Genomic DNA, 114,044 nt, shown 5'->3' on the forward strand with positions numbered 1-114,044 from the left:
TGCCCCGGCTGCGACCAGGAGATCCCCTCCGGCGTCCCGCACCTCGTCGCCTGGCCCGAGTTCGGCGGGATCGACGACCGCAGGCACTGGCACAAGGCCTGCTGGAACGCGAAGGACCGCCGCACCACACGGGTGCAGCGGTCCAGGAACGCCCCGCGCTACTGAGCGGGGCTCGCCCGGCTCAGACGTCGCGCCGGTCCAGCGACACCAGGGCGCCGGCCATGGCCACCGCGGTCACGCCGAGGATGATGAACAGCGGCTCCCAGCCGGTCGGCCCCGACGCGGTCACCGACACGTCGTACATCGCCCCGAGCTGGTTGGGGATCGAGTACTCGAACAGCGCCTGCTGCACACGGGCCAGGGTCGGCGAGAACATGAACATCGCCAGCACCAGCGGGAGCAGCACCAGCGCGATCATGATGGTGATGGCACCGGCCGAGTGCCGGATGATCGCCCCGAGCGCGAGCGAGAGCAGCCCGAGCGTCGCGACGTAGAGCCCGATCCCCACCGTGGAGCGCACCCAGAAGCCGGTGTCGGGTGTCGCGCCGTCCAGCATGGCCGTCTGCAGGACGCCGACGATCCCGGTGGTCACCGTGGTGATCGTGAAGGCGAGCAGGAAGAAGACGATCGACTTCGCGAGGAGGATCCGGGACCGGCTCGGGCACGCGGTCAGCGTCGTACGGATCATCCCGGTGCCGTACTCGGACGCGATGGTCAGCACGCCGAGGGTGATCACGCAGATCGAGCCGAGCAGGACGCCGAAGAACCCGAGGCTGAGCACCGGGGTCTCGTCCATCGGGGAGTCCGACAGGCTCACGGCGAACGCGGTGAGCAGCCCGACGCCGATCAGCAGCACGATCATCACGCCGAGCGTCCACATCGTGGAGCGCACGGAGCGGATCTTCGTCCACTCGGAGGCGATCGCGTCACCGAGACCGGGGGTGCGCACGGGGATCGGCGAGGCGTACGGGCCGGGTGCGCCGTTCCAGCCCTGCTGCGGCGGCTGCGGGGCCGGGTGCGTCTGCGGGGGCGGCGGCATCGTCATCGGGGGTCCTCGCTGCTCTTGCGTCCGGCCGGGTCCGCCGCGGGTGCGGGGGCGGGCGCGGGGGCGGGCGCGGCGTCGGGCGCGGGTGCGCCGGCGTACGGGTTCTGTCCCGGGGGCGGCGGTGCGTACCAGCTCTGCTGCGGGACCTCCGGCGGGGCCGGGTGCGCGCCCACGGGCTGCCCGTACCCCTCGGGGCCGAACGGCATGTGGCCGGGCTGCCCGTAACCGGGCGGGGGCGGCTGGAGGCCCTCCTTGGCGTCGGCCGTCGAGCGGTAGTCCACGGCGGACTGCGTCATCCGCATGTACGCCTCCTCCAGCGACGCCTGGTGCGGCGAGAGCTCCCACAGCCGTACGTCGGAGGCGTGCGCCAGGTCGCTGATGCGGGGGAGCGGCAGACCGGTGACGCGCAGGGCGCCGTCCGGCTCCGTCATGACCCCGCCGCCCGCCTCCGTCAGCGAGGCCGTCAGCTTCTCCCGCTCCTCCGGCGGACCGGCCGCGACCCGCACCCGGGCGAAGTCCGCGGAGTTGGCGGAGATGAACTCCTTGATGCTCATGTCGGAGAGCAGCTGCCCGCGCCCGATCACGATCAGATGGTCGGCGGTGACCGCCATCTCGCTCATCAGATGGCTGGAGACGAAGACCGTACGGCCCTCCGAGGCCAGCTGCTTCATCAGGTTGCGGACCCAGAGGATGCCCTCCGGGTCCAGGCCGTTCACCGGCTCGTCGAAGAGCAGCACCTGCGGGTCGCCGAGCAGCGCCGCCGCGATCCCGAGCCGCTGGCCCATCCCCAGGGAATACCCCTTGGACCGCTTCTTCGCGACGTCCCGCAGCCCGACGACGCCGAGGACCTCCTCGACCCGGGCCGCCGGGATCCCCGCCAGCTGGGCCAGGCACAGCAGGTGGTTACGGGCGCTGCGCCCGCCGTGCACGGCCTTGGCGTCGAGCAGCGCCCCGACCTGGCGGGGGGCGTTGGGAAGGCTGCGGAAGGCGTGGCCGCCGATCGTCACGTGTCCGGACGTCGGGCGGTCCAGGCCCAGCATCATGCGCATGGTGGTGGACTTGCCCGACCCGTTGGGACCGAGGAAACCCGTGACGGCGCCCGGGCGCACCTGGAAGGAAAGGTTGTGCACGGCCGTCTTCGCGCCGTAGCGCTTGGTCAGGCCGACTGCCTCGATCATTCTCCAGCCCCATCGACGTATCTGTCGTCGGGGCCCAGGCCTGTGGCCGCACGCCCCCGTCAAGAGTTAGGAGGATAACCAGCCGCGGGCGGTTCCGGCCAAGCCGTCGGGCGGAGCGCCCGCGTCCAGTGGTGCGGTCAGGCGTCCCGCTTCTTCAGTACGAGGTAGCCGCCGACCAGCGCCGCGACCACCCACAGCGCCATGATCCCCAGCCCGGCCCAGGGCCCGTACGGCGCCGGATTGCTGTTCATGGCGTCCGGGACCACCTGCATGATCTTGGATCCGGCCTGGTCGGGGAAGTAGCGGGCCACGCTCTTGGCGCCCGGGACCGCCGACAGGATCTGCGAGACCAGGAAGAAGAACGGCATCAGGATGCCGAGCGACAGCATCGAGCTGCGCAGCATCGTGGCGACGCCCATGGAGAAGACCGCGATCAGGCCCATGTAGATGCCGCCGCCGAAGACCGCGCGCAGTACGTTCTCCGCGCCGAGGTCCGTGCCGCGGTCACCGAGCAGCGCCTGGCCGAGGAAGAAGGTCACGAAGCTGGTGGCGAGGCCGACCAGCAGTGCCAGGACACCGGCCACCGCGATCTTGCTGAAGAGGAACGAGCCGCGCTGCGGCACCGCCGAGAGCGACGTCCGGATCATGCCGGAGCTGTACTCGGTGCCCACCACCAGGACCCCGAAGACGACCATCGCCAGCTGCCCCAGGACCATTCCCGAGAAGCTCACATAGGTCGGGTCGAAGGTGGCCTGCTCGGCGGGTGAGAGGTCGTCGAACTGGCTGTTCAGCAGGGCGCTCAGGGCGGCGCCCATGGCGACGGTGACGACGAACGCGCAGATCAGCGTCCAGGTGGTGGAGGAGACCGTACGGATCTTGGTCCACTCGGAATTCAGGACCGCGGGTACCGATGCCATCGCCGTCACACCCCCTTCGTAGGATCGCCGGCCGCACGGTCGCCGGCCTGCTGCTGGTTCCACTGCTCGCCCCAGTGCGGGCCCACCGGGGGCGGCGCCGCACCGTCGCGTTCGGAGTGGGCGTGGTACTCCACGGACCCCGCGGTCATCTGCATGAAGGCCTCCTCCAGGGAGGCCCGCTGGGCGCTCAGCTCGTGCAGCACGATCCCGTGGCGGCCGGCGAGCTCACCGAGCCGCTCAGGGGCCTCGCCGTCGATCTCCAGCGTGCCGTTGCCCGACTCGACCGCGACGACGCCCTCGGCGTGCAGCAGATCGCGCAGGCGTTCCTGCTCCGGGGAGCGCATCCGCACGTAACTGCGGGAGTTCTCGTGGATGAAGTCGGCCATCGACGTGTCCGCGAGGAGCTTGCCCTGCCCGATGACGATCAAGTGGTCGGCGGTCAGGGCCATTTCGCTCATCAGGTGCGAGGAGACGAAGATCGTCCGGCCTTCCGAGGCGAGCGTCTTCATCAGATTCCGGATCCAGTGGATGCCCTCGGGGTCCAGACCGTTGACCGGCTCGTCGAACATGAGGATCTCGGGGTCGCCCAGCAGCGCCGCCGCGATCCCGAGGCGCTGGCCCATGCCGAGGGAGAAGCCCTTGGACTTCTTCTTCGCCACCGCGGTCAGACCCACCGTGTCCAGCACCTGGGAGACCCGGCTGGTCGGGATGCGGTTGCTCTGGGCGAGACAGAGGAGGTTGTTGTACGCGCTGCGCCCGCCGTGCATCGACTTGGCGTCCAGCAGCGCCCCGATGTGCTTGAGCGGCTCCTGGAGGTCCCGGTAGTGACGGCCGTCGATCCGCACCGTCCCGCTGGTCGGGTTGTCGAGGTCGAGCATCATGCGCATGGTCGTGGACTTGCCCGCCCCGTTCGGGCCGAGGAACCCCGTCACCATGCCCGGTCTGACCCGGCATGACAGATGGTCGACGGCAACCTTGTTGCCGAAGCGTTTGGTGAGGCCGTCGAGCTCGATCATGGGCTCACGCTAGAACGGCCGCGCGCCCGGCGCCACCACAAAGGCGGAACCGGGCGCGTAAAGGGGTACAGCTGATGTACGTGCCGTCGCTCAGCGGGTCTGCTGGGCGGGGACCCCACGGGTGGCGGACTCGTCCTCCGCCGGGGAGCCGGCGGCGGCGACCGCGGCACCCGTCAGCGTCGCCAGCATCTCGCGGACGTTGGTCAGCTGGGCGTTGATCGAGTCGCGGCGGTTGGTCAGCGCCGCCAGCTCGCGCTCCGACTCGCTGCGGATCCGGTCGGCCTTGGCGTTCGCGTCGGCCACGATGTCCTCGGCCTGACGCTGTGCCGTCTCCACCGTCTGACGGGCCCGGCGCTCGGCGTCCGTACGGAGCTTCTCGGCCTCCAGGCGGAGCTGCTCGGCGCGGTGCTCGATCTCGGCCAGGCGCTTCTCGGCCTTCGCCTGACGGGACGCGAGGTCGCGCTCCGACTGCTCGCGGCGCTTGGCGAGGTTCGTCTCGAAGTCCGCGGCGGCCTGGGCGGCCTTGGCGCGGGTCTCCTCGAAGAGGGCGTCCGCCTCCTCGCGCTTCTGCTGGGCGTCCTTCTGGGCGTCGCTGCGCAGCGTGCCCGCTTCGCCCTTGGCCTTCTCGACGATACGGACGCCCTCGTCCTCGGCCTTCGCCTTGCGCTCGGCGGCGAACGTCTCCGCGTCGTTGCGCACCTGCTGGGCGGCCGACTCGGCCAGCTCGCGGTGCTGCTCGGCGGCGCGGCGGGCCTCCTCGCGCAGGTCCTTCGCCTCCTCCTCGGCGAGGCGGAGGATCTTCTCCACCCGGGCACCGAGTCCGGCGTACGACGGCTCGGCGTCGTTGACCTGGGCCTGGGCGTTCTGCGTCTCGAGGTGGAGTTCCTCGATGCGCTTCTCGAGAGAGGTGATGCGGGCGAGGGCGCTGTCACGGTCGGCGACGAGTTTGGTAATGCGGTCGTCCACCTGACCGCGGTCGTATCCACGTCGCACGAGCTCGAAGCCGAAGGGGGAGGAAGGGTCGCTCATGGGGTTCCTGTCGAATGAGACCGGTGAGGTGTTAGAGGGAATCCTAGGGGCCGGAGCGGCGTGTCAACGTGAAGATGCCGCTTTGGTATGGAGAATGACACCCCTTTTGAGTGGCTGACCCCCGGAGCGCTTGCGACCCGAAGGTTTGAATGTTCATGGCGAAGTAGGTGTGCGGCTACCCGTCCGACGCCTTGCCCCCCGACCGGTTGCCCGCCGCCGCGCCGGCCTTGACGCCGCCGGCGCCGCCGCCCGAGGCCTTGCCCGTACCGCCCGGAGTCTCGAAAGACTCCAACGCCTCCAGGACGTCCTGGACACGGGAGATCTCCGTATTGATGTCCTCGCGCCTGCGGACCAGCAGGTCCAGCTCCCGGCGGCCCTCGTCGACGATCTGCTTCGCCTCGGCCTCGGCGTCGGCGCGCAGCTTCTCGGCCACCCGGGTCAGCTCGGCCTTCTTGGTCTCGGCCTCCTTGAGGAGCGACTCGGCGCGCTTCACGGCGGCGATTCGGACCTTGCTCGCCTCCGAATTGGCCTCCGACAGCAGCTCCTTGGCCTTCGCCTCGGCCTCGGCCCGCTGTTCCGTCGCGGCCTTCATCAGCTTGTCGACGCGCTCGCCCGCGGTCTTCATCTGCTCCGAGGTCTCGCGCCGGGCGCGCTCGTGCAGTTCCTCGATCTCGCTCTCGATCCGGGTCCTGAGCTCCTCCGCCCGCTCCCGCGTCGCGGTGGCGTCCCGGCGGGCACCGACCAGCAGTTCGTCCGCGTCCGTACGGGCCCGCTCCACCAGGGAGTTGCCCTCGACGGTCGCCTCCGAGGTGATCCGGACGGCCTCGTTGCGCGCGGCACCGACCATGCTGTCGGCCTGCTGCTCGGCCTCGGTGGCGGCGCGCAGCGCCTCCTCCTGGGCCTTCGCCACGAGCTGGTCGGCCTGTTCGGCGGCGTCGGCACGGCGCTTCGCCGCGGCCTCCCGCGCCTCGTCCAGCAGCCGGTCCGCCTCCTGGCGGGCCTCGGCGCGCAGCTGCTCCGCGGCGGACTCGGCGTCGGCGCGCAGCCGCTCCGCCTCCTCGCGGGTGCGGGCCGCGTGCTCCTGGGCCGACCCGACGGTCTGTGCCGCCTCCGCGCGCAGCCGCTCGGCCTCGTCGGTCGCCTCGCCGACGAAGCGCTCCGACTGCTCGGTGGCCTCGGCGCGGATCCGCTCGCTCTCGCCCGTCGCCTCCGCCATGAGCCGGTCGGCCTGCGCCGCCGCCTCGGAGCGGATGCGGTTGGCGTCCTCCCTGGCCTCGCCCCGGGCGCGCGCGGCGTCCTGCTCCGCCGCCGCGAGGGCGTCGGACGCCTCCGTACGGACGCGCTGGCTGTACTCCGAGGTGTCCGAGCGCAGCTTCTCCGACTCGGTGATGGCCTCCGAGACGGTCCGCTCGGCCAGCGTCTTCGCGGCCTCGGCCTCGTCGTGGGCGACCTGGCGGACGCGGTTGGCGTCCTCGGTGGCCCGCTCGCGCTCGGCGTAGGCGTCGGACCTGACCCGGTCCGCCTCCTCCTGTGCCTCGGTCTTCGTCCGCTCCGCCGAGTGCTCGGCCGCGGAGCGGAGACCGGCGATCTCCTCCTCGGCCTGCTCCTGGAGCCCCGCGACGGAGTCCCGCACCTGCTGGGCGGTCTGCTCGGCGGCGGACACCAGCTCGGCGGCCCGGCTCTCCGCCTCCTCGACCAGCCGCTGCGCCTCGGCCTGGGCCTCCTCGACCCGCTTGCGGGCGGAGGCGAGGAGCTCCTCGCTCTGCTCGCGGGCGCGCTCGCGCTCCTGCTCGGCCTCGGCACGCGCCGATCCGAGGGCCTCCTCGGCGGCGCGGCGGCGGCGGTTGGCCTCCTCCTGGGCGGCGGCCAGGGCCTCGGCGGCCTCCGTCCCCACCCGCTCGGCGGCGGCGGCCGCCTCGGAGCGGACCCGGTCGGCGCTCTCCTGCGCCTCGGTCTTCAGCCGCTCGGCCTCGGCCGCGGCCTCGGTGCGCAGCCGTACGGCCACGGACTCGCCCTCGGCGCGGGACTGCGCCGCGTCGGCGGCCGCCTCGGTGCGCAGGCTCTCGGCCTCCGTCGTGGCCTGCTCCTGGAGCGCGCGGACCCGCTCGGCGGCCTCCGCGCGCAGCCGCTCGGACTCCTCGCTCGTCTCGCGGCGGATCCGCTCCGCCTCCGTACGTGCCTCTCCGAGTGCCTCCTCGGCGGCGGTGACCCGGGACTCGGCCTCGGTGTGCAGCCGGGTCAGCTCGTCGGCCGCCTCCGCCTTGCGGGCCTCGACCCCGCGCTCGGTCTCCTCGCGCAGCGCCTCGGCCGCCTCCTCCGCCGCGGTGGTCAGGGCGGTGGCCTGCTCCTCGGCCTCGGCGCGGACCTTCTCGGCCTCGGCGCGGCTGCGCTCCAGCGCCTCCTCGGCCTGCTTGCGCAGGGTGGCGGCGCGCTCGGCCGCCTCGGTCCTGACGCGCTCGCTCTCGGTGCCGGCGGAGGTCCGCAGCTCCTCGGCGTCGGCCTTGGCCTTGGTGAGCAGCTCCTCGGCGGTGCGGGCACCCTCCTCCAGCTGCTGGACGGCCTCGCGGCGGGCCTCGCCGCGGATCCGCTCGCCCTCGGCCACGGCCTCGGAGCGCAGCTGCTCGGCCTCGCCACGGAGCCGGCGGGCCTCCTCCTGGAGCTCGACCGTCTTGGCCCGGTACTCCTTGGTGTCGTCCTTGGCCGCGCCCTTGAGCTGGTCGGCCTGCTCGGCGGCCTCGCCGCGCAGCCGGTCCGCCTCGGCCTCGGCCTCCCGGCGGATCCGGTCGGCCTCCTCACCGGCGGCCCTGGTGGTCGACTTGGCGTCGTCGGAGGCCTTGGTCAGGACCTCCTCGGCGCTCCGGGCCGCCTTCGCGAGCTGGGCCGCCGCGTCCTCGGCGGCCAGGGTGCGGGCCTTCTCGGCCGCCTCGGCGACGACCCGCTCGGCCTCGGCCCGGGCGTCGACGAGGGCCTGCTCGGCCTCCTCCTTGAGCGCCTCGGCCTGCTTCGTGGCCTCGCCGACCAGACGGGCGATCTCGGACTTGGCCGTACGGGTGCGCTGCTCGTTCTGCGACTCGGCGCCGGCCAGCCGCTTGACCGCGGCCTCCTTCGCCTCGGCGAGGACCTTCTCGGCCTCCAGCCGGGCCTCGCGCAGCCGGGTCTCGGCCTCCTGCATGCGCTGCTCGGCGGCGCGGTTCAGCTCGGCGGTCTGCTGCCGGGTCTGCTCGCTCTCGGAGGTGGCCGTCGAGCGCAGCTGCTCCGCGTGACTGGTCGCCTCCTGGGCCTGCGTGGAGGCGGCGTCGAGCAGCCGCTCGGCGTCCCTGCGGGCCCGCAGCAGCGTGGCCTCGGCGTCGGCACGCGCCGACTCCGCCTCGGAGTTGACGCGGCGGCGGGTCTCGTCGGCCAGCCGGGCGGCCTCGGCGCGGGCGGCGGCCAGGGACTGCTCGGCCTCGGTGCGGGACTCGTCCAGCAGCCGGCGGGCCTGGGACTCGGTCCTGGCCCGCAGTTGCTCGGCCCAGGCGACGTTCTCGTTGACGTGGGACTCGACGGTCTGCCGGCGCTCGGCCAGCTCCTGGTCGAGCCGCTGCCGCCGCTGCACCGCCTCGGCGTGCAATTCGGCCTGGAGCCGGGCCTGGTGCTCCGCGTGCTCCTGGAGGATCCGCTGCGTCTGCGCCCTGGCCTCGCGCAGCTCGCGCTCGGCGTCGTTACGCAGCTGGTCGGCCTGGATCTGGGCATTACGGAGCATCTGTTCGGCCTGGTAGCCGATGTCCGCGCTGTCGTGTGCGGGACGGGTCGCGAGATTGCGCCGTGCCTCGTGCAGCTTGGCGCGCAAGACCTCGACCTGGTAACCGAGGTCCTCGGCGTGCTGGACGGCCTTCTCCCGGTCGGTCTTCAGCCGGTCCATCTCGGCTTCGAACCGCGAGAGATGGTCGTCGTCCGCTCGGTGGCTCTGCTGGCTTTCGTAGCCCCGCACTGCGCGGTCCCATCCTTCCCCGAGCTCTCAACTGCGTTCGAGCAGGGGACACCCCAACCCGAGCCCTCAACTGCGTTCGAGCAGGGGCAACCCTGGTCGCAAACTCCGTACGAGTACCGCTCGCCGGCGAGCGGTCCCCCCGGGGAATGGTGACAGATCAACGGCGAGGACGCGGCGCGGCCCCGACCCGGCCCCGGCCCGGAACCGCCCACTCTACCGGGCCGGGTATCGGTCGGGTCAGTGCTCGGTCGCCGAGGTGACCAGTTCGGTCAGTACGCCGTGGCAGTCCTTGGGGTGGAGGAAGGTGATCCGGGACCCCATCGAACCGGTCCTGGGCTCGTCGTACAGCACCCGCACGCCCTTCCCGCGGATGTCCGCGGCGTCCGTGTCGACGTCCGCGGTCCCGAACGCGATGTGGTGCACGCCCTCGCCGTTCTTCGCCAGCCACTTGCCGACGGCCGAGTCCTCACGGGTCGGCTCCAGCAGCTGGAGGTACGAAGCCCCGCCGTCCGAGGTGTCGTTGATCTTCAGCATGGCCTCCCGGACGCCCTGCTCCTCGTTGATCTCGGAGTGGTACACCTCGAAGCCGTAGGTCGCGCGGTAGAACTCGACTGTCGTGTCGAGGTCGAAACAGGCGATTCCGATGTGGTCGATTCGCGTCAGCATGGAACCAGTGCAGCGTCCCGGGGTTGGTTACGCAACGTGCGCGCGATCACACCGACAGCCGGATGACGGGCGCCGTACCGCTCAGTACATTCAGGTAAACCCTCGTTCACAACCGATCCCAAGGGGCTGCGCCTCATGTCAGGAACGACCGGAACCACCTCAGTGATCGTCGCGGGCGCGCGGACGCCCATGGGCCGTCTCCTCGGCTCGCTGAAGAGCTTCTCCGGCGCCGACCTCGGAGGCTTCGCCATCAAGGCGGCGCTGGACCGGGCCGGCATCGGCGGCGACCAGGTCGAGTATGTGATCATGGGCCAGGTGCTCCAGGCCGGGGCAGGGCAGATCCCGGCACGCCAGGCGGCCGTCAAGGCCGGCATCCCGCTGAACGTCCCCGCGCTCACCGTCAACAAGGTGTGCCTCTCGGGGCTCGACGCGATCGCGCTGGCCGACCAGCTGATCCGCGCCGGCGAGTTCGACGTCGTGGTGGCCGGCGGCCAGGAGTCCATGACCAACGCCCCGCACCTGCTTCCGAAGTCCCGCGAGGGATACAAGTACGGCGCGGTCGAGATGCTCGACTCGATGGCGTACGACGGTCTGACCGACGCCTACGAGAACATCCCGATGGGCGAGTCCACCGAGAAGCACAACACCCGCCTCGGCCTGTCCCGTGCCGACCAGGACGCGATCGGGGCCCTGTCCCACCAGCGCGCCGCCGCCGCCCAGAAGAACGGCATCTTCGAGGCCGAGATCACCCCGGTCGAGATCCCGCAGCGCAAGGGCGACCCGGTCCTCTTCTCCAAGGACGAGGGCATCCGCGCCGAGACGACCGCGGAGTCCCTGGGCAAGCTGCGCCCCGCCTTCACCAAGGACGGCACGATCACGGCGGGCACCTCCTCGCAGATCTCCGACGGCGCCGCGGCCGTCGTCGTCATGAGCAAGGCCAAGGCCGAGGAGCTGGGCCTGGACTGGATCGCCGAGATCGGCGCCCACGGCAATGTGGCGGGCCCGGACAACTCGCTCCAGTCGCAGCCGTCCAACGCCATCCGGCACGCCCTGAAGAAGGAGGGCATCGGCGTCGACGACCTCGACCTCATCGAGATCAACGAGGCCTTCGCGGCCGTCGCGGTCCAGTCGATGAAGGACCTCGGCGTCTCGTCCGACAAGGTGAACGTGAACGGCGGCGCGATCGCGCTCGGTCACCCCATCGGGATGTCCGGCGCCCGTGTGGTGCTGCACCTGGCGCTGGAGCTGAAGCGGCGCGGCGGCGGCACCGGGGCGGCGGCGCTGTGCGGCGGCGGCGGTCAGGGCGACGCGTTGATCATCCGCGTACCGGGCAAGTAGTCCGTACGAGCGAGCGAGGAGGCCGAGCGTGAAGGTGGACGTCCCCACCCTGGTCGAGCAGGCACGTGAGGGCAGGCCGCGTGCGGTGGCCCGGCTCATCTCCCTGGTGGAGGGTGCCTCGCCGCAGCTGCGCGAGGTGATGGCCGCGCTGGCACCGCTGGCGGGCCACGCCTACGTCGTCGGTCTGACCGGATCGCCGGGTGTCGGCAAGTCCACCTCGACCTCGGCGCTGGTCTCCGCCTACCGGAAGGCCGGCAAGCGGGTCGGGGTCCTGGCCGTGGACCCGTCGTCGCCGTTCTCCGGGGGCGCGCTCCTCGGTGACCGGGTCCGGATGTCGGAGCACGCCTCCGACCCGGGCGTCTACATCCGTTCGATGGCCACCCGGGGCCATCTGGGCGGCCTCGCCTGGTCGGCGCCCCAGGCGATCCGGGTGCTGGACGCGGCGGGCTGCGACGTGATCCTCGTGGAGACGGTGGGGGTCGGACAGTCGGAGGTGGAGATCGCCTCCCAGGCCGACACCTCCGTCGTCCTCCTCGCCCCGGGCATGGGCGACGGCATCCAGGCGGCGAAGGCCGGGATCCTGGAGATCGGCGATGTGTACGTCGTCAACAAGGCGGACCGGGACGGCGCCGACGCCACCGCCCGCGAGCTCAACCACATGCTGGGCCTGGGGGAGTCCCGGGGGCCCGGCGACTGGCGCCCGCCGATCGTGAAGACGGTCGCCGCCCGGGGTGAGGGCCTCGACGAGGTGGTCGAGGCCCTGGAGAAGCACCGGGCGTGGATGGAGGAGCACGGCGTCCTGGCGGAGCGGCGCGCGGCGCGTGCGGCCCGCGAGGTCGAGACGATCGCCGTCACCGCGCTCCGCGAGCGGATCGCCGACCTGCACGGCGACCGCCGGCTGGACGCGCTGGCGGAACGCATCGTGACCGGGGACCTCGATCCGTACGCGGCAGCCGACGAGCTGGTCGCGGGACTCACGGGCACCCCGGCCGACAGCTGACGGCCCCCGGGGCGGCGGACGGGTCAGTCGTCGTCACCGTCGTGGTCGTCGTCGCTGTCGTCGTGGTCCGCGGCCACGGTGACCTTGCCGCTCTTCGCGTCGACACGCAGTTCGTGCTGCTTGCCGTCCTTGCCCGTGAGGTCGACGTCCCAGCGCGGTGCGCCGCTCCTGCCGTCGTCATCGTCGTCGTCCAGGTCCACCGACGTCACCGTGCCGGGCTGCGCGCCGAGCGCCGCCTTCAGCGCGGCGTCCAGGGACACGGCGGCCGAGCGGGGTGCGTGCCGGTCACGGTCCCCGTTGTCGTCGTCCTCGCGGTCCGACAGCACCTTGCCGCTGCCGGCGTCCACGGTCACGTCGTGCCAGACCTTGTCGGTGCCGTAGACGTCGAGCTCCCAGACCGTACGGCCGCCGTCGTCATCGTCGTCGTCCAGCTCGGCCTCGGTGACCGTGCCGGGTACGGCCTTCAGCGCGGCTGCCACGGCCTCGTCGACGGTGGTGCGCCCTGTCATCCCCGTTCCGGTCTGCCCGGCGGCCGTGCCGGCCGATGCCGTCCTGTGGTCCGTCCCCGCGCCGTCGGAGTCCGCGAACGCGGCGGTCGTGGCGAGGCCGCCGCCGACGAGTACGGCCGCGGTGAGGGCGGCGATGGCGGTGTTGCGCTTCATGGTGGGTTCCTCCCCGATGGGTTGGGCTTGCTGAGCGACGGGAACCACACTGCTCCGGCGATGCTGAACGCAGCCTGAAGCCACCTGAAGGCGTCTTCAGGTCCGGTTTGGGAGGCTGTCCCCATGCGCCTGTTGATCGTGGAGGACGAGAAGCGCCTCGCGACGTCCCTCGCGAGGGGACTCACCGCCGAGGGCTTCGCCGTCGACGTCGTGCACGACGGCCTGGAGGGCCTGCACCTGGCCGGCCAGGGCCTCCACGACCTCGTGATCCTCGACATCATGCTGCCCGGGATGAACGGCTACCGGATCTGCGCCGCCCTGCGCGCCGCGGGGCACGAGACGCCGATCCTCATGCTGACCGCGAAGGACGGGGAGTACGACGAGGCGGAGGGCCTCGACACCGGCGCCGACGACTATCTGACCAAGCCGTTCTCGTACGTCGTGCTCGTCGCCCGGGTCCGGGCGCTGCTGCGCCGCCGCGCCGGTTCCGCCTCGCCGGTGCTGACCGCCGGCACCCTGCGGATGGACACCGCCGCCCGCCGCGTGCACCGGGGCGACGAGGAAGTCGCGCTCACCGCCAAGGAGTTCGCCGTCCTGGAACAGCTGGTGCTGCGGGCCGGCGAGGTGGTCAGCAAGGCGGACATCCTGGAGCACGTCTGGGACTTCGCCTACGACGGCGACCCCAACATCGTCGAGGTCTACATCAGCACCCTGCGCCGCAAGCTCGGCGCCTCCGCGATCCGCACCGTACGCGGCGCGGGCTACCGGCTGGAGGCGCTGTGAGGTCCGTACGGGCGAGGGCCGCCCTCGGCGCCACGCTGGTCGTCGCCGTCGCGCTGGCCGCCGCGGGGCTGGCCGTCCTGCTGGTGCTGCGCGGCAACCTCACGGACCGGGCGGGGCTGGAGGCCGAGGTCACCGCCCGCGAGGTGGCCGGTGAGCTGGCGCTCGGCGCGACGTACGCGGAGCTGGACCTGGACGACGACGACCACCCCGTCCAGGTCACCGACGAGGAGGGGCGCGTGGTGGCCGTCTCCAAGGACCTGGAGGCGATCTCGGGGACCGGCACGGCAGGGGTCGTACCGGTGTCCCCGGCGCCCGCCCCCGGCCCCGGTGACGACAACGACGACAGCGATGACGACGACGGGAGCGACCCGCCCCGCAGCGAGGTGTCCACCGACGCGCCGGACTTCACGAACGGCACCGCCACCGTCGACGGGGAGACGGCGGACTACCGCTTCGCCGCCGTGGAGGTGACCACCGAGCAGGACGCGACCCTGACCGTCCACGCGGGCGCCCCGCTCGCGGCCGAGCAGGAGGCCGTGGACACCGTACGCACCTCCATGCTGACCGGGCTGCCCCTCATGCTGCTCGTCGTCGCCGGGGTGACCTGGCTGGTGACCCGGCGTGCCCTGCGCCCGGTCGAGGGCATCAGACGGGAGCTGGCCGCCATCACGGCGTCCGAGGACCTCGGGCGCCGGGTGCCCGAACCGGACTCACGGGACGAGATCGCGCGGCTGGCCCGCACCACCAACGAGACCCTGACGGTGCTGGAGGCATCGGTGGACCGGCAGCGGCGCTTCGTCGCCGACGCCTCGCACGAGCTGCGCAGCCCGATCGGCTCGCTCCGCACCCAGCTGGAGGTGGGGGCGGCCCACCCCGAGCTGCTCGACCTGCCCGGCGCGGTCACCGACACCGTACGGCTCCAGGTGCTGGCCGCCGATCTGCTGCTGCTCGCCCGGCTGGACGCGGGGGAGCGGCCGGGGCGTACGGCGCTCGACCTGGGTGCGCTGGTACGCGAGGAGGTCTCCCAGCGCACCGCGGACCGGATCGCGCCCCAGGTGTCCGTGCAGGACGGGCCGCTCGAAGTCTCCGGATCACGCGGCCAGTTGGCCCGGGTCGTCGGCAATCTGCTCGACAACGCCGAACGCCACGCGGAGCGTTCGGTGGCCGTCTCGGTGCGGGCGGAGCGGGGCGAGGTGCTCGTGGAGGTCATGGACGACGGGCCGGGTGTGCCGGAGGCCGAACAGGACCGGATCTTCGAGCGCTTCGTACGGCTGGACGACGCCCGCAGTCGCGACGAAGGCGGGGCCGGCCTGGGCCTGGCCATCGCCCGTGATGTGGCCGCCCGGCACGGGGGCACGCTCACCGTGGGTGAAGCGCCCTCCGGCGGCGCGCGGTTCACGCTGCGGCTGCCCGGGCCGGAGCGGCCCTGAGGGCGTCCGCGCTACGGCTTGCCGCGCCGGCCGCGCAGGTGCTCCGCGATCGGGGTGAGCGCCGCGTGCAGTCCGGCGAGCTCCTCGGGGGAGAGCAGGTCCATGAAGTGCCGCCGTACCGACTCGACATGGTGCGGCGCGACCTTGCGCATCGTCTCGCCGCCCAGGTCGGTCAGGACCGCGAACAGTCCGCGGCGGTCCGACTCGCAGTGCTCGCGCCGGACCAGACCGGCGTTCTCCATGCGGGTGATCTGGTGCGAGAGCCTGCTCTTGGACTGAAGGGTGGCGGCGGCGAGATCGCTCATCCGCATGCGCTGCTCTTCCGACTCCGAGAGGTTGACCAGGATCTCGTAGTCGTTCATGGTCAGGCCGAACGGCTGGAGGTCCTTCTCCAGCTGATGCGTCAGCAGCCTGCTGACGTCCAGGTGGGTGCGCCAGGCGCACTGCTCCGCATCGGTCAGCCAGCGGGTGGCCGTCTCGGTCTCCATGTATGGATTCTACCTAAGATGTTGAAAGCCGGACGAAGTCGGGGAGTGTGACTCCGCGCACGCGCCTGCCGGGCGTCACACTCCGCAGACTACCGTTCACAGCCCGAAGCGACGCTGGAGGTCCCCCAGCTGGCCGGGCATGCGCGGGGTGGAGCCGTGTTGACCGCCGCCTCCGGGCACACCCGGCTCGTGCGGCACGGCGCCGGTCGCCTGCTCGGGCATCAGGACCTCGGTCGACTGGAGCAGGACCGTGCCCGCCCCGACGAACTCGAACTGGTGCTCCTCGCCCGAGGTGCCGCCGATCCCGGTCAGCGAGCGCAGTCCGCCCATCACGCCGGTCATGTAGCCGTGGTCGTAGTGGTGGCAGGGGGAGGGGCAGTCCGCCCACCCGACCAGCGCCTGCGGGTCCACCCGCAGCGGCGGCTCCATGAAGACCACCGGGCCGTTGGACGCGGCGACGAACTTCCCGGTCCCGATCAGGGTCAGGAAGCCCGGCACGATGGACTGCTTCAGCGCCAGCGTCGGCTGGTAGGCCAGCAGGTTGCCGGAGCGGATCGTCAGATTGCCGTCCTCCAGGTCGAAGGAGTTCACGTCGAAGGCCCGGTCGGCGAGCAGCATCTTGCCGCTGCCCTCCGCCACCACCCAGTCGCTCGCGTGCAGCGGCGAGTGGAAGCTCGTGCGGACCAGCCGCTCGAAGCGCCCGTGCCCGATGCCGTTGAAGTCGATCCGCCCGTAGTAGGCGATCATCTTGCCCTTCTGCAGGAACCACTGGCTCCCCTTGAGCTCCACGCAGAAGGTGTAGGAGTTGACGTTGTCGTCGGAGGGCAGCGTCGTCGGGTCGAGGATCACGGGCGTGCTCACAGCTTCTCCTCCGACGCCTGGACGTACACCGCTCCGTTGCCGCTGAGCTCCAGCTGGAACGCCTCGCCGGAGCCGCGTCCCACCATGTCGCGCCAGCCGAGCGCGGTCGACAGCTTGTTGGTCACGGCGCCGTGGTGGGCGACGTAGGCCTGCGGGTCCACATGGACCGGCCTGCCCTGCGCGATCGGCAGTTCGATCACCCCGCCGTGCGCCATCACCGCGACCGCGCCATGGCCCTTGAGCGTCGTCGTGAACAGCCCCTGGCCGGTCACCTGGCCGCGCACCATGCCCATCACCCCGCCCTGCGAGCCCATGAACATCGTGCCCTGCTGGAGCGTCCCGTCGAAGGCGAGCAGCCGGTCGGCCTCCACGTAGAGGGTGTCGCCGGCCAGGTTGATCACCTGGATGTGGTGGCCCCCGTGGCCGAACATCACCGTGCCGCTGCCCTCGACCGTCATCAGCGGGGCGGCCTCGTTCGCCACCCGCCGGCCGATCATCGACCCCAGGCCGCCCTGCCCGCCCTGGACGTTCGGGGTGAAGGAGACGTCGCCCCGGTAGGCGAGCATCGCGCCCCGCTGGCTGTACATCGTCCGGCCGGGCTCCACCACGGCCTCGACCATCTTCGAGTTGATCTCACGGAACGGCATCACACATCACCCCCGACGGTGTTCCGCTCACTGGGCTGCACGTAGACGAGCCCGTCGCCCTCGAAGCGGATCTGGAAGGACTCGCCGGAACCCTCGCCCATGAGCGTACGGAAGTTCACCCCGGACTGGAGGTGCTGCTGGAGCCTGCCCTGGTGGGCGATGTAGGCGCCGGGGTCGACGTTCAGCGGGTACTGGGGGGTCACCCGCAGCACCACGGCGGAGCCGTCCGACATGATCGCCGCCTGGCCGGTGCCCTCGACGGTCGTGGTGAACAGGCCGTTGCCGCTCGCCCCGCCGCGGAGTCCCGTGAAGGTGGTGCCGGTGCGCAGCCCCGCGTCGGTGGCCAGCAGGTTGCTCGCCTCGACGTACAGCTTGTCGCCGTGCAGCGAGACGAGGTTGATCTCGCTCGCCCGGTCGGCGAAATAGCAGGTGCCCTGCCCCTTCACCTCCATCATCTCCATCTGCTCGCCGGTGAGCCGGCGGGTCACCATGCCGCGCAGGCCCTCACCGCCGCCCGACATCTTCTTGAACGCCATCCGGCCGTCGTACGCGACCATCGAGCCGTTCTTCGCCTTGACGGCATCGCCCGTGAGGTCGACGGCGAGCGTCTTGCTGCCTTGGAGTCGGAACATCGCCACGGTGCGACGTTAGCCGCAGGAGGGACGCGCGGACAGGGCCCGGAGCGCGATCCCGACCCGGAGGTGACCCTGATATGCGCCGATACGTGCTCCGGCGGCCTGGGCGGACCCCCCGCCCGGGAGGGCCGGGAGCGATGCCACAATGGCTGTGCTTGTGCCTGCGTTCACAAGCCGACACGCCCCTCCCACCGAAGGTGCCCTCGTGGACATCAAGACCGCTTCCGCCCTGCACCGGCTGCGCCTCATCTCGCTTCCCGAGGCGCTGTCCTTCCCGGCGCTGATCCTCTTCGGCTCGGTGCTCAGCCGGGTCTCGGACATCGACTTCCTGATGATGCCGCTCGGCATGCTGCACGGCATCCTCTTCACCATCTACCTGGTGTTCCTGCTGGACGTGTGGGCCAAGGCCAAGTGGCCGTTCAAGCGTGTCGCCCTCTTCTTCCTCCTCGCGGTCCTGCCGTTCGGCGGGCTCTACGGCGAGAAGCTCCTCAAGAAGTACGAGGCCGACGGCGTCATCGCCGCCCGGGCCCGCGCCGAGGGGACGGTCAGCGCATGATCGTCGCCTTCTCCGTCAGCCCGCTGGGTGTCGGCGAGGACGTCGGTGAGTACGTCGCCGACGCCGTCCGGGTCGTCCGGGAGTCCGGGCTGCCCAACCGCACCGACGCCATGTTCACCTCCATCGAGGGCGAGTGGGACGAGGTCATGGACGTCGTGAAGCGCGCCGTCGCCGCCGTCGAGGCCCGTGCGGGCCGCGTCTCCCTGGTGCTGAAGGCCGACATCCGGCCGGGCGTCACCGACGGACTCACCTCCAAGGTCGAGACGGTGGAGCGCCACCTCGCGGGCTGACCCCCCGCGACGCCGTACGCACCCCCGCCCCCGGAGCCCCCGGAGGCGGGGGTTTCCCGTTCGGGCGAAGGATCCCCTCGGTCGGACCCTGCCGGGTCGACACCTTGTCATATGTCCCCTTCTGTGGGGATACCGGCATATTCGACCATGGGAGGCGTGATGCCGTCCGGAGGTCACGACCACGACAGCCGCGGCTGTCCCACGGGTCCGCTCGCAGAGCCGCCCAGGGCGAGGTACCGGGTGCGGTTCCGCCGCCCCCGGCGCACCGAGAGGTACCGAATACGAGCGGTCCTCCTGATGGCGCTCGCCCCCGCGGTCACCGGACTGCTGCTGCTCCACGTCCTGTGGCCCACCCACTGGACCGCGCGCGGGGAAGGCCGGAGGTGGCTGGTGCTCGCCGACTCCGTGGCACTGGTCTCCGTCGGCGTGATCGAGCTCTTCGCGCTCGCCGGCGCCGCCGCCGTGGCCCATGCCGTGTCCGTGGCCAGGGACCCGGTCCCGGTGACGCCCGAGCCCGGCACCGTGCTCGCCTTCCTCCTCACGTACGTGCCGGGCAGGGAGCCCCTCTCCACGGTGCGGGCCAGCCTGGAGGGCGCCGTACGGATGCGGCACCCCGGCCCGCTGGACGTCTGGCTGCTCGACGAGGGCGACGACCCGGAGGCCAGGATGCTCTGCGCCGAGCTGGGCGTGCACCACTTCACCCGCCTCGGGGTGCCCGAGTGGAACCGGGAGGAGGGCCCGCACGAGACGGGGACGGAGCACGGCAACTACAACGCCTGGCTCGCCAAGCACGGTGACGCCTACGACCTGTTCGCCCGCGTGGACACCGGACACGTCCCGGGGCAGGGGTTCCTGGAGCGCACGACGGGCTACTTCCGTGACCCCGACATCGCGTTCGTCGTCGGGCCGCGGCTCCAGGCGGGCGCCGCCCCGGCCGGCTCCCGGGCGGGCGGCTCCCCGCGCGACGTCTTCCACGCGCTGGGCCAGCGGGCCGGCAACCGCTACGGCGCCCCCGCGTTCACCGGTACGGGCCACGTCGTACGGGTCGCGGCCCTGCGCCAGGCCGGCGGATTCCACGAGTCCGTCACCGAGGACATCGCCACCGGCTTCGCGATCCACCGGCTGCGCAACCCGCTGAGCGGGCGGTACTGGCGTTCCGTCCACACCCCTGACGTCCCGGCCGTCGTGGAGGGCCCGGTCGCCCGGGCGGACGTCTTCACCCGGCGGCCGCGCCGCTCCCGGGAGGCGTACGGGAGGCTCGTCAGGCAGTACGCGAAGGCGCTGTTCCGGGTGGAGCCCGGACGGCTCCTCGGCTACACCCTCACGCTGGTCCGCCGCCCCCTGGCGGTCGTCACCTGCCTGTTCGCCGCCTTGAGCTGCCTGCTGGCCGTCACCCACCCCGCGCTGCGCGTCTGGGCGCTGTCGGCCCTGGTGACCGCGCTCGCCCCGGTCGTGGTGTGGTCCTTCGCGCTGCTGCGGGAGCGCGGGGCCCGAGCCGCCCACGAACGGTCGCGGGCAGGGGCGCGACCCGTCCAGGAGGCGGAGCCCGCCCTGGCCGCCGCCTCCCCGGCGGGTTCCTCCGCGGGCGGCAGCTGAGCCGTGCGGGCGCCGCTCAGTGTTCCTGGGCCGCCAGCGCGATGCCCAGCGGGGTGCGCTCGTACAGCACCTGGTGCCCGTAGCGCCGCGAGGTGAGCAGCCCCGCGGCGCGCAGGGCCGAGAGGTGCGCGGACACGGAGGACGGGGCGAGCGAGAGCCGGTGGGCCAGCGCGCTCGTCCCCGCCGGTTCGCCGAGGGCGCACAGCACGTCGGCGCGGGCCCTGCCCAGCAGTCGGGCGAGCGCGTCGGGCGTACGGTCGGCGGCCTCCGTCCACAGCCCGCCGATGCCGCGCGCGGGGTAGATCACGGCGGGCTGCCAGGGAGGTTCGTAGCCTCCGACGACATCCGGCCAGACGAAGACGCTGGGCATCAGGACGAGGCCCTGGCCGCCCAGGACCCGGCGGTGGTTCCCGCTGGTGCCGGCCACCGTCAGGGTGGAGTCCGCCCAGAGCAGCCGCGGGCTGATCTCGCCGAGCAGCCGCCCGAAGCCCACCTCGGCGAGACGGCGCGAGTGGTAGGCGATGTCCGCCTCCAGCAGGGCGCGCAGCCGGGGCCAGTGCGGCTCGACCATCACCTTCCAGGCGCGCTCCAGCAGGTCCGCCAGTTCCCGCACCGCCCGCGCCGGCTCGGCCAGCATCCGCTGCCCTGCGGGGGAGTGCAGGGCGCCCGGGGTGTCGGCGAGCGCGAGCGCCATGTCGTCGCGGGCGGTGGCCGGATCCGTCGCGCGTACGGCCTCGATCTCCTGGGCGAAGGTGGCGAGCGGCCCGAGCGGCGGCGGGCAGATGAAGTCCGGGTTGTGGCCGGGGTCCGGCATCAGCAGCCACAGCGGCGCGAGGTCCAGCCCCACGGCGCCCTCCCGGATCCGCCGCAGCCAGGGCAGGTGGTAACCGTGCCGGGCGGGGCGGTGGAGCGTGCGGACCGCCTCCTGTGTCTCCCAGAGCGGGGAGAGCGCGAAGCGGCAGCGGAGCAGGTCGCTCTCGTCGAAGTACAGATGGAACGGCATGGGGCCACTCAACTTTCGGCGTGAGCCGAAAGTCTACGGACGGCCGGATCCTTCGGCCAGGCTGCGGGCATGTCGAGTGACACCACCCCGGCGGGTACACCCCGCGACGAGCCCGCCGCGAAGGCGCTGTCCCCGGCCCTGCCTCCGGAGCGCGCCTCCTCAACCGGCCCGGGCCCCGCTCCGGAGGCAGGGCCGGGGGCCGGGGGATACCGGGCCGTCTTCGCCGTACGGGAGTTCCGGGCGGTCTTCGCCGCCCACCTGCTCTCCCTCCTCGGCGTGGTCGTCAGCGAGCTGGCGCTCACCGTGCTCGTCTACGACCTCACCGGTTCGCCCCTGCTCTCCGCCCTCACCTTCGCGCTGGGCTTCCTCCCGTACATCGTCGGCGGCACGCTCCTGGCCGGGGTCGCCGACCGGTACCCCGCCCGCCGCACCCTCGTCACCTGCGACCTGATCTGTGCCGGCTGCGTCGCCGTGATGGTGCTCCCCGGCACCCCGGTCGGCGGCCTCCTCGCCCTGCGCTGCGCGGTCGCCGCGGTGGCCCCCGTCTTCACCGGCACGCGCACGGCGGCCCTCACCGACATCCTCGGGGAGGGCGACCTCTACGTCCTGGGGCGCTCGCTGCTGCGGCTGGTCTCGCAGAGCGCCGTCCTCGTCGGCTTCGGCGCGGGCGGGCTGCTGCTCACCGTGCTGTCCCCGCGCGAGGCGATCACGGTCACCGTGGTGACCTTCCTCTGCTCGGCCGCGCTGCTCCGCCTCGGCACCCTGGACCGGCCCGCCCGCACCGGAGGGGAATCCGGCGTCGCCCTGCTCAAGGAGTCCCTCGCGGGGGCCCGCGCCGTCCTCGGCGACCGCCGCATCCTGGGGCTGCTCCTGCTCTTCTGGGTGCCGGCCTTCTTCGTGGTCGCCCCGGAGGCCCTCGCGGCGCCGTACGCGGACGCGATCGGCGCCGGCCCCGCGACCGTCGGACTGCTGATGTGCGCGATGGCCGTCGGCCACATCGGTGCCGAGCTGTACGTGGGGACCGCGCTCTCCCCCCGCGCCCGCTCCCGGATCACCCTGCCGGTCGCGGCCCTCGGCCTGCTGCCCCTCGTGGCGTACGCGTTCCGCCCCGGGACGGCCCTCGCCCTGGCGGCTCTCGTGGCGGCCGGAGCCGGGGCGGCGTACGTCATCGGACTCGACCAGTGGTTCGTCGACGCGGTGCCCGAGCACCTGCGGGGCCGGGCCATGACGCTGCTCAGCGCGGGGCTGATGACGTTCCAGGGGATCGGCATGGCGCTCGCGGGGCTGGCCGCGGAGTTCGTCCCGGTGCACCAGGTGGTCGCGTACTCGGGGGCCTTCGGCACGCTCTGCACCCTGCTGCTGGTCGTGGAGGTGCGTAGAACGCGTGTCCGGTACCGAAGTGCGAGACGGTGCTGACCGCCATGTGACCAGTGGGTAAGGTCGGTGCCGTGCCGAAGCCGCTCAGCCTCCCCTTCGATCCCATCGCCCGCGCCGAGGAACTCTGGCACCGGCGCTGGGGGCCGGTGCCCTCCATGGGCGCGATCACGTCGATCATGCGTGCGCAGCAGATCCTGCTCGCCGAGGTGGACGCGGTGGTGAAACCGTACGGGCTGACGTTCGCCCGCTACGAGGCGCTGGTCCTGCTCACCTTCTCCCAGGCCGGTGAGCTGCCGATGTCCAAGATCGGCGAGCGGCTCATGGTGCACCCCACCTCCGTGACGAACACCGTCGACCGGCTGGTGCGCTCGGGGCTGGTCGCCAAGCGCCCCAACCCGAACGACGGGCGCGGAACCCTCGCCTCCATCACGGACAAGGGCCGCGAGGTCGTCGAGGCGGCCAGCCAGGACCTGATGGCGATGGACTTCGGGCTCGGGGCGTACGACGACGAGGAGTGCGCCGAGATCTTCGCGATGCTGCGCCCGCTGCGGGTGGCCGCCCAGGACTTCGAGGGCGAGTAGCGTCCCTCGTCGCGACGGGGCAGGGCGCCGCAAGATCGCCCCGGCTGCCCGGTTACGCTCGATGCCATGAAACGCAGTGTGCTGACCCGCTACCGGGTGATGGCCTACGTCACCGCCGTCATGCTGTTGATCCTGTGCGTCTGCATGATCTTCAAGTACGGCTTCGACACCGGTGAGGGTCTGACGCTCGTCGTCTCGCAGATCCACGGTGTCCTCTACATCATCTACCTGATCTTCGCCTTCGACCTCGGTTCCAAGGCGAAGTGGCCGGTCGGCAAGCTGCTCTGGGTGCTGATCTCCGGCACGATCCCGACCGCCGCGTTCTTCGTCGAGCGCAAGGTGGTCCAGGAGGTCGAGCCCCTGATCACCGACGGCTCGGCGCAGGCCGTCAAGGCCTGACGGGCACCACCGGACCGCCCCGCGCGAAAACGCCGGGCGGTTTGCCGTCGACATGTACTAGGACGTCCTAGTAAATTTGATGCATGGACGCATCTGAGATCGAGGAAGGCCGCCGCCGCTGGCAGGCCCGTTACGACAAGGCCCGCAAGCGCGACGCGGACTTCACCACGCTCTCCGGTGACCCGGTGGAGCCCGTCTACGGGCCCCGCCCCGGTGACACGTACGAGGGCTTCGAACGGATCGGCTGGCCCGGCGAGTACCCCTTCACCCGGGGGCTCCACGCCACCGGCTACCGCGGGCGCACCTGGACCATCCGGCAGTTCGCCGGCTTCGGCAACGCCCGGCAGACCAACGAGCGGTACAAGACGATCCTGGCCAACGGCGGCGGCGGGCTCAGCGTCGCCTTCGACATGCCGACCCTGATGGGCCGCGACTCCGACGACCCCCGCTCGCTCGGCGAGGTCGGCCACTGCGGCGTCGCCATCGACTCCGCCGCCGACATGGAGGTCCTCTTCCAGGACATCCCGCTCGGTGACGTCACCACCTCGATGACCATCAGCGGCCCCGCCGTCCCCGTCTTCTGCATGTACCTGGTCGCCGCCGAGCGCCAGGGCATCGACCCCGGGGTGCTCAACGGCACGCTCCAGACGGACATCTTCAAGGAGTACATCGCGCAGAAGGAGTGGCTCTTCCAGCCCGAGCCCCATCTGCGCCTCATCGGCGACCTGATGGAGCACTGCGCCCGCGACATCCCCGCCTACAAGCCGCTCTCCGTCTCCGGCTACCACATCCGCGAGGCCGGGGCCACGGCGGCGCAGGAGCTCGCGTACACCCTCGCCGACGGCTTCGGGTACGTGGAGCTCGGCCTCTCCCGGGGCCTGGACGTCGACACCTTCGCCCCCGGGCTCTCCTTCTTCTTCGACGCGCACCTCGACTTCTTCGAGGAGATCGCCAAGTTCCGCGCGGCCCGCCGGATCTGGGCCCGCTGGATGAAGGAGACGTACGGCGCGAAGACCGACAAGGCGCAGTGGCTCCGCTTCCACACCCAGACCGCCGGGGTCTCGCTCACCGCCCAGCAGCCGTACAACAACGTCGTACGCACCGCGGTGGAGGCGCTCTCCGCCGTGCTCGGCGGCACCAACTCCCTGCACACCAACGCCCTGGACGAGACGCTGGCGCTGCCCTCCGAGCAGGCCGCCGAGATCGCGCTGCGCACCCAGCAGGTCCTCATGGAGGAGACCGGCGTCGCCAACGTCGCCGACCCGCTGGGCGGTTCCTGGTACGTCGAGCAGCTCACCGACCGCATCGAGGCCGACGCCGAGAAGATCTTCGAGCAGATCAGGGAGCGCGGCACCCGGGCGCACCCCGACGGCAAGCACCCCATCGGGCCGATGACGTCCGGCATCCTGCGGGGCATCGAGGACGGCTGGTTCACCGGCGAGACCGCCGAATCCGCCTTCCGCTACCAGCAGTCGCTGGAGAAGGGCGAGAAGCGCGTCGTCGGCGTCAACGTCCACCACGGGTCCGTCACCGGCGACCTGGAGATCCTGCGGGTCAGCCACGAGGTGGAGCGCGAGCAGGTGCGCGAGCTCGCCGGGCGCAAGGAGGGCCGTGAGGACGCGAAGGTCCGCGGTGCGCTGGACGCGATGCTGGCCGCGGCGCGCGACGGCTCGAACATGATCGGTCCGATGCTGGAGGCCGTACGGGCCGAGGCGACCCTCGGAGAGATCTGCGGGGTGCTGCGCGACGAGTGGGGCGTCTACACGGAGCCGCCCGGCTTCTGAGGCGAGGTCAGTCCGCCTGGGCGGCCGCGGCCCCCAGGCCGGAGAGCAGCAGAAGGGTGAAGCGCTGGGCCCAGTCGGTGTCGACGGGCTCGGCGCTCACCAGCGCGCGGTGCACGACGGCACCCGCGATCACGTCGAAGATCAGGTCGGCGGTACGGGCCGCCACCACCTCGTCCGGCTCGGTGGGCAGTTCGCCGCGCTCCTGCGCGCGCTCCCGCCCCTGGAGCACGAGGTGCTTCTGCCGGTTCACGATCGAATCGCGTATCCGGTCCCGGAGCGCCTCGTCCCGCGTCGACTCGGCGACCACCGCCATCAGCGCCGTCTTGGTCTCCGGCCGCTCCAGCAGGGCCGCGAACTGGAGGACCACGGCCTCCACATCGGCCGCGAGGCTGCCGAGGTCGGGCAGTTCCAGCTCGTCGAAGAGCACGGCGACCGCGTCCACCACCAGTTCGTTCTTGCCGGCCCAGCGGCGGTAGAGCGTCGTCTTGGCGACCCCCGCGCGCGTCGCCACATCGCTCATCGTCAGCTTCGACCAGCCGAGGTCGACCAGCGACGCACGGGTCGCCTCCAGGATCGCGGCATCGGCTTCGGCACTGCGGGGTCGTCCGGACCGGGCGGGTCCGGTGGGGCTGCGGCTCAGCATGCGGCGACCATACCGGCCGGTAAGTACTGCTGACCGGTCCGGGGATCCGTGAGACAGATCACCGCTCGCTCTTGCCCCGGAGGGGGTCCTGCCAGTTACGCTACGGGTCGTAGCGTAAGAAGCGACGGTCCGCCGTCGTGACGCCACGACTGATCGACAGCCACAGGCGGCGGGTGGGGACCCGGCGCCGAGCACGGGGTTTTTCAGGGCCCCGGGACCGTTTCCGTCCGCGCGCCACGCACACCGGCGTGGCTGTGGACGGGACCGGTTCGCGGATCGCTTTCCGGAACAGTGCGCACAGGGGGGAGGATGTACGTATGCAGCCTAGGAACATGTCCATGAGCGGCGTCGTCGACCTCGCCGCTGTGAAGGCGGCCGGCGACGCCAAGGCGAAGGCGGAGCAGGCCCGCGCGGAGTCCGCCCGGCAGGGGGGTGGCGGTGCCGTCGCACCCGCCTCCCTGGTGATCGACGTCGACGAGGCGGGCTTCGAGACCGACGTCCTCCAGCGCTCCACCGAAGTGCCCGTCGTCATCGACTTCTGGGCCGAGTGGTGTGAGCCGTGCAAGCAGCTCGGCCCGCTCCTGGAGCGTCTCGCCGTCGAGTACAACGGCCGCTTCCTGCTGGCCAAGGTCGATGTCGACGCCAACCAGATGCTGATGCAGCAGTTCGGGATCCAGGGCATCCCGGCGGTCTTCGCGGTGGTGGCCGGGCAGGCCCTCCCGCTCTTCCAGGGCGCGGCCCCCGAGAGCCAGATCCGCCAGACGCTGGACCAGCTGATCCAGGTCGGCGAGGAGCGGTTCGGTCTCACCGGGATCGCCGTCGACCCGGAGGCCGGAGCCGGCGGCGAGGAGAGCGCCCCCGCCGAGGTGCCCGCCGGACCGTACGACGCGCAGCTGGAAGCCGCGGCCCAGGCGCTCGACGCCAACGACTTCGACGGCGCGGTCCAGGCGTACAGGAGCGTCCTGGCCGACGACCCGGTCAACACCGAGGCGAAGCTGGGCCTCGCCCAGGCCGAACTGCTGGGCCGCGTCGCGGGCCTCGACCCGCAGCAGGTCCGCAAGGACGCCGCGGAGAACCCGGCCGAGCCGGCGGCGCAGATGGCCGCCGCGGACCTGGACCTCGTGGGCGGCCATGTCGAGGACGCCTTCGGGCGGCTCGTCGAGACGGTCCGCCGTAATTTCGGTGACGACCGCGACGCCGTACGGCTGCGGCTCCTGGAGCTCTTCGAGGTGATCGGCCCCGACGATCCGCGGGTCGTCTCGGCCCGGACCGCCCTGGCGCGCGTCTTGTTCTGATGTGACAACACGGCCGTGGAGCCCCTGGGGCACCACGGCCGTTTTCGCGGGTGAACGACAATCAACACGTGTGCTTTACCAAAACTTGATAAAAGTACGCACTGTTACTCGCAGTAAATCGCCCTCAGTGGTCTGTCCGGTTTCGGGCTGTAATCCCGCTATTCGCACGTCCCTTTGGTGCCACCCTGTGTGGCCGGGCGGTATCCCCCTGTCGCATCCTGGTTATCGGGTCGTTACTAGTCAGTAACGACCCCCCTTGTGTCGCGGCCGGGAATGCACCACGATCGGCCACGCTCGGTCCAATACCCGCCGGCCCGACGGCCAGTCGGCGCAGGTGGGTCTGTTGGGTCCCCACCGGGTGGTCGGCGGCAGTGGCGCCGATCGCGGACAGGGGGGTTCCTGCCCCTGGGCAGGGCCTGTCCGAACCGGCCGCGCAGACGCGCGGCCAGTGGTTGTCGCTCGGGGGTGATCGCCGGTGATTCGGATGCGGTACGCGCCTCCGGTCCGGGCGCTCTCCTTCCCGAGGACGTAGCACTTCTCCCATCCCAGGGCGGGCACCATGCCCGTACCGGAGATGTACGTCCGAGAAGGAGGAAATTTATGAGTTCGCAGGTTCGCGGTGGTACCAGATGGAAGCGTTTCGCTCTGGTCATGGTGCCGAGCGTCGTGGCGACCGCCGCAGTCGGCGTCGGCCTGGCGCAGGGCGCGCTCGCCGCGTCGTTCAGCGTCTCCGGTCAGAGCTTCAAGGTCTCCACCGACAAGCTCGTCGGTGAGGACTTCGTCCAGTACGGCAGCGTCGCTGTCGGCAAGGACCTCAAGGGCAACGACGCGGCGCACCCGGTGGCGGTGTCGGGCTTCAGCAAGGCCACGATCACCAACATGTGCCAGTCGGTCGTCACCCCCGACCTGCCCTTCGGTCTCGGCAGCGTCAGCCTTCAGCTGAAGGCCGGCACCGACCCGAAGAAGCCCGTCGAGGCGACGAACCTGTACCTCGACGTGGCCCAGCTCGACGCGGACGCGTACTTCGAGAACATCGACATCGGCGTCGCCGCCGGTTCGGTGGGCAAGCCCGGTATCCAGTCCGGCACCGAGAAGGCCGTCAACCCGAACGGCTTCGCGCAGCGCGCCAAGACGGCCACGCTGTCCAACGTGGAGCAGACGGCGTGGGCGACCACCGCCGGCACCTTCAAGCTCAGCAACCTGAGCCTGAAGCTGCACAAGGGCGTCAAGGAGTGCTTCTAGCACTCGCCCGGGTGGCCGGAGTCCCGTGAGGGCCTCCGGCTGCCCACCCCTTCTCTTCTCACAGCAGTACCGGTTCCAGGGAGCTGTTTTCCATGAGCCCCGAGTCCACAGGGCAGAACGAGCACTACCTCACCGTCTACCGGCGGGGATTCCGCACCTGGCGGGGTAACCGGCCGTTCTGGGCGGGCCTGTTCACCATTCTGGGTGGTCTACCCATCGCGTACTTCCCGTACGCCAACATGCACCTCGGCAACATGACGATCGCGATGTCCACCACCGCGGGGGCGGGGTCGCTGATCATCGGGGTCCTGCTCATCACGCTGGGCCTCACGATGTGGTTCCACCACATCGTGAGGGTGTTCGCGGGTGTCGCCGCGATCCTGCTCGCGCTGATCTCCATCCCCGTCGCCAACATCGGCGGCTTCATCATCGGCTTCCTGTTCTCCCTCCTCGGCGGAGCCCTGTCGATCGCCTGGGTGCCGGGTGAGGCGAAGGCCGCGCCGGCGTCCGGCGACGCGGAGGCCCAGAGGTCCGGGGACAGCACCTCCGAGTTGCCGGAGCAGCGTCAGGAGTCCCACGACACCGCCGAGGCCCCGCGGAGGCCGACGCTGTTCAAGGCGGCGGTGGAGGCCGACGGTGGGAGGCATCGTGCGGGGTGATGACAGGCAGTTGAACGACATCGGACCGGAGGATCTTCCGGGCCGAAGAGGGCCCCGCCACGCGGCGCCCAGGAAGTCGCTCCTGACGAAGCTCCACATGCCCGCGGGCAAGAAGGCGTTCGCGCTCGCCGCGATGCCGACGGCCGTCTTCGTGGGCATGGGCCTCACCCCCAAGCTCGCCATGGCCGACGACAGCTCGGACATCCCCTTCGCGCCCGGACCGTGCGTCACCCGCTCCGACGAGCCGTCCGAGTCTCAGGAACCCGAGACGGAGCCGACCCCGAGCGCCACGCCGTCCGCCGACGCCGGCAAGGACGACGCGGGCAAGGACGACGCGGGCAAGGACGACGCGACGACCGCTCCGAAGCCCTCCGCCAGCGCGAGCGCCTCCAAGGACGACACGTCCGGGGAGAGCGCCGGGGACAAGGCCGCCACGTCGGCCACCCCCACGCCCACCAAGTCGAAGAACCCCCTCGACCCGCTGGGTGTCGGCGACGCGCTGAAGGACCTCTTCGACGGACCGGACAAGGAGACGGCGGAGCCGTCCCCCAGTGCCACCACCGAGGCCCCGAAGCCGTCGGAGAGCGCCACCACCAAGCCCGTCGAGAAGGCCACGGGCGCGGCGAAGGACACGGTCGACAAGACCGCCGACGCCATCCGTGACGCGGCGGAGAAGGCCGGCAAGGGCGTCGAGGACCTCGACGAGGACGTCAAGGGCCTCGACCCGGTCAAGGACGAGGACATCCCGGACGGCGCCAAGGAGCGCTTCCCCTGCCCGACCGCCGACCCCGAGGCGCTCGCCGCGGCCGACCTGGAGCAGGGCGTCCCGCTGCTGCCGGACGACCCGTGGACGCTGGAGACCTCGAAGCTCACGCTCACGGGGCTCGACTACGCGGGCATCGTCGAGGTGAAGACGTACAACGGCAGCGTCAAGAAGGTGCTGAAGTTCACCGCCGACACCATCGACATCAAGGACCTGCACCAGCTGACGAAGGGTCCGGCCGGCACCACCGGTCACGTCAAGGCGGAGGCGGGTTCCACCTCCACCATCCGCAACGGCACCGTGACGATGTACACGGAGGAGCTGAAGGGCAACCTCTTCGGCCTCATCCCCGTCACCTTCAGCCCGGAGACCCCGCCGCCGCTGAACGTGCCGTTCGCCTTCTTCACCAACGCCACGGTGAAGCAGGCAGGGCAGTTCGGAGGATCGCTCAAGGTCCCCGGCCTGCAGAACTACTTCACCGGCGGCAACAGCTGACCGAAGACCCGTCCGGGAGCCGCACGACGACCGTGGCCCGCACCCCCGTCAAGGGGTGCGGGCCACGGTCGTGTGTCGTACGGGGCGTCAGGCGCGCTCGCCGCTCAGGTGGTGCACCCGGACCATGTTGGTGGTGCCGGGGACGCCGGGGGGCGAGCCGGCCGTGATGACCATCGTGTCGCCGTCGCTGTAGCGGTTCAGCTTCAGCAGCTCGGCGTCGACCAGGTCGACCATGGCGTCGGTGTTGTCCACGTGCGGGACGACGTAGGACTCGACGCCCCAGCTCAGCGCGAGCTGGTTGCGGGTCGACTCCTCCGTGGTGAAGGCCAGGATCGGCTGGGCCGTGCGGTAGCGGGAGAGACGGCGGGCGGTGTCGCCGGACTTGGTGAAGGCGACCAGGGCCTTGCCGTCCAGGAAGTCCGCGATCTCGCAGGCCGCGCGGGCCACCGAACCGCCCTGCGTACGGGGCTTCTTGCCCGGCACCAGCGGCTGGAGGCCCTTGGAGAGCAGCTCCTCCTCGGCGGCGACGACGATCTTCGCCATCGTCTTGACCGTCTCGATCGGGTACGCCCCGACGGAGGACTCCGCCGACAGCATGACCGCGTCCGCGCCGTCCAGGATCGCGTTGGCGACGTCGGACGCCTCGGCGCGGGTCGGCCGCGAGTTGGTGATCATCGACTCCATCATCTGGGTCGCCACGATCACCGGCTTGGCGTTGCGGCGGCACAGCTCGATGAGGCGCTTCTGCACCATCGGGACCTTCTCGAGCGGATACTCGACGGCGAGGTCACCACGGGCGACCATCACACCGTCGAAGGCGGCGACGACGCCCTCCATGTGCTCGACGGCCTGCGGCTTCTCGACCTTGGCGATGACGGGGACCCGGCGGCCCTCCTCGTCCATCACCTTGTGCACGTCCTTGACGTCCTCGGCGTCCCGTACGAAGGACAGCGCGACCAGGTCGCAGCCCATCCGCAGGGCGAACCGCAGGTCCTCGACGTCCTTCTCGGACAGCGCGGGGACGTTGACCGCCGCACCCGGGAGGTTGATCCCCTTGTGGTCGGAGATGACACCGCCCTCGATGACGATGCTCGTGACCCGGGGGCCGTCGACCGAGACGACCTTCAGCTCGACGTTGCCGTCGTTGATCAGGATCGGGTCGCCCTTGGCGACGTCACCGGGCAGCCCCTTGTAGGTGGTGCCGCAGATCGACTTGTCACCGGCGACCTCCTCGGAGGTGATGACGAACTCGTCCCCGCGGACCAGCTCGACGGGGCCCTCGGCGAACTTCCCGAGACGGATCTTGGGGCCCTGGAGGTCGGCGAGCACGGCGACGGCGCGGCCGGTCTCGGCCGCGGCCTTGCGGACGCGGTCGTAACGGCCTTGGTGCTCCTCGTGGGTACCGTGACTGAAGTTGAAACGGGCCACGCTCATGCCGGCCTCGATCAGAGCGACGAGCTGCTCATGGGAGTCGACGGCGGGACCGAGGGTGCAGACGATTTTGGAACGGCGCATGAGGCGGATCCTATCGGTTTGTTTCACTGCGGAATATTCCGTCTGGTGGAAGATACAAAGGGGCGCGGGCCCGCTCAGTTGTGGACCAGGTCGAAGGTCTGACCGGCGATCTCCAGCTCCTCGTCCGTAGGTACGACGGCGACCGCCACCCGCGCGTCGTCGGGCGAGATCAGCCGCGGTTCGCCGGACCGTACGGCGTTGCGGCCGGCGTCCACGGCCAGGCCGAAACCCTCAAGTCCCGCGAGCGCAGCCTCCCGCACCGGGGCCGAGTTCTCCCCCACCCCCGCCGTGAACACCACGGCGTCCACCCGGCCGAGCACCGCCGAATAGGCGCCGATGTACTTCTTCAGCCGGTGGATGTAGATGTCGAACGCGAGCGCGGCCCGCTCGTCGCCCTCGTCCACCCGGCGCCGGATCTCCCGCATGTCGTTGTCGCCGCAGAGACCGACCAGGCCGCTCCGCTTGTTCAGCAGCTCGTCGATCTCGTCCGTCGACATCCCCGCCACCCGCTTCAGGTGGAAGGTGACGGCCGGGTCGATGTCCCCGGAGCGCGTACCCATGACGAGCCCCTCCAAGGGGGTCAGCCCCATCGACGTCTCCACGCACCGGCCGCCCGCCACGGCGGAGGCCGAGGCCCCGTTCCCCAGGTGCAGCACGATCACGTTCACCTCGGCCACCGGCCGGCCCAGCAGCTCGGCCGTCCTGCGCGACACGTACGCGTGCGAGGTGCCGTGGAAGCCGTAGCGGCGGATGCGGTGGGCGTCGGCGGTCTCCACGTCGATGGCGTACCGCGCCGCGGCCTCCGGCATCGTCGTGTGGAACGCCGTGTCGAAGACCGCGACCTGCGGCAGGTCCGGGCGCAGCGCCCGCGCCGTACGGATCCCGGTGATGTTCGCCGGGTTGTGCAGCGGCGCCACCGGGACGAGCCGCTCGATCTCCTTCAGCACCTCGTCGGTGATCACGGTGGGCTCGCTGAACTTCAGCCCGCCGTGCACCACCCGGTGGCCGATCGCCGCCAGTTCGGGGGAGTCCAGCCCCAGCCCGTCGGCCGCCAGCTCGTCGGCCGCCGCCTTCAGCGCCTGCTCGTGGTCGGCGATCCGGCCGGAGCGCTCGCGGGTCTCCCCGCCCTTCGGAGTGTGCACCAGGCGGGAGGTGGACTCGCCGATCCGCTCGACGAGGCCGGTGGCCAGCCGTGAGCGGTCGCGCATGTCCAGCAGCTGGTACTTCACCGACGAGGAGCCGGAATTCAGCACGAGTACACGGTGGGGGTCGTTCATGGAGCGGGAACCTCCGCTGCTGGGTCGGTGGTCGTCGGGGTCATTCCTCGCCCTGCGCCTGGATCGCGGTGATGGCCACCGTGTTGACGATGTCCTGGACCAGCGCGCCCCGGGACAGGTCGTTGACGGGCTTGCGCAGCCCCTGGAGCACCGGGCCGACCGCGACCGCGTTCGCCGAACGCTGGACCGCCTTGTAGGTGTTGTTGCCGGTGTTGAGGTCCGGGAAGATCAGCACGGTCGCCCGGCCGGCCACCTCCGACGCCGGCAGCTTGGTCGCGGCGACGGAGGGCTCGACCGCCGCGTCGTACTGGATCGGACCCTCGATCCTCAGGTCCGGATGCGAGGCGCGTACCCGCTCCGTGGCCTCCCGCACCTTGTCGACGTCGGCGCCGGAGCCCGAGGTGCCCGTCGAGTACGAGAGCATCGCGATCCGGGGATCCACGCCGAAGCGGGACGCGGTGACCGCCGACTGCACCGCGATGTCCGCGAGCTGCTCGGCATTCGGATCCGGGTTGACCGCGCAGTCGCCGTAGACCAGGACCTTGTCGGCGAGGCACATGAAGAAAACCGAGGAGACGATCGAGGCCTCCGGCTTGGTCTTGATGATCTCGAAGGCCGGGCGGATCGTGGCCGCCGTGGAGTGCACCGATCCGGAGACCATGCCGTCGGCCAGGCCCTCCTGCACCATCAGGGTGCCGAAGTAGTTGACGTCCGAGACCACGTCGTACGCCAGCTCGACCGTCACCCCGCGGTGCGCGCGGAGCGCGGCGTACCGCTCGGCGAAGCCCTGGCGCAGCTCGGAGGTCGCCGGATCGACGATCTGGGTCCCGGCGAGGTCGATGCCCAGGTCGGCGGCCTTCTTGCGGATGACGTCGACGTCCCCGAGGAGGGTCAGGTCGCAGACGTCGCGGCGCAGCAGTACGTCGGCGGCGCGCAGGACGCGCTCCTCGGTGCCCTCCGGGAGGACGACCCGGCGCCGGTTCGCGCGGGCCTGCTCCAGCAGCTCGTGCTCGAACATCATCGGGGTGACCCGGCCGCTGCGGGCCACCGAGACCCGCTCCAGCAGGGCGCCGGTGTCCACGTGGCGTTCGAAGAGGCCGAGGGCGGTCTCCGCCTTGCGGGGCGTCGCCGCGTTCAACTTGCCTTCAAGGGCGAAGAGTTCACCGGCCGTGGGAAAGGATCCGCCGGCCACCGCGACGACCGGGGTGCCCGGTGCGAGGCGGGCGGCCAGCCGGAGTATCTCCTCGCCCGGACGCTCGTTCAGGGTCAGCAGGACGCCCGCGATGGGCGGGGTGCCGGCGCTGTGCGCGGCGAGCGAGCCGATGACCAGGTCCGCGCGGTCCCCGGGGGTGACGACCATGCAGCCCGGGGTCAGGGCCTTCAGGAGGTTCGGCAGCATGGCCCCGCCGAACACGAAGTCCAGCGCGTCCCTGGCCAGGCCGGAGTCGTCGCCGAGCAGAACCGTTCCGCCCAGTGCGGTGGTGATCTGGGCGACGGTGGGCGCGGAGAGCGCGGGATCGTCCGGCAGTACGGAACAGGGGACCGGGAGCTGCGCCCTCAGGCGCTCGGCGATCTCCTGCCGGTCCTCGGACGCCACCCGGTTCACGATCATCGCCAGGACGTCGCAGCCGAGACCGGCGTACGCCCGGTAGGCGTTGCGCGTCTCCGCCCGTACGGACCCGGCGTCCTGGTCCTTGCCGCCGACCACCGCGATCACCGAGGCGCCGAACTCGTTGGCCAGCCTCGCGTTCAGGGCCAGCTCGTCGGGGAGCTGGGTGGCGGCGAAGTCGCTGCCGAGGACCAGGACCACCTCGTAGTCGCGGGCCACCCGGTGGAAGCGCTCCACGAGCAGCGAGACCAGCTCGTCCGTGCCCTTCTCGGCCTGGACCGCGGAGGCCTCCTGGTAGTCCAGGCCGAAGACGGTCTCCGCGCTCTGCGACAGCCGGTAGCGGGCCCGCAGCAGCTCGAACAGCCGGTCGGGGCCGTCGTGGACGAGCGGCCGGAAGACACCGACCCGGTCGACCTGACGCGTCAGTAGCTCCATGACTCCCAGGTCGACGACCTGACGGCCGTCTCCCCGGTCGATCCCGGTCACGTACACACTGCGCGCCACGCGTGGTCTCCCGTCCTGTTTGGCTGGCATTGTCCCCTTGACGATACCTACCGGGGCAGGTACATCGCCCGCCGGGCGGAGCGCCAGGAGCGGGCCGCTCCCGGACCCCGCACGGGGTCCGCGGCCCGGCCGGAAGCGCGAGTGCCCGGTTCGGCGTGGGACAATCGTCGTGGCTCACGGTACGGGGGTTTGACGACGGTCCCCGGAATGCATGGCACTAGCGAGCAGGAGACAGAGCGGGATGCGCATCGGAATTCTCACCGCAGGCGGCGACTGCCCAGGCCTGAACGCTGTGATCCGGTCGGTCGTGCACCGCGCCGTGGTGGGGCACGGCGACGAGGTCATCGGCTTCGAGGACGGCTTCAAGGGGCTGCTCGACGGCCACTTCCGCCCCCTCGACCTGAACGCGGTCAGCGGCATCCTGGCGCGCGGCGGCACGATCCTCGGCTCGGCCCGGCTGGAGCGCGACCGGCTGCGCGAAGCCGCCGAGAACTGCGCGGAACTGTCCCTGCGTTACGGCATCGACGCGCTGATCCCGATCGGCGGCGAGGGCACGCTCACCGCGGCCCGCATGCTGTCCGACGCCGGGATGCCCGTCGTCGGCGTCCCGAAAACCATCGACAACGACATCTCCGCCACCGACCGGACTTTCGGATTCGACACCGCCGTGGGCGTCGCGACCGAGGCCATAGACCGTCTCAAGACCACCGCCGAGTCGCACCAGCGGGTCATGGTCGTCGAGGTCATGGGCCGCCACGCGGGCTGGATCGCGCTGGAGTCCGGCATGGCCGGCGGTGCCCACGGCATCTGCCTGCCGGAGCGGCCCTTCCAGGTCGACGACCTGGTCAAGATGGTCGAGGAACGCTTCGCGCGCGGCAAGAAGTTCGCCGTCATCTGCGTCGCCGAGGGCGCCCACCCGGCCGAGGGCTCCATGCCGTACGCCAAGGGTGAGATCGACCAGTTCGGCCACGAGCGCTTCAAGGGCATCGGCAACCGTCTCGCCGCCGAGCTGGAGCTGCGCCTCGGCAAGGAGGCCCGGCCGGTCATTCTCGGCCATGTCCAGCGCGGTGGCACGCCGACCGCGTACGACCGGGTGCTCGCGACCCGCTTCGGGTGGAACGCCGTGGAGGCCGTGCACCGCGGTGACTTCGGCCGGATGACGGCCCTGCGCGGGACCGAGATCGTGATGGCCCCGCTGGCGGACGCCGTGACCCGGCTCAAGACGGTCCCCAGCGACCGGATGTACGAGGCCGAGTCGGTCTTCTGAGCCGCCCCGCCCCGACCGCCCCGTCGGACGGCCGGGGCCGTTCGCCGCGTACGCCAGCAGTGTCGGACGGCCCGGGCCGTTCGCCGCGTACGCCCGCTCAGATGCCCGCCGTCCGCCAGAACTCCTCGACCACCCGGTCCAGGAACTCCCGCCCCTCCTCGCCGGCGGTCCCCGCCCGGTCCCGGCCCGTGGTGTTCCAGCTGAGCGTGGACACCATCAGGGACTGGTAGTCGGCGTGCAGCTGCTCCAGCACGTCCTGGACCAGGATCCGGTCCAGCGGTACGAGCTTGTCCACCGGGCGTACGTACGCCTGCCAGCGGGTCGTCACCGCCCTGGTCAGCAGATCCGCCAGCTCCTCGTTGCGGCCGGTCGCCGTCAGGAACTGCGCCGCGGACATGTCCAGCGCCTCGCAGAGCGCCGCGGCCTGGCGCTCGTTGCCGCGCCAGCGGCCCGACTCCTCGATGCGCTGGTACGCGGAAGCCGTCATCCCGAGCGTCCGCGCCAGGTCGTCCACCGCGAGGTCCCGGGCCAGCCGGTGTTCGCGCAAGGTGCTCGCGGCGGCCAGGAGTTCACCCGGCGCGCACCACAGCACACCGGCCAGCGCCATCAGTTCACGTTCGCCCGGCAGGGCCGTTCCACGCTCCCAGGCCATCACCGTCTCGGCGGTGATCCGAAGTCCGTACTGGGCGCCGAGCCCGTACGCAACATGTCCGGGAGCCATTCCCAGCGCCTCGCGGAGGCGACGCGCGGCGGGGGCGTTGAAGGGCGGGGATGGGTGCACGGCCCCACCGTAGAAGGCCGGGAACGGCCTGGCTACAGGCTGTTCCTATCAGTTCACCCTTCGTATGATCCTCCTAGCGTGCCCCTCGGTGAGGCCCGGAGGCATCAGCGGGTTTCGGCCACCCAGTGGTAGTGCAGCTCCGGCCGGCCCACCTGCCCGTAACTCGGCCGCCGCACGGCCCGGCCCACCGTCACCAGATGCTCCAGATAGCGGCGGGCGGTGATCCGGGAGATCCCCAGCTCCTCCCCGGCGGCCGCCGCGGTCACCCCGTCCGGCGCCTCCCGCAGCGCCCGGGTGACCGCCTCCAGCGTCGGACCGCTCAGCCCCTTGGGCAGCGTCGCCGGGTCCGAGACCCGCAGTGCGCCCAGCGCGCGGTCCACCTCCTCCTGTCCGCTCGCCTCGCCCGCAGCGGCCCGGAACTCCGCGTACCGCACGAGCCGGTCCCGGAGCGTGGGGTAGGTGAACGGCTTCAGCACGTACTGCACGACGCCGAGCGACACGCCTTCCCGCACCACCGCCAGATCGCGCGCCGACGTCACCGCGATGACGTCCGCGCCGTGCCCCGCCGCCCGCAGCGAACGCAGCAGCTGGAGCCCGTGCCCGTCGGGCAGGTACAGATCGAGCAGCAGCAGGTCCACCTCCGTCCGGTCCAGCGCCCGTACGGCCTCCGCCCGCGAGTGGGCGACGGCGGCGACCTCGAAGCCCCGCACCCGGCCCACGTACAGCTGATGGGCGTCCGCGGCCACCGGATCGTCCTCCACGACCAGCACCCTGATCACGGCGCGGCCACCTCCGTCCCCGCCGTACGGCCGGTGAGCGGCAGCCGTACCGTGAACTCCGCGCCGCCGCCCGGCGCCCGGCCCAGTGTGACCGTCCCGCCGTTGCGGTGGACCGCCTGCCGCACCAGTGCCAGGCCGAGGCCGCGCCCCGTGCCGTGGGTCGTCCAGCCGCGCCGGAACACCTCGTCCGCGTCGTCGGGGCCGATCCCGGCGCCGGTGTCCGCCACCCGCAGCAGCAGCTCGCCGGACTCCGTCCGCGCGGTCACGGTGACCAGGGCCCGGGTCGGGGTGCGCTGCGCGGGAACGGGAACGCCCTCGCCGGACGCCGCGGAGGCGTCCTCGCCCGTCGCCACCGGGGCCGCTCCACCGGTCGCTGCCTCCGACGCGGCGTCCACCGCGTTGTCGATGAGATTGCCGAGGATCGTCACGAGGTCCCGGGGCGCCGTCGAGGGCGGCAGGGCACCGTCGTCGATCAGACTGTCCTCGCCGAGCACCAGCTCCACGCCCCGCTCGTTGGCCTGCGCCGCCTTGCCGAGCAGCAGGGCCGCGAGCACCGGCTCGGCGACCGCGCCCACCACCCGGTCGGTGAGGACCTGCGCCAGCTCCAGCTCCGCCGTCGCGAAGTCCACCGCCTCCTCGACCCGGCCCAGCTCGATCAGCGACACCACGGTGTGCAGCCGGTTCGCCGCCTCGTGGGCCTGCGAGCGCAGCGCCTGGGTGAAACCGCGCTCCGAGTCGAGCTCGCCCGACAGCGCCTGGAGCTCCGTGTGGTCCCGCAGCGTCACGACCGTGCCGCGCCGCTCGCCCCCGACCACCGGGCTGGTGTTGACGACGATCACCCGGTCCGCCGTGAGGTGGACCTCGTCCACCCGTGGCTCGGACGCCAGGAGCGCCCCGGTCAGCGGCGCCGGGAGGGCCAGCTCGTCGACCCGGCGGCCCACCGACCCCGGCGCCAGCCCCAGCAGCTCCCTGCCCGCGTCGTTGATCAGGGCGACCCGGCGCTGTCCGTCCAGCATCAGCAGCCCCTCGCGCACCGCGTGCAGCGTGGCCTCGTGGTAGGTGTGCATCCGGCTCAGCTCCCGGGCGTTCATCCCGTGCGTGTGCCGCCGCAGCCGGGCGTTGATCACGTACGTCCCGAGCGCGCCGAGCGCCAGGGCGGCGCCGGCCGCCGTGCCCAGGGCGCCGAGCTGCTCGCGCACCTGGGTGGAGACCCGCTCGACGGTGATGCCCGCGCTGACCAGGCCGACGATCCGGTCGCCGTCGCGGACGGGCGTGACGACCCGTATCGAGGGGCCGAGCGTGCCGGCGTACGTCTCCTCGAAGGTCTCGCCGCGCAGCGCGCGGTCGGTGTGTCCGATGAAGCTCCTGCCGATCTGCGTGGGATCGGGGTGGGTCCAGCGGACGCCCGCCGGATTCATGATCGTGACGAACGCGATCCCGGTCTCCTCGCGGACCCGCTCCGCGTACGGCTGGAGTACGGCGGAGGGGTCCGGGGTACGGATCGCCTCCCGCACCGACGGCGATTCGGCCATGGCGAGAGCGGCTGCCCGTACCTGGCGGGCCGCGGTCTCCTCGGCCTGCGAGCGGCCGGAGGCGTACGCGAAGAAGGCGCACCCGGCCACGACCGCCGCCACGAGCAGGGCCTGCATCGCGAACAGCTGGCCGGCCAGGCTGCGGGGGAGGGTACGGGACAGGCGCATGCCTCACAGTCTGCCTGGCCGGGAGCGGGGCCCCAAGGTGGCCGATAAGCGTCCGTGAACGATATGAACGCAAGGGTGACGGCCGTCACAGGGAAGTGAATAGTCACCGGGGCCCCCAGGGACGGGGAGCCGGAGCCGCCGCACACCCGAGGAGACCCCCGTGGCAGAGAAAGCCGCACGACGGGACCGCACCCACTATCTCTACCTGGCCGTGATCGCCGCCGTGGTGCTGGGCATCACGGTGGGCTTCGTCGCTCCGGACTTCGCCGTGGAGCTGAAGCCGATCGGCACAGGCTTCGTCAACCTCATCAAGATGATGATCTCGCCGATCATCTTCTGCACGATCGTGCTGGGGGTCGGCTCCGTACGGAAGGCCGCCAAGGTCGGTGCCGTCGGCGGTCTGGCCCTCGGCTACTTCCTGGTGATGTCGACCGTGGCCCTGGCCATCGGCCTGGTCGTCGGCAACATCCTGGAGCCCGGTTCCAGCCTCCACCTCACCGAGGCGGCCCGCGCCGCGGGTGAGGCGCAGGCGGGCGACAGCGAGTCCACCGTGGACTTCCTGCTCGGCATCATCCCCACGACCATGGTGTCGGCCTTCACCGAGGGCGAGGTCCTCCAGACCCTGCTCATCGCGCTGCTCGCGGGCTTCGCGCTCCAGGCCATGGGCTCGGCCGGCGAGCCGGTCCTGCGGGGCATCGGGCACATCCAGCGCCTCGTCTTCCGCATCCTCGCGATGATCATGTGGGCCGCCCCGGTCGGCGCGTTCGGCGCGATGGCGGCGGTGGTCGGCGAGACCGGCCTGGACGCGCTGAAGTCCCTCGCGATCATCATGGTCGGCTTCTACGTCACCTGCGCGCTCTTCGTCTTCCTGATCCTGGGCGCCATCCTGCGCCTGGTGGCCGGGGTCAACATCTTCTCCCTGCTGAAGTACCTGGGCCGTGAGTTCCTGCTGATCCTCTCCACCTCCTCCTCCGAGTCGGCCCTGCCCCGGCTGATCGCGAAGATGGAGCACATGGGCGTCAGCAAGCCCGTCGTCGGCATCACCGTGCCGACCGGCTACTCCTTCAACCTCGACGGCACCGCGATCTACCTCACGATGGCCTCGCTCTTCATCGCCAACGCCACGGGCGACCCGCTGAGCATCGGGGAGCAGATCTCGCTGCTGGTCTTCATGGTGATCGCCTCGAAGGGTGCGGCGGGCGTCACCGGCGCCGGTCTCGCCACCCTCGCGGGCGGCCTCCAGTCGCACCGCCCCGAGCTGGTCGACGGCGTCGGCCTGATCGTCGGCATCGACCGCTTCATGAGCGAGGCCCGCGCCCTGACGAACTTCGCGGGCAACGCGGTGGCCACGGTGCTCGTCGGCACCTGGACCAAGGAGATCGACCGGGCCCGGGTGGACGAGGTCCTCTCCGGCGCGCTCCCGTTCGACGAGCAGACGATGACGGACGACCACAGCCCTGCGGACGCCGAGGTCCCCGAGGCCAGGGACGGCGGCGAGGAGAAGCCCTCGCTCGCGAAGGTCTGATCCACGAAGGACGCGGCCGGCACGGGACTCCCGTGCCGGCCGCGTCCGTGTTCCCGCGCGGCCTCGGCCACCTGCCCGGCATGGGCGGAGGCGATGACGGGCGGACGCGCCTGCCGTCCCGGGTCCGCCCGCGCGCGCCTCAGCCGTACGGGATGTGGACCACCGACTGGTTGCCGGTGCCCACGGTGCTCGTGCCGTTGCCGATGGCGTTCCAGACCTCGACCCGTACGGTGCCGTTCACCAGGTTGCCGTGGCTCCCGGTGGACGACCTGATCCCCTTGGCCTGGGTGTAGTGCTCGTACCCGGGGACGGGGTCGGTGGCGAAGTAGTTGTACGTCTCCGTGCGGTCCCAGGTCCCGTCGCCCGTACGGTCGTAACTCACCCTCACCTGCTGCCCGTTGGCCACGGTCGTGCCCGAGTCGGCGAAGACGTCGAACTGGGTGGAGCCGCCGTCGTAGGCCCGGGTGATGCCGGTCGCGGTGAAGGTCTGCGGACTGTGCGGGGTCCCGTCGTGGTTGCCGCCGCCGGCCGAGGCCACCGTCACCGAGGAGGCGGCGGACTGGGCCGCGCCGAGGCCGCCGGCGCTGCGCAGGGCGAGGGTGGAGGAGCCGGTGGGGGGATCGGTCGGCGGGTCCGTGGGCGGGTTCGTCGATCCGCCGCCTCTGGTCCAGACGCCCACGTAGTCGACCAGCATGGGCCGGCCCGGGACGGTCTCCGCCGTCGGGGTGGAGCCGCCGAGCGCGTTCGGGAAGGCGCCGCCGATCGCGAGGTTCAGCAGGAGGAAGTACCCGGCGTGGTCCGTCATGTTCGCCCAGGTCGCGGTGTCCAGCTGGCTCTGGGTGACGCTGTGGAAGAGCTGGTCGTCCACGTACCAGCGCAGGGCGTTGGGGGTGGTGGCGCGGTCCCACTCGAAGCGGTACGTGTGGAAGGCGGACTGGCAGCTTGCGCCCGGGCAGGCGCGGCTGTTGCCCAGGCCGGTGGTCTCGTTGCAGGGGCCGCCCGGGTTGACGCCGCAGTGGAGCACGCCCCAGACGGAGTTGATCCCGTTGACGTTCTCCATGATGTCGAACTCGCCGATGCCCGGCCAGTTCCAGTAGTTGCCCCGGTACGGCGATCCCAGTGCCCAGAACGCGGGCCAGTAGCCGAGCGCCGCGTTACCGGTGACGTTCGGCATCTGGACGCGGGCCTCGATGCGCAGGGTGCCGCCGGCCGGCGCCTTGAAGTCGGCCCGCTTGGTCTCGATACGGCCCGAGGTCCAGTTGCCCGCGCTGTCGCGGAGCGGGGTGATGCGGAGGTTGCCGCCGCCGTCGAGGCTGACGTTGTCGGGGCTGGCGGTGTAGTTCTGGATCTCGCCGGTGCCCCAGTTGCCGGGGCCGCCGGGGTAGCCGTGACCCGTGTCGATCTGCCAGTTCGTGGAGGACGGCAGGCTGCGGTTCGCGCCGTTGAAGTCGTCGCTCCACTGGAGGTTCCAGCCGGGCGCGGTCGGCACGTCACCCCGGGCGGACCCGGATCCGGCGACGGTGATCACTCCGGCGAGGGTCAGGGCCAGGGCCGTGAGGGCGGCGAGGACGGTCGTACGTCTGTGGGGTCTGTGCGGGACGGTGCGGCTCGTACGCAAGGGGACCTCCGGTGGGGACGGTGCCGGGGAAGGTGCGATTGAGAGCGCTCTCAGAGTTATGTAGACGCGCCCGGGGCGGCCGTCAATGGCCCCGGCGGCTTCACTTCCCGAATGCCGGGCCCCCGCTTCCCTTGCCTTGACGCCGACGTCAAGGATTACCGTCGCGGTATGCGAATCGGGGAGCTGGCCGAGCGCGCCGGGACGACGACACGGACGCTGCGGTACTACGAGTCACGGGGCCTGCTGCGGGCGCGCCGCGCGGGGAACGGCTACCGCACGTACGACGAGGGCGATCTGCGGATGGTCCGGCAGATCCGGACCCTCCAGGACTTCGGGTTCGACCTGGAGGAGACCCGCCCCTTCGTCGACTGCCTGCGCGCGGGCCACCCGGCGGGCGACTCCTGCCCGGCCTCGCTGGCCGTCTACCGGCGCAAGCTCGGCGAACTGGACGCGCTCATCGGCCAGTTGCAGTCGGTCCGTACGGAGGTGGGCGCCCAGCTGGCCCGCGCCGAAGTGGAGGCGTCGGCGGAGACGCCCGGCGGCCCCGAACCACGATGTGAACTGAACCGGGAGGACGAGGACCGATGATCCACGCAGAGGGAGTCACCGAGGTCACCGATGCCACATTCGACGAGGAGGTACGGGGGACGGGCCTCCCGGTCCTCGTCGAGTTCACCGCCGACTGGTGCGGCCCCTGCCGCCAGCTCGCCCCGGTGCTCAGCGCGATCGCCCGCGAGGAGGCCGGCCGCCTGAAGGTCGTCCAGATCGACGTGGACCACAACCCGGCCGTCACCAGCCGTTACGCGGTGCTGTCCACGCCGACCCTGATGGTCTTCCGGGACGGCGAACCGGTGAAGTCGTCGGTGGGCGCCCGCCCGAAGCGCCGCCTCCTCCAGGAGCTGGAGGACGTGCTCCCGGCGGCGGTCTGACACGGGCGGACGCGCCTTCAGCCCGGCACCGCGTCCCGCGTCCGGGCGACCCAGCACGCGACCTCGGATCCCGCCCCCGGTGTCGGCAGCAGCACCGGTTCGTCCGTCCGACAGCGGTCGACGGCGAGCGGACAGCGCGGGTGGAAGCGGCAGCCGGGCGGCGGGCTGCCCGGGTCGGGGACCTCGCCGCTCAGCGCCCGGGGACGGCAGCCGCTGCCGTCCGGCACGGGGACGGCGGCCAACAGGGCCCGGGTGTAAGGGTGCTGCGGATCGTTGAAGATCTGCTCGACGGTGCCCGCCTCCACCACACGGCCCAGATACATGACGACCACCCGGTCGGCGAGCGCGCCGACCACCGCCAGGTCGTGCGAGATGAAGGCGAGCGCGATGCCTTCCTCGCGCGACAGGTCCCGCAGCAGATTCGCCACCGCGGCCTGCGCGGACGCGTCGAGGGCCGACACCGGCTCGTCCGCGACGATCATCCTCGGGCGGGAGGCGAGCGCCCGGGCGATCGCCGCGCGCTGCCGCTGTCCGCCGGAGAACTCGTGCGGGTACTTCTCCGCCGCCCCGTCCGGCAGGCCGACCCGGCGCAGCGCCTCGACGGCCTCGCGCGCGTTCTCCGGGTCGCGCCGCCCGCGCCCGGCGCCCCGCGCACGCTCGCGGGCCACCACCACCTCCTGGATCTGCGCGCCGATGGTGCGCCGTGGGTTGAGCGAGGCGTTCGGGTCCTGGAACACCATCTGGAGCGGCAGCAGGCCGGAGGCGCGGCGACGCCGTCCGACGGCGCCCACCGCGGTGCCGTCGAAGGTGATCGAACCGGCCCGCGCGGGGGCGAGCCCGGTCATGGCGCGGGCCAGGGTGGACTTGCCGCAGCCGGACTCGCCGACGATGCCGACGATCTCGCCCGGGGCGATCTCCAGGCCGACGCCGGCCAGCGCGCGCATCGGGGGCAGTCCCTTGCGCGGGTATTCGACGACCACGTCCTCGATACGGAGCAGCGGTTCGGCCGGGCGGCCGGTGGTGTCGGTCATGCCTTCCTCCGGGCGGGGGCCCCGGCCGCGGGGACGGGGCCGGGGATCGATGGGGTGTCGGCGGGGCGGGCGGCCCCGGGCTCCGCCAGCACACACGCGACCGTACGGGCGGGGCCGAGGCCGACCGTGACCGGGCGCACCCGGTCGCAGCCCTCGACGGCCGAGGCGCAGCGCGGGTGGAAGGCGCAGCCGGACGGCGGAGCGTCGGCGGCGGGGGCCGAACCGGGGATGGGGCGCAGCGGCACGGCGTGCCCGACGGCGGAGCGCTCCCCGAGCGAGGCGTGCGGCAACGCCTGCAACAGGCCCCGTGTGTAGGGGTGCTGGGGGTCGCCGATGACCTCGCCCACGGTGCCGGTCTCGATGACGCGGCCGGAGTAGAAGACGGCGATCCGGTCGGCGACGGAGGACAGCACGCCGAGGTCGTGGGTGACCATGACGACCGCCATGTCCGTCTCCCGCCGGAGCTCGTCGAGGAGTTCGACGATCCCGGCCTGCACGGTGACGTCGAGGGCGGTCGTCGGCTCGTCGGCGATGAGCAGGCGCGGGCCGCAGGCCAGGGCCGAGGCGATGGCGATGCGCTGACGCATCCCGCCGGAGAACTGGTGCGGGTAGCGGGCGGCGGCCGAGGCCCCGCCGGGGATGCGCACCAGGTCGAGCAGCTCGACCGCCCGGGCGGCCGCCTGCTTCCGGCTGACGCCCTCGTGGCGGCGTACATGATCGGTGATCTGCCGGCCCACGGTCAGCATCGGGTGCAGGGCGGAGGACGGGTCCTGGAAGACGACCGCGATGTCCCGGCCGCGCACCCGGCCCCACTCCTTGTCGGGGAGCCCGACCAGCTCGCGCCCGTCGAAGCGGACCGAGCCGGTCACCCTGGCGCGTTCGGGACCGAGGCCGACCAGGGTCATGCCCGTCACCGTCTTGCCGCTTCCGGACTCCCCGGCGATGCCGAGGACCTCCCCGGGGCGGACGGTGAGACCGACACCGTCGACGAGCCGGATGTCCCCTCCGGCGCGGGGCAGGGTGACCGTCAGGTCCCTTACGTCCAGCAGGGGTTCGGCGGCACTCATCATCGTTCTCCAGCCGTCGGGAGCTTGGGGTCGAGCCGGTCGCGCAGGGCGTCGCCGAGAACGTTGAAGGCGACCACGACCGTGACGATGGCGAGACCGGGAACGACCGCGAGCCACCACTGGTTGAAGTACTGGGACGCCTCGGAGATCATCGATCCCCATTCGGCGGCCGGCGGCCTGGCGCCCAGTCCGAGGAAGGACAGTCCGGCGAGCAGCAGGATCGCGCCGCCCACGTCCAGCATGGCGAGGACGAGCAGCGAACCGGCGACGCCGGGCACCAGGTCCACGAGGATCGAGCGGACCGAGCCGACCCCGGCGAGCCGGTTCGCGTGCACGAAGTCCGCCTCCCGCAGCGAGAGCACGGCGGACCGTACGGTGCGGGCGTATCCGGGCCACCAGACGAGGGCTCCCGCGAGGACCGAGTTGGGCAGCGACGGGCCGAGCGAGGCGGCCACGGCCATCGCCAGGATGATCACCGGGAAGGCGAAGACGACGTCGGTGACGCGCATCAGGACCTCGTCGACCCAGCCGCCGAAGAAGCCCGCGGCAAGCCCGACGACCGTACCGATCACGGCGGTCGCGGTGATGAGCAGCAGCCCGACCGGGACGGACAGGCGGGCGCCGTACAGGACGCGGGAGAGCACGTCGCGCCCCGCGGGGTCGGTGCCGAGCCAGTGCGCGGAGGACGCGCCTTCGAGGGGCACCGCACCCTGGTCGAGCGGGTCGTACGGCGCGAGCAGGGGCGCCAGGAGGATGACGGTCAGCCACAGGAGCAGTACGCCGACGGCGACGCCCTGTGCGGGATTGCGGCGCGCCCAGCGCCAGGCGCCGGCCACCCGTCCCGTACGGAGGCCCGGTGCGGTGACCGGGGTGAGGGTGGCGGTCATGAGAGGCGGATCCTCGGATCGAAGGCGGCGTACAGGAGGTCGGCGGCCAGGTTGACCACGACGAAGACCAGGGCGATGAGGATGGACACGCCCATCACGGCGGGCAGGTCGAGGTTGGTCGAGCTGCGGAAGGCGTACTGGCCGATGCCGTTCCAGGAGAACTGCTGCTCGATGTAGACGGTCGCGGCGAGCAGCAGGCTGAAGGAGAGGGTGGTGGCGGTGATCAGCTGGCCGGACGCCGAGCGCACCGCATAGCCCCACAGGACACCGCGTGCCCGGAGTCCCTTGGCGCGCCCCGCCTTCACGAAGTCGGAGGAGAGCGCTTCGAGTACGGCGCTGCGCGTGAAGCGCAGCACCATGCCGACGACGGACAGGGCGAGCACCGAGGCGGGCAGGACGAGATGGACGGTCGCCGAGGCGAAGGCGCCCGTGTCGCCGGTCAGGAGGGCGTCGGCCGTGTAGAAGCCGGTGATCCGGGGCGGTGGATCGAGGGCCGGGGCGAGCCGCCTGGAGCCGGGCAGGACGCCGAGGTTCTTGACGAACAGCACGGCAGCGACCATGCCGATCCAGAAGGTCGGCAGGGACACCCCGGTCAGGGACAGGGTGCGGGCGATCCGGTCGAGCCGGCCACCGCGCCCCTTCGCGGCGAGCACCCCGAACAGCACACCGATGACGAGGGCCATGAGGGTGGCCACGACGACCAGTTCGAGGGGGGCGGGCAGCTTCTCGGCGAGGTCGTCGAGGACCGGGCGCTGCGTCTGCTGCGAGGTGCCCAGGTCTCCGCCGAGCAGATGGCCGAGATAGGAGACGTACTGCACCGGCAGCGACCGGTCGAGGCCCTGGTCCGCGCGGTAGCGGGCCACCGTCTCGGGGTCGTCGAGGGCGCGCTGGCCGAGGTTGGCGGTGGCCGGGTCCGCCGGGACGACGGAGCTGAGCAGGAAGGTCACCAGGGTGACGCCGAGGACGATCAGAGCGGAGGACGCGATACGGCGCAGCGCGTACGCCGCCAGGGGCGGCATCCTGCGGCGGGCACCGGGAGCAGGGGACTTCGTGGCGCGCGGTGGTCCCGCCGGTGTGCGGGCCGGGCCGGCGGGGGCGGTGACGGGGGCGGTGTCGGTCATGGGCGGTTCACCCCTCCGAGCGGCCGAGCGTGGCCAGGTCGAGGTAGTAGAGCGGGTTGCGGACCAACCCGGTGACCTCGGATGAGGCGACGGTGACGAAGTTCGGCTCCAGCAGCGGGACGAAGGGGCCGTCCTCGTTCATCGCCCGGTTCCACGCCGTGTACGCGCTGAGCCTCTCCCGCTCGTCGACCGAGGCGTACGCCTTCTTCGTGAGGGCGGCGAGTCCGGGGGCGTCCTCCGCCGGCCAGTGCACCCGTTTGGAGAGGAAGTCGCCGGGGGCGAAGCCGAGGACGTTCTGCGGGTCGAGGTAGTCCGGCGGGTAGGACCACAGGGCGAGTTGCGTCTTCCCGTCCACATACCGTTGCAGCGAGGTCGACGTCGGCGAGGGGCGGAGCGTGACGGTGATCCCGATCTTCCCCAGGTCGCTCTGGACGCGCTGGGCCATGACCCCGTAGTCGAGGCCGGCCAGCCGGTGGTAGTCACTGGCGTAGTCGAGGGTCAGCTCGATCTTCTTCAGGCCCTGGTCCTTCTCGGCCTTCTCCACGAGGGCGCGGGCCTTCTCGGGGTCGTAGACCCCGGCGTCCTCCGTGCCGAGGCCCCCGGTGAAGACGGTCGGCAGGATGCCGGTCGCCGGAGCGGAACCAGGACCGGCGATCTCGACGAGGCGCTGGTGATCGATGCCGAGCCGGATGGCCTCCCGGACGTCGTCGGAGGCGGTGGGGAGGCCCTTCTCGCGGCTGACCGCGAGGTACAGCACCTCGGCCGCCCGGCTGTTGTCGACGATGAGGCCGTCGTCGTGCAGGCCCTTGGACTGCAGTGCCGAGATGTCGAGGGCGATCTGGGAGTCGCCGGACTGCACCCCCAGCAGCTGCTGCTGGGCCGACGGCACGTTGCGGATGATCACCCGGGGATAGGCCGGCGCGTCACCGGCGTAGTGCGGGTTGGCCTCCAGGACGATCTGCGAGGAATTGCTGTAACTCTCCAGCCGGTACGGACCGGAGCCGGCCGACACCGTGTTCAGCCAGGACTCGGCCCCGTCCTCCGTGACCGCGTTCTTCGCGTCGGTGCCGCCGTGCGCCCGTACCGCGTCCGCGTTGACCACCCCGAACTGCGGGGTGACCAGCATCGCGGGCACATCGGCGCGCGGGGTCTCGGTGGTGAGGACGACGGTCCGGGCGTCCTCGGCCTCGACGGTGATCCCGGCCATCAGGAAGGCGGGGCTGGCCTTGACGTGACGGAGCCGGTCGAAGGAGAAGGCGACATCGCTCGCCTCGACGGGTGTGCCGTCGGAGAAGCGTGCGTCGTCCCGGAGGGTGAACGTCCAGGACCGGCCGTCCCGCGAGTTGGACCAGGACCGGGCCAGGCCGGGCACCGGCGTACGCAGGTCGTCGCCACGGTAGGTGGTCAGCGTCTCGTACAGGGCGTGGTCGACGAGGTAGTCCGTGGGCTGGTAGACGCGGGCCGGGTCGATCGACTTGGCGTTGAAGGCCGTGTCGACGACGAGGGTGTGGCGCGCGGCCTCGACGGAGACACCGGCGGTGGCGCAGGAGGTGAGCGAGGCGGTGAGGGCGGCGGCCAGCGCGAGGGCGGCGAGGGTGCGCCGCCGGGGCCGGGGTGGCGGGCCACCCGCCGGTGGACTGGGGCAGTGGGTCATCGGGGTCTCCGCTCGGAGAGGCGAGGAAGAGGGGAAGGGGGCGGGAGGTCGCGTCCGGCGGTGCGGGCGGCGTACGGGCCGGGGCGGCCCGGCGTCGGAACGGGGCCCCGCCGCCGGGCCGGACGGTCAGGCCGAGCCGGTCACGCGCACGGCCGGGCGGTCACCTTGCAGGTCCACGTCGATGGTCTGCCGGTACAGGCGCAGCCAGTTGCCGCCGCACAGCTTCTCGACCTCGGCGGGGGAGAAGCCGGCCTTGGCCAGCCCCTGGGGGATGTTGCCGAACTGGGCGGCCGTTTCGAACCACTCGGGGTCCGGCACGACCGGCGACTGGCCGGGCTTGCCCGCCCCGTACTCGGGCCCCCGCGTCCAGTGGCCCTTGCGCATCTCCACCATGTGCTCCTCGGTGAGGAAGCGGCCGAGGTCGGAGCCGACGCCGACGTGGTCGACGCCGATCCGCTCCACGGTGCGGGCGACCAGTTCGCACCAGCTGTCCACGGTCTCGCACCACTCGCCGGCGATGTTCGGGTACATCGTCAGGCCGAGCACCCCGCCCCGTTCGGCGAGCGCGTCGATGACCTCGGGCCGCTTGTTGCGCGCGTGGTCGAAGAACTCGCGCGGATTGGCGTGGTTGACCGCCACCGGGACGGCCGAGGCGTGGATCGCGTCGTACGACGTCCGGTCGCCGACGTGCGAGCAGTCGACGACGATGCCGCAGCGGTTCATCTCCTCGACGGCGTTGCGGCCGAAGCGGGTCAGGCCCGCGTCGGTGGTCTCGTAGCAGCTCGCCCCGAGGGTGTTCTGGATGTTGTAGGTGAGCTGCATGACCCGCAGGCCCATGCGGGCGAAGAGCTCGATGTGGTCCAGCCGGTCCTCGATCGGGGACGCGTTCTGGGTGCCCATGAGGACGGCGGTGCGGCCCTCGGCGGCGGCCGCCTCGATGTCGGCCGTGGAGTACGCGATCCGTATGAGGTCGGCGTTGTCGCGCTCCATCCCGTACCAGTCGGCGAGGGCCCGCATGGTCTCCGCCGCGTTCTCCCAGAAGGCGATGGTGTTCGTCACGCAGTCCACGCGCCCGGCGCGCAGCTCCTCGAAGACCGTCCGGTTGAAGACCCCGCACTCGAGTCCGTCGATGTTCATCGCTGCGCTCCGTCGTCGGGGGACTTGATGGCCGTGCCACCGACGAAGTCCACGTCGTCGGTGAGGTCGGGTTCGATCACGCCGTTCTCGTCGACTGCGGTCGCGCCGGCGTGCTTGAGCGAGGTCACCGATTCCGTGGACAGCGCGTGGGCGGAGTCCTCGAACAGTGACCACCACAGGGCGGCGGGGGTCTCCACACCGCTGTGGACCGCACGGGCCGCCGGCAGCGATCCCACGAATGGGAGGAGCCGCAACAGCGTGCTGTCGTCGGGGAGCTCGGGTGCGCGTCGCTCCATGACGAGGAGGACGCCCGCACCGGCCAGGGCCTCGGGCAGCGGGGGCAGCCCGGCGGCCGGCGCGGCATCCGGCGCGGAGGGCGTCACCGTGAGCACCACACCCCGGTCGGTGCCCTGGTGCTCCAGTACGGCGGCGAGTGCGGCGCGCTCGACTCGCCCCGCCCACAGGACGACCCGCTGCCCGGGTTCCGCCTGGAGCAGGTCGAGCAGCGCGGGTGCGACGACGAGGGCGCTCTGCCCGAGACAGTCGACCACGAGCGACCCCGGGGCCTCGGCGGCGATCTCCACCCGGCCCGCGTGCTCACGGTCCGCGTCGCCGAGCCCGTCGGCGAAGAACTGGAGCGCGGGCAGCCCGGCGGCCTGGGCGTGCAGCACCAGATCGCGTACGGCGGGCACGGCGCCGAGCGCGAGTCCCTGTGCCTGGAGGAGGCGCTCGGTGACGAGCCGCAGTTCGCGCAGCGACAGGCGGAGGGTCTCGGCGTCGGAGGCGTTCTGCCAGGTGCGGCCGAGGCGGTCGGCGGCGCCTTCGCCGCCGGTGCCACAGGTGAGGGTGGCGGAGGTCATCGGTCGGCTCCGTTCGAGGGTGCGGGTACGAGGGTGACGGTGTTCCCGGGGTGCGGCACGGCGGGCCAGAACCACGGGCCCGCACCGGAGCCCCCGAGGTCGTCCGCCGTGGGGGCGCCCTGGAAGATCACGCCACGCAGATCACGGCCCAGGTAGTCCTTGGTGCGCTCCAGGCCGTAGAAGGCGGCGTTCACCAGGCGGATGATCCGCGCGGGCACGAAGGCGGCGTCCCGGATGTTGGTGTGCGGGACGGCGTACGCGCGCCCGGCGAGGGACTGGAGGCGCTCGACGGGCCCCCGCAGTTCGGGGCGGCGGGCGAGGAGGCGCCCGACGGGCAGGGCCGGGTCCTCGCCGGTGAGTACGCCGTCGAGGTGCTGGACGATGCCGGGGACGTCCACGGTGAGGTCGACGGTGCCCTCGGGCAGTTCGGCGGTGGCGCCGCATCTGGGCTCCTCGGCCGACCGGGACTTGTACCAGGTGTTGGCGACCGCGCCGGGCGCCGTACGGTCGACGGCGAGCGCCCACGCGTAATGGTCGGCGAGCAGGGCACGCAGCTCACCGGCGGTCATCGAGGCGTCCCGCCGGAACGTCTCGTCCACGGTGAGCTCCGCCGCGAGCCGGTCCGACTCCTCGGGGTCCAGCTCGGTGAGCACGGAGTTGACCACCTCGGTGGCCTCGGCGCAGATCCCCTCGACCCCGTCGACCAGCTCGGCCACGGTCGGCACACGTCCGGCCGCCTCGGCCCCGGCGGTGCGCTCCGGGATCGCGGCCAGCACCCGCCGCAGGTCGGTGACGATCCGCCCGGCGGGGGTGAAGCAGGTGTACTCGTTGACGTCCTCGCCCTGGTGGACGGCGGCCCGCTCCAGCAGACCGACCAGGGTGCCGGCCACGGCGGAACCGGCGGGCGCCGGGAGGACGCGTGCGTGGGCGAGGGCCTGTTCGCGCAGCGCGATCCAGCGGTCCACCAGCGCCGGGTGGTTGCCGACCCAGAGGACGAGGCCGAGCGCGGAGCTGTTGCCGACGCCGAGGAAGCGGCGTACCTGCGGGTCGAGGGCCACGGCCGCGTCGGAGCGGCGGGCGGCCAGCGCCTCGACCAGGTCCGCGCTCAGCTCCCGCATCATGTACGCCGACAGCAACTGGGCGTGGTACGGCACCGCGAGGGGGTGCTCCTCCCCGTACGCGAGGAACGTGCGGGTACCGAAGGTGCCGTTGCCGTCGAGACCGATGTTGCGCATCAGATAGCCGACGCGGGCGAGCGCGACCGTGTCGGGCTGCCGTCCCGCGGCCAGCGCGTCCACGACGTGCTCGAAGACGCGCAGCGAGCGGTTGGCGCGGCACCACGTGAGCGTGTGCCCGGTGGCCCGGCCGTGGTAGAGGCGCGGCATCTCGTTGCGGGTGTGCTCGATGTCCTCGGCCGTGGCCGGGCCGTCGAGGAGGGCGCCCATCATGTCCCAGCCGAGGTCGAAGATGCGCAGGGTGCGCTCCTGCGAGGAGGGCGGGAAGGCGAAGGCCACGAAGTCCAGCACGCGGTCGGTGGTGTGGATGCGGTAGACGGCCTCGCCGCTGCCGTCCTCCCCGACGGTCAGCGAGCGGCGCTCCACGCGCCAGTTCTCGCGAAGCATCCGGTTGACCAGGGAGCGGGCCGACGAGAGGCGCCCGGCCTGCAGGGAGGAGAGCGCGGTCGAGGTCATGATCTCGGCGGCCGGCCGGCCGACGGTCGTGGCCGGACTGGGCTGTGGTGCCACGGATGGTTCCTTACGTTGTCGGTACACGCGGTGCGGTGCCGCCCACGGGCGCCGGTACTCCGGTGTCCGTGGGGGCGGCGTGAAGGTGCGCGCGACGGCGGGGCGCGAGAGGAGCCCCGGGGCCGGGCACGGGAAGAAGCGGTTACGGAGGACCCGGCCGGCGGGGATGAGGGCCGGGGGCGGGCCGGTGCGCCGGTGACGGCGCGGCGGGGCACGCCCCGGTCGGGGGCGGCGGCGCCGGGGTGGAGCGGCGGGCCGTGTCCGGTGGGCGAGGGCCTGCGGGCCGGAATCCGGGACGGGACGGCGTGATCGGTGACGGGCTTCAGCGCGAGGAGGCGTCGGGGTGCGGGGCGGCGGCGGTCACCTGCTTCCTGAGACGATCCTGGTGACCCGGGCGGCGCACGCGACGGCGTCACCCGCGGCCGCCTCGGCGTCGAAGCGGACCATCGGGCCGACCACGGACAGGGCGGCCATCACCCGGCGTCGCGCGTCGAAGACCGGGGCCGCGACGGCGACCGTCGGCTCCAGCCGGTTCGGCAGGGAGATGGCGTAGCCGAGGTCGCGGATGTGCTCCAACTCCGTGTCACCGGCGGTGGATACGCCCGACTGCCGCAGCGCCTCCAGGTCGTGCGGGAGCGCCCAGGCGGTGAGCACGCGACCGGAGGCGGTGTCGGAGATCGGCATCCGCGCCTCGATCCGGGAGTCGACGCGCAGCAGCCGGTCCACCTCGACCCGCTGAACGATCCGGGCCGAGTCACCGTCGAGGACGGCCAGCGACACCGTCTCGTCGACGAGAGCCGCCAGTTCCTCCATCGCGGCGGTGGCCCGGTGGCCGAGCCCTGCCTGGGAGAACGCGGCGTCGGAGAGCCTGGAGACACGGAGGCTGAGCCGGTAGGTCCCGTCCTCGGCCTGCTCGGCCCACCCGCCGGCGCACAGGGTCACCAACTGCCGGTGCACATAACCCCGGCTGCCGCCGGTGCGCCGGGCGAGCTCGGAGGCACCCACGCCCTGCGGTTCGTCCGCGAGGGCGGCGAGCACCTCCAGCGTCTTGAGCGAGGAGGTGAGGATCTGGGTGACCAAGGTGCTGTCTCCTATACGAGGACACTGTCTCCGATCGGGATGCGTCACTTAAACACCGTGCTCGCCGGGCCGTCAATGGTCACCCGAGGAAAAACATCGAACACACCATCAGATGCGGCAAACTCTGCCTTTCGCCTTGGATTTCACTTCTGTATGCCTGCTCTGCTTTCGAATATGTGGCCCGGGTCGGTGCGGCGCCGCATCCGCATCCGTCTTCCATACGGAGACGAAGGGTGGATTGTGTCTCCGGCGCGGGCTCCCGGTGGTGCCCCGCGTCGCCGGTGCCGCCGATGTGCGCCTCCTCTACATCGCGGAAACATTGATGTACGGTCCACTCGCATGCGTAGCCGACTTGTTCTCGCGTGGACCTCGACCCTGGCCGCCGCACTCGCGCTCACGGCAGCGGCCGGCCCGGTGGCCGCCGCCCCGGCCGCCGCCCCGGCCGCCGCCCGCGGGCCCGTGACGCCGAAGGCCCACTGCCCCCGACTCTCCGACGAACTCCCCTGGTACGGCGACAACCGCGCCCGGTTGCAGCGCGTGATCGACGAACGGGGCACCTGCCACGGCAAGGGCGGACCGCGCCCGGTCGCCGCGTTCGACTGGGACAACACCGTCACCAAGAACGACGTCACCGACGCCACCATCAGCTGGTCCCTGCGGCACGACAAGATCCTGCGTCCGGCCCGCTGGAAGGACACCAGCAAGTGGCTGACCGGCACCGCGGAGAAGGCCCTCACCGAGGCCTGCGGCACCGACGTCGAGGTGGGAGCGTCCCTGCCCACCTCCACGAACGACCGCTGCGCCGACGAGATCCTCCAGATCCGTGAGGACGGCACCACGATGAGCGGCGACGCCGCCTTCGCGGGGGAGTGGAACCACCGCCGCACCGTCCCGCAGTACGCGTGGGTGCCCCAGCTGTTCGCCGGGCACACCGTCCCCGAACTGCGCGCGTACACCGAGGCCGCCCGCGAGGAGGCCCTCGCCGCGCCGGTCGGCGCGACCCGCACCGTCGGTACCCATGTCCTCCCGGCCTACGTCCGCTACTACGAACAGCAGCGTGACCTGATCCGTACGCTCCGGAGGGCCGGGTTCGACGTCTGGATCGTCTCGGCGGGCTCCGAGCCGGTCACCGAGGTCTGGTCGCGCGGCGTCGGCATCGACCGCGCGCACACCGTCGCCATCCGCTCCGTACTCGACGGCGAGGGCCGCATCACGACCCGTAACGAGGGCTGCGGCGGGGTGGGCCGCACCGAGGGCGAGGTCATCCCGTACATCGACGGCAAGCGGTGCTGGATCAACCAGGAGATCTACGGGATCAAGGGCCGGGCCGCCTGGAGCAAGCAGGCCCCGGACCGGCGGATCACGCTCGGCGGCGGTGACGCCGACACCGACGTGACGTTCGTCGGTGACGCGACCGGCGCGCACCTCGTGCTCAACCGCAACAAGAACGAGGTGATGTGCCGCGCCTACGACAACGCCGACGGCCGCTGGGTCGTGAACCCCATGTTCATCGAGCCGCTGCCCCGCAGGACCACGGCGTACCCCTGCGCGACCGCCGCCTGGACCCGGCCCGCGGGCGGCTTCGGCCCCGTGCGGCGTGACGACGGCAGTGTCGTGCCGGACCAGCGGGACACGGTGTACTGACCGCCCGCGGGCAGGCCGCCGGGCCCGTCCGGCGGCCTGTCGGTACGGCTGGCTAGGCTCTCCCGGGACCCGGGGCGGGTGGACCGTACCGGGGGACACCGATCATGGGGGAAGCAAGCATGCGCAAGACACTGACCGCGACGGCCTTCGTTCTGACGGCCGCTCTGCTGACGGGCTGCGGTGGTGGCGAGGAGAAGCCGGCCGACGCGGGCAAGGGGAGCGGCCCCGCCGCCCAGGAGTCCGCGAAGGAGAAGGAGACCGGCGCGGGCGCCGTGGCGGAAGGCGCCTCGCACGAGGTGACGATCAAGGTGGACGGGGCGGGGAAGAGCACCGTCATGTACACCCTGGACGACTCGGACTTCACCGAGGTGGAGCTGCCGTGGACGAAGACGGCGACCATCGCCCCGCGCGGCGCGGAGAGCAAGGTCGGCCGGCTGGTGATCGTCACCCCCGGCACCGCGACCGCCGCCGACGGCAGGCTGGTCTCGGCAGGATGCTCGATCACCGTCGACGGCAGGACGGTCGTCGAGTTCAAGGGCGGCGGCGAACAGGGCAAGCCCTGCTCCTACAAGCTCAAGTAGGACGGGCGGCCGCCGGGCTGTCGTCGGCGTCGCGCAGCCACAGCTCCGCGATCAGGGAGCCCGGCGGCGGGTGCGCGACGTCCGTGCGCTCTCGATGTCGGACCGAAGGGCACTGAGGCGGACGGGATCTCGCGAATCGTCGAGCACCACCACGCGCAGCCGATCGCCGACCCGGGGACCCCGGACCTCATCGGACCACCAGGACGGGTGTTTCACCTGGTCGACGAAGCCGGCGACGTCGGCCCCGGCCACCTCCACCGAGGACCCGACCGCGGCCACCGCGGTGACGACGACGTCGGCCTCCTGGTCGTTCACCAGCTGCGGGGACACCGGCGGGCCGGCGGGCCACAGGGGAGCCGAGAGGATCGTCCCCCTCGCGAGTCCGGCGACCGGCCCCCCGGTGAGGGTGACGCGGGCCGAGTGAGGAGGGCCCAGGAACGCGACCTCGCGCCCGTAGCGCTCGATCCCGGTGACGGTGAGGGCGGTGGAGGACGCGGCTTCCGAGGCGGCCGGGGAGGGGAACTGCTGACCGGCCCGGACGTCTCCGCCGAGGCACCGGACGACGCAGACACCTCCATGGTCGTCGCCGTGCTCGACCTCGTAGATCTGTAGCGTGCAGCTGAGTTCGTCGCTCACCGCGGGGACCGGCGTCGGTGGGGGCCTGCTGAAACGCGCATGGCCGAAAGGTAACGCACCGGTCGGGCGGGGAGGGTGCGCCCGCGCCTCCGGACGCACCCCCCTGTTCCGTCGCCTCAGGCCGGCCGCAGCCAGACCGTCGCCAGTGGCGGGAGCGTCAGCGTGATGCTGGTGTCCCTGCCGTGCGCCGCGACCGCCTCCGGCTTCAGCGGCTCCTCGTTGCGTACGTCGCTGCCGCCGTAGCGGGCCGCGTCCGTGTTCAGGACCTCCACCCAGGCCTCCGGGCCGTCCGGTACGCCGATGCGGTAGTCGTGCCGCACCACCGGGGAGAAGTGCGAGACCGCGATCAGCGGGGAGCCGTCCGCGTCGTGGCGGACGAACGAGAACGCGTTGTCCTCGGCCGCGCCGCCGTCGATCCAGCTGAAGCCCTCCGGCGAGGTGTCCCGCTGCCAGAGCGCGGGCAGCGCGTTGTAGACCGCGTTGAGGTCCGTGACCAGGGAGCGCACGCCCCGGTGGTCGCCGGAGGCCTCGTACGTCTCGTCGAGCAGCCACCAGTCCGGGCCGTGGCCCTCGGACCACTCGGCGCCCTGGGCGAACTCCTGCCCCATGAAGAGGAGTTGCTTGCCGGGGTGCGCCCACATGAAGCCGAGGTAGGCACGGTGGTTCGCGCGCCGCTGCCACCAGTCGCCGGGCATCTTGGTGACCAGGGCCTGCTTGCCGTGCACGACCTCGTCGTGCGAGATCGGCAGCACGTAGTTCTCGCTGTACGCGTACACCATCGAGAAGGTCATCTCGTTGTGGTGGTACTTGCGGTGGATGGGCTCCTTGGAGATGTACACCAGCGAGTCGTGCATCCAGCCCATGTTCCACTTCAGGCCGAAGCCCAGGCCGCCGCTGTCCGTGGCGCGGGTGACGCCGTCCCAGGCGGTCGACTCCTCGGCCATCGTGACGACACCGGGGTTACGCCGGTAGACCGTCGCGTTCATCTCCTGGAGGAAGGCGACCGCGTCCAGGTTCTCCCGGCCCCCGAACTCGTTCGGCGACCACTGGCCGTCCTCACGCGAGTAGTCGAGGTAGAGCATCGAGGCGACGGCGTCGACCCGCAGCCCGTCGATGTGGAACTCCTCGCACCAGTAAGTGGCGTTGGAGACAAGGAAGTTACGGACCTCCTTGCGGCCGTAGTCGAACTCCAGGGTGCCCCAGTCCGGGTGCGCCGCCCGGTTCGGGTCGGAGTGCTCGTACAGCGGGCGGCCGTCGAACTCGGCGAGCGCCCAGTCGTCCCGGGGGAAGTGCGCCGGCACCCAGTCCATGAGGACGCCGATGCCCGCCGCGTGCAGCGCGTCGACCAGGAAGCGGAAGTCGTCCGGGCCGCCCATCCGGGACGTCGGCGCGTAGAAGCCGGTGACCTGGTAGCCCCAGGAGCCGCCGAACGGATGCTCCGAGACCGGCATCAGCTCCACATGCGTGAAGCCCAGTTCCCGTACGTAGGCGGGCAGTTGGGAGGCGAGCTGGCGGTAGCTGAGACCGGGCCGCCAGGACGGCAGATGGACCTCGTAGACCGAGAACGGCGCCTCGTGGACCGGGCGGTCGCCCCGGTGCGCCATCCAGTCCGCGTCCTGCCACTCGTGGTGCGAGGCCGTGACCACCGAGGCCGTGGCGGGCGGCACCTCGGTGCGGCGGGCCATCGGGTCGGCCCGCTGGGTGTGCGACCCGTCGGGCCGGCAGATGTCGTACTTGTAGACGGCGCCCTCGCCGACCCCGGGGAGGAACAGCTCCCAGACACCGGTGGCGCCGAGCGAGCGCATGGGGAAGGCCGTGCCGTCCCAGTAGTTGAAGTCACCCGTGATCCGGACCCCGCGCGCGTTCGGCGCCCAGACCGTGAAGCGGGTGCCGGCCACGCCCTGGTGTTCCATGGGCTGCGCGCCGAGCGCCTTCCAGAGCTCCTCGTGCCGGCCCTCGCCGATCAGATGCAGATCGAGCTCGCCGATGGCGGGCAGGAACCGGTACGGGTCCTCCACCTCGATCGTGTTGTCCTCGTAGGCGATCCGGAGGCGGTACCCGTCCCGGAGGGCGGGCAGCGCCAGGACCCCCGAGAAGAAGCCGTCCCCGTCGCTCTGCAGCTCGGCCCGCTTGCCCTCGGCCAGCACGGTCACCGAGCGCGCGTAGGGGCGCAGCGTCCGGAAGAGCACGCCGCCCGACGTCGGGTGCGCGCCCAGGACACCGTGCGGGTCGTGGTGCTCACCGGCGAGCAGCCGGCCCCGGTCCGCGTCGTCCAGGACGGTGGCGGGCAGCGCGTTCCTGCTGCCCCCGCCGCGCCGTGGTCGGGGCGGGGTGCCGGCGGCCGCCGCGGCCGTCTTCCTGGCCCGGGCGCGCTTGACCGGTGGCGGCGGGGGCGTGTCGGCGGGTGCTTCCGAGGGGGCTTCGGCGGGGACGGGCGCCGCCGCGGGGGCGGTGACCTCGGTGGTCACCGGCTTGGCCGTGGGTGGGACCTCGATGGGATCGGACGGCTTGCGGGACGGCTTGCGGGCGGTCACAGAGACTGCCTCCTCGAAAGGCTCGAAAGGCTCGGCGGATGAGTGGGGGGAAGCGGAGGTCACGCCGGCGCGGCGGCCAGGCGCTGGATGGCGGCCATCGGGACCGGCAGCCAGTCGGGACGGTGCCGGGCCTCGTACAGCACCTCGTACACCGCCTTGTCGGTCTCGTGGGCGCGCAGCAGCTCCGGGTCGGCGCGCGGATCGACGCCCGCCGCGCGGGCGTAGCCCTCGCAGTAGGCGGCACGGCAGCGGGCCGCCCATTCGGGGTTCCACGGGTGGTGCGAGCGGGCCGCGTAGTCGAAGGACCGGAGCATTCCCGCCACATCGCGCACCGTCGGCTGCGGGGCGCGCCGTTCGGGCAGCGGCCGCGCGGGCTCGCCCTCGAAGTCGATCAGCGACCAGAAGCCGTCGTCGCCCCGCAGGGTCTGGCCGAGGTGCAGATCCCCGTGGACCCGCTGCGCCGCCCAGCCGCACTCCGTGTCCCCGAGCGCCGCGACCGCGTCGAAGGCGGTGCGCAGCCCGGGTACGTACGGGACGAGTGCCGGGACCGCCCGGGCGGCGGCCTCCAGGCGCTCCACCATCCCGGCCACCAGATCCCTGGTCCGGTCGTGCGCCAGGGGCGGCGTCGGCAGCGCGGCGGCGAGCGCGGTGTGCACCTCGGCCGTGGCCCGGCCGAGCGCGTGCGCCTCCGGGACGAAGTCCCGTCCGGCGGCCAGCGCGGAGAGCGCCAGCTGCCAGCCGTCCTGGGCACCGCGCAGGAACGGCTGCAGCACGCCGAGCGTGAGCGGCTCCGTGTTCGTCGTCGCCTCGAACCAGGCCACCGGGGCGGGCACCCGGCGGCAGCCCTGGCGGCCGAGCGCGAGGGGCAGTTCGAGATCGGGGTTGGTGCCCGGGAACACCCTGCGGAAGATCTTCAGGATGAAGGCGTCCCCGTAGACGAGGGAGGAGTTGGACTGCTCGGTGTCCAGGACGCGCGGGACGAGTCCCGCCGGGATGGGCTCGGCCTGGTCGAAGCGTAGGGGGCCGAGTGACCCGGGGTTACGGAATCGTTCCAGCAGAAGGTCGGCGACGCGCGGGTCGTGCAGCCCCTCGTACAGGGTGCGGCCCGCCAGCGGCCCGTCCGTGACCTGGCCGATGCGTGCGTCGGACAGGCGCGGGGGCAGCGTGGTGCGCACCCCGAGCAGCAGTTGGTAGCAGTCCCCCTGGGCGGGCGCGGGGCGGCCGTCCGGCTGGTGCACCCGGACGAGCAGGTGCAGCAGCCCGGGGCCGGTGCCCGTGGCGTCCAGGGGCAGTATCTCGGTGGCCGCGACGAGGGAGAACCCGGTGACGGGCTGTCCCTTGCCCGCGAACCAGCGCTGCCGGGGCACCCACTCGTGGAGCAGTGGGGCGAGCGACGGCAGCAGGGCAGTGGTGCCCGTGGCGCTCGGCGTATGTCTTCTTGTCGTCTTTCTGGATGTTGTGCTCTTCGCCAGGGCGACTCGAGTGGATGCAGCCTCCGACATGGCATCGCGTCCTTTCCCCGGGCACACCACAGGATGCGAAGAGTGTCCCGGATTGCGGCAATGGCTGTCCGGCTGTGCGGGACGTGTCGGGTGAGGATGGTCCGTACGGACTCGATCGATGGGCCGTGAAGCGCCCGAAGGAGCCCGGAAGAGCTCGATATGGGGGAGAGTGCCCCGTGCGGGGCGGCGGAAACCGCCCCGCGGGTGGCGCCCCAGGAGATGAGGCGCCGTCAGCTCACCGTCACCGGCGGTCAGCTGACCGGAGCGTCCTTCCGCAGCCGGAACCAGTAGAAACCGTGCCCGGCGAGTGTCAGCAGGTAGGGCCACTGACCGACGGCGGGGAAGCGCACCCCGCCGATCAGCTCCACCGGATGACGCCCGTCGAACGCCCGCAGATCGAGCTCCGTCGGCTGCGCGAACCGCGAGAAGTTGTGGACGCACAGCACGAGATCGTCCTTGTACTCGCGGGTGAACGCGATCACCGCCGGGTTCGACGACGGCAGTTCGTTGTACGAGCCGAGGCCGAACGCCGGGTTCTGCTTACGGATCTCGATCATCCGCCGCGTCCAGTGCAGCAGCGACGACGGCGAGGCCATGGACGCCTCGACGTTGGTGACCTGGTAGCCGTAGACCGGGTCCATGATCGTGGGGAGGTAGAGCCGCCCCGGATCGCTGGAGGAGAAACCGGCGTTGCGGTCGGGCGTCCACTGCATCGGGGTGCGTACGGCGTCGCGGTCGCCCAGCCAGATGTTGTCGCCCATCCCGATCTCGTCCCCGTAGTAGAGGATCGGGGAGCCGGGCAGCGACAGCAGCAGCGCCGTGAACAGCTCGATCTGGTTGCGGTCGTTGTCCAGGAGCGGTGCGAGACGCCTGCGGATGCCGATGTTGGCCCGCATCCGCGGATCCTTGGCGTACTCCGCGTACATGTAGTCGCGCTCTTCGTCCGTGACCATTTCGAGCGTGAGCTCGTCGTGGTTGCGCAGGAAGATGCCCCACTGGCAGCCCGACGGGATCTCCGGGGTCTTCGCCAGGATCTCGGAGACCGGGTAGCGGCTCTCGCGGCGTACGGCCATGAAGATGCGGGGCATCACCGGGAAGTGGAACGCCATGTGGCACTCGTCGCCGCCGGCCGTGTAGTCGCCGAAGTAGTCGACGACGTCCTCCGGCCACTGGTTGGCCTCGGCGAGCAGCACCGTGTCGGGGTAGTTGGCGTCGATCTCCTTGCGGACCCGCTTGAGGAAGCCGTGGGTCTCGGGGAGGTTCTCGCAGTTGGTCCCCTCGCGCTGGTAGAGGTACGGCACGGCGTCGACCCGGAAGCCGTCGATGCCGAGGTCCAGCCAGAAGCGCAGCGCCGAGATGATCTCCTCCTGCACGGCCGGGTTCTCGTAGTTGAGATCCGGCTGGTGCGAGAAGAAGCGGTGCCAGTAGTACTGCTTGCGGACCGGGTCGAAGGTCCAGTTGGACGTCTCCGTGTCGACGAAGATGATCCGCGCGTCCGGGAACTGCTTGTCGTCGTCGGCCCAGACGTAGTAGTCGCCGTAGGGCCCGTCCGGGTCGGTGCGGGACTGCTGGAACCAGTCGTGCTGGTCGCTCGTGTGGTTCATGACGAAGTCGATGATCACGCGCATGCCGCGCTGGTGCGCGGCGTCGACGAACTCCACGAAGTCGGCGAGGTCGCCGAACTCCGGCAGCACGGCCGTGTAGTCGGATACGTCGTAACCACCGTCGCGCAGGGGCGACTTGAAGAACGGCGGCAGCCAGAGGCAGTCGACGCCCAGCCACTGCAGATAGTCCAGCTTGGCGGTGAGGCCCTTGAGGTCGCCTACGCCGTCCCCGTTCGAGTCCTGGAAGGACCGGACGAGTACCTCGTAGAAGACGGCGCGCTTGAACCAGTCGGGATCGCGGTCCTTGGCGGGAGTGTCCTCGAACAGGTCGTGGACAGGCTCATTGACGATCATGGTGTGGGTGACCCTCCGGTCGGCGGGGACGGTCGCAGGACCGCGATGTGCGCGGGTGTCACACCCGGCTCGAGACGCACATAGAAGGTCCTGCCCCAGTGATAGGTGTCGCCGGTGAGCTCGTCGCGCACCGGCACGCTCTCGTGCCAGTCGAGGCCGAGACGCGGCATGTCCAACGAGACCGTGGCCTCCTGGGTGTGGTGAGGGTCGAGGTTGACGACCACCAGAACGATGTCCGGACCCGAGCGCTTGCTGTAGGCGATCAGCGCTTCGTTGTCGACCGGGTGGAAGTGGACGTCGCGCAGTTGCCGGAGTGCCGGATGGCGACGCCGGATCCGGTTGAGGGAGGTGATCAGGGGTGCGAGCGAGCGGCCCTCACGTTCCGCCGACTCCCAGTCCCTGGGCCTGAGTTGGTACTTCTCGGAGTTCTGGTACTCCTCGCTCCCGGGACGCACCGGGGTGTTCTCGTACAGCTCGAAGCCCGCGTACACGCCCCAGGAGGGGGACAGGGTCGCGGCCAGCACGGCCCGGGCCTCGAAGGCGGGACGGCCGCCCTCCTGGAGGTACCCGGGAAGAATGTCGGGCGTGTTCACGAAGAAGTTGGGCCGCATGTACGAGGAACTCTCGCCCGAAAGCTCCGTGACGTACTCGGTGAGTTCCTGCTTCGTGTTACGCCAGGTGAAGTACGTGTAGGACTGCTGGAAGCCCACCGAGGCCAGCGTGCGCATCATCGCGGGCCGCGTGAAGGCCTCCGCCAGGAAGATCACGTCCGGGTCGGTGCGGTTGATGTCGGCGATCACCTTCTCCCAGAAGACCACCGGCTTGGTGTGCGGATTGTCGACGCGGAAGATCCGTACGCCGTGCTCCATCCAGAACCGCAGGATGCGCACCGTCTCCCTGACGATCCCGGGCAGGTCCGCGTCGAACGCGATCGGATAGATGTCCTGGTACTTCTTCGGAGGGTTCTCGGCGTACGCGATGGACCCGTCGGGGCGGTGGTGGAACCACTCCGGGTGCTCACTCACCCAGGGGTGGTCCGGGGAGCACTGGAGCGCGAAGTCCAGCGCGATCTCCATCCGCAGGGTGCGGGCCGTCGCGACGAAGTGGTCGAAGTCCTCGATGGTGCCGAGGTCGGGGTGGACGGCGTCGTGGCCGCCCTCGGCCGAACCGATCGCCCAGGGCACGCCGGGGTCGTCGGGACCGGGGGTGAGGCTGTTGTCGGGGCCCTTGCGGTGGGTGGTGCCGATGGGATGGACCGGCGGGAGGTAGACGACGTCGAACCCCATCGCGGCGACGGCGGGAAGCCGCTCGGCTGCGGTCCGGAAGGTGCCGCTGACCAGCCGGGGGGCCGGCGGCGGGAGCTCCGCGGTGACCGCCGCGGCGGCCTTCTTCCGGGCTGCCGCGACCTTGGCGGGCTGGGCGGCGGTCTTCGCCGTCTTCGTCGCCCGCGGCTTGCGGGCCGGCTTCGGGGGCTCCACGGGCTCCAGCCGCGCCCCCTCGGAGCGGGGGAACATCTCGTACCAGGAGCCGTACAGGGCGCGCGGGCGCTCGACGGTCAGCGGCAGCGGGCGGGACGCGGTGACCAGTTCGCGCAGGGGGTGGCGGCCGAGCGCCTCGTCCACCTCGGCGGTCAGCGCCGCCGCGAGCCGGGACGCGGCCGGGAGGCTCGTGTCGCGCAGCGCGTCGACGGCGGCCAGCACGGCCTCGCGCCCGTCCTTCTTGGGCACGCCCTCGGCGGCGCGGGCGTACAGCTCGGCGCCCTCCTGGAACACCAGTGCGGTGTCGATGCCTGCCGGGACCTTGATCCGTGCCTGCGCGCGCCATGTGGTGACCGGGTCGCTCCACGCCTCGACGGTGTACGTCCAGTGCCCCTCCGACCCGGGGGTGACGTCGGCGCCCCACCGGTCCGTGCCCGGGGCGAGCTCGCGCATCGGCGTCCAGGGGCCGGGCCGTCCGCTCGGGTCGCTCAGGACGACGTTGGCGGCCACGGCGTCGTGGCCCTCGCGGAACACGGTGGCGCTGACCTGGAAGGTCTCGCCCGTGACGGCTTTGGCGGGCCGTCTGCCGCAGTCGACGAGCGGACGGACGTCCAGGACGGGAATGCGACCGATCATGGAATCACCTGGGGGTCGGAGCTCGGCATGCACGGCGCGCGACGTGGGCGTGAAGGGCTGACCGCGCGCGCCGCGATGGTGGGGTTGCGTCCTTTGTAGCTGCTCGGTTGTCGGCTGGCGGGCTGTGGGCATGGCCGCTCCTGTCCGCGTTCACTCGAATGGCACTCGAATGGCAGGTGCGCGGGGGAATCCTGCTCCGACCGGGGGCACCTGGGATGTGCAGCGCGGGGTGTCACCGGGCTTACCGGGGGAGCCTTCCCACCGTTTTCGGGCGGCCAACCCGGTGGTGTGTTAACTCCTGGGTGCAACCGGAGCACGCGCTGTGGGCCGCACGCCGGTCCCCCGGCCGACGAGCGGGCACTCCCGAAGCCTTCCCTGAGGTGCGGGGGGCCACAAGTCCGCGTGAGGTGGGGAAATCAGCCATATCGCCCGTGACAGAAGGGTACGTAACTGGCGCATCTGGCCGATGGGGCAGGAGGGGTTCCAGGTGCCCACGGGGCCCTGGTGGCAGGGGTGGCGCAGGAGCCGGCGGAGGGAGGGCGCGCCCGGTGCAGCGCCCGGGGCCGGGGCGGGCGGAGGGCGCCGGAGCGGACCCACTGAGCCGGTCGCGCGCCGTGGTTGCGCGACACGCCCCACCGCTACCGTCGAGGGTGACGGAGAGGGCGCCCACCGTCGTGCGTCCCCTCGGATCCGTACGTCCCCTGTAAAGGTGGGATACGTGAAGGCCATTCGTCGATTCACCGTGCGTCCCGTCCTCCCCGAACCCCTGCGACCGCTCAGCGACCTCGCCCGCAACCTGCGCTGGTCCTGGCACACCGAGACCCAACAGCTCTTCCAGGCGGCCGACCCGGAGGGCTGGCGGCCCGCGGACGCCGACCCCGTGCGACTGCTCGGAGCCGTCTCCGCGGCGCGCCTCGCCGAGCTGGCCGGGGACCAGTCGTTCATGTCCCGGCTCACCGAGGTGTCCGAGGATCTCCGGGAGTACCTCGCGGGCCCGAGGTGGTATCAGAACCAGCTCTCCCAGGGCGCGGAGCTCCCCGCGGCCATCGCCTACTTCTCCCCGGAATTCGGGGTCACCGCGGCCCTGCCCCAGTACTCGGGCGGGCTCGGCATCCTGGCCGGCGACCATCTGAAGGCCGCCAGCGACCTCGGCGTACCGCTCATCGGGGTCGGCCTGCTCTACCGCCACGGCTACTTCCGCCAGAGCCTGTCCCGGGACGGCTGGCAGCAGGAGCACTACCCCGTCCTCGACCCCAACGAGCTGCCGCTCACCCTCCTGCGGGAAGCCGACGGCACCCCCAGCCGGGTGGTGCTCGCCCTGCCCGGCGGCCGCTCGCTGTACGCCTGCGTCTGGCAGGCCCAGGTCGGGCGCGTCCCCCTGCTGCTCCTCGACTCCGACGTGGAGGAGAACGCGCCGGGCGAACGCGACGTCACCGACCGGCTCTACGGCGGCGGCAGCGACCACCGGCTGCTCCAGGAGATGCTGCTCGGCATCGGCGGCGTGCGCGCGGTGCGGACGTACTGCCGGCTGACCGGCCATCCGGCGCCCGAGGTGTTCCACACCAACGAGGGCCACGCCGGGTTCCTCGGCCTGGAGCGGATCCGGGAGCTCTCCGACACCGGCCTGGACTTCGACGCCGCCCTGGAGGTCGTACGGGCCGGCACGGTCTTCACCACGCACACCCCGGTGCCCGCCGGGATAGACCGCTTCGAACGCCAGCTCGTGGCCCGTCACTTCGGTGACGACGGCGAGCTGCCCGGGGTCCCGGTGGAGCGGGTCCTGCGCCTCGGGATGGAGACGTACCCGGGCGGAGAGCCAGACCTCTTCAACATGGCGGTCATGGGACTGCGGCTCGCCCAGCGCGCCAACGGGGTCTCCACGCTGCACGGCGCCGTCAGCCGGGAGATGTTCTCCGGGCTGTGGCCGGGATTCGACCCTTCCGAGGTGCCGATCACCTCGGTGACCAACGGGGTGCACGCCCCGACGTGGGTCGCGCCCGAGGTCCTCCGGCTCGGCGCCGGCACCTTCGGCTCCGAGCGTACGGAGAACGCCCTCGCCGGCGCCGAGGTCGGCCGGGAGGCCGGATCCGACGGCGCGGCCGGCACCCCCAGACGCTGGGACGCCGTGACCGCCGTCGCCGACCGGGAGATCTGGGAGCTGCGCCGAGGACTGCGCGAACAGCTCGTCACCGAGGTGCGCAAGCGGCTCTACGCCTCCTGGCGCAGGCGCGGCGCCGGCACCGCCGAACTGGGCTGGATCGACGGCGTCCTCGACCCGGACGTGCTCACCATCGGCTTCGCCCGCCGGGTGCCCTCGTACAAGCGCCTCACGCTCATGCTCCACGACCGCGACCGGCTCCGTGAGCTGCTGCTCCACCCGACCCACCCGATCCAGATCGTCGTCGCGGGCAAGGCCCACCCCGCCGACGACGGCGGCAAGCGGCTGGTCCAGGAGCTGGTGCGGTTCTCGGACGACCCGCGGGTGCGCCACCGCATCGTCTTCCTGCCCGACTACGGCATGGGGATGGCGCAGAAGCTCTACCCGGGCTGCGACGTCTGGCTCAACAACCCGCTGCGCCCCCTGGAGGCCTGCGGCACCAGCGGGATGAAGGCGGCGCTCAACGGCTGTCTCAACCTCTCGGTGCGCGACGGCTGGTGGGACGAGTGGTACGAGCCCGACTTCGGCTGGGCGATCCCCACCGCCGACGGCTCCGCCACCGACGAGGAGCGGCGCGACGAGCTGGAGGCGAACGCCCTCTACGCGCTGATCGAGGACCGGGTCGCCCCCCGCTTCTACGACCGCGACGCCGAGGGCCTGCCCGAGCGGTGGATCGAGATGGTCCGCCGCACCCTGGTCACCCTGGGGCCCAAGGTGCTCGCGGGCCGCATGGTGCGGGAGTACGTCGAGAGGCTCTACGCCCCGGCGGCGCGCTCCCGCCGGGCCCTGGAGCCCGCGTCCGCCCGTGAGCTCGCCGCCTGGAAGGCCAAGGTCCGCGCGGCCTGGCCGCAGGTGGCGGTCGACCATGTGGAGGCCTCCGCCGACACCGTCGTCGGCGGCTCCGCCGAGCTGGGGTCCACCCTGGCGCTCCGGGTGCGGATCGCGCTGGGCGGGCTCGACCCGGACGACGTGGAGGTGCAGGTGGTCGCCGGACGGGTCGACTCCGGGGACGCGATCGCGGAGGCCCAGACGTTCCCGCTGAAGCCGGCGGGCGGTCACGACCTGGAGGACCGCTGGCTGTACGAGGGCCCGCTCGCCCTCGACCGTACGGGCCCCTACGGCTACACCGTGCGCGTCCTGCCCTCGCACCGGCTGCTCGCCTCGGGCGCGGAGCTGGGCCTGGTCGCCGTGCCCGACGCGGCCACGGGCGACGGCGGCGGGATGCTCCTGCGCTGACACCGCACGCTCCCGGTGGGCCCGGCGCGCGTCCCGCGCCGGGCCCACCCCTGTGTCCGCCTCCGTGTCCGCCCGGGTCCACCGGGTACCGGCAGGGGTGATTTCGCCGTGATCTCGCTAACATGACAGCCCTGCCGGTGCGGCCCCGCGCCCATCGGTATGACAGCGAGGCGTCCTCCCGGGCGCGAGTGGAGGTCAGCACGGTGAACGGCGGCCGAGGCCGAGCGAGACGCCTGACCCGTCGGCTGGCCGCGCAGACCGGCACCTCCCGGCAACTGCACATACGCCGGCCGGACCCCGCCGCACCGCCGCGCGGCGACCGCTTCACCACCGCGGCCCGGATGCGCTGGCTCAATGCGGCGAGCACCCGGATCGGCACGACGCTCGACCTGGAGCGGACGGCCGAGGAGCTGGCGGCGTTCAGCGTCCCGCGGCTGGCCGACGCCGCCGCCGTCGATCTGCTGGAGTCCGTGCTGCGCGGCGAGGAGGGCGAGCGGGTCACCGGCGCCGCGGTGCCCGTCACCCGGGCCATGGCGGTGCGGGCCATCGACGCGCTGGACGAGCTCGAACCCGCCCCGGTGGGCGAGGTGGTGGACCGCCGCGAGCGCCGTGAGACCCTGCTGACCACCGAGTGCCTGCGCAACGGCCGGCCCGTCCTGGTCAGCCGGATGACCGCGGAGGACTACGACCGCGTCGCGCCGACCCCGAGCGCGGCGGAGGCGATGCGCCGCCAGGGGGTGCACAGCTACATGGCCGTGCCCCTGACCGCACGCGGGGTCCTGCTGGGCTCCGCCGACTTCGTACGCGCCGGCGACAGCCCGCCCTTCAGCCGTGCCGACCTGGACCTGGCGAGCCAACTCGCCTCCATGGCAGCCGTGTTCATGGACAACGCCCGGCTCTACGGGCGTGAGCGCGAGCATGTCGTCTCGCTCCAGCGCTCCCTGCTCCCGCGCGCCACCCCGCACACCCCGGGCCTGCGGGTCCACGCCCACTACGCCCCGGCCGTCGACGCGCAGGGGGTGGGCGGCGACTGGTACGACGTGGTGGCGCTCCCCAGCGGGCGTACGGCGCTGGTCGTCGGCGACGTCACCGGGCACGGCCTGCCCGCCGCCGCCACCATGGGCAGGCTGCGGGCGGTCGCCCGTACGCTGATGATGCTGGACATCGCCCCCGACCGGCTGCTGGCCCGGCTCGACCTGGCCACCCGGGACCTGGAGGACGACCAGGTCGCCACCTGTCTGTGCGCGGTCTACGACCCGGCGGACTCCAGCTACACCCTCGCGAGCGCGGGCCATCCGCCGCCGCTGCTGGTGGAGGCCGACGGGACCGCCGTGTACCCGGACGTGCCGGTCGGGGCGCCGCTGGGGGCCGGGGTCATCCCCTACGACCCGCTGCGGCTGCGCGGCCCGGTCGGCGGCCGGCTGGTCTTCTACACCGACGGGCTGATCAAGACGCGCACCGACGACGTCGACGTACAGCTGGAGGGGCTGCGGGCGTCCGTGGCGGCGATGACGCCCGAGCAGCTCGACGCCGGCGGCCCGCTCACCTCGCCGCGGCACGACGACGGCCGGTTCGACGAGGCGGTGCTGCTGGTCGCGGGAGGCCACGAGCTCACCCCCGACGTGCGGCTGCGGGAGTGGGACCTGCCCACGGACGGCAACCCCGCCTCGGTGGCCCGCAAGCTGGTCACCGAGCAGCTGGCGCGGTGGGACCTGACCGAACTCGCCGATGTGACCGAGCTGGTGGTCAGCGAACTGGTCGGCAACGCCCTGCGCTACGGCGGCGGCCCCGGCCGGCTCCGGCTGCTGTGCGACGAGCGGCTCCAGGTGGAGCTGGCCGACACCGGGCCCGATCTGCCGCAGATCCAGCACGCCGACCTCAGCGACGAGGGCGGACGCGGGCTCCAGCTCATCAACCTGCTGTGCCGCAGCTGGGGTTCGTGCCGGACGGCGGCCGGAAAGATCGTCTGGGCGGAGCAGAACATCCCCGGCCGGGGTGCCGGCTCCCCGCACTGACACGGGGGACGGCCCCGGGGAGTGCTCCCCGGGGCCGTCCGTACGCACACCTGCCGGAGCTGTGCTCAGAAGGTGAGCTTGACGCTGTTGAAGGTGCCGGTGTCGCCCGAGTAGACGTCCTGGACCTTCAGGTTCCACGTGCCGTTGGCCACCTCGGAGGAGGCGTTGACCGTGTAGGTCGCCACCACGTTGTCCGCGGAGTCGCTCGACGAGGAGTTCTTCAGGCGGTACGCCGTCCCGTCCGGGGCGACCAGGTCCAGGACCAGGTCACCGCGGTAGGTGTGGCTGATGTTCACCGCGACCGACAGGTTGCTGGGCGCGTTGCCGGTGACGCCGCTGACGACGACCGGGAAGTTGGTGGTGCTGCGGTCGGCGATGGCCTTGACGGTCGTGTTCTGGAAGACCTTGCCGCCCGGGTCGGGGTCGGTGCCGCCGCCGGGGCGGGAGCCCACGGCGATCGCGGCCCAGGCGTTGGCGACCGCGGTGTACTCGGCGCTCGTGGTGCCGTACAGCTCACCGGCCACCGCGAGGGTGCCGGTGCGGGCCGCGGCGTAGTTCGTGGTCGAGGTGAACTTCGTGGTGAGCGCCTTGAACCAGATCTGCAGCGCCTTGTCCCGGCCGATGCCGGTCACCGGAAGGCCGTCGGACGTCGGGGAGTTGTAGGACACCCCGTTGACGGTCTTGGCGCCGCTGCCCTCGGAGAGCAGGTAGAAGAAGTGGTTCGCCGGGCCCGAGGAGTAGTGGACGTCGACCGAGCCGAGGCCCGAGTACCAGGAGTCCTTGGACGCGCCGTCCTTGCTCGGCTTGTCCATGTAACGCAGCGGCGTGCCGTCGCCGTTGATGTCGATCTTCTCGCCGACGAGGTAGTCGCCCGGGTCGGTGGCGGTGTTGGAGTAGAACTCCACGCCCGCCGCGAAGATGTCCGAGGTGGCCTCGTTGAGGCCGCCCGACTCTCCGCTGTAGTTGAGGCCGGCGGTGTTCGAGGTGACGCCGTGCGTCATCTCGTGGGCCGCGACGTCCAGCGAGGTCAGCGGCGCGAGGTTGCCGCTTCCGTCGCCGTACGTCATGCAGAAGCAGCTGTCCGACCAGAACGCGTTGACGTAGTTGTTGCCGTAGTGGACACGGGAGTACGCGCCGACACCGTCGCCCTTGATGCCGGTGCGTCCCATGACGTTCTTGTAGAAGTCCCAGGTCTCCGCCGCGCCGTAGTGCGCGTCCGCCGCCGCCGTCTCGGTGTTGGACGGGTTTCCGTTGCCCCAGACGTCGTCGGTGCCGGAGAACAGGGTCCCGGTGCCGGACGTACCGCGGTTCAGGTTGTACGTCTTGTGGCCGCCGCGGGCGCTGTCGGTGAGGTTGTACGAGCTGCCGGAGCCCGAGGTGCCCAGCGTGACCGTGCCGCTGTACTGCGTGTTGCCCGTGCCGTTCTCGATCGCCTGCCACTCGAAGAGCTTGGCGCCGGAGGAGGCGTCCGTGATGACGTGCAGCTCGTTCGGGGTGCCGTCGTGCTGGAGGCCGCCGACCACGGTCTCGTAGGCGAGCTGCGGGGTGCCGCTCGCCGCCCAGACGACCTTGCGCGGGGCCGAGGAGGCCTCGGTGCTCTTCGAGCCGTCGGCGCGGGCCGCGGTGAGCGCCTGCTTCTCCGCCGTCGCCGGCGCGACGTCCGCGGTGGTGCCGACCGCCTTCAGCTGCGCGCCGGTCGCCTTGGACGCCTTGGTGACGCCCTCGGTCGCCCCGGACTTCGACTCGGCCACGACCAGGTCGCCGCCGAGGACCGGGAGGCCGTCGAGGGTGCGCTCGTAACGGGTGTGCGTGGTGCCGTCGACGTCCTTGACGACATCGCGGACGACGAGCTTCTCCGTGGACCCGAGGCCGAGCTCCTTGGCGGTCGCCGCCTTCGTGGAGTTGGCCTCCTTGAGGAGTTCGGCGCGCTGGGAGGGGCTGAGCTTCGCGGGGAGTGCGCCGGGGTCGGCACCCTTCACGGCGGCGGCCGGGGCGGCACTCGCGCCCTCCGGGGCGGCCGTTGCGGCACCGCCCTGCATTCCGACGGCGAGGAGGGCGGTTGCGGCTATCAGAGCGCCGGTCGCGGTGGCACGACGGCTGGGCGTGGGTCTCACGCGGACTCCTTCTGCGAGGGGGGCGACGGCCCGCTGGGTGAGCGGGCCGGCAGAGCAGGCGGTGCGCGGAACGGAGGAAGAGTGTCAGCCGGAACAGGTGCGTGTCAGGACCGCGTCAACACATTGGCCGGATCTCGTTCGTTGCCGGAATGGTCATGTTCGTTAAGCGGACGTTTCGCCGTATGTCATCCGTGTGGCGTGCGGGGTCGGTGGGACGGTCATCCTCCGTACACCGCAGGGCAGAGAGGGGTTTCCGTCGGTAGCCGCCGCACGCGGGGCGGGTGCGCGGAAGCGGACGGGGACCACGGGCTGAGACGGCGCGCAACTGTGGCCAGTTCCGCGCCGTCCCGGTCTCCGGCGGCCCCCGCCGGGCCTCCGTCAGGTCTTCGCGCCGGCCTTCGTCAGGCCTCGGTGGAGATGTGTGCGTCGGGGATGGCGTCGAGGAGCCGGCCCCACTCCGGGTACGCCGCGACCTTCTCCAGGTGCATCGCCATGATCCGCTCTCCGAGGCCCGGGTCCATGTCGTCGGACAGCCGTACGGCCGAGAGTCCGGCCAGCCGGGGCAGGATGGTGGAGTCGCCCTCGAGGTGGACCGGGTCGTACATGTACCGCTCCAGCGCCGCCAGATCCTCCACCCCCGCGCAGTAGGTGTGGGTGAAGCCCTCGGCGGGGTCGCCGAGATCCTGGCCCACGACTCCGAACGCCGCCGACTCCACGGTCGACGTGCGCCGCATCGCGGCCAGCACCTCCGCCTTCTCCTCCTCCGTCGTTCCGTCCTTGAAGCTGAAGCGCAGGATGTTGACGATCACCGGGTCCCCTCCCGTACGGCGGATGCCATGATTGAACCAATGAGTTCAATTTACTGGTCTCATTGGTACAGAACAAGGCGGCGGTACCCTGCGGAGGTGACTGCGACCACTCCGTCCGGGCGGACGGCGTCCCGAGGACGTATCGACAAGCGGCAGGCGATCCTCGACGCCGCGTTCACCGTCTTCGCGCGCCGGGGCTACGAGAACGCCTGCGTGCAGGAGATCGCCGAGGAGGCGGGCGTCGCCAAGCCGACGGTCTACAACCACCTCAGGGACAAGGAGAATCTGTTCCGGCACGCGATCGAGGCGGCCGCCGACACGGTGATGGCGGAGAACCTCGCCGTGATCGAACTGCTGCGGGCGCCCGGTGACGATCCTCGCGCCGCCCTGGAGGACACGGCGTACCGGATGCTCCAGGTCTGCTGCGGCGAACGCGCCCGCGCGCTGCGGTGGCTGACGTACGCCCAGGTCGGCGGCTTCCCCGACCTGATCGAGGCCGTCCAGGACCGCACCCGGGGCCGGCTCGGCGAGGCCCTGGCCGACCGGCTGGCCCGTCTCTCGCTGGCCGGCCGGCTGCGCCCCTGCGACCCGGCCCTGGCGGCGGAGCAGCTCCTCGCCCTGCTCACCGGGCCGATGGAGGCGCGCACCCGGCTGGGCACCCGCACGGTTTCGGCCGCCGAGACCCGAGCGGTGGCCCGGGCCGCCGTCGACACCTTCCTGCGGGCCTACGGACCCGCCGCCTGACCGGGCCGGGGCCTTCGGGCCGCCCCGGCCCCGGGGCGCCTCAGGCCAGGCTCTCCTTCCAGGCGCGGTGCAGGCCCGCGAAGCGGCCCGTGCCGCCGATGAGTTCGGCCGGGGTGCCGTCCTCCACGATCCGGCCGTGCTCCATCACCAGGACCCGGTCCGCGATCTCCACGGTCGACAGACGGTGCGCGATCACCACCGCGGTGCGGCCGTGCAGCACCGTGTCCATCGCCCGTTGCACCGCACGCTCACCCGGGATGTCCAGCGAACTGGTGGCCTCGTCGAGGATCAGCACCGCCGGGTCCGCGAGCAGCGCCCGCGCGAAGGCCACCAACTGGCGCTGCCCGGCGGAGATCCGGCCGCCCCGCTTACGGACGTCCGTCCCGTAACCGTCGGGCAGGGAGCTGATGAAGTCGTGCGCCCCGATGGCCTTCGCCGCACGCTCGATCTCCTCGGGCGTCGCCTCCGGACGCCCGATCGCGATGTTCTCGGCGATCGTCCCGGAGAACAGGAACGCCTCCTGGGTCACCATCACCACACCGCGCCGCAGCTCGGGCGTCGCCAGATCGCGCAGATCGGTGCCGTCCAGGAGGACCCGCCCCTCCGTCGGGTCGTAGAAGCGCGCCAGCAGCTTGGCCAGTGTCGACTTGCCCGCCCCCGTCGAGCCGACCACTGCCACGGTCCGGCCGGCGGGGATCGTCAGATCGAAGCGCGGCAGGACCTCGCCGCCCGTACGGTAGGCGAACCGCACCCCGTCGAACACGACCTCCCGGCCCGGGTGCTCACCGGCGAGCGCGGGCAGCGCCTTCGGGGCCGCGGGCTCGGGCACCGTGGGCGTCTGCGCCAGCAGGCCCGCGATCTTCTCCAGCGAAGCGGCCGCCGACTGGTAGGAGTTGAGGAACATCGCGAGCCGGTCGATCGGGTCGTACAGCCGCCGCAGATACAGCACCGCCGCGGCCAGGACACCGAGCGCCAGCGTGTCCGAGGCGACCCGGTAGGCGCCCCACAGCACCATCGCCGCCACCGCGGTGTTGGCGACCAGCCGGGAGCCGACGACGTAGCGGGCCATCTCCAGCAGCGCGTCGCCGTTCGTCCGCTCATGACGGCGGTTGAACACCGCGAACTCCCCGTCGTTGGCGTGCTCCCTGCGGAAGGCCTGCACCGGACGGATCCCGTTCATCGTCTCGGCGAACTTCACGATGACCGCGGCGATCGCCGAGGAACGCGCCGAGTACGCCTTGGCGGCCCGCCGGCGGTACGCCCGCACCAGCAGGTACAGGGGGCCGAAGGAGGCCACGGCGATCGCGCCGATGCCGAGGTCGAGCCAGAGCAGCATCAGGGAGATCGACACGAACGACAGGACCACCCCGATGAGCTCCTGGAGGCCCTCGCTCAGCAGCTCGCGCAGGGACTCCACGTCCGTGGTCGAGCGGGAGATCAGCCGGCCCGAGGTGTAGCGCTCGTGGAAGTCCACGCTCAGCGCCTGCGCGTGACGGAAGATCCGGCCGCGCAGATCGAGCAGCACGTCCTGATTGATCCGCGCGGCCGCCCGGATGAAGGCGTACTGGAGGAGCCCCGCACCGACCGAGCAGACCGCGTAGCCGATGCCCACGGCGGCGAGCGGGCCGTAGTCGTGGTCCCGGAACGCGGGCACCCCGCTGTCGATGGCGTACGCCACGAGCAGCGGCCCCGCCTGCACGGCGGCCTGCTGGACGAGCAGCAGCAGGGAGGCCACGGCCACCCTGGCCCGCAGCGGCGCGAGCAGCGAGGCCAGCAGCGCCAGGGTGGCGCCCCGGGGCGTGGGCAGGGCGTCGGCGTCGAACGCATCCCCGTCGCCCCGCGCCGGGCCGGGCTCCGCACCGGGCAGGTCATCCTCGGAGAGGGCGGGTCCGTCGGCAGTCGTACTGGTCATCGGGTGCTGCCCTCCTCGGTGACGAGGACACCGGTGTCCCGGGCCCCGGTGTCGTGGGCGTCGGTGTGTTCGGCGCCGGACATCAGCCAGGCGTACTCGGCGTGGGTGCGCAGGAGTTCCTGATGGGTGCCCACGGCGGTGATCCGGCCCCCGGACAGCAGGGCCACCCGGTCCGCGAGCATCACCGTGGACGGCCGGTGGGCGACCACCAGGGCCGTCGTGCCCTCCAGCACGCGCCGCAGCGCCGCCTCCACCAGGGCCTCCGTGTGCACGTCCAGTGCGGAGAGCGGGTCGTCCAGGACCAGGAAGCGCGGTGCGCCGACGACGGCACGGGCGAGGGCGAGCCGCTGGCGCTGGCCGCCGGAGAGGCTGAGCCCCTGCTCACCGACCTGGGTGCCGACGCCCTGCGGAAGGTCGTGCACGAAGTCGGCCTGCGCGACCGACAGCGCCCGGCGCAGCTCCTGGTCGCTCGCGCCCTCCGCGCCCATCAGCACGTTCTCCCCGACGGTCGCCGAGAACAGCGTGGGCTCCTCGAAGGCCACCGACACCAGCTCGCGCAGCCGGGACCGCCGCATGGTGGCGATGTCCTCGCCGTCCAGCAGGATCCGGCCGCCGGTGATCTCGTGGAGCCGGGGGACGAGCGCCGTCAGCGTCGTCTTCCCGGAACCCGTGGCTCCCACCAGGGCCATCGTCTCGCCGGGACGGATGTGCAGATCGATCCCGGCGAGGGCGGGCGGCGAGCCGGCGTCGGCGTCGGGGTAGCGGAACTCCACCCCCTCGAAGACGATGCCCCGGCCCGCCCCGCCGGCCGTCCCTCCCGGCCCCTCGGACTCCGGCTCCTCGGGCTCCGGCTCCTCCGCGACGTCCATGACCTCGAAGTAGCGGTCGGCGGCGGTCGCGGACTCCTGGCTCATCGCCAGCAGGAAGCCGATCGACTCGACCGGCCAGCGCAGCGCCAGAGCCGTCGAGAGGAACGCGACGAGCGTGCCCGCCGACAGACCGCCGTTCGCGACCTCGATCGTGCCGAGCACCAGCGCGGCGCCGATCGCCAGCTCCGGGATGGCGGTGATCAGCGCCCAGATGCCCGCGAGCAGCCGGGCCTTGCCCAGCTCGGTGGCCCGCAGCCGCCGTGCGAGCGCGCGGAAGGCGAGGGCCTGGCTGCGGTTGCGGCCGAAGCCCTTGACGATCCGGATGCCCAGCACGCTCTCCTCGACGACCGTCGTCAGATCGCCGACCTGGTCCTGGGCCTTCCGCGCCACCAGCGCGTACTTCGTCTCGAAGAGCGAGCACAGGATCATCAGAGGAACGGCCGGCGCGAGCAGCACCAGCCCCAGCGACCACTCCTGGACGAACAGGATGACGAAACCGACGAGAATCGTCGTTCCGTTGACCAGCAGGAACGTCAGCGGGAAGGCCAGGAACATCCGCAGCAGCATCAGGTCCGTGGTCCCGCGCGACAGCAACTGCCCCGAGGGCCAGCGGTCGTGGAACGCCACCGGCAGCCGTTGCAGATGACGGTAGAGATCGGCGCGCATCGCCGCCTCCACCCCCGCCAGCGGCCGGGCCACGAGCCACCGGCGGAGCCCGAACAGCCCGGCCTCGGCGATGCCCAGCAGCAACAGGTAGAACGCCCCCAGCCAGACCCCGCCCGGGTCACGGTCCGCGACGGGACCGTCCACCATCCACTTCAGGATCAGCGGGATCACCAGGGCGAGCGAGGACGCGAGAACCGCCACCAGGGCGGCACCGATCCAGCGCAGGCGCACCGGTCTGACGTAGGGCCACAGTCGCAGGAGGGAGCGCACGGCGGACCGGTCCGTGGGCTCTGCAGGTTTTTCGGGCATCAGGAGCGAGCCTATGGTTCACCACTGACATCGCTCACGTGGTTTTCCGGTCACGCGCCGTGGTTCGCAGTGCCGGGTCAACCGATCGGCTGATGCCGGTCCGAGCGTGACGGCGGATACCGGGGCCGCCCGCCCGCCGGAATCCTTGCGGGCATGGCAATCATCGAAGTACACGGGCTCCACAAGGCCTACGGCGGCCGACCCGTGGTCGACGGGGTGGACCTCACCGTCGACGAGGGGGAGATCTTCGGGATCCTCGGCCCCAACGGAGCCGGCAAGACCACCACCGTCGAATGCGTCGAAGGCCTCCGGATCCCCGACGCGGGAACCGTGCGGGTCGCCGGACTCGATCCCGTCACCGACCGGCGCGAGGTCACCCGGCTGCTGGGCGCCCAGCTCCAGGAGAGCGAGCTCCAGCCCAAGCTGACCGTGCGTGAGGCGCTGGAGCTGTACAGCGCCTTCTACCCGCGCCCCGCCGACCGGTACGCGCTCGCGGAACGGCTCGGCCTCGACGGTCACCTCGACCGCCGCTTCGCCAAGCTGTCCGGCGGCCAGAAGCAACGGCTGTTCATCGCGCTCGCCCTCATCGGGAACCCGCGCGTGGTCGTCCTCGACGAACTGACCACCGGCCTCGACCCGCGCGCCCGGCGCGACACCTGGCGGCTCATCGAGGAGGTACGGGACAGCGGGGTGACGGTCGTCCTGGTCACCCACTTCATGGAGGAGGCCCAGCGGCTCTGCGACCGGATCGCCGTCATCGACAAGGGCCGTGTCGCCGCCCTCGACACCCCGGCCGGACTCGTCGACCGCTCCGCCGGGTCCACCGTCGTCTCCTTCACCCCCTCGAAGCCGCTCCCCGACCCCGGCGCGCTCGCCCGGCTCCCCGGCGCGGTGTCCGTCTCCACCGACGACCACGACGGCCGGATCACCGTCCACGGCACCGACGCGACCGCCGACGCGGTGATCTCGCTGCTCGCCGGACTCCACATCACCGCCAGCCGGCTCCGCGTCCTGGAGACCAGCCTGGACGACGCCTTCCTCGACCTCACGGAGCAGGACGCCTGATGCCGACCACCACCACCGCCGAGGTGCGGGCCACCCCGGCACCCCGCCCGCTCGCCGCCGTACTCCGGTCCGAGACCCGGCTCTTCCTCCGGGAACCCGGCAGCCTCTTCTGGATCCTGGTCTTCCCCGCCGCCCTCCTGACGATCCTCGGCCTCATCCCGTCCTTCCGTGAGGAGACCGACGACCTCGGCGGCCGCAGCGTCATCGAGCTGTACGTCCCCGTGGCCGTGCTGCTCGCCCTGATCATGGCCGGGCTGCAGGCCATGCCGCCCGTCCTCACCGGCTACCGCGAACGCGGCATCCTGCGCCGGATGTCGGCCACCCCCGTGCGCCCCTCGGCCCTGCTCGCCGCGCAGATCGTGCTGCACGGGGCGGCCGCGCTGGGCTCCGCCGTCCTCGTCATGGCCGTCGGCCGGATCGCCTTCGGGGTGCGGCTGCCACGCCAGGGCGCCGGTTACGCCCTGGCGCTCCTGCTGGCCGTCGCCTGCGTCCTCGCGCTCGGCGCCACGATCTGCGCCCTGTCCAGGACGACCAAGGTCTCGGCCGCCGTCGGCTCGGTGGCGTACCTGCTGATGATGTTCACGGCCGGCGTCTGGGTGCCCGTCCAGACCATGCCAGGACTGCTCCGCCGGATCGTCGAGTTCACCCCCTTCGGCGCCGCCTCCCAGGCCCTGGACCAGGCGGGGCTGGGCCACTGGCCGGGCTGGGCGCACCTCGGCGTCATGATGGTGTGGACCGCGGCGCTGGGGACGGCGTCGACCAGGCTCTTCCGCTGGGAGTGAGGCGGGGCTCGGGGCAGACTGAGGGCACCGGACCGAGGGGGACGCCATGAGTGCCGGTACGACGGTGGAGCAGCGGAGAGAGCAGTTCCACCGGTACGGCCCGCACGGGATGCTCGGCCTCGCCGTTCTGATGGCCTGGCTCTCCGCGGGCCTCGTCGGAATGTCCCAGGGGGAGAGGTACACGGCGGGAGGACTGGTCGCCGCGGCCTGGGCTCTCCAGGTGTGGTGGAACCGGGCCCGGCGCCGGCTGCCCGTGGGCTCGCGGTCCGGCAGGGTGTACTACGTGCTGCGGTCCGCGATCGGCTTCGCACTCTGCTGGTGCAACCCGTTCTTCTCCGTCTACGCCATCCTCGGCTACTTCGACGTGGGTGTCCTGCTGCCGAAACGCTTCGTCCGCGCCGGGCTCCTGTGCACCGCCGCCACGATGGCCGGCTCCCAGTCCGGCAGCGGGATGCCGCCGGCCTCCCTCATCAACTGGGCCGCCTTCGTAGCGCTCTTCGCGCTGCACACATCACTCGCGCTCCTCTTCGGTGACCTGGACGCCCGCGAGGCGGCGAGAACCCGGCGCCAGACCGAGACCATCTCCGAGCTGGAACTCGCCAACACCCGTCTGGAACAGGCCCTCGCCGAGAACGCCACCCTCCATGCCCAGCTCCTGCTCCAGGCGCGGGAGGCCGGGGTGGCCGACGAGCGGCGCCGGCTCGCCGCCGAGATCCACGACACCCTCGCGCAGGGCCTGACCGGGATCATCGCCCAGCTCCAGGCCGTCACCTCGACCGCCGACCCCGTACAGGCCCGTGAGCACCTCGACCGTGCCTCGGCGCTCGCCCGCCACAGCCTCGGCGAGGCCCGCCGCTCGGTGCACAACCTCGTGCCCGCTGCGTTGGAGCGCGACGACCTGCCGGGAGCGCTGCGCAAGACCGTCGATGACTGGGCCGAACGACACGCCGTACGGGCGGAGTTCACCGTCACCGGCACCGTCGAGCCGCTCCACGACGAGGTCGGCGCCACCCTGCTCCGCATCGCCGAGGAGGCCCTCGCCAACGCCGCCCGGCACGCGGGAGCGGCCCGGGCCGGCGTCACCCTCTCCTACATGGGCGACGAGATCACCCTGGACATACGCGACGACGGCTGCGGCTTCGACCCCGCCGCCCTGCCCCCGCGCAGCGGCGCGGGCGGCTTCGGCCTCGGCGGGATGCGGGCCCGCGCCGAACGGATCGCGGGCACGGTCGAGGTGGAGTCGGAACCCGGTCTGGGCACGGCCGTCTCCGCCAGGGTCCCGCTCGTACGGCGCCCCGCGGCCGATAATCTGGAGCCGATATGAACGAGGCCACCGGAACCACACGCGCGATCACCCTGGTGCTCGTCGACGACCACCCCGTCGTACGGGACGGTCTGCGCGGGATGTTCAGCTCCACGCCCGGTTTCGAGGTGCTCGGAGAGGCGGCGGACGGCGTGGCCGCAGTGGAGCTCACCACCCGCCTCGACCCCGACGTCGTCCTGATGGACCTGCGGATGCCGGGCGGCGGGGGAGTGGCCGCCATCGCCGAGCTCACCCGGCTCGGCGCCCGCTCCAGGGTGCTCGTCCTCACCACGTACGACACCGACTCCGACACCCTGCCCGCCATCGAGGCGGGCGCGACCGGATATCTGCTCAAGGACGCGCCCCGCGACGAGCTCTTCACCGCCGTACGGGCCGCCGCCGACGGCCGTACCGTGCTGTCGCCGGCCGTCGCCTCCCGGCTCATCTCGCGGGTGCGCGCCCCGGCCGCCCCCGGCCACGAGTCGCTGTCCGCGCGCGAGTGCGAGGTGCTCCGGCTCGTCGCCAGGGGCACCTCGAACCGGGAGATCGCCGCCGAGCTGTTCATCAGCGAGGCGACCGTGAAGACCCACCTCACCCATGTCTTCGCCAAGCTGGGCGCGAAGGACCGCGCGGCTGCCGTCGCCCTCGCCTACGAGCGCGGCATCCTCGGCTGAGCCGCCCCCCTCGCCCGCCTACTCCGCCACCCGCAGCAGCAGCACCGACCTGCCCTCCACCACGATCTCCGAGCCGCCCCGGTGGAGCGTGCCGGGAGCCGTGGACTGCTCCTCGCGCGAGGTGTCCAGGACCAGTTCGTAGGCCTGGGCCCACGGCGGGCCGGGGAGCCGGAACGCGCAGGGCCGGTGGTCGGCGTGCAGGACCGCCAGGAAGCTGTCGTCGGTGATCTGCCCGCCCCGGGCGTCCCGGCCGGGGATGTCGCGCCCGGAGAGGTAGAGCGCGAGCGTCGCGGCCGGCGCGTACCAGTCGCCCTCCGTCATCTCCTCGCCCTGCGGGGTGAACCAGGCCAGGTCCCGCAGGCCGTCCGGGGCCTGCGGCGTCCCGGCGAAGAACGCCCGGCGGCGCAGCACCGGGTGACGGTGACGCAGGGCCAGCACCCGGGCGGTCAGCTCGGTCAGCCCCCGCCACCGGGGCTCCTCCAGGAGCGACCAGTCCAGCCAGCTGACCTCGTTGTCCTGGCAGTAGGCGTTGTTGTTGCCGCCCTGCGTACGGCCCATCTCGTCGCCCGCGACCAGCATCGGCACCCCGGTCGACAGGAGAAGCGTGGTCAGGAGGTTGCGCAGCTGCCGCAGACGCAGCGCGTTGACAGCGGGGTCGTCGGTCTCGCCCTCGGCGCCGCCGTTCCAGGCGCGGTTGTCGTTCGTGCCGTCGCGGTTGCCCTCGCCGTTGGCCTCGTTGTGCTTGTCCTGGTAGCTGACCAGGTCGCGCAGGGTGAAACCGTCGTGCGCGGTGACGAAGTTGACCGAGGCGTACGGCCGCCTGCCGCCCCAGGCGTACAGGTCGCTCGACCCGGTGAGCCGGTAGCCGATGTCGCGTACGTCGGGGAGGGCGCCGCGCCAGAAGTCGCGCACGGCGTCCCGGTAGCGGTCGTTCCACTCCGTCCACAGCGGCGGGAACGCGCCCACCTGGTAGCCGCCGTTGCCCACGTCCCAGGGCTCGGCGATCAGTTTCACCCGGCGCAGCACCGGGTCCTGGGCGATCACCGCGAGGAAGGGGGAGAGCATGTCCACGTCGTGCATCGAGCGGGCGAGGGCCGCCGCGAGGTCGAAGCGGAAGCCGTCGACGCCCATCTCCGTCACCCAGTAGCGGAGCGAGTCCGTGATCAGCCGGAGGACGTGCGGCTGCACCACGTGCAGGGTGTTGCCGCAGCCTGTGTAGTCCGCGTAGCGGCGGGCGTCCTGCTGGAGGCGGTAGTAGCCGCGGTTGTCGATGCCGCGCAGCGAGAGCATCGGGCCGAGCTCGCCGGCCTCCGCCGTGTGGTTGTAGACCACGTCGAGGATCACCTCGATCCCGGCGTCGTGCAGGGCGCGCACCATCTGCTTGAACTCGCCGACCTGGCCGCCCGCCGTCCCGCTCGCCGCGTAGTCCGCGTGCGGGGCGAAGTAGCCGATCGAGTTGTAGCCCCAGTAGTTGTGCAGCCCGCGCCGCAGCAGATGGTCCTCGTGGGCGAACTGGTGGACGGGAAGGAGCTCCACGGCCGTCACGCCGAGCCGCCGCAGGTGGCCGATGGCGGCGGGGTGCGCGAGCCCGGCGTACGTGCCGCGCAGCTCGGGCGGGATGTCCGGATGGAGCCGGGTGAAGCCGCGCACGTGCAGTTCGTAGATGACGGTGTCGGCCCACGGGGTCTTGGGCCTGCGGTCCTCCGCCCAGTCGTCGTCGTCGTGCACGACCACGGCCTTGGGGACGTACGGCGCGGAGTCCCGGTCGTCGCGCACGGTGTCGGCGACGTGCTGCTCGGGCCAGTCCCGTACATGGCCGTACACCTCGGGCGGCAGGGTGAACGACCCGTCCACCGCGCGGGCGTACGGGTCGAGGAGCAGCTTCGCCGCGTTCCACCGGGCGCCGGTCCAGGGGTCCCAGCGGCCGTGCACCCGGTAGCCGTACCGCTGGCCGGCGCCGACACCGGGGACGAAGCCGTGCCAGATCTCATGGGTCAGCTCGGTCAGCGGGAGACGCGTCTCGGCGCCCCGCTCGTCGAAGAGGCAGAGCTCGACGGCTTCGGCGCCACCCGCCCAGAGGGCGAAGTTGGTCCCCGCCACCCCGTCGGGCCCGACCCGGAAGCGTGCGCCCAGGGGCATCGGGGCACCCGGCCATACGGGTGGTTCGTCCCGGCCGTCGTTCGGGGCCGACGGGGCCGCCACCACTCTCCCCGTCGTGCGCGGCGTTTCCTCCTGCTCGGCTGTGCTCGACACCTCTAGCCTCCTGCGGCTCGTAGGAGCGGCCACCCGCCGTAGGAGTGCGCGGCGTCCCGGCCGCGGCCTTCCGAGCGGTGTCCTTCCCTCTGTTCTGCCCACCGGGCGGCCCGCACTCACGTTTCCCCGGGGCGGCCACGTCGTTGGGGGAGGCGTGAACCACGAAGCGAAGAGAGCACGGGCGGGTTCGGCCGCCGTGCTGACATGGGCAGGACTGTTCACCGTGCTGGCCGTACTGACGGGCTGCACCGAGGCAACGTCGTTCTTCGGGGACGACCGGTCACCCGGGGACGCCATCCGGATCGTCCCCAAGGACGGCGCCCAGAACGTCGGGGCCGACAGCCGGCTCCAGGTGACCGTCCCCGACGGACGGCTGGAGCGGGTGAAGGTGACCCGGATGGAGGACGCGGAACACCGGGAGGTGCCGGGCCGGATCGCGCGGGACGGCCGGTCCTGGGCCCCCAGGGACGACGGGTACCGGCTCGGGCTGGCCGGGAAGTACAGCGTGGAGGCCGTCGCCGTCGACGGGGACGGGCATCGCTCGGCCCGCAGCACCACCTTCACCACCCTGGTCCCCAAGGACCGCTTCATCGGCTATTTCAAGCCGGAGAACCGGTCCACGGTGGGCACCGGCATGATCGTCTCCTTCGACTTCAACCGGCCCGTCACGAACCGTGCCGCGGTGGAGAAGGCCATCCGGATCACCACGGAACCCGAGGCCGAGGTCGTCGGCCACTGGTTCGGCAAGGAACGCCTCGACTTCCGCCCCGCCGCCTACTGGCAGCCGGGGACCGAGGTCACCGTCGACGTGGGCCTGCGCGACGTGGAGGGCGCCCCGGGGGTCTACGGCAGCCAGCAGAAGAAGGTGTCCTTCCGGGTGGGCCGCTCCCAGACGTCGGTGGTGGACGCCAGGGCGCACACCATGGAGGTACGGCGCGACGGCGAGGTCGTCAGTACGGTGCCGATCACCGCGGGCGCCGAGAAGACGACGACGTACAACGGGAAGATGGTCGTCTCGGAGCTGCACGACGTGACCCGCATGGACGGCAGCACGGTCGGCTTCGGCGGTGAGTACGACATCAAGGACGTGCCCCACGCCATCCGGCTGACGAAGTCGGGCACGTTCCTGCACGGCAACTACTGGGAGTCCCCGGACATCTTCGGCTCGGAGAACACCAGTCACGGCTGCATCGGGCTGCGTGACGTGAAGGGCGGCAGCTCGGAGACCCCGGCCGGCTGGTTCTTCGAGCGGACGCTCGTGGGCGATGTCGTCGAGGTGGTCAACTCCACCGACACGACCGTCGCTCCGGACAACGGCCTCGGCGGCTGGAACATCGGCTGGGCGCAGTGGAAGGCGGGCTCGGCCCTGCGCTGACCCCCGGCCCGACCAGGGAAGGTCCCGGAGGGGAGCCCTCCGGGGCCACCCGGGGGCGGTCCGGGCCGACTTGGGACGGAACGGTGACATTCCGGGGGAGTTCTCCCCACGCGCGGTGTGATTATCTAGCGCCGAGCGCGCATGTACGGCGCGCGGGGGTGCGGGCCATGGCGGGGCCAGGCCGTGCGAGGGGAGACGACCACATTGAACGGGCAGCCGATATCGGGGGCATGGGCCGGCGCGGGCGGGGAACGGCGCGGGCGCGGAGCCCGGGGCCTTCTCGCACTGGTACTGGGCGCGCTGCTGTTGCTGGTGACGGCTTGCGGCGGCGACGGGAACGCCGCCGACAAGAACGGCGGGAAAGCGGGCGGGAAGGTGGACGACACCAGCGCCTCGCAGGCGGTGGTGACCATCGCGCCCAAGGACGGCGCGGGCGACGTGGCGACCAGCGGGGCGCTGAAGGTCACGGCCGCGCAGGGCAAGCTGACCACCGTGAAGGTCGCCGACCCCAAGGGCGGGGCGGTCGCGGGCAAGATCGCCGCGGACGGCCTGAGCTGGGTGCCCGACCGCCACCTGGCCGCCGCCACCAAGTACACGGTGCACGCGGTCGCCAAGGACGCCGAGGGCCGCGAGTCGGCGAAGGACACCAGCTTCACGACGCTGGTCCCGGAGAACACCTTCATCGGGCAGTACACGCCCGAGGACGGTTCGACCGTCGGCGTGGGCATGCCGGTGTCGATCCACTTCACCCGGGGGATCACCGACCCGGAGGCCGTGGAGAAGGCGATCAGCGTGACGGCGGAGCCCGCCGTGCGGATCGAGCCCCACTGGTTCGGCAACGACCGCCTCGACTTCCGCCCCGAGGAGTACTGGGCGGCGGGCACGAAGGTGACCCTGCGCCTCGACCTCGACGGTGTCGAGGGGCGGCCCGGGGTCTACGGCAAGCAGGCCAAGACCGTGAAGTTCACCGTCGGCCGCAGCCAGGTCTCGACGGTCGACGCGAGCTCCCACCGGATGAAGGTGGTCCGTGACGGCAAGCAGATCAAGGACATCCCGATCTCCGCGGGTGCCCCGGCCACGACCACGTACAACGGCCAGATGGTCATCAGCGAGAAGCTCAAGGTGACCCGGATGAACGGCGACACCGTCGGCTTCGGCGGCGAGTACGACATCAAGGACGTGCCGCACGCCATGCGCCTGTCGACCTCGGGCACCTTCATCCACGGCAACTACTGGGGCGGGTCCGGCATCTTCGGCTCGACCAACACCAGCCACGGCTGCGTCGGACTGCGGGACGTGCGCGGCGCCTGGGACAGCAAGACGCCCGCCGCGTGGCTCTTCGACAACTCCCTCATCGGCGACGTCGTCATCGTCAAGAACTCCAAGGACAAGGTGATCCAGCCGGACAACGGCCTCAACGGCTGGAACATGGACTGGTCGGAGTGGATCAAGTAGATCCCTCCGTACGGCGGACATGAGGCGGGCCCGGTGCTGTGACCGACAGCACCGGGCCCACTCGTGTGAACGGCAGTTAACCTGCTCCCCATGACCGTAACCCTCGAAGTAAGCGACAACGTCGGCACCATCCGGCTGGACCGGCCGCCCATGAACGCCCTGGACGTCGCCGTCCAGGACCGGCTGCGCGAGCTCGCCGAGGAGGCCGGCCGGCGCGAGGACGTGCGCGCGGTGATCCTCTACGGCGGCGAGAAGGTGTTCGCCGCGGGCGCGGACATCAAGGAGATGCAGGCGATGGACCACGCGGCGATGGTCGTACGCTCCAGGGCCCTCCAGGAGTCCTTCACCGCCGTGGCGCGCATCCCCAAGCCCGTGGTCGCGGCCGTCACCGGTTACGCCCTGGGCGGCGGCTGCGAGCTCGCGCTCTGCGCCGACTTCAGGATCGCCGCGGACAACGCGAAGCTCGGCCAGCCGGAGATCCTGCTGGGGCTGATCCCCGGCGCCGGCGGCACCCAGCGCCTGGCCCGGCTGGTGGGGCCGTCGAAGGCCAAGGACCTGATCTTCACGGGCCGTCAGGTGAAGGCCGAGGAGGCCCTGGCGATCGGCCTCGTGGACCGTGTGGTGCCCGCCGCCGAGGTGTACGAGCAGGCGCACGCCTGGGCCGCGCGGCTGGCCCAGGGGCCGGCCCTGGCGCTGCGGGCCGCCAAGGAGTCCGTGGACGCGGGGCTGGAGACGGACATCGACACCGGGCTCACCGTCGAGCGGAACTGGTTCGCGGGTCTGTTCGCCACCGAGGACCGCGAGCGCGGCATGCGCAGCTTCGTGGAGGAGGGGCCGGGCAAGGCCCGATTCCTCTGACCGAGCGTGAGTTGCGTACACAGGCACGCGCGTTCATCCGTGCGGGCGGATTAGCTGGACCTTAAGAGAACCTTAAGGCCCGGCGTCCGCCCCGCTCGTGCAATTACCCGGGGTCCCGCCGTCGCCGCAGGTGAGTATCGCTGCACAGGGGTCTGTTCTGCCTCTGGCATATGCCGGTGAAACGGCCCGGAATGACTGGTTCCGGTAAGAGGATTCGGCGGAACGGTCACGGAGAGCGTTCTGTGCGGCCATGATGGTGAGCATGGCGGGCCTCGAGGGTGTGGAACAGCCGCGACCGCACAGTGGTGCGGCAGCGGCGCGCTGGACGACTGCCGTCGAAGACGAACAGGCGTTCAAGGCGCTGGAGTTGTTCGGAAATCCGACGGAGGGTGAAGTCCGGCTGCCGTCCCGTCCGGAGTCCGCGGCGACCGCCCGGCGGATCACCTCGTGCGTGATGCTGCGTCAGTGGCAGCTTCCGCCGCAGACCGCCGAACACGGTGTGCTACTGGTCTCGGAGCTCGTGGGCAACGCCGTACGGCATACCGGGGCGCGGGTTTTCGGCCTGCGGATGCTCCGCCGGCGCGGCTGGGTCCGGATCGAGGTGCGCGACCCGTCGCGCGGACTGCCGTGTCTCATGCCCGTCCGGGAGATGGACGTCAGCGGGCGGGGCCTCTTCCTGGTGGACAAGCTCTCCGACCGGTGGGGCGTGGATCTTCTGCCGCGCGGGAAGACCACCTGGTTCGAGATGCGCACCACCGACCGCTGACACGCAGAAACCCCCGGTCCGCCCGGATGGGGCGCGTCGGGGGTTCCTGAGGGGGGCCGCGGAATGGGGGGTGTGTCCACGGCCGCACAGGGGACCTGGCTCGGGTCGGAGGAGGTCGTGCTCCCGACTATGGCAGACGGGCGACCCCTGGCCAAAACCCCGAAACGGGCATATCTGGACAAGAATGCTCATTTGGTTTCCGAATCGTAGGTGTGATGGGTCACGCACCTGGCATTCTCTGCGCAATCAGCGACTTCGCTCGGTGATTCATCGATCACCTCGTGGTGGTGTCTCCACCCGTCCACCACGGTATTTCCCCACATGTCGCCTTACTGTGTCTCGGGTCCCGTGACTGTGTCCCGGGTCCCGTGGAAACAGCACCGAACCGACCCGAGGTGGACGCCCATGAGCGGTCGCAGGACACCGGTGGCCCGCCGCGGCGCCCTGCGTACGGCGGCCGGTGCGGTCCTGGCGGGCGCCTCCGTCGTGAGCTGCGCACCGGACGGGACCCCGGGGACCCCGGCCCGTACGGCACGGAACGGCGAGGACACCACCGGCGGCCCGAGCGCCCCCGGCACGCGGAGCGCGCAGAAGGCCCACGGCGCCGTACGCCCCGCCGCCGCGCCGCGGCGCTTCCCCGGGCAGCCGGTCGAGATCGAGCACGGCCCCCGCAACCGCCCCCGGGTCGCCCTCACCTTCCACGGCCAGGGCGACCCCACCCTGGCCGGGGCCGTCCTCGCCGCGGCCGAACGGGCCGGAGCCCGGCTCACCGTCCTGGCCGTCGGCAGCTGGCTCGACCAGAACCCCGGCATGGCCCGCCGGATCCTCGACGGCGGCCACGACCTCGGCAACCACACCGAGAGCCACCTCGACATCAACGCGATGGACGAGGCACGGGCGTACGAGGAGATCACCGGCTGCGCCCGGCGGCTGCGCCGGCTCACCGGTTCGATCGGCACCTGGTTCAGGCCCTCGCGCGCCCGGCACGCCACCCCGCTCGTCCAGGACCTCGCACGCCGGGCCGGGTACCCGCACGTGCTCTCCTACGACGTGGACTCCCTCGACTTCACCTCGCCCGGGGTCGCGGCCGTCACCCGCAAGGTCGCCGGCGAACTCCGCAACGGCTCCGTGGTGAGCCTGCACTTCGGCTACCGCGACACCGTCGCCGCCCTGCCCCTCCTCCTCACCGAAATCGACCGGCGCCAACTGCGCGCGGTGACCACCACGGAGCTGTTGACCTGATGCCTCCCTCCCCGCGCGCCCTCACCGCGGCGGCCCTGCTCGTCGCCGCGCTCGCCGCCTGCGCCGCCCCCGCTGACCACGCCCGCCCCGCCGCCTCCCGCACCCAGGCCGCCGCCGACCGGCCGGCGACCCCGCCGGGGCTCCCCGGGATGCCGCCCGTGCTGGACGCGAAGGACGTCTACGCGGCGGACCGCGCCGGGAAGCTGGCCCCGGTCGTCAAGGACTTCCCCTCCCGGGTCTACGTCCCCAACACCAACAGCAACACCGTGACGGTGATCGACCCGGCGACGTACAAGGTCGTCGAGACCATCCCGGTCGGCAACCAGCCGCAGCACGTCGTGCCCTCCTGGGACCTGAAGACGCTCTGGGTCAACAACGACCTCGGCGACAGCCTCACCGCGATCGACCCCGCCACCGGGAAGGCCGGCCGGACGCTCGACGTCTCCGACCCGTACAACCTCTACTTCACCCCGAACGGCAAGTACGCCGTCGTCATGGCCTCCATGGACCGCGAGCTGGTCTTCCGCGACCCGCACACGATGAAGGTCGCCAAGACCGTCCCGGTGAACTGCGCCGGCGTCAACCACGCGGACTTCTCGGCGGACGGACGGTACTTCATCGTCTCCTGCGAGTTCTCCGGCGAACTCCTCAAGGTCGACACGGAGAAGATGGAGGTCGTCGGGGAGCAGAAGCTGCCGAAGGAGGGCGCGATGCCGCAGGACGTGAAGCTCTCCCCGGACGGCTCGGCCTTCTACATCGCCGACATGATGGCCGACGGCATGTGGGTGCTCGACGGCAAGGCCTTCACCACCCCGAAGCTGCTGCCGACCGGCAAGGGCGCCCACGGCCTCTACGTCAGCCGGGACTCCCGGCAGATGTACGTCACCAACCGGGGCGAGGGCTCGGTGTCGGTCTTCGACTTCGGCAAGAAGGAGCTCACCGGGAAGTGGCACCTCCCCGACGGCGGCAGCCCCGACATGGGCGGCGTCTCCGCCGACGGCAAGGTGCTCTGGCTCTCCGGACGTTACGACGCCGAGGTGTACGCCATCGACACCGGCACCGGCACCGGCAAGCAGCTCGCCCGGATCCCCGTCGGCAGCGGTCCGCACGGCCTCGCGGTCTATCCGCAGCCCGGCCGCTACTCCCTCGGCCACACCGGCGTCTTCCGCTGACGCTCCCCGGGCGTGCCGGGCGGGGTCGCCCGGAGGATCCGCCGTCCGGGCCGCCGGATAATCTGACCTCCGTCAACGACGCTTAACGAAGGGGCGGAACAGTGGCGGACATCGAGTCGGCACGCACGGCATTCGAGCGCTTCGACCAGAACGGCGACGGCCGCATCACGGCCGCCGAGTACAAGAGCGCCATGGCGCAGCTCGGCGACCCCTACGTCACCGAGACGGTCGCCCAGGCCGTCATCAACGCCCACGACGGCAACGGCGACGGCGAGCTCACCTTCGACGAGTTCTGGGCCTCGCAGAACAAGGCCTGACGGACACCGCGTGCACGCGCGGGCGGGGCACCTGAGCGACCAGGTGCCCCGGAGGACGGCGGACCCCCGGCGCCGTACCGCGTCACCCGCCGGGCGGGGGAGCGCGGGTCAGCCCTCGCCGCTGGTGGGATAGGCGGCCTCGAACGCCGTCCTGAACAGGGCCTGGACCTCCTCGCCGCCGAGGCCCTCGTCGCGTGCCTGGTGCAGCCACTCGGTCAGCGCCGTACGGAGCGGCCACTCGGGGCCGGAGTCCGGGTCGGCGAGGGTGCGGGTGATGAAGGTCCCCACCCCCTGGCGCACCTCCGCCAGCCCCGCGCGCTCCAGCTCCCGGTAGGCCTTGAGCGTCGTGTTCGGGTTGACCTTGGTGGTGGAGGCCACCTGCGCGGCCGTGGGCAGCCGGTCACCCTCCTCCAGCGCGCCCATCCGCAGGGCCTGTTCGACCTGCCGGACGATCTGGAGATACGTCGCCACGCCGCTGCGCCGGTCGATGCGGAACACGACCACGGACATCACCTTCCGCTCGATGAACGACATTTTACGGAGAGAACGGGGGCCGGTCCTACAGGGAGCGGCGCGAGGCCCACCACAGGGCGAACGCGGTCAGCACGAAGGCGCCCGCCAGCAGGATTCCGGCGCCGGTCCACTGCATGGCCGCCATCTGGTCGTACTCCAGGTACGTGTAGACGTTGTTGACGATGCCGTGCTCCTCGATGCACGCGTTCGTCGCCTTCTCGGTCGCCTCGGCGCACGAACCCCAGCCGTACAGCTGCCCGTCCGCACTGCCGATCCAGCGGTCCAGCTCGTACGCGTCGTCGAGGCGGGACGGGAAGGGCGCGTCCAGGGGATAGGTGGTGGTGCGCGGTGTGCCCAGGAGCGGCCGGTACATCCCCCACGCCGTCTGGGCGGCCACGCAGAAGACGAACGTGACGACCATGGAGGCGAGGACCCGGCGCAGCAGGATGCCGATGGTGAAACCGGCCGCGGTGAGGAACAGGCCGAGCGCGGGCAGGACGGGGCCCGTGGTGTCGAAGGCGGAGGCGTCCATCCAGTGGCTGGGGAGGACCGAACGGTGGGGCCGCCACCACCAGGTGAAGACGGCGGAGAGCACCGAGCAGGCCACCAGGGTGATCAGGAGGCACCAGCCGAGCTTCGCTACGAGCCAGCGGCGGCGGGTCACGGACTGGGTGGTGACGAGCTGCGCCGTGCCCTGCTCCTGGTCGGCGGCGATCAGCGGGGCGCCGAGGAAGACGGCGAGGATGCCGGGCAGCAGGCCCAGCAGCGAGGTGAGCCTGCTGTAGCCCTCGCCCACGACGGGCAGCGGCACGGTCTTCTCGGGCCAGCCGGCCGCCGCGAGCACGTCGTTCAGCTGGCCGCGCTGGTACACGATCCAGAGCGAGCCGAGCAGCGTGAGCCCGAGGACACAGCTCAGGGCGGTGCGGTGCTGACGCAGGACCAGCCAGGTCAGCCCGCGGAGCATCCTCGGGCGGGCGGTGCGTGCGGCCGGTGCGCCGGTCACGGTGGTGCTCATGCGGTCCTGGTCCCCTCGGTCTCGATGTGCGCGCCCGGTGTGTACAGCGCGGGGGCGTCGGGCGAGCGCAGATGCGCGAGCAGCACTTCCTCCAAGCTGGGCTCGGCCACCTGCCAGTCCCCGGTCAGCGGGCCGTCGGTCCGCAGCATCGCCTGGAACTGCCGGCCCTGCACCCGCTGCTCGATCACCGTGTGGCGGGCGAGGGAGGCGGGCAGGCCCCCGTCCTCGGCCAGCCCGGTCACCAGGGCGTGTGCCGGGACCAGCGCGTCCGCGTCACCCGCCATCCGGATCCGGCCGTCGGCGACGACCAGCAGGTAGTCGCACATGTCCTCCAGCTCGGCCAGGATGTGGGAGGACATCACCACCGTGGTCCCGCGCTCGACGGCCTCGGCCATCAGCAGGGTGCCCATCTCGTCGCGGGCCAGCGGGTCGAGGTCCGCCATCGGCTCGTCGAGCAGCAGCAGGTCCGGCCGCTTGCCGAAGGCCAGCGCGAGGGCGACCCGGGTGCGCTGCCCGCCGGAGAGCGTCCCCACGGCGGCGTCCATCGGCACATCGCCGGAGCGCACGATCCGCTCCGCGGCGGCGGCGTCCCAGCCCGGGTTGAGTTCGCTGCCCAGTCGCAGCGTCTCCGCCACGGTGAACCGCTTGTACATCGGCTTGTCCTGGCCGAGGAAGGCGAACCTCGGCATCACCCCGGGGTCGCCCACCGGCACCCCGAACACCCGCAGTTCGCCCTCGGTCGAAGCGATCTGACGGGAGGCCAGGCCCAGCAGGGTGCTCTTCCCCGCGCCGTTGGGCCCGACGAGGCCGCAGATCCTTCCGGCCGGCAGCCGGAAGGAGCAGTCCCGCAGGGCCCAGCCCCGCCGGTAGCGCTTCCCCAGTCCGCGGGCCTCCAGGGCCCAGGTGCCCGGGCTCCCGCCCGTGCTGCTCGTCTCCGTCATGCGCCTCACCTCAATTCCATTAGTCAATTAATGGAATCATGGTCACCGCCGGGCGCGGCTGTCAAACCCCGAACTCGCCCGGGTGTGCGGCCTGATGGGGGGAGGGGGTGGAGTGCGTGTCGAGGTGCGTGTGGCGTTCCTCACAGCGAAAGCACAGGAAGTGAGCGCAACTGCACCCTTTCGTCTTTTCTGTCTGTCCCGGTGTCGAGGTGTCGGTCGGAACAGGTGAAAAAACGGTGACGGCCGGTCGCTTCCCCGGCCATACGATCGCCTCCGAGTCGCATCCGCGTGCCCCATTCCGCTGCGACCCCTTCTCTCTTTTTTCGGACCCCGAAGGGCTCTTGTGAAGATTCGCCGGATTCTTGCCACCGCTGTCGCCGCCGCGGTGACCACCCCTGCCGTCCTGCTGTCGGTCACCCCCGCCTTCGCCGACGGCAAGCCGGCGGCGCAGACGCAGGAGAAGCCGTCCGTCGCGGAGCTGGAGAAGGCCGCCGCGGCGGCCCAGTCGGCGTACGACGACGCCGTGGCGGCCGAGAGCGCCGCCGAGGCAGCCCTGGAAGAGACCCTTTCCGACAGCTTCGACCTGGCCGTGGCCGTCACGGCCGCCAAGGAGGCGGCGGCAGAGGCCGCCACCGCGAAGACCGACGCCGATCAGGCGGTCGTCGACGCCGAAGCGGCCGTCGAAGCCCTTCCGGGGACGGCCACCGATGAGGAGAGGACTGCTGCGGCGACCGCTCTCGCCGAGGCGAAGGCCGCCGCCGAGGCGGCCGCGGACGCCAAGGCCGCTGCCGACGCCAAGGTCGTGGACGCCGTGGACGCGCGCGACGACGCGCGGGTAGCCGCGGCCCGGGCGCTGGACACGGCGCAGAAGGCCACCGCGCAGGCGCTCGCCGACAAGACGGCCGCCGACGCGGCGCTGGCCAAGGCGAAGGAGGAGGAGGAGGCCGAGGGCGGCGAGGAGGACGACACCTGCGTCCCCGAGGCCGAGCTCACCACGGTCGTCACGGGCCTGCCGTCCACCGTCGTCGCCGGCACCAAGGTCGACTTCCGCCTCCGGGTGACCAACGGCACCGAGAAGACGATGGACGAGGTCTTCCCGTTCGTCTACGCCCACGCGACCGACCGCAGCGGGCTCAACGACCTCGACGACCTGGTGCACCTGCAGTGGTCGACCGGCTCGTCCTCGACGTGGAAGAACGTCGACAACGAGAACTACATCGAGAAGATCAGCCCGCTCGAGGCCGGCGCCCACGCCGACGTCAAGCTGCGCCTCACGGTCGACGCCAAGGCCCCCGCGGGCAACGGCGTCACCTTCGTCGCCGGTGACTACTGGAACGCCGACGGCAGTTGCGGCGGGAGCCCGGACCTCGAGGGCTACGAGTTCATGATCGCCGCCGCGGGCAGCGACCCGGGCAAGGTGGACGACGCCGAGCCCGGCACCACCAAGCCGAACACCCCGGACGTCAAGCCGCAGACCGGCACGTCGGCCACCCCCGTCAGCGGCACCCTCGCCGCCACGGGCTCGTCCACCTCACAGCTCGCCCTCGCGAGCGGCGCGGCCCTGGCGATCGGCGCGGGCGCGGTCTTCGTCGTACACCGTCGCAAGGCGGGCTCCCACGCCTGACGCCTGAGCACGCCTGACGCCATGAGCACGACCGGCGCCTGAGCGGGCCCGACGGGCCCGGCACCGCGAGGTGCCGGGCCCGTCGCCGCGTCACGGCCGCGGCGACGCGTGGGCCGGGTCCACCGAGTGGAACTCCCGGCGAAGGTCCGCGATCCCGTCGCCGTCCCGCGTCGGATGGACCCGGTTGGTGAGGAGCACGGCGTATCGGCCGGTGCCGGGATCGATCCACAGGCTCGTCCCCGTGAAGCCGGTGTGGCCGTACGAGGAGGGGCCGAAGGACGGTCCGACGGGCGAGCCGGACGGGTCCTGGCCCTGCCAGGCGAGCGCGCGGCGGAGGTTCAGTCCGTCGGTGTGCGGGGCCGTCATCAGCGCGTACGTCTCCGGGCGCAGCAGTTCGCGCGCGCCGCCCGCCAGGCAGACCGCGAGCCGCTCCGTGTCGGCGAGGGTCGCGAAGAGCCCGGCGTGGCCGGCGATCCCGCCGAGGACGACCGCGTTCTCGTCGTGCACCTCTCCCACGACCGTCCTGCCGCGCCAGGGGCACCGCTCGGTCGCGACGGCCCGCTCCCGTGCGGCGGGACCCGGGACGAAACCGGTGTCCGCCAGGCCCAGCGGGGCGCACACCAGCTCGTCCACCAGGGCGTCCAGCCCCTGCCCGCCCGCCTGTTCGGCGATGAGGCCGAGCAGCATGAAGCCCTGGGAGGAGTATTCGACCCGGACGCCCGGCGCCGACCGCAGCGGCAGGGTGCCGAGGCCGGTGAGCAGTGACTCCCGGGTGGGGTGGTCGCGGTACATCGGCACCCGCCCGGGCAGGCCCGAGGTGTGGGTGAGGAGTTCGGTGACGGTCAGCCGCGCCTTGTCGGTGTCCCGGTAGCGCGGGAGGAGTTCACCCACCGTGCCGGCCAGGGACAGCGCGCCGCGCTCGGCGAGCGCCATGACGACCAGGCCCACCACCGGTTTGGTGACGGAGGCGAGGTCCCACAGGTCAGCGCCGTCCAGCTCCGCCCCGCCCCAGGCCCTGGTGCCCAGCCATCCCCGGTCCACGGGACCCCGCGCGGAGCCCACGGACCAGGCCGCGCCCGAGTAGAGGCGCCGCTCCCTGCCCTCGGCGAGTACGGCGGCGCGCCCGCTCCCACGCGGCACCGCGGCCCCCGCGCTCACAGGTCCGCGCCCGGGTCGCCGGCCCGGGCCACCGTCAGGCCGGGCCGCCCGGCGGACCCCAGCCCCGCGGAGACCGCGCGCGCGGCGGCGCGGACCATCGGGCCGTACAGCTCGACTGCCGCCCGGTCCAGGGTGAAGACGAGCCCGGTGAGCGCGACCGCTCCGACGACCCGTCCCCCGGCGTCCCGTACCGCCGCGGCGAGTGCGCGGCGGTCCTCCTGTTCGTACTGGTCGTCGATCGCGTACCCGCGCTCGGCCGCGGCGGCGATCTCCTCCCGCAGGTCCGCCACCGGCACCGGAAGCGGGTGGCCGGCCGCCTCGCCGGCGGAGACGGCCGCTTCGGCCTCGGCGGGCGGCAGCGCGGCCAGCACGGCGAGCCCCGGTGCGGAGAGCAGCAGGGGCGCGCGTGAGCCGGGGCGCAGCTCCAGCGCGTACTCCCGGGCCGGCTCGGACACCTCCAGACAGACCGCGGCGTCCCCGTCCCGCACGGCGTAGTGGGCCGGCAGCCCCGTACGGGTGCGGAGTTCGGCCAGCACCGGCCTGATCAGGCGCAGCGCAGGACCGCTGTCGAGCGCGGCGGCCGCGAGACCCAGCAGCCGGGGGCCCGCCCGGTAGCTGCCCCCTTCGGCGGGCTCGACGAAGCCGGAGCCCGCGAGGCCCCGCAGCAGCCGGTGCACGGTGGGTTTGGTGAGCCCCGTGCGGCGTGCCAGATCGGCCAGACGGTGCGGCGCACCCGTCTCCACCAGCGCGGACAGGACCTCCATCGCCTTGTCCACCGGGCCCATGACGGACTGTTCGACAGCCCGGCCCGCAGGCGGCTGCTCGTTCGAACGGCTATTGACCGGTATCCCCATGTCGCTTAGCTTACCCCCACTGCATTCCATCTGCCGGAACGGATGTGTTGTTCAATGGAACGAATAGGAGGAGGGTGGGCCGGGGACCGCAGCCGCCCCTCCCGCCGCGCGATCCTGCGGTACGGCAGCGCGCTGCTCCCCGCGATCGCCGCGCCGGCACTGCTCACCGGCTGCGGCACCGACCCGGCGGCCGGTGCCGGCAACGTCCTGCGGGTCTCCCAGACGGGCGACCCCAAGACGATGGACCCGCAGAAGCAGGGCGACATGATCTCCATGAACGCCCTGATCAACATGTTCGACACCCTGACCGCGCGGGGCCGAGACAACACCCTGATGCCCCGTCTGGCCCTGTCCTGGAAGGCCGTCTCGCCCCGCGTCTGGCGCTTCCGGCTGCGGCCCGGCGTCACCTTCCACAACGGCGAGGTGTGCGACGCGGCCGCCGTGAAGTTCAGCATCGAGCGGCTCCTGGACCCGGCGACCCGGTCGCCCATCGTCGAACTGCGGTACGTCGAGGGCGTCACCGTCGTCGACTGGCTCACCGTGGACCTCCACACCACCGTCCACGACCCGATCCTGCCCGACAAGGTGTCCCTCTTCGGTGGGGTGGTCGTCCCTCCGCGCTACCTCGCCGAGGTCGGCGACCAAGGCTTCGCGGCCCGTCCCGTCGGCACCGGGCCCTTCGCCTTCGCGAGCTGGAAGCGCGACCACGAACTGCGGATGCGCGCCTACGCGGACCACTGGGAGAAGCGGCCGGCCGTCGACGAACTCGTCTTCACGCCCGCCCCGAACGCGTCCTCCGCGCTCGCCGCGCTCCAGAGCGGCGGGGTGGACCTGGTCGCCGGGCTCACCCCCGACGCGGCCCAGCAGCTGGGCGGTTACACGGGCGTCAGCCTCGACCACCACACGGGCATCCGCACCTCGTACCTCTCCCTGGACACCCTCACCGAGGGCCCGCTCCAGGACCGCCGGGTGCGCCAGGCGCTCAACCACGCGGTCGACGTGCCCCTGCTCATCAAGGCCGTGCTCGGCGGGCAGGCGACCGAGGTCCCCGCGATGATCCCGCGCGGCGCCTTCGGATTCGACCCCGGCGTCAAGCCGTACACCCGTTCCATCGCCGAGGCCCGCGCCCTGCTCGCCGAGGCCGGGCACCCGGACGGCATCAGCACGACCCTCACCGCATCCAACGTGGACGCCAACGTCGCGGAGGCGATCGCCGGACTTCTGGACCGCGCCGGGGTGCACGCCCGGGTCGACCTCCTCGACCCCGGTACGTACGCCCAGCGCCTCACCTCCGACAACCACGGAGCGCTGGGGCCCATGTACCTGGCCGCGTCCACCGTCTGGACCCTGGACGGCGAGAGCATGATCCAGTCCAACGTGCGCAGCGACCGGCGGCAGAGCCGCTGGCACAGCGAGGAGGCCGACCGGCTCGTCGACCTCGAAGAACTCTCCGTCGACCCGGAGACCCGGCGCGAGGCGTTCTCCGGCCTCCAGCGGCTCATCAAGACCGAGGCGCCGTTCGTCCCCCTCTTCCAGATCGACAACATCTACGCCCGCAACGCCAGGCCCCGCTGGACACCCGGCTTCGCGGGCGTCCTCGACATGGCGAGCGCGGAGGTCTCCCGATGAGCGAGCTCCTGACCCTCCCCGCCCCCGGCGAGGACACCGAAAAGCCCGCCGCGCGCCGCCGCGAAGGGCTCCACATCCTGCGCATGACCGCGGCCCGCCTCGGCACCGCGCTGCTCGTCCTGCTGTGCACCGCCACCGTCGCGTTCTTCCTCGTACGGCTCTCCGGTGACCCCGTCAAGGTCCTCCTGCCGCCGGACGCCACCGCCGACCAGGAGAACGTCCTGCGCCACAGCCTGGGCCTCGACCGTCCCCTGCTCACCCAGTACCTCGACTACCTGTGGGGCATCCCGCGCCTCGACTTCGGCGACTCCCTCTTCTACAACCAGCCGGTCCGCGCGGTGCTCGCCGACCGCATCCCCGCGACCCTCCTCCTGGCCGCCGGAGCGCTCGTCGTCACCCTCGTCGTCGCCCTGCCGGCCGGGACCGTCGCCGCGATGCGCCGGGGCCGGGCCACCGACCGCACCGTCATGACCGGTGTGCTGCTCGGCCAGTCCACCCCGCCGTTCTGGGTCGGCATCCTGCTCATCCTGGTCTTCGCGGTCGGCCTGCACGCCCTGCCCGCCTCGGGATACGGAACCTTCGCCCACCTCGTCCTGCCGGCCGTGACCCTGGCCGTGTACTCCGTCGCCGTGGTGGCCCGGCTCCTGCGGTCCTCCCTCATCGACGTACTGAGTGCCGATCACATCCGCACCGCACGCGCCAAGGGCTTCGGACCCGTCAAGGTCGTCCTCACCCACGGGCTGCGCAACGCCTCCCTGCCCGTCGTCACCGTCGTCGGACTGGAGGTCGGCAGCCTCCTCGGAGGCGCCATCCTCACCGAACAGGTCTTCTCCTGGCCGGGGGTCGGGCAGCTGACGATCGAGGCCATCTCCAACCGCGACTTCCCCCTCGTCCAGGCCACCGTCCTGCTGTTCGCCGCGACCTTCGTCGTCGTGAACCTTCTGGTCGACCTCTCCTACAGCCTCCTCGACCCGAGGGTGAGGACCGCCCGATGACCACCGTCTCCCCGAACCCGGCCCCGGCCGCCCACGCCCCGGCCGCCCCCTCGCACCGGGCCGCGGCCCTGCGCACCCTGCTGCGCAACAGGCTCGCCCTGGCCGCGCTCGCCTTCCTCGCGCTGGTCGTGATCTGCGCGCTGTTCGCCCCGCTCATCGCGCCCGCCGACCCCAACGCCCAGAACCTGCTGGAGCGGCTCCAGCCGCCCGCCTGGCAGCAGGGCGGCAGCGGCGCCCACCTCCTCGGCACCGACCAGCTCGGCCGCGACCTGCTCTCCCGCGTCATCTACGGCACCCGCGTCTCGCTCCTCGTCGGTACGGGCGCGGCCCTGCTCGCCGGAGTCATCGGCACCGTGGCCGGCCTGGCCTCCGGCTACTTCGGCGGCCTGCCCGACCGCGTCCTCATGCGCGTCGCCGACGTCCAGCTGGCGTTCCCCGCGATCCTGCTCGCCCTCGCCGTCGTCGGCTTCCTCGGCTCCGGCCTCTGGTACGTCATCCTCGTGCTCGGCGTGACCGGCTGGGTCTCGTACGCCCGTGTGGTCCGCTCCGAGGTGCTGTCCCTGCGCTCCCGGGACTTCATCACGGAAGCCCGCGCCATCGGCGTCGGCGACGCCACGATCATGCGCCGGCATCTGCTGCCCAACGTGATGGCCCCGCTCGCCACCATCGGCACCCTGCACGTCGCCGCCGCCGTCGTCGCCGAGGCCTCGCTCAGCTATCTCGGGCTCGGCGTCCCCAAGGAGACCGTCACCTGGGGCGCGATGCTCGCCGACGGACAGCTCTACCTCGGCACCTCCTGGTGGGTCGCCGTCTTCCCCGGCGTCGCCCTCATGCTCACCTCCCTCGCCGTCAACATCACCGGCGACGCCCTGCGCGACGTCGCGGACCCGAAGGCCTACCGCCGATGACCTCCACCACCGCCGCATCACCCGTCCTGGAGATCCACGACCTGCGCGTCGACTTCCGGCTCGCCGCCACCACCGTCCACGCCGTCCGCGGGGTCAGCTTCTCCGTCGCACCCGGCGAGACCCTCGCCGTCGTCGGCGAATCCGGCAGCGGCAAGTCAGCGACCGCGCTGTCCGCGCTCCGGCTGAACCCGGAGCCGCCCTGCGTCTACGCCGGCGGACACATCCTCCTCGACGGAAAGGACCTGCTGACCTGCGGCGAACGCGAACTCGGCCGCATCAGGGGCGCCGATCTGTCCATGATCTTCCAGGACCCGATGACCAGCCTCGACCCGCTGCAGCGCATCGGCAGCCAGGTCGCCGAGGTCCTCCGCCACCACGGCGGCCACAGCCGGGCCGAAGCCAGGGCCGCGGCGCTGTCCGCCCTCGACGAGGTCGGCATCCCCGACCCCGAACGCCGCTACCGCCAGTACCCCCACGAACTCTCCGGCGGACTGCGCCAGCGCGTCATGATCGCCGCCGCGCTCGTCGCCCGCCCCCGCGTCCTCATCGCCGACGAACCCACCACCGCGCTCGACGTCACCGTCCAGCGCCAGATCCTCGACCTCCTCGTCCAGCTCCAGCAGCGCCACGGCATGGCCGTCGTCCTCATCACCCACGACCTCGGCGTCGTCGCGGAGACCGCCGACCGCGTGGTGGTCATGCACCGAGGCGAGGCCGTCGAGACCGGGGACGTCCACGACGTGTTCGCCCGCCCCGAGGACCCGTACACCCGCCGACTGCTCGACGCGACGCCCCGACTGGAGACCGCAGGATGACCGCGACAGCCCCGCCCCTGCTGGAACTCGACGCGCTGCGGAAGGAGTTCGGAGGCCACCCCGGCAGCGTCGCGGTCGACGACATCAGCCTCACCGTCCACGAGGGCGAGACCCTCGCGCTCGTGGGGGAGTCCGGCTGCGGGAAGACCACGCTGACCCGGCTGCTGCTCCGCCTCCTGGAGCCGACCTCGGGCACCGTGCGCTTCGACGGCACCGACCTCTTCGCCCTCGACGCGGCCGCGCTGCGCAGGGTCCGCCGCGAGATGCAGGTCGTCCTCCAGGACCCGTACTCCAGCATGAACCCGCGCCTGCGGATCGTGGACATCGTCGCCGAACCCCTCGTCACCCACGACCCGCGGGCCCGGGGCCGGCGCGGCCGGGCCTGGACCCGGCAGCGCGTCGGCGAACTCCTCGAAGCCGTCGGCCTCGACGACACGATCCTCGACCGCTACCCCCACGAGTTCTCCGGCGGCCAGCGCCAGCGCATCTCCATCGCCCGCGCGATCGGCCTAGAACCCCGCCTGGTGGTCCTCGACGAACCCACCAGCGCCCTCGACGTGTCCGTCCAGGCCCGCGTCCTCGACCTGCTCGCCGAACTCCAGCAGCGCCTCGGACTCACCTATGTCTTCGTGAGCCACAACCTCGCCGTCGTCCGGCAGGTGGCCGACCGGGTCGCGGTGATGCGCCGGGGCAGCCTGGTCGAGGTGGGGACCGCCCACCAGGTGTTCACCGAGCCCGCGCACCCGTACACGCGGCAACTGCTCGACGCCGTACCGATACCCGACCCCGTGAAGGCCCGCAGGACCCGGCGCGCCGCACCGGCCGGCGACGGGGGAACCGCCCCGCGCCCCGCACCCGACGGCGCCCGGTGAGCCCCGTGCCGCCGCTACCCGCCGGACAGCACGAGCCCCGCCCCGCCGAGCAGGGCGACATCGTCCACCGCCGCCTCGCTCACCACGACCCGGGGAAGCTCTCCGCCGCCCAGGCCGTCGGAGCGCAGCCGGGACTCGACCAGGGCGCGGAACGGCTCCCCGCCCTCGCGGGCCTCACCGTGCAGCACGAAGAGCCCGCAGGCGAAGAGCTGCTGGACCGTCGCCAGACCCAGCACCAGATTCTCCGCGTACTCCGCCACCAGGGTCCGCGCCACCTCGTCCGGCGAGGCCACCAGCGCACCGAGCGAGACACCCGAAGCGCCGAGGCCGAGCGCCTCCGCCCGCTGCCGCAGCCAGCGTGTGGTGGCCACCGTCTTCCAGCACCCCCGGCGCCCGCAGGTGCACGGCTCACCACTGGCGGACACGGTCATGTGCGCGCCGCTGCGGCCGCCCTCCGGGGCCAGCACCTCACCCTCGTACAGGATGCCCACCCCCAGCACCTCGCCGGTCGACACCGAGGCGAAGGAGCGGCGCCCCCGGCCCGGGCCGAACCACCGGTCGCCGAGAACCTGGACCCGCGCACGGTGCTCGACCCGTACGGGCGCCCCGGTCAGCTCCTCCAGCCGCTCGGCCACCCGGTAGCCGCGCAGCGCCGGCACCTCGTTGACCTCGATCACCCGGCCCCCGGCCGGATCGATCACACCGGCCGCCGCGACACCGATCCCGGACGGCCGGCGGCCGTCGAACACCGCCGCCACCCGCGCGAGCGCCTCGTCGACGCCGGTGCGGCGCGGGGACGCCGCGTCGAACTCCGTCTCGGCCCGTTCGAGCACCGAGCCCGACCGGTCGAGCAGCGCCGCGCGGATCCGGCCGGGCAGCAGCTCCACGGCCCCCAGCGTGCGGGGGACGGCCGCCACCACCGGACCCGGCACGGGGTCCGGCACCAACCGCAAGGGAGAACGTTCATGCGCCATACGCCGACTCTGCCACGTGAAGGTCACGGGGAGACATCCGCATGAGTTACCGGAACCTGACCGAAACCACCTGGCGGGAGACGAGGGAGTCGGCGCCCGACGCCATCGCGGTGCTCCCCGTCGGATCCCAGGAGCAGCACGCCGAACACCTGCCGATGGGCACGGACACCCTCCTCGTGGAGGCCGTGCTCGACCGGGCCCTCGCCCTCCTCGACGAGGACGCCACGGCTGAGGTGCCGGCTCTCGTCCGGCTGCCCACGCTGCCCTACGGCCACAGCCCGCACCATCTGTTCGCCGCCGCGCTGACCCTGTCCGCCCCCACCCTCGGCGCCGTACTCGGCGAGATCCTCGACTCCCTCGCGGCCTGCGGACACCGGCGCATCCTCGTCGTCAACGGCCACGGCGGCAACGACGAGATCATGAAGCTCGCCGTCAAGCGCTTCGCCCTGCGCGCCGAGGTCACCGCCGCCGCCTGCTCGTACTGGACCGTGACCAGCGGGGAGGAGGACGGCGGCCGCCCCGATGTCACCCCCGGTCACGCGGGCTGGTTCGAGACCTCCCTGATGCTCGCCGCGCACCCCGGCCTGGTGCGCGCCCCCGTACCCGCACGCGCCCCCGTCGAGCCGCCGCCGCTCTTCGACCGGCCGCCTTACCCGGGGCTGACCGTCGAGCGGCACGGCGAGTGGGAGCGCGTCGGCGGATCCACCGACGACGCCTCGACCGCCGACGCCGGCCGGGGCCGACGGCTCCTCGACGACCGTGCCCGCGGTCTCGCACGCGCCGTCCTGGCCTTCGACGCCGCGACCCGTACGGACCCGTGAGCGGCACCGACACCCCGACCGCCCCACCCGCACCGTCCGCATCACCGAACCGACCGAGGAACAGCATGAAGATCACGGATGTCGACGTCCACGTCGTGAACCTGCCCCTGCTCAACCCGTTCACCAGCTCCTTCGAGACGAAGACCGGTGAGACCCGCACCGTCGTACGCATCCGCACCGACACCGGGGTCGAGGGCTGGGGCGAGACCATGTGGGGCCGGCCCGTCGCCGCGATCGTCAAGATCCTCGCCGAGGACCTCATCGGCACCAGCCCCTTCGCCCTGGAGGCGTTCCACCGCAAGCAGCACATGGTGCCCTTCTTCTACGGCTACCTCGGTTACGCCGCGATCGCCGCCCTCGACGTCGCCTGCTGGGACGCCATGGGCAAGGCCACCGGCCAGTCCCTCACCGACCTCCTGGGCGGATCCGTACGCGAGGAGGTCCCGCTCACCGCGCTGATCACCCGGGCCGACGCCCCCGGGGCCAGCCCCGCGGACCTGCCGGCCGCCCTCGCCGAGCACACCGGCCGCGTCGTCGCCGAGGGCGGCTTCCAGGCCGTCAAGCTCAAGGGCACCAAGGACGTCCAGGGCGACGTCGCGATCCTGCGCGCCCTGCGCTCCGCCCTGCCCGAGGTCAGCCTCCGCGTCGACCCCAACGCCGCCTGGTCGGTGCCCGACTCGGTGCGCGCCGGCATCGCCCTGGAGGAGCTGGACCTCGAATACCTGGAGGACCCCTGCGTCGGCATCGAGGGCATGAGCCAGGTCCGCGCCAAGGTCCGCATACCGCTCTGCACCAACATGTGCGTCGTACGCTTCGAGGACTTCGCCCCGGCCGTCCGCCTGGGCGCCGTGGACGTCATCCACGGGGACGTCTACAAGTGGGGCGGGATCGCGCCCACCAAGGCCCTCGCGGCGCACTGCGAGACCTTCGGGCTCGGCATGAACCTGCACAGCGGCGGTGAGCTCGGCATCGCGACGGCCGCCCATCTCGCGGTGGTCGGCAGCACCCCCGTGCTGTCCCGCGCCATCGACTCCATGTACTACCTGCACGCCGACGACATCATCGAGCCGATCCCGCTGGAGAACGGCAGCCTGCGCGTCCCGACCGGCCCCGGCCTCGGCGTCACCGTCGACGAGGACAAGCTCCGCCACTACGCGGAGGTCAACGCCCGTGAAGGAGACCTGACCCGATGACCGGACCCACCCATGGCGCCGGCCCAGCCCGCCGCTCGGTCGTCACCGACCGGGCACCCGCGCCCGCCGGCGCCTACAGCCAGGGGATGGCCGCGGGCCCCTACCTGTTCACCTCGGGCTTCGGCCCCCAGGACCCGGACACCGGCGCCGTCGCGGACACCGTCGGGGAACAGACCGCCCAGGTCCTGCGGAACGTCCGCGCCGTACTGGAGGCCGAGGGGCTCGGGCCGCAGGACGTCGTCAAGGTGACGGCGCACCTCCAGCACCTGCGCCGTGACTTCGCCGCCTACGACGCGGCGTACCGCGCCTTCTTCACCGCGCCCCACCCGGTCCGCACCACCGTGGGCTCCGACCTCATGGACATCCTGGTCGAGATCGACGTCGTCGCGGTCCGCCCCGAGCCGCCGGCGGGTTCCTAGCCGATGCGACGGGCCCCCACCCCCGTGGATCCGGGGTGGAGGCCCGTGGCGGCCGGCTCTCAGGCCTTGCGCTGCATGTCCCGGCGGGCGGGGTTGCCCTGCTGCTCCGCCTTGGGGTCCTTCTCACCGGCCTTCGCGCGCACACCCTGCTCGATGCGCTTGCCGATGGCGCTGTCGATGTTCGACCAGTAGGTGAACGCCCGCTGGAGCACCGGCTCGGTCACGCCGTTGAGCAGGTGGCCGACGACGTTGTCCACCAGCCGGTCCCGCGCCGCGTCGTCGAGGACCTCCCGCACCATGGTGCCGGCCTGGCCCCAGTCGTCGTCCTCGGCGTGGTCGACATAGGCCGCCCGGGTGATGTCACCGTCCGCGTACCAGCTCGGCGGGGTCCCGAAGAGCTCGGGGTCGGCCGCCGGGCCGCCCTTGGAGTTCGGCGCGTAGACCGGGTCGGTGGTCTTCCGGTACGCCATCGCCCCGTCCTTGGAGTACGTGTGCACCGGGACGGCGGGGGCGTTGACGGGCAGCTGCTGGTAGTTGGCGCCGATGCGGTAGCGATGCGCGTCCGCGTAGGAGAACAGCCGCGCCAGGAGCATGCGGTCCGGGCTCGGGCCGATGCCCGGCACGAAGTTGTTCGGCTGGAAGGCCGCCTGCTCGATCTCGGCGTGGTTGTCGGTGGGATTGCGGTCGAGCGTCATCCGCCCCACCTCGATCAGGGGGTAGTCGCCATGCGGCCACACCTTGGTCAGGTCGAACGGGTTGAACCGGTAGTCCTTGGCGTCCTCGTACGGCATGATCTGGACCTTCAGCGTCCAGCTCGGGAACTCGCCGTCGCGGATGTGCTCGAAGAGATCACGCGTGTGGTAGTCCGTGTCCGCGGAGGCCATCTGGTCGGCCTCGTCCTGGGTGAACGTCTCGATGCCCTGGTCCGTCTTGAAGTGGTACTTCACCCAGAACCGCTGGCCCTGCGCGTTGATCCACATGTACGTGTGCGAGGTGTAGCCGTTCATGTGGCGCCAGGTGCGCGGGATGCCGCGGTCACCCATCAGCCAGGTGACCTGGTGCGCCGACTCCGGCGAGAGGGTCCAGAAGTCCCACTGCATGTCGTGGTCGCGGAGGTTGTTGTCCGCCCGGCGTTTCTGGGACCGGATGAAGTGCTGGAACTTCATCGGGTCCTTCACGAAGAACACGGGGGTGTTGTTGCCCACCATGTCGTAGTTGCCTTCGCTGGTGTAGAACTTCACCGCGAAGCCGCGGGGGTCCCGCCAGGTGTCCGGGCTGCCCCGCTCCCCGGCGACGGTGGAGAACCTGATGACGAGGTCGGTCTTCGCACCGGGCTGGAACAGCGCGGCCCGCGTGTACGCGGAGACGTCCGCGGTCACTTCGAACCGCCCGAACGCGCCGCTGCCCTTGGCGTGCGGCTGGCGCTCGGGGATCCGTTCACGGTTGAACTGAGCCATCTGCTCGATCAGGTAGGAGTCCTGGAGCAGGATCGGCCCGCCCGGGCCGACGGTGAGCGAATGCTCATCGCTCTCCACCGGGGCGCCCGAGTCGGAGGTGGTCGGCTTGTGCGAGGTGTCGGTCATGTGCGTCGTTCCCCTTCGTCTGTCCCCTGCGCCTGCACTGGTAACCCTCTACCAATGTAGGCAAACATGGACAACCGGCCAGTCAAGGGACGAGTCGGCATCCGTGGGGGAGCCGGTACCGTCCGCCTGTCCGCGCCGGGGGGATTCACACATGGACGCGGTCTAGCACTCGATGATGTTCACCGCGAGCCCGCCCCGCGCCGTCTCCTTGTACTTGACGCTCATGTCCGCGCCCGTCTCCTTCATGGTCTTGATGACCTTGTCCAGGGAGACCTTGTGGCTGCCGTCGCCGCGCAGCGCCATCTTGGCCGCCGTGACCGCCTTGACCGCCGCCATGCCGTTGCGCTCGATGCACGGGATCTGGACGAGTCCGCCGACCGGGTCGCAGGTCAGGCCCAGGTTGTGCTCCATGCCGATCTCGGCGGCGTTCTCCACCTGCTCGGGGGAGCCGCCCAGGACCTCGGCGAGGGCGCCCGCGGCCATCGAGCAGGCGGAGCCGACCTCGCCCTGGCAGCCCACCTCGGCGCCGGAGATGGAGGCGTTCTCCTTGAAGAGCATGCCGATCGCGCCGGCCGCCAGCAGGAAGCGGACGACGCCGTCCTCCTTCTCGGCCTCCGTGCAGCCGCCCGCCGCGAAGTTCATCCAGTAGCGCAGGACCGCGGGGATGATGCCCGCCGCGCCGTTGGTCGGGGCGGTGACGACCCGGCCGCCGGCGGCGTTCTCCTCGTTGACGGCCATCGCGTAGAGGGTGATCCACTCCATCGCGTGTGTCTGCGGGGCTCCCTCGGCGCGCAGCTGCCTGGCCGAGTTCGCGGCCCGGCGCCGGACCTTCAGGCCGCCGGGAAGGATGCCCTCCTGGGACATGCCCCGGGCGATGCAGGCCTCCATCACACGCCAGATCTCCAGCAGACCGGCCCGGATCTCGCCCTCGGTGCGCCAGGCCTTCTCGTTCTCCAGCATCAGCGAGGAGATGGAAAGACCGGTCTCCCGGGCGAGCCTCAGCAGCTCGTCACCGGTGCGGAAGGGGTGCTTCAGGACGGTGTCGTCCGGGATGATCGGGTCCTCGCCGGCCACGGCGTCCTCGTCGACGACGAAGCCGCCGCCCACCGAGTAGTACGTCTTCTCCAGCAGCGGGGCGCCGTCACGGTCGTACGCGAGGACCGTCATCCCGTTGGCGTGGTACGGCAGGGCCTTGCGCCGGTGCAGGACCAGCTGCTCGTCGGCGTCGAAGGGGATGTCGTGCACGCCCAGCAGATTGATCCGCCCCGAGGCGCGGATCTCCTCGACGCGGGCGTCGGCGCCCTCCACGTCGACGGTGCGGGGCGACTCGCCCTCCAGACCCAGCAGGACCGCCTTGGGCGTGCCGTGCCCGTGGCCGGTCGCGCCGAGCGAGCCGTACAGCTCGGCCCGTATCGAGGCGGTGTGGGCCAGCAGGCCCTCGTTCTTGAGGCGGCGGGCGAACATGCGGGCCGCGCGCATCGGGCCGACCGTATGGGAGCTGGACGGGCCGATACCGACCGAGAACAGGTCGAAGACCGAGAGGGCCACGGGAGTACTCCTAAGGCGTTGGTGGACGTCGTTGTCCGCCGGGTGGTGCGGAACGGGCCGGTGGGCCCGGGAGCGCGGGGCAAAGGGGTGGGGGCACCGGGCTCACTGTGTTCAGTGTGCGCGGTGCCCCCACCCTGCGTGCAAATCGCGGGTGACTACTTGATGCCGGGGTACAGCGGGAACTTCGCGGCCAGCGCGGCCACGCGGGCCTTGAGGTCGTCCGCGTCGTACGTCGGCTTCAGCGCGGCCGCGATGATCTCGGCGACCTCGGTGAAGTCCTCGGCCTGGAAACCGCGGGTGGCCAGCGCCGGCGTGCCGATCCGCAGACCCGAGGTGACCATCGGGGGCCGCGGGTCGTTCGGGATGGCGTTCCGGTTGACCGTGATGCCCAGCTCGTGGAGCCGGTCCTCGGCCTGCTGGCCGTCCAGCTCGGAGTTGCGCAGGTCGACCAGGACCAGGTGCACGTCCGTACCGCCGGAGAGGACGGAGACACCCACCTCGGTGACGTCCGGCTGCACCAGGCGCTCGGCGAGGATGCGGGCGCCGTCCAGGGTGCGCTGCTGGCGCTCCTTGAACGCGTCGGTCGCCGCGACCTTGAAGGAGACCGCCTTGGCCGCGATCACGTGCTCCAGCGGGCCACCCTGCTGACCCGGGAAGACCGCCGAGTTGATCTTCTTGGCGAGCTCCTGCGTCGACAGGATGACGCCGCCGCGCGGACCGCCGAGGGTCTTGTGCGTGGTGGTCGTCACGACGTGGGCGTGCGGCACCGGGTTGGGGTGCAGCCCCGCGGCGACCAGGCCGGCGAAGTGCGCCATGTCGACCATCAGGTACGCGCCGACCTCGTCCGCGATGCGGCGGAAGGCGGCGAAGTCCAGCTGACGCGGGTAGGCGGACCAGCCGGCCACGATGAGCTTCGGCTTCGACTCCTTGGCGAGGCGCTCGACCTCGGCCATGTCCACGACGCCGGTGTCGTCGACGTGGTACGGGACCACGTTGTAGAGCTTGCCGGAGAAGTTGATCTTCATGCCGTGGGTCAGGTGACCGCCGTGGGCCAGGTTCAGGCCCATGATCGTGTCGCCCGGCTTCAGCAGTGCGAACATCGCGGCGGCGTTGGCCTGCGCACCCGAGTGCGGCTGGACGTTCGCGGCCTCGGCGCCGAAGAGCGCCTTGATGCGGTCGATCGCGATCTGCTCGACCACGTCGACGTGCTCGCAGCCACCGTAGTAGCGGCGGCCCGGGTAGCCCTCGGCGTACTTGTTGGTGAGGACGGAGCCCTGCGCCTCCATGACCGCGACCGGAGCGAAGTTCTCCGAGGCGATCATCTCGAGGGTGGACTGCTGACGGTGGAGCTCGGCGTCGACGGCGGCGGCGACGTCCGGGTCCAGCTCGTGGAGGGAGGAGTTGAGAAGCGACATCAGTGGGTCCCTAAGGTCTCAGTTGCCGGAGAACGCGGTGTACTCGTCGGCGGAGAGAAGGTCCTTCGGCTCCTCCGCGACGCGCACCTTGAACAGCCAGCCGCCCTCGAAGGGAGCGGAGTTCACCAGCGACGGGTCGTCCACGACGTCCTGGTTGGCCGCGGTCACCTCGCCGGTCACCGGCGAGTACAGGTCGCTGACCGACTTGGTCGACTCCAGCTCACCGCAGGTCTCGCCCGCGGTCACCGTGTCACCGACCTCCGGGAGCTGGGCGTAGACGACGTCACCGAGCGCGTTGGCCGCGAACTCGGTGATACCGACCGTGGCCACGCCGTCCTCGAGGGCCGACAGCCACTCGTGCTCCTTGCTGTACCGCAGCTGCTGGGGGTTGCTCATGACCTGAATTCTCCTGTACGCGGGGGAGTGCTGATGAACGGTGGTCTTACGGTGTGAGACACGACTGCGTCACGTGTGCGGCGCGACGTGTCACTTACGGCGCTTGTAGAACGGCAGCGCCACGACCTCGTACGGCTCGTGCGTGCCCCGGATGTCGACGCCGACACCCTCCGTGCCGGGCTCGGCGTGCGCCGCGTCGACGTAGGCCATGGCGATCGGCTTGCCCAGGGTGGGTGACGGCGCACCCGAGGTGACCTCGCCGACGACCTGGCCGTCCACCACGACGGAGAAGCCGGCGCGCGGCACCCGGCGGCCCTCGGCCACCAGGCCGACGAGCTTGCGCGGCGGGGCGGTCTCCGCGCGCTCCGCCGCGGCGGTCAGCGCCTCGCGGCCGACGAAGTCACCCTCCTTCTCGAACTTCACGACCCTGCCCAGGCCGGCGTCGAAGGGCGTCAGCGCGGTGGTCAGCTCGTGCCCGTACAGCGGCATGCCCGCCTCCAGACGGAGCGTGTCACGGCAGGAGAGCCCGCAGGGGATCAGGCCGTACGGTGCGCCGGCCTCGGTGAGGGCCTTCCACAGCTGCTCGGCGTGGGCCGGGTCCACGAAGAGCTCGAAGCCGTCCTCGCCGGTGTAGCCCGTACGGGCGATGAGCGCGGGGACACCGGCCACCGTTCCGGGGAGTCCGGCGTAGTACTTCAGTCCGTCGAGGTCGGCGTCCGTGACCGACTTCAGTACGGCGGGGGAGTCGGGGCCCTGTACGGCGAGCAGGGCGTACGCGTCGCGGTCGTCCCGCACCTCGGTGTCGAAGTCCCCGGCGCGCTCGGTCAGGGTGTCCAGGACGAGCTGCGCGTTGCCCGCGTTGGCCACCACCAGGTACTCGGTGTCCGCCAGGCGGTAGACGATCAGGTCGTCCAGGATCCCGCCGTCCGCCGCGACGATCATGGTGTAGCGGGCCCGGCCCACGCCGACGGTGGCGATGTTGCCGACCAGGGCGTAGCTCAGGAAGGCGGCGGCCTGCGGGCCGGTGACGGTGATCTCGCCCATGTGCGACAGGTCGAACAGGCCGGCCCGGGTGCGTACGGCGTTGTGCTCGTCGCGCTCACTGGCGTACCGCAGCGGCATGTCCCAGCCCGCGAAGTCGGTCATGGTCGCGCCCAGGGAACGGTGCAGGGCATCGAGGGCGGTGAGACGGGGGGCAGTGCTCATGGGCATGGCTCCAGGGCATGACGACAGGGGGTGGTTCCCTCCCCATCTGTCATCGGAACCTGAGAGGTTCGCCGCGAGCCCCTGAAAGGGTCCGGCTTGCACCTTGGGTGGAGCCGCGAAGCGGCCCGCTTTTCAGATCTGCCTCATCCACGCGGTACGGGGCCTGAGAGATTCAAGGGAGGAACTTGCTCCTTCGGCGCCCGGCGCACACGGTGACCGGGACTCTCCCGCGCGGATTCAAACGGCCGGTATGCAGTTGGCGGGGTCATCATCGCACGCCTTGCGGGAGAGTGGGGCGTCCCGGTGGTGACCGGTGGAAGGCCGGGTGTCCGCGCGCATGCGCGCGGACACGTACAAGGGGACGACCACGGGACGCGTACGGGGCGCCCACGGGGACACGTACGGGTGGAACCGGTTGTGCCGCATTACCTTTTCTTTACACTTCTTGGGCAGGTCCAGTGGGTGACCGGCAGGGCACGGCAGGGGGAGGGCGATGACGTTGCAGCGCTACGCGACCACCGCGGGGGCGGCACGCGGTGCGATGCCCCGGCAGCCGGGCGCACCCGCCCGGGAACCGGTGGCCGGACACACCCCGGTGGTGCGTGATCTGCGGGGCGGGGGCGGCCGGGGGCCGCACGGCCTGGACTTCGCGGCGGGCGATGTCGTGGTGGTCTCCGGGCTGCCCGGCAGCGGCAAGTCGACGCTGATCCGCCGGGCGGTCGGGGAGCAGGCGGTCGACTCCCAGGACACCAGGGACCGGTGGGCGGCGGTCCTGCCCGCCTTACTCCCGTACGCCCTCTACCGTCCCCTGGTGCGCGTCGCGCACTACGCCGGGCTGTGGCGGCGGCTGCGGTCGGGCGGATCCGTCGTCGTGCACGACTGCGGTACGCAGGCCTGGGTGCGGCGCTGGCTGGCGCACGAGGCCCGGCGGCGGGGCGGCGTCCTGCACCTCCTCCTGCTCGACGTCACCCCCCTGGTGGCCAGGCAGGGGCAGCGGGAGCGCGGCCGTGGGGTGTCCGGCTACGCGTTCGCGCGGCACCGGCGAGCCGTCGGCCGGCTGCTGCGCGACACCGAGACGGGCCTGCTGCCCCGGGGCTGTGCCTCGGCGGTGCTGCTCGACCGGGACGCGGCGGCGGCGATCGGCAGGATCTCCTTCCGGGAGGCGGGACTCCCCCGGGAGTAGGCCGGTCGCGGCGTCACCATTCGCATACGCACAGTTCGCAGACGTCCGGCCGGCTGTCCGGTATCTGGACGGTGCGGTGGACCGGACGGCGTTCCCGACCGGGGCGCTGCCCCCGTGTCCCGACCCGGACTAAGGTTTCAGCCGCAGCGCACGGCGAGAAAGGGACACAGACACCGTGGACATTCCGGCTCAGGCCCAGGCCCCGTCGCATCCTTCCCAGGGGTGGCCGGCCAACGAGCTCGAAGAAGTGCTCAGCGCCTCGCTCGGCGTACCCGGGGCGGCCGGCCGGCTGGTCGAGGTGCTCGGCCGCAGCCAGGTCTGGGTGCCCCTGCCGAACGGCGGGGGGCCCGACAGCACCGGACTCGACCTGCCGACGGTCGACATCGACGGCGGCGCCTACGTCCCCGTGTTCAGCTCCGAGGCGCAGTTCCTCCAGTGCGCCGGCGCACACCTCTCCTTCACCGTCGCGCCCGCGCGCGAGTTCG

At 71.9% G+C, this 114,044-nt stretch carries 98 protein-coding genes and 1 riboswitch (2 of these 99 cut by a window edge); of the genes, 47 read left to right on the plus strand and 51 right to left on the minus strand.

Annotated elements, in window-relative coordinates; genetic code table 11:
• Window positions 1–165: the end of an ATP/GTP-binding protein gene (locus ACZ607_RS15915; protein WP_469735278.1), read on the plus strand. Its footprint begins 165 nt before the window's first position; 165 of the gene's 330 nt are visible here — the last part of the coding sequence; its start codon lies off the left edge, out of view; the stop codon is at window positions 163–165.
• A gap of 16 nt (window positions 166–181) precedes the next feature.
• Here ACZ607_RS15915 and ACZ607_RS15920 read toward each other — a convergent pair whose 3' ends face one another.
• From ACZ607_RS15920 to mce, 7 genes are all read right to left on the minus strand, one after another.
• Window positions 182–1,045: an ABC transporter permease gene (locus ACZ607_RS15920; protein ID WP_469735279.1), complete on the minus strand. Its 864-nt coding sequence runs from the start codon at window positions 1,043–1,045 to the stop codon at window positions 182–184.
• Window positions 1,042–2,223: an ABC transporter ATP-binding protein gene (locus ACZ607_RS15925; RefSeq protein ID WP_469735280.1), complete on the minus strand. Its 1,182-nt coding sequence runs from the start codon at window positions 2,221–2,223 to the stop codon at window positions 1,042–1,044. The genes ACZ607_RS15920 and ACZ607_RS15925 overlap by 4 nt, the downstream gene beginning before the upstream one ends.
• Before the next feature lie 137 nt (window positions 2,224–2,360).
• Window positions 2,361–3,140 carry an ABC transporter permease gene (locus ACZ607_RS15930; RefSeq protein WP_469735281.1) on the minus strand — a complete coding sequence of 260 codons (780 nt, stop codon included), beginning with the start codon at window positions 3,138–3,140 and terminating at the stop codon, window positions 2,361–2,363.
• Between the two features lie 5 nt (window positions 3,141–3,145).
• Window positions 3,146–4,156, minus strand: coding sequence for an ABC transporter ATP-binding protein (locus tag ACZ607_RS15935; protein WP_469735282.1), 1,011 nt, complete (start codon window positions 4,154–4,156; stop codon window positions 3,146–3,148).
• A 90-nt stretch (window positions 4,157–4,246) separates the two neighbouring features.
• Window positions 4,247–5,185, minus strand: a complete 939-nt coding sequence (locus ACZ607_RS15940; RefSeq protein ID WP_099174438.1) for a coiled-coil domain-containing protein — start codon at window positions 5,183–5,185, stop codon at window positions 4,247–4,249.
• Between the two features lie 175 nt (window positions 5,186–5,360).
• The gene (scy, locus tag ACZ607_RS15945) at window positions 5,361–9,155 is read right to left on the minus strand and encodes a polarized growth protein Scy (RefSeq protein ID WP_469735283.1); all 3,795 of its coding nucleotides are present in this window, start codon (window positions 9,153–9,155) and stop codon (window positions 5,361–5,363) included.
• Window positions 9,156–9,392: 237 nt separating this feature from the next.
• Window positions 9,393–9,821 (minus strand): methylmalonyl-CoA epimerase, encoded by a 429-nt coding sequence (mce, locus tag ACZ607_RS15950; protein ID WP_469735284.1) that lies wholly within the window; start codon window positions 9,819–9,821, stop codon window positions 9,393–9,395.
• Window positions 9,822–9,956: 135 nt separating this feature from the next.
• Here mce and ACZ607_RS15955 point away from each other — a divergent pair, with 135 nt between their 5' ends.
• On the plus strand, window positions 9,957–11,159 hold the full coding sequence (locus ACZ607_RS15955; RefSeq protein ID WP_469735285.1) for an acetyl-CoA C-acetyltransferase: 1,203 nt from the start codon (window positions 9,957–9,959) through the stop codon (window positions 11,157–11,159).
• Window positions 11,160–11,187: 28 nt separating this feature from the next.
• Window positions 11,188–12,159 (plus strand): methylmalonyl Co-A mutase-associated GTPase MeaB, encoded by a 972-nt coding sequence (meaB, locus tag ACZ607_RS15960; protein WP_469735286.1) that lies wholly within the window; start codon window positions 11,188–11,190, stop codon window positions 12,157–12,159.
• Window positions 12,160–12,182: 23 nt separating this feature from the next.
• Here meaB and ACZ607_RS15965 read toward each other — a convergent pair whose 3' ends face one another.
• Window positions 12,183–12,821, minus strand: coding sequence for a PepSY domain-containing protein (locus ACZ607_RS15965; RefSeq protein WP_469735287.1), 639 nt, complete (start codon window positions 12,819–12,821; stop codon window positions 12,183–12,185).
• A 123-nt stretch (window positions 12,822–12,944) separates the two neighbouring features.
• Here ACZ607_RS15965 and ACZ607_RS15970 point away from each other — a divergent pair, with 123 nt between their 5' ends.
• Both ACZ607_RS15970 and ACZ607_RS15975 read left to right on the plus strand, forming a co-directional pair.
• Window positions 12,945–13,604 carry a response regulator transcription factor gene (locus ACZ607_RS15970; protein ID WP_469735288.1) on the plus strand — a complete coding sequence of 220 codons (660 nt, stop codon included), beginning with the start codon at window positions 12,945–12,947 and terminating at the stop codon, window positions 13,602–13,604.
• Window positions 13,601–15,034 carry a sensor histidine kinase gene (locus tag ACZ607_RS15975; protein ID WP_469735289.1) on the plus strand — a complete coding sequence of 478 codons (1,434 nt, stop codon included), beginning with the start codon at window positions 13,601–13,603 and terminating at the stop codon, window positions 15,032–15,034. Before ACZ607_RS15970 ends, ACZ607_RS15975 begins: the two co-directional genes overlap by 4 nt.
• An 11-nt stretch (window positions 15,035–15,045) precedes the next feature.
• On the opposite strand, the gene ACZ607_RS15980 is transcribed toward ACZ607_RS15975, so the two are convergent.
• The 4 genes from ACZ607_RS15980 to ACZ607_RS15995 form a co-directional block, all read right to left on the minus strand.
• Complete coding sequence (locus ACZ607_RS15980) at window positions 15,046–15,522, minus strand: MarR family winged helix-turn-helix transcriptional regulator (protein WP_469735290.1); 477 nt, start codon at window positions 15,520–15,522, stop codon at window positions 15,046–15,048.
• A 96-nt stretch (window positions 15,523–15,618) separates the two neighbouring features.
• A complete protein-coding gene (locus tag ACZ607_RS15985; RefSeq protein ID WP_469735291.1) occupies window positions 15,619–16,383 on the minus strand; it encodes an AIM24 family protein in 765 nt (254 codons plus the stop codon).
• The gene (locus ACZ607_RS15990; RefSeq protein WP_469735292.1) at window positions 16,380–17,030 is read right to left on the minus strand and encodes an AIM24 family protein; all 651 of its coding nucleotides are present in this window, start codon (window positions 17,028–17,030) and stop codon (window positions 16,380–16,382) included. The genes ACZ607_RS15985 and ACZ607_RS15990 overlap by 4 nt, the downstream gene beginning before the upstream one ends.
• A complete protein-coding gene (locus tag ACZ607_RS15995) occupies window positions 17,030–17,662 on the minus strand; it encodes an AIM24 family protein (protein ID WP_469735585.1) in 633 nt (210 codons plus the stop codon). Before ACZ607_RS15995 ends, ACZ607_RS15990 begins: the two co-directional genes overlap by 1 nt.
• Before the next feature lie 208 nt (window positions 17,663–17,870).
• Between ACZ607_RS15995 and ACZ607_RS16000 the strand changes: the two genes are divergently transcribed.
• The 3 genes from ACZ607_RS16000 (at window position 17,871) to ACZ607_RS16010 (ending at window position 20,107) form a co-directional block, all read left to right on the plus strand.
• On the plus strand, window positions 17,871–18,221 hold the full coding sequence (locus tag ACZ607_RS16000) for a DUF3817 domain-containing protein (RefSeq protein ID WP_099174426.1): 351 nt from the start codon (window positions 17,871–17,873) through the stop codon (window positions 18,219–18,221).
• The gene (locus ACZ607_RS16005; protein WP_015578763.1) at window positions 18,218–18,511 is read left to right on the plus strand and encodes an MTH1187 family thiamine-binding protein; all 294 of its coding nucleotides are present in this window, start codon (window positions 18,218–18,220) and stop codon (window positions 18,509–18,511) included. The genes ACZ607_RS16000 and ACZ607_RS16005 overlap by 4 nt, the downstream gene beginning before the upstream one ends.
• 297 nt (window positions 18,512–18,808) lie before the next feature.
• Window positions 18,809–20,107 carry a glycosyltransferase family 2 protein gene (locus ACZ607_RS16010; RefSeq protein WP_469735293.1) on the plus strand — a complete coding sequence of 433 codons (1,299 nt, stop codon included), beginning with the start codon at window positions 18,809–18,811 and terminating at the stop codon, window positions 20,105–20,107.
• A gap of 16 nt (window positions 20,108–20,123) precedes the next feature.
• Here ACZ607_RS16010 and ACZ607_RS16015 read toward each other — a convergent pair whose 3' ends face one another.
• Window positions 20,124–21,110 (minus strand): ArsR/SmtB family transcription factor, encoded by a 987-nt coding sequence (locus ACZ607_RS16015; RefSeq protein WP_469735294.1) that lies wholly within the window; start codon window positions 21,108–21,110, stop codon window positions 20,124–20,126.
• Between the two features lie 69 nt (window positions 21,111–21,179).
• On the opposite strand from ACZ607_RS16015, the gene ACZ607_RS16020 reads away from it, so the two are divergent.
• The 4 genes from ACZ607_RS16020 (at window position 21,180) to ACZ607_RS16035 (ending at window position 25,251) form a co-directional block, all read left to right on the plus strand.
• Window positions 21,180–22,526 (plus strand): MFS transporter, encoded by a 1,347-nt coding sequence (locus ACZ607_RS16020; RefSeq protein WP_469735295.1) that lies wholly within the window; start codon window positions 21,180–21,182, stop codon window positions 22,524–22,526.
• Window positions 22,527–22,558: 32 nt separating this feature from the next.
• Window positions 22,559–23,068 (plus strand): MarR family winged helix-turn-helix transcriptional regulator, encoded by a 510-nt coding sequence (locus tag ACZ607_RS16025; RefSeq protein ID WP_469735296.1) that lies wholly within the window; start codon window positions 22,559–22,561, stop codon window positions 23,066–23,068.
• A 66-nt stretch (window positions 23,069–23,134) separates the two neighbouring features.
• On the plus strand, window positions 23,135–23,467 hold the full coding sequence (locus ACZ607_RS16030) for a DUF3817 domain-containing protein (protein WP_469735297.1): 333 nt from the start codon (window positions 23,135–23,137) through the stop codon (window positions 23,465–23,467).
• 83 nt (window positions 23,468–23,550) lie between these two features.
• Complete coding sequence (locus tag ACZ607_RS16035; RefSeq protein ID WP_469735298.1) at window positions 23,551–25,251, plus strand: acyl-CoA mutase large subunit family protein; 1,701 nt, start codon at window positions 23,551–23,553, stop codon at window positions 25,249–25,251.
• A 7-nt stretch (window positions 25,252–25,258) separates the two neighbouring features.
• Here ACZ607_RS16035 and ACZ607_RS16040 read toward each other — a convergent pair whose 3' ends face one another.
• The gene (locus tag ACZ607_RS16040) at window positions 25,259–25,894 is read right to left on the minus strand and encodes a TetR/AcrR family transcriptional regulator (protein WP_469735299.1); all 636 of its coding nucleotides are present in this window, start codon (window positions 25,892–25,894) and stop codon (window positions 25,259–25,261) included.
• A gap of 317 nt (window positions 25,895–26,211) precedes the next feature.
• Between ACZ607_RS16040 and ACZ607_RS16045 the strand changes: the two genes are divergently transcribed.
• The 4 genes from ACZ607_RS16045 (at window position 26,212) to ACZ607_RS16060 (ending at window position 30,348) form a co-directional block, all read left to right on the plus strand.
• Complete coding sequence (locus ACZ607_RS16045; RefSeq protein WP_469735300.1) at window positions 26,212–27,189, plus strand: tetratricopeptide repeat protein; 978 nt, start codon at window positions 26,212–26,214, stop codon at window positions 27,187–27,189.
• Window positions 27,190–27,789: 600 nt separating this feature from the next.
• Window positions 27,790–28,431: a DUF6230 family protein gene (locus ACZ607_RS16050; protein WP_099174418.1), complete on the plus strand. Its 642-nt coding sequence runs from the start codon at window positions 27,790–27,792 to the stop codon at window positions 28,429–28,431.
• A 92-nt stretch (window positions 28,432–28,523) separates the two neighbouring features.
• Complete coding sequence (locus tag ACZ607_RS16055; protein WP_469735301.1) at window positions 28,524–29,090, plus strand: DUF6114 domain-containing protein; 567 nt, start codon at window positions 28,524–28,526, stop codon at window positions 29,088–29,090.
• A complete protein-coding gene (locus tag ACZ607_RS16060) occupies window positions 29,080–30,348 on the plus strand; it encodes an RNA polymerase sigma factor (protein WP_469735302.1) in 1,269 nt (422 codons plus the stop codon). The genes ACZ607_RS16055 and ACZ607_RS16060 overlap by 11 nt, the downstream gene beginning before the upstream one ends.
• Window positions 30,349–30,435: 87 nt before the next feature.
• On the opposite strand, the gene pyk is transcribed toward ACZ607_RS16060, so the two are convergent.
• The 3 genes from pyk to pta all read right to left on the minus strand — a co-directional run bounded on the left by pyk (window position 30,436) and on the right by pta (window position 35,253).
• Window positions 30,436–31,863 carry a pyruvate kinase gene (gene pyk / locus ACZ607_RS16065; protein ID WP_469735303.1) on the minus strand — a complete coding sequence of 476 codons (1,428 nt, stop codon included), beginning with the start codon at window positions 31,861–31,863 and terminating at the stop codon, window positions 30,436–30,438.
• Between the two features lie 74 nt (window positions 31,864–31,937).
• Window positions 31,938–33,140 (minus strand): acetate kinase, encoded by a 1,203-nt coding sequence (locus ACZ607_RS16070; protein WP_469735304.1) that lies wholly within the window; start codon window positions 33,138–33,140, stop codon window positions 31,938–31,940.
• A gap of 40 nt (window positions 33,141–33,180) precedes the next feature.
• Window positions 33,181–35,253, minus strand: coding sequence for a phosphate acetyltransferase (pta, locus tag ACZ607_RS16075; RefSeq protein WP_469735305.1), 2,073 nt, complete (start codon window positions 35,251–35,253; stop codon window positions 33,181–33,183).
• A 241-nt stretch (window positions 35,254–35,494) separates the two neighbouring features.
• Here pta and ACZ607_RS16080 point away from each other — a divergent pair, with 241 nt between their 5' ends.
• Window positions 35,495–36,520 carry an ATP-dependent 6-phosphofructokinase gene (locus tag ACZ607_RS16080; protein WP_073745343.1) on the plus strand — a complete coding sequence of 342 codons (1,026 nt, stop codon included), beginning with the start codon at window positions 35,495–35,497 and terminating at the stop codon, window positions 36,518–36,520.
• Window positions 36,521–36,617: 97 nt separating this feature from the next.
• On the opposite strand, the gene ACZ607_RS16085 is transcribed toward ACZ607_RS16080, so the two are convergent.
• The 3 genes from ACZ607_RS16085 to ACZ607_RS16095 all read right to left on the minus strand — a co-directional run bounded on the left by ACZ607_RS16085 (window position 36,618) and on the right by ACZ607_RS16095 (window position 39,780).
• Window positions 36,618–37,241, minus strand: a complete 624-nt coding sequence (locus tag ACZ607_RS16085; protein WP_469735586.1) for a helix-turn-helix domain-containing protein — start codon at window positions 37,239–37,241, stop codon at window positions 36,618–36,620.
• Window positions 37,242–37,405: 164 nt separating this feature from the next.
• A complete protein-coding gene (locus ACZ607_RS16090) occupies window positions 37,406–38,080 on the minus strand; it encodes a response regulator (protein ID WP_469735306.1) in 675 nt (224 codons plus the stop codon).
• On the minus strand, window positions 38,077–39,780 hold the full coding sequence (locus ACZ607_RS16095) for a sensor histidine kinase (protein WP_469735307.1): 1,704 nt from the start codon (window positions 39,778–39,780) through the stop codon (window positions 38,077–38,079). The genes ACZ607_RS16090 and ACZ607_RS16095 overlap by 4 nt, the downstream gene beginning before the upstream one ends.
• A 160-nt stretch (window positions 39,781–39,940) precedes the next feature.
• Here ACZ607_RS16095 and ACZ607_RS16100 point away from each other — a divergent pair, with 160 nt between their 5' ends.
• Entirely contained in the window at window positions 39,941–41,305 is a 1,365-nt protein-coding gene (locus ACZ607_RS16100; protein ID WP_469735308.1) for a cation:dicarboxylate symporter family transporter, read from the plus strand.
• 139 nt (window positions 41,306–41,444) lie between these two features.
• Here the strand turns inward: ACZ607_RS16100 and ACZ607_RS16105 are convergent, their stop codons facing one another.
• A complete protein-coding gene (locus ACZ607_RS16105; RefSeq protein WP_469735309.1) occupies window positions 41,445–42,923 on the minus strand; it encodes a glycoside hydrolase family 16 protein in 1,479 nt (492 codons plus the stop codon).
• Between the two features lie 168 nt (window positions 42,924–43,091).
• Between ACZ607_RS16105 and ACZ607_RS16110 the strand changes: the two genes are divergently transcribed.
• On the plus strand, window positions 43,092–43,511 hold the full coding sequence (locus ACZ607_RS16110; protein ID WP_469735310.1) for a MerR family transcriptional regulator: 420 nt from the start codon (window positions 43,092–43,094) through the stop codon (window positions 43,509–43,511).
• Complete coding sequence (gene trxA, locus ACZ607_RS16115) at window positions 43,508–43,852, plus strand: thioredoxin (RefSeq protein ID WP_469735311.1); 345 nt, start codon at window positions 43,508–43,510, stop codon at window positions 43,850–43,852. The genes ACZ607_RS16110 and trxA overlap by 4 nt, the downstream gene beginning before the upstream one ends.
• Window positions 43,853–43,869: 17 nt before the next feature.
• On the opposite strand, the gene ACZ607_RS16120 is transcribed toward trxA, so the two are convergent.
• The 9 genes from ACZ607_RS16120 to ACZ607_RS16160 all read right to left on the minus strand — a co-directional run bounded on the left by ACZ607_RS16120 (window position 43,870) and on the right by ACZ607_RS16160 (window position 54,434).
• Window positions 43,870–44,883, minus strand: a complete 1,014-nt coding sequence (locus tag ACZ607_RS16120) for an ABC transporter ATP-binding protein (protein ID WP_469735312.1) — start codon at window positions 44,881–44,883, stop codon at window positions 43,870–43,872.
• Window positions 44,880–45,950 carry an ABC transporter ATP-binding protein gene (locus ACZ607_RS16125; protein WP_469735313.1) on the minus strand — a complete coding sequence of 357 codons (1,071 nt, stop codon included), beginning with the start codon at window positions 45,948–45,950 and terminating at the stop codon, window positions 44,880–44,882. The genes ACZ607_RS16120 and ACZ607_RS16125 overlap by 4 nt, the downstream gene beginning before the upstream one ends.
• Window positions 45,950–46,837 carry an ABC transporter permease gene (locus tag ACZ607_RS16130; protein ID WP_469735314.1) on the minus strand — a complete coding sequence of 296 codons (888 nt, stop codon included), beginning with the start codon at window positions 46,835–46,837 and terminating at the stop codon, window positions 45,950–45,952. Before ACZ607_RS16130 ends, ACZ607_RS16125 begins: the two co-directional genes overlap by 1 nt.
• Window positions 46,834–47,958 (minus strand): ABC transporter permease, encoded by a 1,125-nt coding sequence (locus tag ACZ607_RS16135; protein WP_469735315.1) that lies wholly within the window; start codon window positions 47,956–47,958, stop codon window positions 46,834–46,836. The genes ACZ607_RS16130 and ACZ607_RS16135 overlap by 4 nt, the downstream gene beginning before the upstream one ends.
• 7 nt (window positions 47,959–47,965) lie before the next feature.
• Window positions 47,966–49,612 (minus strand): ABC transporter substrate-binding protein, encoded by a 1,647-nt coding sequence (locus tag ACZ607_RS16140; RefSeq protein WP_469735316.1) that lies wholly within the window; start codon window positions 49,610–49,612, stop codon window positions 47,966–47,968.
• A gap of 126 nt (window positions 49,613–49,738) precedes the next feature.
• Entirely contained in the window at window positions 49,739–50,749 is a 1,011-nt protein-coding gene (locus ACZ607_RS16145) for a dipeptidase (RefSeq protein ID WP_469735317.1), read from the minus strand.
• On the minus strand, window positions 50,746–51,609 hold the full coding sequence (locus ACZ607_RS16150; protein ID WP_469735318.1) for a hypothetical protein: 864 nt from the start codon (window positions 51,607–51,609) through the stop codon (window positions 50,746–50,748). Before ACZ607_RS16150 ends, ACZ607_RS16145 begins: the two co-directional genes overlap by 4 nt.
• On the minus strand, window positions 51,606–53,354 hold the full coding sequence (locus ACZ607_RS16155) for a hypothetical protein (protein ID WP_469735319.1): 1,749 nt from the start codon (window positions 53,352–53,354) through the stop codon (window positions 51,606–51,608). Before ACZ607_RS16155 ends, ACZ607_RS16150 begins: the two co-directional genes overlap by 4 nt.
• Before the next feature lie 360 nt (window positions 53,355–53,714).
• On the minus strand, window positions 53,715–54,434 hold the full coding sequence (locus ACZ607_RS16160; RefSeq protein ID WP_469735320.1) for an IclR family transcriptional regulator: 720 nt from the start codon (window positions 54,432–54,434) through the stop codon (window positions 53,715–53,717).
• Between the two features lie 339 nt (window positions 54,435–54,773).
• Here ACZ607_RS16160 and ACZ607_RS16165 point away from each other — a divergent pair, with 339 nt between their 5' ends.
• On the plus strand, window positions 54,774–56,078 hold the full coding sequence (locus ACZ607_RS16165) for an HAD family hydrolase (protein WP_469735321.1): 1,305 nt from the start codon (window positions 54,774–54,776) through the stop codon (window positions 56,076–56,078).
• Window positions 56,079–56,197: 119 nt separating this feature from the next.
• Window positions 56,198–56,659, plus strand: coding sequence for a hypothetical protein (locus tag ACZ607_RS16170; protein WP_469735322.1), 462 nt, complete (start codon window positions 56,198–56,200; stop codon window positions 56,657–56,659).
• 51 nt (window positions 56,660–56,710) lie between these two features.
• On the opposite strand, the gene ACZ607_RS16175 is transcribed toward ACZ607_RS16170, so the two are convergent.
• The 5 genes from ACZ607_RS16175 to ACZ607_RS16195 all read right to left on the minus strand — a co-directional run bounded on the left by ACZ607_RS16175 (window position 56,711) and on the right by ACZ607_RS16195 (window position 65,403).
• The gene (locus ACZ607_RS16175; RefSeq protein ID WP_469735323.1) at window positions 56,711–57,295 is read right to left on the minus strand and encodes a hypothetical protein; all 585 of its coding nucleotides are present in this window, start codon (window positions 57,293–57,295) and stop codon (window positions 56,711–56,713) included.
• A gap of 116 nt (window positions 57,296–57,411) precedes the next feature.
• Window positions 57,412–59,829, minus strand: coding sequence for a 1,4-alpha-glucan branching enzyme (glgB, locus tag ACZ607_RS16180; protein ID WP_469735324.1), 2,418 nt, complete (start codon window positions 59,827–59,829; stop codon window positions 57,412–57,414).
• Between the two features lie 59 nt (window positions 59,830–59,888).
• Window positions 59,889–61,331: a maltokinase N-terminal cap-like domain-containing protein gene (locus ACZ607_RS16185; RefSeq protein WP_469735325.1), complete on the minus strand. Its 1,443-nt coding sequence runs from the start codon at window positions 61,329–61,331 to the stop codon at window positions 59,889–59,891.
• A gap of 251 nt (window positions 61,332–61,582) precedes the next feature.
• Window positions 61,583–63,289, minus strand: a complete 1,707-nt coding sequence (gene treS, locus ACZ607_RS16190; protein WP_469735326.1) for a maltose alpha-D-glucosyltransferase — start codon at window positions 63,287–63,289, stop codon at window positions 61,583–61,585.
• Entirely contained in the window at window positions 63,286–65,403 is a 2,118-nt protein-coding gene (locus tag ACZ607_RS16195) for an alpha-1,4-glucan--maltose-1-phosphate maltosyltransferase (RefSeq protein ID WP_469735327.1), read from the minus strand. The genes treS and ACZ607_RS16195 overlap by 4 nt, the downstream gene beginning before the upstream one ends.
• Window positions 65,404–66,121: 718 nt before the next feature.
• On the opposite strand from ACZ607_RS16195, the gene glgP reads away from it, so the two are divergent.
• Both glgP and ACZ607_RS16205 read left to right on the plus strand, forming a co-directional pair.
• The gene (gene glgP / locus ACZ607_RS16200) at window positions 66,122–68,797 is read left to right on the plus strand and encodes an alpha-glucan family phosphorylase (RefSeq protein ID WP_469735328.1); all 2,676 of its coding nucleotides are present in this window, start codon (window positions 66,122–66,124) and stop codon (window positions 68,795–68,797) included.
• Between the two features lie 203 nt (window positions 68,798–69,000).
• Window positions 69,001–70,812, plus strand: coding sequence for a SpoIIE family protein phosphatase (locus ACZ607_RS16205; RefSeq protein WP_469735587.1), 1,812 nt, complete (start codon window positions 69,001–69,003; stop codon window positions 70,810–70,812).
• A gap of 65 nt (window positions 70,813–70,877) precedes the next feature.
• Here the strand turns inward: ACZ607_RS16205 and ACZ607_RS16210 are convergent, their stop codons facing one another.
• Entirely contained in the window at window positions 70,878–72,926 is a 2,049-nt protein-coding gene (locus ACZ607_RS16210; protein ID WP_469735329.1) for a M4 family metallopeptidase, read from the minus strand.
• A 401-nt stretch (window positions 72,927–73,327) separates the two neighbouring features.
• Window positions 73,328–73,735: a Dabb family protein gene (locus tag ACZ607_RS16215; protein ID WP_469735330.1), complete on the minus strand. Its 408-nt coding sequence runs from the start codon at window positions 73,733–73,735 to the stop codon at window positions 73,328–73,330.
• Between the two features lie 96 nt (window positions 73,736–73,831).
• Between ACZ607_RS16215 and ACZ607_RS16220 the strand changes: the two genes are divergently transcribed.
• The gene (locus tag ACZ607_RS16220; RefSeq protein WP_469735331.1) at window positions 73,832–74,479 is read left to right on the plus strand and encodes a TetR/AcrR family transcriptional regulator; all 648 of its coding nucleotides are present in this window, start codon (window positions 73,832–73,834) and stop codon (window positions 74,477–74,479) included.
• A gap of 40 nt (window positions 74,480–74,519) precedes the next feature.
• Here the strand turns inward: ACZ607_RS16220 and ACZ607_RS16225 are convergent, their stop codons facing one another.
• Together ACZ607_RS16225 and ACZ607_RS16230 are read right to left on the minus strand one after the other, a co-directional pair.
• The gene (locus ACZ607_RS16225) at window positions 74,520–76,391 is read right to left on the minus strand and encodes an ABC transporter ATP-binding protein (protein ID WP_469735332.1); all 1,872 of its coding nucleotides are present in this window, start codon (window positions 76,389–76,391) and stop codon (window positions 74,520–74,522) included.
• Complete coding sequence (locus ACZ607_RS16230) at window positions 76,388–78,235, minus strand: ABC transporter ATP-binding protein (RefSeq protein ID WP_469735333.1); 1,848 nt, start codon at window positions 78,233–78,235, stop codon at window positions 76,388–76,390. Before ACZ607_RS16230 ends, ACZ607_RS16225 begins: the two co-directional genes overlap by 4 nt.
• A 153-nt stretch (window positions 78,236–78,388) precedes the next feature.
• On the opposite strand from ACZ607_RS16230, the gene ACZ607_RS16235 reads away from it, so the two are divergent.
• Genes ACZ607_RS16235 through ACZ607_RS16250 form a run of 4 tightly spaced genes read left to right on the plus strand, consistent with a single transcriptional unit; the run spans window position 78,389 to window position 82,059 of the window.
• Window positions 78,389–79,300, plus strand: coding sequence for an ABC transporter ATP-binding protein (locus ACZ607_RS16235; protein ID WP_469735334.1), 912 nt, complete (start codon window positions 78,389–78,391; stop codon window positions 79,298–79,300).
• Window positions 79,300–80,082 carry an ABC transporter permease gene (locus ACZ607_RS16240; RefSeq protein WP_469735335.1) on the plus strand — a complete coding sequence of 261 codons (783 nt, stop codon included), beginning with the start codon at window positions 79,300–79,302 and terminating at the stop codon, window positions 80,080–80,082. Before ACZ607_RS16235 ends, ACZ607_RS16240 begins: the two co-directional genes overlap by 1 nt.
• Before the next feature lie 46 nt (window positions 80,083–80,128).
• Window positions 80,129–81,406 carry a sensor histidine kinase gene (locus ACZ607_RS16245; RefSeq protein ID WP_469735336.1) on the plus strand — a complete coding sequence of 426 codons (1,278 nt, stop codon included), beginning with the start codon at window positions 80,129–80,131 and terminating at the stop codon, window positions 81,404–81,406.
• Window positions 81,403–82,059, plus strand: coding sequence for a response regulator (locus tag ACZ607_RS16250; protein ID WP_469735337.1), 657 nt, complete (start codon window positions 81,403–81,405; stop codon window positions 82,057–82,059). Before ACZ607_RS16245 ends, ACZ607_RS16250 begins: the two co-directional genes overlap by 4 nt.
• An 18-nt stretch (window positions 82,060–82,077) precedes the next feature.
• Here the strand turns inward: ACZ607_RS16250 and glgX are convergent, their stop codons facing one another.
• A complete protein-coding gene (glgX, locus tag ACZ607_RS16255; protein WP_469735588.1) occupies window positions 82,078–84,198 on the minus strand; it encodes a glycogen debranching protein GlgX in 2,121 nt (706 codons plus the stop codon).
• Window positions 84,199–84,466: 268 nt separating this feature from the next.
• Between glgX and ACZ607_RS16260 the strand changes: the two genes are divergently transcribed.
• From ACZ607_RS16260 to ACZ607_RS16290, 7 genes are all read left to right on the plus strand, one after another.
• Window positions 84,467–85,687, plus strand: a complete 1,221-nt coding sequence (locus ACZ607_RS16260) for a L,D-transpeptidase (RefSeq protein WP_469735338.1) — start codon at window positions 84,467–84,469, stop codon at window positions 85,685–85,687.
• Between the two features lie 204 nt (window positions 85,688–85,891).
• Window positions 85,892–87,142 (plus strand): L,D-transpeptidase, encoded by a 1,251-nt coding sequence (locus tag ACZ607_RS16265; RefSeq protein ID WP_469735339.1) that lies wholly within the window; start codon window positions 85,892–85,894, stop codon window positions 87,140–87,142.
• A gap of 90 nt (window positions 87,143–87,232) precedes the next feature.
• Window positions 87,233–88,000 carry an enoyl-CoA hydratase/isomerase family protein gene (locus ACZ607_RS16270; RefSeq protein WP_469735340.1) on the plus strand — a complete coding sequence of 256 codons (768 nt, stop codon included), beginning with the start codon at window positions 87,233–87,235 and terminating at the stop codon, window positions 87,998–88,000.
• Window positions 88,001–88,250: 250 nt separating this feature from the next.
• The gene (locus ACZ607_RS16275) at window positions 88,251–88,766 is read left to right on the plus strand and encodes an ATP-binding protein (protein WP_469735341.1); all 516 of its coding nucleotides are present in this window, start codon (window positions 88,251–88,253) and stop codon (window positions 88,764–88,766) included.
• Between the two features lie 405 nt (window positions 88,767–89,171).
• On the plus strand, window positions 89,172–90,008 hold the full coding sequence (locus tag ACZ607_RS16280) for a polysaccharide deacetylase family protein (RefSeq protein WP_469735342.1): 837 nt from the start codon (window positions 89,172–89,174) through the stop codon (window positions 90,006–90,008).
• Entirely contained in the window at window positions 90,008–91,180 is a 1,173-nt protein-coding gene (locus tag ACZ607_RS16285; protein WP_469735343.1) for a YVTN family beta-propeller repeat protein, read from the plus strand. The genes ACZ607_RS16280 and ACZ607_RS16285 overlap by 1 nt, the downstream gene beginning before the upstream one ends.
• A gap of 101 nt (window positions 91,181–91,281) precedes the next feature.
• Window positions 91,282–91,497: an EF-hand domain-containing protein gene (locus tag ACZ607_RS16290; RefSeq protein WP_014153971.1), complete on the plus strand. Its 216-nt coding sequence runs from the start codon at window positions 91,282–91,284 to the stop codon at window positions 91,495–91,497.
• 108 nt (window positions 91,498–91,605) lie between these two features.
• Here the strand turns inward: ACZ607_RS16290 and ACZ607_RS16295 are convergent, their stop codons facing one another.
• The 3 genes from ACZ607_RS16295 to ACZ607_RS16305 are packed head-to-tail and all read right to left on the minus strand — an operon-like array spanning window position 91,606 to window position 93,966.
• Window positions 91,606–92,031, minus strand: a complete 426-nt coding sequence (locus ACZ607_RS16295; protein WP_469735344.1) for a GntR family transcriptional regulator — start codon at window positions 92,029–92,031, stop codon at window positions 91,606–91,608.
• Between the two features lie 25 nt (window positions 92,032–92,056).
• A complete protein-coding gene (locus ACZ607_RS16300; protein WP_469735345.1) occupies window positions 92,057–93,025 on the minus strand; it encodes an ABC transporter permease in 969 nt (322 codons plus the stop codon).
• Window positions 93,022–93,966 carry an ABC transporter ATP-binding protein gene (locus ACZ607_RS16305; RefSeq protein ID WP_469735346.1) on the minus strand — a complete coding sequence of 315 codons (945 nt, stop codon included), beginning with the start codon at window positions 93,964–93,966 and terminating at the stop codon, window positions 93,022–93,024. Before ACZ607_RS16305 ends, ACZ607_RS16300 begins: the two co-directional genes overlap by 4 nt.
• A gap of 343 nt (window positions 93,967–94,309) precedes the next feature.
• On the opposite strand from ACZ607_RS16305, the gene ACZ607_RS16310 reads away from it, so the two are divergent.
• Complete coding sequence (locus ACZ607_RS16310; RefSeq protein ID WP_469735347.1) at window positions 94,310–95,590, plus strand: LPXTG cell wall anchor domain-containing protein; 1,281 nt, start codon at window positions 94,310–94,312, stop codon at window positions 95,588–95,590.
• Window positions 95,591–95,680: 90 nt separating this feature from the next.
• Here the strand turns inward: ACZ607_RS16310 and ACZ607_RS16315 are convergent, their stop codons facing one another.
• Both ACZ607_RS16315 and ACZ607_RS16320 read right to left on the minus strand, forming a co-directional pair.
• Entirely contained in the window at window positions 95,681–96,730 is a 1,050-nt protein-coding gene (locus ACZ607_RS16315) for a serine hydrolase domain-containing protein (RefSeq protein WP_469735348.1), read from the minus strand.
• Window positions 96,731–96,744: 14 nt separating this feature from the next.
• Entirely contained in the window at window positions 96,745–97,602 is an 858-nt protein-coding gene (locus ACZ607_RS16320; RefSeq protein ID WP_469735349.1) for an IclR family transcriptional regulator, read from the minus strand.
• Window positions 97,603–97,656: 54 nt separating this feature from the next.
• On the opposite strand from ACZ607_RS16320, the gene ACZ607_RS16325 reads away from it, so the two are divergent.
• From ACZ607_RS16325 to ACZ607_RS16345, 5 genes are read left to right on the plus strand one after another with little or no spacing between them, the layout of a single operon-like run.
• Window positions 97,657–99,231 (plus strand): ABC transporter substrate-binding protein, encoded by a 1,575-nt coding sequence (locus ACZ607_RS16325; protein WP_469735350.1) that lies wholly within the window; start codon window positions 97,657–97,659, stop codon window positions 99,229–99,231.
• A complete protein-coding gene (locus tag ACZ607_RS16330) occupies window positions 99,228–100,226 on the plus strand; it encodes an ABC transporter permease (RefSeq protein ID WP_469735351.1) in 999 nt (332 codons plus the stop codon). Before ACZ607_RS16325 ends, ACZ607_RS16330 begins: the two co-directional genes overlap by 4 nt.
• Window positions 100,223–101,134: an ABC transporter permease gene (locus ACZ607_RS16335; protein ID WP_469735352.1), complete on the plus strand. Its 912-nt coding sequence runs from the start codon at window positions 100,223–100,225 to the stop codon at window positions 101,132–101,134. The genes ACZ607_RS16330 and ACZ607_RS16335 overlap by 4 nt, the downstream gene beginning before the upstream one ends.
• The gene (locus ACZ607_RS16340) at window positions 101,131–101,949 is read left to right on the plus strand and encodes an ATP-binding cassette domain-containing protein (RefSeq protein WP_382985722.1); all 819 of its coding nucleotides are present in this window, start codon (window positions 101,131–101,133) and stop codon (window positions 101,947–101,949) included. Before ACZ607_RS16335 ends, ACZ607_RS16340 begins: the two co-directional genes overlap by 4 nt.
• Window positions 101,946–102,821, plus strand: a complete 876-nt coding sequence (locus ACZ607_RS16345; protein ID WP_469735353.1) for an ATP-binding cassette domain-containing protein — start codon at window positions 101,946–101,948, stop codon at window positions 102,819–102,821. The genes ACZ607_RS16340 and ACZ607_RS16345 overlap by 4 nt, the downstream gene beginning before the upstream one ends.
• Before the next feature lie 14 nt (window positions 102,822–102,835).
• Here the strand turns inward: ACZ607_RS16345 and ACZ607_RS16350 are convergent, their stop codons facing one another.
• Window positions 102,836–103,795 carry an ROK family protein gene (locus ACZ607_RS16350; protein WP_469735354.1) on the minus strand — a complete coding sequence of 320 codons (960 nt, stop codon included), beginning with the start codon at window positions 103,793–103,795 and terminating at the stop codon, window positions 102,836–102,838.
• Between the two features lie 41 nt (window positions 103,796–103,836).
• Here ACZ607_RS16350 and ACZ607_RS16355 point away from each other — a divergent pair, with 41 nt between their 5' ends.
• The 3 genes from ACZ607_RS16355 (at window position 103,837) to ACZ607_RS16365 (ending at window position 106,228) form a co-directional block, all read left to right on the plus strand.
• A complete protein-coding gene (locus ACZ607_RS16355; RefSeq protein ID WP_469735355.1) occupies window positions 103,837–104,616 on the plus strand; it encodes a creatininase family protein in 780 nt (259 codons plus the stop codon).
• A 65-nt stretch (window positions 104,617–104,681) separates the two neighbouring features.
• Window positions 104,682–105,809 (plus strand): mandelate racemase/muconate lactonizing enzyme family protein, encoded by a 1,128-nt coding sequence (locus tag ACZ607_RS16360; protein WP_469735356.1) that lies wholly within the window; start codon window positions 104,682–104,684, stop codon window positions 105,807–105,809.
• Window positions 105,806–106,228, plus strand: a complete 423-nt coding sequence (locus tag ACZ607_RS16365) for a RidA family protein (protein WP_469735357.1) — start codon at window positions 105,806–105,808, stop codon at window positions 106,226–106,228. The genes ACZ607_RS16360 and ACZ607_RS16365 overlap by 4 nt, the downstream gene beginning before the upstream one ends.
• Before the next feature lie 59 nt (window positions 106,229–106,287).
• Here ACZ607_RS16365 and ACZ607_RS16370 read toward each other — a convergent pair whose 3' ends face one another.
• The 5 genes from ACZ607_RS16370 to gcvT all read right to left on the minus strand — a co-directional run bounded on the left by ACZ607_RS16370 (window position 106,288) and on the right by gcvT (window position 112,376).
• Window positions 106,288–107,811 carry a catalase gene (locus ACZ607_RS16370; protein ID WP_469735358.1) on the minus strand — a complete coding sequence of 508 codons (1,524 nt, stop codon included), beginning with the start codon at window positions 107,809–107,811 and terminating at the stop codon, window positions 106,288–106,290.
• 162 nt (window positions 107,812–107,973) lie between these two features.
• Complete coding sequence (locus ACZ607_RS16375) at window positions 107,974–109,359, minus strand: L-serine ammonia-lyase (protein ID WP_469735359.1); 1,386 nt, start codon at window positions 109,357–109,359, stop codon at window positions 107,974–107,976.
• A gap of 155 nt (window positions 109,360–109,514) precedes the next feature.
• The gene (gene glyA, locus ACZ607_RS16380; protein WP_469735360.1) at window positions 109,515–110,774 is read right to left on the minus strand and encodes a serine hydroxymethyltransferase; all 1,260 of its coding nucleotides are present in this window, start codon (window positions 110,772–110,774) and stop codon (window positions 109,515–109,517) included.
• Between the two features lie 18 nt (window positions 110,775–110,792).
• Window positions 110,793–111,170 carry a glycine cleavage system protein GcvH gene (gcvH, locus tag ACZ607_RS16385; RefSeq protein ID WP_099174367.1) on the minus strand — a complete coding sequence of 126 codons (378 nt, stop codon included), beginning with the start codon at window positions 111,168–111,170 and terminating at the stop codon, window positions 110,793–110,795.
• Window positions 111,171–111,260: 90 nt separating this feature from the next.
• Window positions 111,261–112,376 carry a glycine cleavage system aminomethyltransferase GcvT gene (gcvT, locus tag ACZ607_RS16390; protein ID WP_469735361.1) on the minus strand — a complete coding sequence of 372 codons (1,116 nt, stop codon included), beginning with the start codon at window positions 112,374–112,376 and terminating at the stop codon, window positions 111,261–111,263.
• Between the two features lie 142 nt (window positions 112,377–112,518).
• A riboswitch (glycine riboswitch) is annotated at window positions 112,519–112,616 on the minus strand.
• Window positions 112,617–112,869: 253 nt separating this feature from the next.
• Here gcvT and ACZ607_RS16395 point away from each other — a divergent pair.
• On the plus strand, window positions 112,870–113,559 hold the full coding sequence (locus ACZ607_RS16395; RefSeq protein WP_469735362.1) for an AAA family ATPase: 690 nt from the start codon (window positions 112,870–112,872) through the stop codon (window positions 113,557–113,559).
• A gap of 175 nt (window positions 113,560–113,734) precedes the next feature.
• Window positions 113,735–114,044, plus strand: partial view of an enhanced serine sensitivity protein SseB gene (locus tag ACZ607_RS16400; protein WP_469735363.1) — the 5' portion only. The gene runs 467 nt beyond the window's last position; the window shows 310 of its 777 coding nt (coding positions 1–310); it begins with the start codon at window positions 113,735–113,737; its stop codon lies beyond the right edge, outside the window.

It is taken from the genome of Streptomyces sp. NPDC104381 (genome assembly GCF_055583745.1).

Coding starts and splice junctions, on each gene's coding strand:
- ACZ607_RS15920 (WP_469735279.1), bottom strand. CDS start 1,045: ATGACGATGCCGCCGCCCCCGCAGACGCACCCGGCCCCGCAGCCGCCG.
- ACZ607_RS15925 (WP_469735280.1), bottom strand. CDS start 2,223: ATGATCGAGGCAGTCGGCCTGACCAAGCGCTACGGCGCGAAGACGGCC.
- ACZ607_RS15930 (WP_469735281.1), bottom strand. CDS start 3,140: ATGGCATCGGTACCCGCGGTCCTGAATTCCGAGTGGACCAAGATCCGT.
- ACZ607_RS15935 (WP_469735282.1), bottom strand. CDS start 4,156: ATGATCGAGCTCGACGGCCTCACCAAACGCTTCGGCAACAAGGTTGCC.
- ACZ607_RS15940 (WP_099174438.1), bottom strand. CDS start 5,185: ATGAGCGACCCTTCCTCCCCCTTCGGCTTCGAGCTCGTGCGACGTGGA.
- mce (WP_469735284.1), bottom strand. CDS start 9,821: ATGCTGACGCGAATCGACCACATCGGAATCGCCTGTTTCGACCTCGAC.
- ACZ607_RS15955 (WP_469735285.1), top strand. CDS start 9,957: ATGTCAGGAACGACCGGAACCACCTCAGTGATCGTCGCGGGCGCGCGG.
- ACZ607_RS15965 (WP_469735287.1), bottom strand. CDS start 12,821: ATGAAGCGCAACACCGCCATCGCCGCCCTCACCGCGGCCGTACTCGTC.
- ACZ607_RS15970 (WP_469735288.1), top strand. CDS start 12,945: ATGCGCCTGTTGATCGTGGAGGACGAGAAGCGCCTCGCGACGTCCCTC.
- ACZ607_RS15980 (WP_469735290.1), bottom strand. CDS start 15,522: ATGGAGACCGAGACGGCCACCCGCTGGCTGACCGATGCGGAGCAGTGC.
- ACZ607_RS15990 (WP_469735292.1), bottom strand. CDS start 17,030: ATGCCGTTCCGTGAGATCAACTCGAAGATGGTCGAGGCCGTGGTGGAG.
- ACZ607_RS15995 (WP_469735585.1), bottom strand. CDS start 17,662: ATGTTCCGACTCCAAGGCAGCAAGACGCTCGCCGTCGACCTCACGGGC.
- ACZ607_RS16005 (WP_015578763.1), top strand. CDS start 18,218: ATGATCGTCGCCTTCTCCGTCAGCCCGCTGGGTGTCGGCGAGGACGTC.
- ACZ607_RS16010 (WP_469735293.1), top strand. CDS start 18,809: ATGGCGCTCGCCCCCGCGGTCACCGGACTGCTGCTGCTCCACGTCCTG.
- ACZ607_RS16015 (WP_469735294.1), bottom strand. CDS start 21,110: ATGCCGTTCCATCTGTACTTCGACGAGAGCGACCTGCTCCGCTGCCGC.
- ACZ607_RS16020 (WP_469735295.1), top strand. CDS start 21,180: ATGTCGAGTGACACCACCCCGGCGGGTACACCCCGCGACGAGCCCGCC.
- ACZ607_RS16030 (WP_469735297.1), top strand. CDS start 23,135: ATGAAACGCAGTGTGCTGACCCGCTACCGGGTGATGGCCTACGTCACC.
- ACZ607_RS16035 (WP_469735298.1), top strand. CDS start 23,551: ATGGACGCATCTGAGATCGAGGAAGGCCGCCGCCGCTGGCAGGCCCGT.
- ACZ607_RS16040 (WP_469735299.1), bottom strand. CDS start 25,894: ATGCTGAGCCGCAGCCCCACCGGACCCGCCCGGTCCGGACGACCCCGC.
- ACZ607_RS16045 (WP_469735300.1), top strand. CDS start 26,212: ATGCAGCCTAGGAACATGTCCATGAGCGGCGTCGTCGACCTCGCCGCT.
- ACZ607_RS16050 (WP_099174418.1), top strand. CDS start 27,790: ATGAGTTCGCAGGTTCGCGGTGGTACCAGATGGAAGCGTTTCGCTCTG.
- ACZ607_RS16055 (WP_469735301.1), top strand. CDS start 28,524: ATGAGCCCCGAGTCCACAGGGCAGAACGAGCACTACCTCACCGTCTAC.
- pyk (WP_469735303.1), bottom strand. CDS start 31,863: ATGCGCCGTTCCAAAATCGTCTGCACCCTCGGTCCCGCCGTCGACTCC.
- ACZ607_RS16070 (WP_469735304.1), bottom strand. CDS start 33,140: ATGAACGACCCCCACCGTGTACTCGTGCTGAATTCCGGCTCCTCGTCG.
- ACZ607_RS16080 (WP_073745343.1), top strand. CDS start 35,495: ATGCGCATCGGAATTCTCACCGCAGGCGGCGACTGCCCAGGCCTGAAC.
- ACZ607_RS16085 (WP_469735586.1), bottom strand. CDS start 37,241: ATGGCTCCCGGACATGTTGCGTACGGGCTCGGCGCCCAGTACGGACTT.
- ACZ607_RS16095 (WP_469735307.1), bottom strand. CDS start 39,780: ATGCGCCTGTCCCGTACCCTCCCCCGCAGCCTGGCCGGCCAGCTGTTC.
- ACZ607_RS16110 (WP_469735310.1), top strand. CDS start 43,092: ATGCGAATCGGGGAGCTGGCCGAGCGCGCCGGGACGACGACACGGACG.
- trxA (WP_469735311.1), top strand. CDS start 43,508: ATGATCCACGCAGAGGGAGTCACCGAGGTCACCGATGCCACATTCGAC.
- ACZ607_RS16120 (WP_469735312.1), bottom strand. CDS start 44,883: ATGACCGACACCACCGGCCGCCCGGCCGAACCGCTGCTCCGTATCGAG.
- ACZ607_RS16125 (WP_469735313.1), bottom strand. CDS start 45,950: ATGAGTGCCGCCGAACCCCTGCTGGACGTAAGGGACCTGACGGTCACC.
- ACZ607_RS16130 (WP_469735314.1), bottom strand. CDS start 46,837: ATGACCGCCACCCTCACCCCGGTCACCGCACCGGGCCTCCGTACGGGA.
- ACZ607_RS16135 (WP_469735315.1), bottom strand. CDS start 47,958: ATGACCGACACCGCCCCCGTCACCGCCCCCGCCGGCCCGGCCCGCACA.
- ACZ607_RS16140 (WP_469735316.1), bottom strand. CDS start 49,612: ATGACCCACTGCCCCAGTCCACCGGCGGGTGGCCCGCCACCCCGGCCC.
- ACZ607_RS16145 (WP_469735317.1), bottom strand. CDS start 50,749: ATGAACATCGACGGACTCGAGTGCGGGGTCTTCAACCGGACGGTCTTC.
- ACZ607_RS16150 (WP_469735318.1), bottom strand. CDS start 51,609: ATGACCTCCGCCACCCTCACCTGTGGCACCGGCGGCGAAGGCGCCGCC.
- ACZ607_RS16165 (WP_469735321.1), top strand. CDS start 54,774: ATGCGTAGCCGACTTGTTCTCGCGTGGACCTCGACCCTGGCCGCCGCA.
- ACZ607_RS16170 (WP_469735322.1), top strand. CDS start 56,198: ATGCGCAAGACACTGACCGCGACGGCCTTCGTTCTGACGGCCGCTCTG.
- ACZ607_RS16185 (WP_469735325.1), bottom strand. CDS start 61,331: ATGTCGGAGGCTGCATCCACTCGAGTCGCCCTGGCGAAGAGCACAACA.
- treS (WP_469735326.1), bottom strand. CDS start 63,289: ATGATCGTCAATGAGCCTGTCCACGACCTGTTCGAGGACACTCCCGCC.
- ACZ607_RS16195 (WP_469735327.1), bottom strand. CDS start 65,403: ATGATCGGTCGCATTCCCGTCCTGGACGTCCGTCCGCTCGTCGACTGC.
- ACZ607_RS16225 (WP_469735332.1), bottom strand. CDS start 76,391: ATGACCAGTACGACTGCCGACGGACCCGCCCTCTCCGAGGATGACCTG.
- ACZ607_RS16230 (WP_469735333.1), bottom strand. CDS start 78,235: ATGCCCGAAAAACCTGCAGAGCCCACGGACCGGTCCGCCGTGCGCTCC.
- ACZ607_RS16235 (WP_469735334.1), top strand. CDS start 78,389: ATGGCAATCATCGAAGTACACGGGCTCCACAAGGCCTACGGCGGCCGA.
- ACZ607_RS16240 (WP_469735335.1), top strand. CDS start 79,300: ATGCCGACCACCACCACCGCCGAGGTGCGGGCCACCCCGGCACCCCGC.
- ACZ607_RS16245 (WP_469735336.1), top strand. CDS start 80,129: ATGAGTGCCGGTACGACGGTGGAGCAGCGGAGAGAGCAGTTCCACCGG.
- ACZ607_RS16250 (WP_469735337.1), top strand. CDS start 81,403: ATGAACGAGGCCACCGGAACCACACGCGCGATCACCCTGGTGCTCGTC.
- glgX (WP_469735588.1), bottom strand. CDS start 84,198: ATGCCCCTGGGCGCACGCTTCCGGGTCGGGCCCGACGGGGTGGCGGGG.
- ACZ607_RS16270 (WP_469735340.1), top strand. CDS start 87,233: ATGACCGTAACCCTCGAAGTAAGCGACAACGTCGGCACCATCCGGCTG.
- ACZ607_RS16275 (WP_469735341.1), top strand. CDS start 88,251: ATGATGGTGAGCATGGCGGGCCTCGAGGGTGTGGAACAGCCGCGACCG.
- ACZ607_RS16280 (WP_469735342.1), top strand. CDS start 89,172: ATGAGCGGTCGCAGGACACCGGTGGCCCGCCGCGGCGCCCTGCGTACG.
- ACZ607_RS16285 (WP_469735343.1), top strand. CDS start 90,008: ATGCCTCCCTCCCCGCGCGCCCTCACCGCGGCGGCCCTGCTCGTCGCC.
- ACZ607_RS16295 (WP_469735344.1), bottom strand. CDS start 92,031: ATGTCGTTCATCGAGCGGAAGGTGATGTCCGTGGTCGTGTTCCGCATC.
- ACZ607_RS16300 (WP_469735345.1), bottom strand. CDS start 93,025: ATGAGCACCACCGTGACCGGCGCACCGGCCGCACGCACCGCCCGCCCG.
- ACZ607_RS16305 (WP_469735346.1), bottom strand. CDS start 93,966: ATGACGGAGACGAGCAGCACGGGCGGGAGCCCGGGCACCTGGGCCCTG.
- ACZ607_RS16320 (WP_469735349.1), bottom strand. CDS start 97,602: ATGGGGATACCGGTCAATAGCCGTTCGAACGAGCAGCCGCCTGCGGGC.
- ACZ607_RS16325 (WP_469735350.1), top strand. CDS start 97,657: ATGGAACGAATAGGAGGAGGGTGGGCCGGGGACCGCAGCCGCCCCTCC.
- ACZ607_RS16330 (WP_469735351.1), top strand. CDS start 99,228: ATGAGCGAGCTCCTGACCCTCCCCGCCCCCGGCGAGGACACCGAAAAG.
- ACZ607_RS16335 (WP_469735352.1), top strand. CDS start 100,223: ATGACCACCGTCTCCCCGAACCCGGCCCCGGCCGCCCACGCCCCGGCC.
- ACZ607_RS16340 (WP_382985722.1), top strand. CDS start 101,131: ATGACCTCCACCACCGCCGCATCACCCGTCCTGGAGATCCACGACCTG.
- ACZ607_RS16345 (WP_469735353.1), top strand. CDS start 101,946: ATGACCGCGACAGCCCCGCCCCTGCTGGAACTCGACGCGCTGCGGAAG.
- ACZ607_RS16350 (WP_469735354.1), bottom strand. CDS start 103,795: ATGGCGCATGAACGTTCTCCCTTGCGGTTGGTGCCGGACCCCGTGCCG.
- ACZ607_RS16355 (WP_469735355.1), top strand. CDS start 103,837: ATGAGTTACCGGAACCTGACCGAAACCACCTGGCGGGAGACGAGGGAG.
- ACZ607_RS16360 (WP_469735356.1), top strand. CDS start 104,682: ATGAAGATCACGGATGTCGACGTCCACGTCGTGAACCTGCCCCTGCTC.
- ACZ607_RS16365 (WP_469735357.1), top strand. CDS start 105,806: ATGACCGGACCCACCCATGGCGCCGGCCCAGCCCGCCGCTCGGTCGTC.
- ACZ607_RS16370 (WP_469735358.1), bottom strand. CDS start 107,811: ATGACCGACACCTCGCACAAGCCGACCACCTCCGACTCGGGCGCCCCG.
- glyA (WP_469735360.1), bottom strand. CDS start 110,774: ATGTCGCTTCTCAACTCCTCCCTCCACGAGCTGGACCCGGACGTCGCC.
- gcvH (WP_099174367.1), bottom strand. CDS start 111,170: ATGAGCAACCCCCAGCAGCTGCGGTACAGCAAGGAGCACGAGTGGCTG.
- gcvT (WP_469735361.1), bottom strand. CDS start 112,376: ATGAGCACTGCCCCCCGTCTCACCGCCCTCGATGCCCTGCACCGTTCC.
- ACZ607_RS16395 (WP_469735362.1), top strand. CDS start 112,870: ATGACGTTGCAGCGCTACGCGACCACCGCGGGGGCGGCACGCGGTGCG.